The sequence below is a fragment of the Clostridioides sp. ES-S-0108-01 genome, assembly GCF_020662285.1.
In the GTDB taxonomy this organism is placed as follows: domain Bacteria; phylum Bacillota; class Clostridia; order Peptostreptococcales; family Peptostreptococcaceae; genus Clostridioides.
Genome location: NZ_JADGMN010000006.1, coordinates 1 through 115,343 on the forward strand (window position 1 = coordinate 1; position 115,343 = coordinate 115,343).

General features: G+C 28.9%; 134 protein-coding genes and 1 riboswitch (1 of these 135 running past the window's edge). Of the genes, 14 read left to right on the forward strand and 120 right to left on the reverse strand.

The genetic code is table 11. The annotated features are described in order from the left end of the window. Positions 1 to 312: 312 nt before the first annotated feature. From IR152_RS07255 to IR152_RS07355, 21 genes are all read right to left on the reverse strand, one after another. The gene (locus tag IR152_RS07255; protein WP_227451122.1) at positions 313 to 1,212 is read right to left on the reverse strand and encodes a hypothetical protein; all 900 of its coding nucleotides are present in this window, start codon (positions 1,210 to 1,212) and stop codon (positions 313 to 315) included. Between the two features lie 18 nt (positions 1,213 to 1,230). Beyond that, positions 1,231 to 1,383, reverse strand: coding sequence for a hypothetical protein (locus tag IR152_RS07260; RefSeq protein WP_016056327.1), 153 nt, complete (start codon positions 1,381 to 1,383; stop codon positions 1,231 to 1,233). A gap of 5 nt (positions 1,384 to 1,388) precedes the next feature. After that, positions 1,389 to 1,886 (reverse strand): phage tail assembly chaperone, encoded by a 498-nt coding sequence (locus IR152_RS07265; protein ID WP_227451123.1) that lies wholly within the window; start codon positions 1,884 to 1,886, stop codon positions 1,389 to 1,391. A gap of 82 nt (positions 1,887 to 1,968) precedes the next feature. Continuing rightward, positions 1,969 to 2,382: a phage tail tube protein gene (locus IR152_RS07270; protein ID WP_227451124.1), complete on the reverse strand. Its 414-nt coding sequence runs from the start codon at positions 2,380 to 2,382 to the stop codon at positions 1,969 to 1,971. Between the two features lie 15 nt (positions 2,383 to 2,397). Continuing rightward, entirely contained in the window at positions 2,398 to 3,819 is a 1,422-nt protein-coding gene (locus IR152_RS07275) for a phage tail sheath subtilisin-like domain-containing protein (protein WP_227451125.1), read from the reverse strand. Positions 3,820 to 3,822: 3 nt separating this feature from the next. Then, positions 3,823 to 4,026 carry a hypothetical protein gene (locus IR152_RS07280; RefSeq protein ID WP_227451126.1) on the reverse strand — a complete coding sequence of 68 codons (204 nt, stop codon included), beginning with the start codon at positions 4,024 to 4,026 and terminating at the stop codon, positions 3,823 to 3,825. 12 nt (positions 4,027 to 4,038) lie between these two features. Continuing rightward, positions 4,039 to 4,863 (reverse strand): hypothetical protein, encoded by an 825-nt coding sequence (locus tag IR152_RS07285; protein ID WP_227451127.1) that lies wholly within the window; start codon positions 4,861 to 4,863, stop codon positions 4,039 to 4,041. A gap of 1 nt (position 4,864) precedes the next feature. After that, positions 4,865 to 5,275 carry a hypothetical protein gene (locus tag IR152_RS07290; protein ID WP_227451128.1) on the reverse strand — a complete coding sequence of 137 codons (411 nt, stop codon included), beginning with the start codon at positions 5,273 to 5,275 and terminating at the stop codon, positions 4,865 to 4,867. A 12-nt stretch (positions 5,276 to 5,287) separates the two neighbouring features. Next, positions 5,288 to 5,671: a hypothetical protein gene (locus IR152_RS07295; RefSeq protein WP_227451129.1), complete on the reverse strand. Its 384-nt coding sequence runs from the start codon at positions 5,669 to 5,671 to the stop codon at positions 5,288 to 5,290. Next, positions 5,668 to 5,985 carry a hypothetical protein gene (locus IR152_RS07300; RefSeq protein ID WP_227451130.1) on the reverse strand — a complete coding sequence of 106 codons (318 nt, stop codon included), beginning with the start codon at positions 5,983 to 5,985 and terminating at the stop codon, positions 5,668 to 5,670. Before IR152_RS07300 ends, IR152_RS07295 begins: the two co-directional genes overlap by 4 nt. A 2-nt stretch (positions 5,986 to 5,987) precedes the next feature. Continuing rightward, on the reverse strand, positions 5,988 to 6,188 hold the full coding sequence (locus tag IR152_RS07305) for a hypothetical protein (protein WP_227451131.1): 201 nt from the start codon (positions 6,186 to 6,188) through the stop codon (positions 5,988 to 5,990). 16 nt (positions 6,189 to 6,204) lie between these two features. Next, positions 6,205 to 7,233 carry a major capsid protein gene (locus IR152_RS07310; protein WP_095915392.1) on the reverse strand — a complete coding sequence of 343 codons (1,029 nt, stop codon included), beginning with the start codon at positions 7,231 to 7,233 and terminating at the stop codon, positions 6,205 to 6,207. A 23-nt stretch (positions 7,234 to 7,256) separates the two neighbouring features. Continuing rightward, entirely contained in the window at positions 7,257 to 7,613 is a 357-nt protein-coding gene (locus IR152_RS07315) for a hypothetical protein (RefSeq protein WP_095915393.1), read from the reverse strand. An 11-nt stretch (positions 7,614 to 7,624) separates the two neighbouring features. Beyond that, complete coding sequence (locus IR152_RS07320; protein WP_227451132.1) at positions 7,625 to 8,278, reverse strand: phage scaffolding protein; 654 nt, start codon at positions 8,276 to 8,278, stop codon at positions 7,625 to 7,627. Positions 8,279 to 8,345: 67 nt separating this feature from the next. Then, entirely contained in the window at positions 8,346 to 8,498 is a 153-nt protein-coding gene (locus IR152_RS07325; protein ID WP_021370617.1) for a hypothetical protein, read from the reverse strand. A gap of 1 nt (position 8,499) precedes the next feature. Beyond that, positions 8,500 to 10,119, reverse strand: a complete 1,620-nt coding sequence (locus tag IR152_RS07330) for a hypothetical protein (RefSeq protein WP_227451133.1) — start codon at positions 10,117 to 10,119, stop codon at positions 8,500 to 8,502. A 12-nt stretch (positions 10,120 to 10,131) separates the two neighbouring features. Further along, positions 10,132 to 11,655: a phage portal protein gene (locus tag IR152_RS07335; protein ID WP_227451134.1), complete on the reverse strand. Its 1,524-nt coding sequence runs from the start codon at positions 11,653 to 11,655 to the stop codon at positions 10,132 to 10,134. Next, positions 11,655 to 13,007 carry a PBSX family phage terminase large subunit gene (locus IR152_RS07340; protein WP_227451135.1) on the reverse strand — a complete coding sequence of 451 codons (1,353 nt, stop codon included), beginning with the start codon at positions 13,005 to 13,007 and terminating at the stop codon, positions 11,655 to 11,657. The genes IR152_RS07335 and IR152_RS07340 overlap by 1 nt, the downstream gene beginning before the upstream one ends. Next, positions 12,997 to 13,689 (reverse strand): phage terminase small subunit, encoded by a 693-nt coding sequence (terS, locus tag IR152_RS07345; protein ID WP_227451136.1) that lies wholly within the window; start codon positions 13,687 to 13,689, stop codon positions 12,997 to 12,999. The genes IR152_RS07340 and terS overlap by 11 nt, the downstream gene beginning before the upstream one ends. Positions 13,690 to 14,357: 668 nt before the next feature. Then, positions 14,358 to 14,969: a hypothetical protein gene (locus tag IR152_RS07350; RefSeq protein ID WP_227451137.1), complete on the reverse strand. Its 612-nt coding sequence runs from the start codon at positions 14,967 to 14,969 to the stop codon at positions 14,358 to 14,360. Beyond that, positions 14,966 to 15,319: a hypothetical protein gene (locus tag IR152_RS07355; protein WP_227451138.1), complete on the reverse strand. Its 354-nt coding sequence runs from the start codon at positions 15,317 to 15,319 to the stop codon at positions 14,966 to 14,968. Before IR152_RS07355 ends, IR152_RS07350 begins: the two co-directional genes overlap by 4 nt. 142 nt (positions 15,320 to 15,461) lie before the next feature. Between IR152_RS07355 and IR152_RS07360 the strand changes: the two genes are divergently transcribed. Beyond that, positions 15,462 to 15,662 carry a KTSC domain-containing protein gene (locus IR152_RS07360; protein WP_227451139.1) on the forward strand — a complete coding sequence of 67 codons (201 nt, stop codon included), beginning with the start codon at positions 15,462 to 15,464 and terminating at the stop codon, positions 15,660 to 15,662. A gap of 27 nt (positions 15,663 to 15,689) precedes the next feature. Here the strand turns inward: IR152_RS07360 and IR152_RS07365 are convergent, their stop codons facing one another. The 18 genes from IR152_RS07365 to IR152_RS07450 form a co-directional block, all read right to left on the reverse strand. Beyond that, positions 15,690 to 15,851 (reverse strand): hypothetical protein, encoded by a 162-nt coding sequence (locus IR152_RS07365; RefSeq protein WP_227451140.1) that lies wholly within the window; start codon positions 15,849 to 15,851, stop codon positions 15,690 to 15,692. Positions 15,852 to 15,909: 58 nt separating this feature from the next. Further along, entirely contained in the window at positions 15,910 to 16,587 is a 678-nt protein-coding gene (locus IR152_RS07370; protein WP_227451141.1) for a Bro-N domain-containing protein, read from the reverse strand. Positions 16,588 to 16,869: 282 nt separating this feature from the next. Next, the gene (locus IR152_RS20275; RefSeq protein WP_227451142.1) at positions 16,870 to 17,349 is read right to left on the reverse strand and encodes a sigma-70 region 4 domain-containing protein; all 480 of its coding nucleotides are present in this window, start codon (positions 17,347 to 17,349) and stop codon (positions 16,870 to 16,872) included. Further along, entirely contained in the window at positions 17,342 to 17,479 is a 138-nt protein-coding gene (locus IR152_RS07380; RefSeq protein ID WP_165487342.1) for a hypothetical protein, read from the reverse strand. The genes IR152_RS20275 and IR152_RS07380 overlap by 8 nt, the downstream gene beginning before the upstream one ends. A gap of 15 nt (positions 17,480 to 17,494) precedes the next feature. Then, the gene (locus IR152_RS07385) at positions 17,495 to 18,874 is read right to left on the reverse strand and encodes an SNF2-related protein (RefSeq protein ID WP_227451143.1); all 1,380 of its coding nucleotides are present in this window, start codon (positions 18,872 to 18,874) and stop codon (positions 17,495 to 17,497) included. After that, positions 18,823 to 19,149, reverse strand: a complete 327-nt coding sequence (locus IR152_RS07390; RefSeq protein ID WP_227451144.1) for a VRR-NUC domain-containing protein — start codon at positions 19,147 to 19,149, stop codon at positions 18,823 to 18,825. The genes IR152_RS07385 and IR152_RS07390 overlap by 52 nt, the downstream gene beginning before the upstream one ends. Before the next feature lie 281 nt (positions 19,150 to 19,430). Beyond that, entirely contained in the window at positions 19,431 to 21,848 is a 2,418-nt protein-coding gene (locus tag IR152_RS07395) for a virulence-associated E family protein (RefSeq protein WP_227451145.1), read from the reverse strand. 11 nt (positions 21,849 to 21,859) lie between these two features. Continuing rightward, entirely contained in the window at positions 21,860 to 23,818 is a 1,959-nt protein-coding gene (locus IR152_RS07400; protein ID WP_227451146.1) for a DNA polymerase, read from the reverse strand. Then, positions 23,818 to 24,390, reverse strand: coding sequence for a DUF2815 family protein (locus tag IR152_RS07405; RefSeq protein WP_227451147.1), 573 nt, complete (start codon positions 24,388 to 24,390; stop codon positions 23,818 to 23,820). The genes IR152_RS07400 and IR152_RS07405 overlap by 1 nt, the downstream gene beginning before the upstream one ends. A gap of 29 nt (positions 24,391 to 24,419) precedes the next feature. Next, a complete protein-coding gene (locus IR152_RS07410; protein ID WP_227451148.1) occupies positions 24,420 to 25,013 on the reverse strand; it encodes an RNA polymerase sigma factor in 594 nt (197 codons plus the stop codon). A 52-nt stretch (positions 25,014 to 25,065) separates the two neighbouring features. Next, positions 25,066 to 25,401 carry a hypothetical protein gene (locus IR152_RS07415; RefSeq protein ID WP_227451149.1) on the reverse strand — a complete coding sequence of 112 codons (336 nt, stop codon included), beginning with the start codon at positions 25,399 to 25,401 and terminating at the stop codon, positions 25,066 to 25,068. Positions 25,402 to 25,418: 17 nt separating this feature from the next. Next, positions 25,419 to 26,582 carry a DUF2800 domain-containing protein gene (locus IR152_RS07420; RefSeq protein WP_227451150.1) on the reverse strand — a complete coding sequence of 388 codons (1,164 nt, stop codon included), beginning with the start codon at positions 26,580 to 26,582 and terminating at the stop codon, positions 25,419 to 25,421. Positions 26,583 to 26,593: 11 nt separating this feature from the next. Then, the gene (locus IR152_RS07425; RefSeq protein WP_227451151.1) at positions 26,594 to 27,031 is read right to left on the reverse strand and encodes a hypothetical protein; all 438 of its coding nucleotides are present in this window, start codon (positions 27,029 to 27,031) and stop codon (positions 26,594 to 26,596) included. Positions 27,032 to 27,073: 42 nt separating this feature from the next. Further along, positions 27,074 to 27,235 (reverse strand): hypothetical protein, encoded by a 162-nt coding sequence (locus IR152_RS07430; protein ID WP_227451335.1) that lies wholly within the window; start codon positions 27,233 to 27,235, stop codon positions 27,074 to 27,076. A 114-nt stretch (positions 27,236 to 27,349) separates the two neighbouring features. Continuing rightward, positions 27,350 to 27,568 (reverse strand): hypothetical protein, encoded by a 219-nt coding sequence (locus tag IR152_RS07435; RefSeq protein ID WP_009894510.1) that lies wholly within the window; start codon positions 27,566 to 27,568, stop codon positions 27,350 to 27,352. A gap of 68 nt (positions 27,569 to 27,636) precedes the next feature. Beyond that, positions 27,637 to 28,254, reverse strand: a complete 618-nt coding sequence (locus IR152_RS07440; RefSeq protein WP_227451152.1) for a hypothetical protein — start codon at positions 28,252 to 28,254, stop codon at positions 27,637 to 27,639. A gap of 44 nt (positions 28,255 to 28,298) precedes the next feature. Continuing rightward, the gene (locus tag IR152_RS07445; RefSeq protein WP_227451153.1) at positions 28,299 to 29,099 is read right to left on the reverse strand and encodes an ORF6N domain-containing protein; all 801 of its coding nucleotides are present in this window, start codon (positions 29,097 to 29,099) and stop codon (positions 28,299 to 28,301) included. Continuing rightward, positions 29,092 to 29,271: a hypothetical protein gene (locus IR152_RS07450; protein WP_022619349.1), complete on the reverse strand. Its 180-nt coding sequence runs from the start codon at positions 29,269 to 29,271 to the stop codon at positions 29,092 to 29,094. The genes IR152_RS07445 and IR152_RS07450 overlap by 8 nt, the downstream gene beginning before the upstream one ends. Before the next feature lie 135 nt (positions 29,272 to 29,406). On the opposite strand from IR152_RS07450, the gene IR152_RS07455 reads away from it, so the two are divergent. Further along, the gene (locus IR152_RS07455; protein WP_003429811.1) at positions 29,407 to 29,586 is read left to right on the forward strand and encodes an Arc family DNA-binding protein; all 180 of its coding nucleotides are present in this window, start codon (positions 29,407 to 29,409) and stop codon (positions 29,584 to 29,586) included. 1 nt (position 29,587) lies between these two features. Here the strand turns inward: IR152_RS07455 and IR152_RS19995 are convergent, their stop codons facing one another. Genes IR152_RS19995 through IR152_RS07465 form a run of 3 tightly spaced genes read right to left on the reverse strand, consistent with a single transcriptional unit; the run spans position 29,588 to position 30,674 of the window. Beyond that, positions 29,588 to 29,716 carry a hypothetical protein gene (locus IR152_RS19995; RefSeq protein ID WP_003429810.1) on the reverse strand — a complete coding sequence of 43 codons (129 nt, stop codon included), beginning with the start codon at positions 29,714 to 29,716 and terminating at the stop codon, positions 29,588 to 29,590. A 48-nt stretch (positions 29,717 to 29,764) separates the two neighbouring features. After that, a complete protein-coding gene (locus IR152_RS07460; protein WP_227451154.1) occupies positions 29,765 to 30,505 on the reverse strand; it encodes a Bro-N domain-containing protein in 741 nt (246 codons plus the stop codon). 13 nt (positions 30,506 to 30,518) lie between these two features. Next, a complete protein-coding gene (locus IR152_RS07465) occupies positions 30,519 to 30,674 on the reverse strand; it encodes a hypothetical protein (RefSeq protein ID WP_022616189.1) in 156 nt (51 codons plus the stop codon). A 194-nt stretch (positions 30,675 to 30,868) separates the two neighbouring features. Between IR152_RS07465 and IR152_RS07470 the strand changes: the two genes are divergently transcribed. After that, positions 30,869 to 31,258 carry a helix-turn-helix domain-containing protein gene (locus tag IR152_RS07470; RefSeq protein WP_227451155.1) on the forward strand — a complete coding sequence of 130 codons (390 nt, stop codon included), beginning with the start codon at positions 30,869 to 30,871 and terminating at the stop codon, positions 31,256 to 31,258. A 15-nt stretch (positions 31,259 to 31,273) separates the two neighbouring features. Here the strand turns inward: IR152_RS07470 and IR152_RS07475 are convergent, their stop codons facing one another. Genes IR152_RS07475 through IR152_RS07485 form a run of 3 tightly spaced genes read right to left on the reverse strand, consistent with a single transcriptional unit; the run spans position 31,274 to position 32,237 of the window. Further along, complete coding sequence (locus IR152_RS07475; RefSeq protein WP_227451156.1) at positions 31,274 to 31,414, reverse strand: hypothetical protein; 141 nt, start codon at positions 31,412 to 31,414, stop codon at positions 31,274 to 31,276. A 2-nt stretch (positions 31,415 to 31,416) separates the two neighbouring features. Continuing rightward, positions 31,417 to 32,037: a Bro-N domain-containing protein gene (locus IR152_RS07480; RefSeq protein WP_227451157.1), complete on the reverse strand. Its 621-nt coding sequence runs from the start codon at positions 32,035 to 32,037 to the stop codon at positions 31,417 to 31,419. A 14-nt stretch (positions 32,038 to 32,051) separates the two neighbouring features. Further along, complete coding sequence (locus IR152_RS07485; protein WP_227451158.1) at positions 32,052 to 32,237, reverse strand: hypothetical protein; 186 nt, start codon at positions 32,235 to 32,237, stop codon at positions 32,052 to 32,054. Positions 32,238 to 32,371: 134 nt separating this feature from the next. On the opposite strand from IR152_RS07485, the gene IR152_RS07490 reads away from it, so the two are divergent. Continuing rightward, positions 32,372 to 32,668, forward strand: a complete 297-nt coding sequence (locus tag IR152_RS07490; RefSeq protein WP_227451159.1) for a hypothetical protein — start codon at positions 32,372 to 32,374, stop codon at positions 32,666 to 32,668. Between the two features lie 458 nt (positions 32,669 to 33,126). Beyond that, complete coding sequence (locus tag IR152_RS07495) at positions 33,127 to 33,495, forward strand: helix-turn-helix domain-containing protein (protein ID WP_227451160.1); 369 nt, start codon at positions 33,127 to 33,129, stop codon at positions 33,493 to 33,495. An 18-nt stretch (positions 33,496 to 33,513) separates the two neighbouring features. Here the strand turns inward: IR152_RS07495 and IR152_RS07500 are convergent, their stop codons facing one another. Further along, on the reverse strand, positions 33,514 to 33,669 hold the full coding sequence (locus tag IR152_RS07500; RefSeq protein WP_227451161.1) for a hypothetical protein: 156 nt from the start codon (positions 33,667 to 33,669) through the stop codon (positions 33,514 to 33,516). Positions 33,670 to 34,400: 731 nt separating this feature from the next. On the opposite strand from IR152_RS07500, the gene IR152_RS07505 reads away from it, so the two are divergent. The 3 genes from IR152_RS07505 (at position 34,401) to IR152_RS07515 (ending at position 36,648) form a co-directional block, all read left to right on the forward strand. Continuing rightward, positions 34,401 to 34,622 carry a helix-turn-helix domain-containing protein gene (locus IR152_RS07505; protein ID WP_227451162.1) on the forward strand — a complete coding sequence of 74 codons (222 nt, stop codon included), beginning with the start codon at positions 34,401 to 34,403 and terminating at the stop codon, positions 34,620 to 34,622. 201 nt (positions 34,623 to 34,823) lie between these two features. Then, entirely contained in the window at positions 34,824 to 36,341 is a 1,518-nt protein-coding gene (locus IR152_RS07510; RefSeq protein ID WP_227451163.1) for a recombinase family protein, read from the forward strand. A gap of 22 nt (positions 36,342 to 36,363) precedes the next feature. After that, on the forward strand, positions 36,364 to 36,648 hold the full coding sequence (locus IR152_RS07515; protein ID WP_227451164.1) for a sigma-70 family RNA polymerase sigma factor: 285 nt from the start codon (positions 36,364 to 36,366) through the stop codon (positions 36,646 to 36,648). Positions 36,649 to 36,746: 98 nt separating this feature from the next. Here IR152_RS07515 and IR152_RS07520 read toward each other — a convergent pair whose 3' ends face one another. From IR152_RS07520 to IR152_RS07600, 17 genes are all read right to left on the reverse strand, one after another. Further along, entirely contained in the window at positions 36,747 to 38,411 is a 1,665-nt protein-coding gene (locus IR152_RS07520; RefSeq protein ID WP_227451165.1) for a peptidoglycan D,D-transpeptidase FtsI family protein, read from the reverse strand. A gap of 71 nt (positions 38,412 to 38,482) precedes the next feature. Next, positions 38,483 to 39,730 carry a peptidase U32 family protein gene (locus IR152_RS07525; protein ID WP_227451166.1) on the reverse strand — a complete coding sequence of 416 codons (1,248 nt, stop codon included), beginning with the start codon at positions 39,728 to 39,730 and terminating at the stop codon, positions 38,483 to 38,485. Next, on the reverse strand, positions 39,717 to 40,391 hold the full coding sequence (locus IR152_RS07530; RefSeq protein ID WP_227451167.1) for an O-methyltransferase: 675 nt from the start codon (positions 40,389 to 40,391) through the stop codon (positions 39,717 to 39,719). Before IR152_RS07530 ends, IR152_RS07525 begins: the two co-directional genes overlap by 14 nt. A 171-nt stretch (positions 40,392 to 40,562) precedes the next feature. Further along, positions 40,563 to 41,642 (reverse strand): endolytic transglycosylase MltG, encoded by a 1,080-nt coding sequence (mltG, locus tag IR152_RS07535; protein ID WP_227451168.1) that lies wholly within the window; start codon positions 41,640 to 41,642, stop codon positions 40,563 to 40,565. Between the two features lie 212 nt (positions 41,643 to 41,854). Continuing rightward, on the reverse strand, positions 41,855 to 43,180 hold the full coding sequence (locus tag IR152_RS07540) for a pyrimidine-nucleoside phosphorylase (RefSeq protein WP_227451169.1): 1,326 nt from the start codon (positions 43,178 to 43,180) through the stop codon (positions 41,855 to 41,857). Positions 43,181 to 43,384: 204 nt separating this feature from the next. Continuing rightward, positions 43,385 to 44,197 (reverse strand): purine-nucleoside phosphorylase, encoded by an 813-nt coding sequence (locus tag IR152_RS07545; protein WP_227451170.1) that lies wholly within the window; start codon positions 44,195 to 44,197, stop codon positions 43,385 to 43,387. 55 nt (positions 44,198 to 44,252) lie between these two features. After that, complete coding sequence (locus IR152_RS07550) at positions 44,253 to 45,425, reverse strand: phosphopentomutase (protein ID WP_003438158.1); 1,173 nt, start codon at positions 45,423 to 45,425, stop codon at positions 44,253 to 44,255. Between the two features lie 41 nt (positions 45,426 to 45,466). Continuing rightward, positions 45,467 to 46,381, reverse strand: coding sequence for a tyrosine-type recombinase/integrase (locus tag IR152_RS07555; protein ID WP_227451171.1), 915 nt, complete (start codon positions 46,379 to 46,381; stop codon positions 45,467 to 45,469). Between the two features lie 11 nt (positions 46,382 to 46,392). Then, positions 46,393 to 46,998 carry a stage II sporulation protein M gene (locus tag IR152_RS07560; protein WP_227451172.1) on the reverse strand — a complete coding sequence of 202 codons (606 nt, stop codon included), beginning with the start codon at positions 46,996 to 46,998 and terminating at the stop codon, positions 46,393 to 46,395. A gap of 67 nt (positions 46,999 to 47,065) precedes the next feature. After that, positions 47,066 to 47,602: an NUDIX hydrolase gene (locus IR152_RS07565; protein WP_074183459.1), complete on the reverse strand. Its 537-nt coding sequence runs from the start codon at positions 47,600 to 47,602 to the stop codon at positions 47,066 to 47,068. Position 47,603: 1 nt separating this feature from the next. Then, positions 47,604 to 48,671 carry a DUF3866 family protein gene (locus tag IR152_RS07570; RefSeq protein WP_227451173.1) on the reverse strand — a complete coding sequence of 356 codons (1,068 nt, stop codon included), beginning with the start codon at positions 48,669 to 48,671 and terminating at the stop codon, positions 47,604 to 47,606. 4 nt (positions 48,672 to 48,675) lie between these two features. After that, positions 48,676 to 49,500, reverse strand: a complete 825-nt coding sequence (locus IR152_RS07575) for a glycosyl transferase (protein ID WP_227451174.1) — start codon at positions 49,498 to 49,500, stop codon at positions 48,676 to 48,678. A 7-nt stretch (positions 49,501 to 49,507) separates the two neighbouring features. Then, positions 49,508 to 50,200: a glycosyltransferase family 2 protein gene (locus tag IR152_RS07580; RefSeq protein ID WP_227451175.1), complete on the reverse strand. Its 693-nt coding sequence runs from the start codon at positions 50,198 to 50,200 to the stop codon at positions 49,508 to 49,510. Positions 50,201 to 50,223: 23 nt separating this feature from the next. Beyond that, on the reverse strand, positions 50,224 to 51,099 hold the full coding sequence (locus IR152_RS07585; protein ID WP_227451176.1) for a copper transporter: 876 nt from the start codon (positions 51,097 to 51,099) through the stop codon (positions 50,224 to 50,226). A 17-nt stretch (positions 51,100 to 51,116) separates the two neighbouring features. Next, complete coding sequence (gene steA, locus IR152_RS07590; RefSeq protein WP_227451177.1) at positions 51,117 to 52,238, reverse strand: putative cytokinetic ring protein SteA; 1,122 nt, start codon at positions 52,236 to 52,238, stop codon at positions 51,117 to 51,119. Between the two features lie 411 nt (positions 52,239 to 52,649). Next, positions 52,650 to 53,474: a sporulation transcription factor Spo0A gene (gene spo0A, locus IR152_RS07595; protein WP_003424711.1), complete on the reverse strand. Its 825-nt coding sequence runs from the start codon at positions 53,472 to 53,474 to the stop codon at positions 52,650 to 52,652. 140 nt (positions 53,475 to 53,614) lie between these two features. Beyond that, positions 53,615 to 54,673 carry a SpoIVB peptidase S55 domain-containing protein gene (locus tag IR152_RS07600; protein WP_227451178.1) on the reverse strand — a complete coding sequence of 353 codons (1,059 nt, stop codon included), beginning with the start codon at positions 54,671 to 54,673 and terminating at the stop codon, positions 53,615 to 53,617. Between the two features lie 160 nt (positions 54,674 to 54,833). On the opposite strand from IR152_RS07600, the gene IR152_RS07605 reads away from it, so the two are divergent. Next, positions 54,834 to 55,274 carry a GNAT family N-acetyltransferase gene (locus tag IR152_RS07605; protein ID WP_227451179.1) on the forward strand — a complete coding sequence of 147 codons (441 nt, stop codon included), beginning with the start codon at positions 54,834 to 54,836 and terminating at the stop codon, positions 55,272 to 55,274. Positions 55,275 to 55,414: 140 nt separating this feature from the next. Then, complete coding sequence (locus tag IR152_RS07610; RefSeq protein WP_311315434.1) at positions 55,415 to 55,714, forward strand: GNAT family N-acetyltransferase; 300 nt, start codon at positions 55,415 to 55,417, stop codon at positions 55,712 to 55,714. Positions 55,715 to 55,778: 64 nt separating this feature from the next. Here the strand turns inward: IR152_RS07610 and IR152_RS07615 are convergent, their stop codons facing one another. The 37 genes from IR152_RS07615 to IR152_RS07795 form a co-directional block, all read right to left on the reverse strand. Further along, complete coding sequence (locus IR152_RS07615; protein WP_227451181.1) at positions 55,779 to 56,018, reverse strand: hypothetical protein; 240 nt, start codon at positions 56,016 to 56,018, stop codon at positions 55,779 to 55,781. 63 nt (positions 56,019 to 56,081) lie between these two features. Then, a complete protein-coding gene (gene recN, locus IR152_RS07620; protein WP_227451182.1) occupies positions 56,082 to 57,761 on the reverse strand; it encodes a DNA repair protein RecN in 1,680 nt (559 codons plus the stop codon). A gap of 19 nt (positions 57,762 to 57,780) precedes the next feature. Further along, on the reverse strand, positions 57,781 to 58,593 hold the full coding sequence (locus IR152_RS07625; protein ID WP_227451183.1) for a TlyA family RNA methyltransferase: 813 nt from the start codon (positions 58,591 to 58,593) through the stop codon (positions 57,781 to 57,783). A gap of 132 nt (positions 58,594 to 58,725) precedes the next feature. Then, positions 58,726 to 60,591 (reverse strand): 1-deoxy-D-xylulose-5-phosphate synthase, encoded by a 1,866-nt coding sequence (gene dxs, locus IR152_RS07630; protein ID WP_227451184.1) that lies wholly within the window; start codon positions 60,589 to 60,591, stop codon positions 58,726 to 58,728. A gap of 33 nt (positions 60,592 to 60,624) precedes the next feature. Then, positions 60,625 to 61,062, reverse strand: coding sequence for a divergent PAP2 family protein (locus tag IR152_RS07635; protein WP_003428407.1), 438 nt, complete (start codon positions 61,060 to 61,062; stop codon positions 60,625 to 60,627). Positions 61,063 to 61,091: 29 nt separating this feature from the next. Beyond that, a complete protein-coding gene (locus IR152_RS07640; RefSeq protein WP_227451185.1) occupies positions 61,092 to 61,979 on the reverse strand; it encodes a polyprenyl synthetase family protein in 888 nt (295 codons plus the stop codon). A 2-nt stretch (positions 61,980 to 61,981) separates the two neighbouring features. Next, positions 61,982 to 62,197, reverse strand: coding sequence for an exodeoxyribonuclease VII small subunit (gene xseB / locus IR152_RS07645; protein ID WP_227451186.1), 216 nt, complete (start codon positions 62,195 to 62,197; stop codon positions 61,982 to 61,984). 1 nt (position 62,198) lies between these two features. Next, positions 62,199 to 63,404, reverse strand: coding sequence for an exodeoxyribonuclease VII large subunit (gene xseA / locus IR152_RS07650; RefSeq protein ID WP_227451187.1), 1,206 nt, complete (start codon positions 63,402 to 63,404; stop codon positions 62,199 to 62,201). Further along, positions 63,401 to 64,471 (reverse strand): O-sialoglycoprotein endopeptidase, encoded by a 1,071-nt coding sequence (locus IR152_RS07655; protein ID WP_227451188.1) that lies wholly within the window; start codon positions 64,469 to 64,471, stop codon positions 63,401 to 63,403. The genes xseA and IR152_RS07655 overlap by 4 nt, the downstream gene beginning before the upstream one ends. After that, positions 64,455 to 64,961: a transcription antitermination factor NusB gene (gene nusB / locus IR152_RS07660; protein ID WP_227451189.1), complete on the reverse strand. Its 507-nt coding sequence runs from the start codon at positions 64,959 to 64,961 to the stop codon at positions 64,455 to 64,457. Before nusB ends, IR152_RS07655 begins: the two co-directional genes overlap by 17 nt. A gap of 84 nt (positions 64,962 to 65,045) precedes the next feature. Then, positions 65,046 to 65,408, reverse strand: a complete 363-nt coding sequence (locus tag IR152_RS07665; RefSeq protein ID WP_003419170.1) for an Asp23/Gls24 family envelope stress response protein — start codon at positions 65,406 to 65,408, stop codon at positions 65,046 to 65,048. A gap of 109 nt (positions 65,409 to 65,517) precedes the next feature. Then, positions 65,518 to 66,198 (reverse strand): SpoIIIAH-like family protein, encoded by a 681-nt coding sequence (locus IR152_RS07670; RefSeq protein WP_227451190.1) that lies wholly within the window; start codon positions 66,196 to 66,198, stop codon positions 65,518 to 65,520. A 26-nt stretch (positions 66,199 to 66,224) separates the two neighbouring features. Continuing rightward, the gene (locus IR152_RS07675; protein WP_227451191.1) at positions 66,225 to 66,779 is read right to left on the reverse strand and encodes a stage III sporulation protein AG; all 555 of its coding nucleotides are present in this window, start codon (positions 66,777 to 66,779) and stop codon (positions 66,225 to 66,227) included. Between the two features lie 11 nt (positions 66,780 to 66,790). Next, positions 66,791 to 67,408: a stage III sporulation protein AF gene (locus IR152_RS07680; protein WP_227451192.1), complete on the reverse strand. Its 618-nt coding sequence runs from the start codon at positions 67,406 to 67,408 to the stop codon at positions 66,791 to 66,793. A gap of 59 nt (positions 67,409 to 67,467) precedes the next feature. Further along, positions 67,468 to 68,673 (reverse strand): stage III sporulation protein AE, encoded by a 1,206-nt coding sequence (gene spoIIIAE / locus IR152_RS07685; protein WP_227451193.1) that lies wholly within the window; start codon positions 68,671 to 68,673, stop codon positions 67,468 to 67,470. An 84-nt stretch (positions 68,674 to 68,757) separates the two neighbouring features. Further along, positions 68,758 to 69,135, reverse strand: coding sequence for a stage III sporulation protein AD (gene spoIIIAD, locus IR152_RS07690; protein WP_003428424.1), 378 nt, complete (start codon positions 69,133 to 69,135; stop codon positions 68,758 to 68,760). Positions 69,136 to 69,159: 24 nt separating this feature from the next. Beyond that, positions 69,160 to 69,357 (reverse strand): stage III sporulation protein AC, encoded by a 198-nt coding sequence (spoIIIAC, locus tag IR152_RS07695; protein WP_009888937.1) that lies wholly within the window; start codon positions 69,355 to 69,357, stop codon positions 69,160 to 69,162. 16 nt (positions 69,358 to 69,373) lie between these two features. Next, positions 69,374 to 69,895: a stage III sporulation protein AB gene (locus IR152_RS07700; protein ID WP_227451194.1), complete on the reverse strand. Its 522-nt coding sequence runs from the start codon at positions 69,893 to 69,895 to the stop codon at positions 69,374 to 69,376. Beyond that, a complete protein-coding gene (spoIIIAA, locus tag IR152_RS07705; RefSeq protein ID WP_227451195.1) occupies positions 69,885 to 70,853 on the reverse strand; it encodes a stage III sporulation protein AA in 969 nt (322 codons plus the stop codon). The genes IR152_RS07700 and spoIIIAA overlap by 11 nt, the downstream gene beginning before the upstream one ends. A gap of 221 nt (positions 70,854 to 71,074) precedes the next feature. After that, a complete protein-coding gene (locus tag IR152_RS07710; RefSeq protein ID WP_227451196.1) occupies positions 71,075 to 73,060 on the reverse strand; it encodes a fructose-1,6-bisphosphatase in 1,986 nt (661 codons plus the stop codon). Positions 73,061 to 73,148: 88 nt separating this feature from the next. After that, complete coding sequence (locus tag IR152_RS07715) at positions 73,149 to 73,688, reverse strand: GNAT family N-acetyltransferase (protein WP_227451197.1); 540 nt, start codon at positions 73,686 to 73,688, stop codon at positions 73,149 to 73,151. A 206-nt stretch (positions 73,689 to 73,894) separates the two neighbouring features. After that, complete coding sequence (locus IR152_RS07720; protein ID WP_227451199.1) at positions 73,895 to 75,208, reverse strand: APC family permease; 1,314 nt, start codon at positions 75,206 to 75,208, stop codon at positions 73,895 to 73,897. 21 nt (positions 75,209 to 75,229) lie between these two features. Beyond that, positions 75,230 to 75,955 carry a gamma-glutamyl-gamma-aminobutyrate hydrolase family protein gene (locus IR152_RS07725; protein ID WP_227451201.1) on the reverse strand — a complete coding sequence of 242 codons (726 nt, stop codon included), beginning with the start codon at positions 75,953 to 75,955 and terminating at the stop codon, positions 75,230 to 75,232. A 35-nt stretch (positions 75,956 to 75,990) separates the two neighbouring features. Then, on the reverse strand, positions 75,991 to 76,236 hold the full coding sequence (locus IR152_RS07730) for a TIGR03905 family TSCPD domain-containing protein (RefSeq protein ID WP_227451202.1): 246 nt from the start codon (positions 76,234 to 76,236) through the stop codon (positions 75,991 to 75,993). Between the two features lie 351 nt (positions 76,237 to 76,587). Further along, positions 76,588 to 78,588 carry a sigma-54 interaction domain-containing protein gene (locus tag IR152_RS07735; protein ID WP_227451206.1) on the reverse strand — a complete coding sequence of 667 codons (2,001 nt, stop codon included), beginning with the start codon at positions 78,586 to 78,588 and terminating at the stop codon, positions 76,588 to 76,590. Positions 78,589 to 78,618: 30 nt separating this feature from the next. Next, positions 78,619 to 80,337 carry a GGDEF domain-containing protein gene (locus tag IR152_RS07740; RefSeq protein WP_227451207.1) on the reverse strand — a complete coding sequence of 573 codons (1,719 nt, stop codon included), beginning with the start codon at positions 80,335 to 80,337 and terminating at the stop codon, positions 78,619 to 78,621. Positions 80,338 to 80,553: 216 nt separating this feature from the next. Continuing rightward, positions 80,554 to 81,792: a beta-ketoacyl-ACP synthase II gene (gene fabF, locus IR152_RS07745; RefSeq protein ID WP_227451208.1), complete on the reverse strand. Its 1,239-nt coding sequence runs from the start codon at positions 81,790 to 81,792 to the stop codon at positions 80,554 to 80,556. Positions 81,793 to 81,820: 28 nt separating this feature from the next. Continuing rightward, a complete protein-coding gene (gene acpP / locus IR152_RS07750) occupies positions 81,821 to 82,045 on the reverse strand; it encodes an acyl carrier protein (protein WP_003419132.1) in 225 nt (74 codons plus the stop codon). Between the two features lie 62 nt (positions 82,046 to 82,107). Then, the gene (fabG, locus tag IR152_RS07755; RefSeq protein WP_227451210.1) at positions 82,108 to 82,857 is read right to left on the reverse strand and encodes a 3-oxoacyl-[acyl-carrier-protein] reductase; all 750 of its coding nucleotides are present in this window, start codon (positions 82,855 to 82,857) and stop codon (positions 82,108 to 82,110) included. Beyond that, the gene (gene fabD, locus IR152_RS07760) at positions 82,857 to 83,807 is read right to left on the reverse strand and encodes an ACP S-malonyltransferase (RefSeq protein WP_227451212.1); all 951 of its coding nucleotides are present in this window, start codon (positions 83,805 to 83,807) and stop codon (positions 82,857 to 82,859) included. The genes fabG and fabD overlap by 1 nt, the downstream gene beginning before the upstream one ends. 15 nt (positions 83,808 to 83,822) lie before the next feature. Further along, positions 83,823 to 84,752: an enoyl-[acyl-carrier-protein] reductase FabK gene (gene fabK / locus IR152_RS07765; protein WP_227451214.1), complete on the reverse strand. Its 930-nt coding sequence runs from the start codon at positions 84,750 to 84,752 to the stop codon at positions 83,823 to 83,825. Between the two features lie 105 nt (positions 84,753 to 84,857). Continuing rightward, complete coding sequence (locus IR152_RS07770; protein ID WP_227451215.1) at positions 84,858 to 85,844, reverse strand: beta-ketoacyl-ACP synthase III; 987 nt, start codon at positions 85,842 to 85,844, stop codon at positions 84,858 to 84,860. 25 nt (positions 85,845 to 85,869) lie between these two features. Next, positions 85,870 to 86,892, reverse strand: a complete 1,023-nt coding sequence (gene plsX, locus IR152_RS07775; RefSeq protein WP_227451217.1) for a phosphate acyltransferase PlsX — start codon at positions 86,890 to 86,892, stop codon at positions 85,870 to 85,872. A 10-nt stretch (positions 86,893 to 86,902) separates the two neighbouring features. Next, complete coding sequence (gene fapR, locus IR152_RS07780) at positions 86,903 to 87,460, reverse strand: transcription factor FapR (RefSeq protein WP_003419115.1); 558 nt, start codon at positions 87,458 to 87,460, stop codon at positions 86,903 to 86,905. A gap of 202 nt (positions 87,461 to 87,662) precedes the next feature. Continuing rightward, positions 87,663 to 87,839 carry a 50S ribosomal protein L32 gene (gene rpmF, locus IR152_RS07785; protein ID WP_003419113.1) on the reverse strand — a complete coding sequence of 59 codons (177 nt, stop codon included), beginning with the start codon at positions 87,837 to 87,839 and terminating at the stop codon, positions 87,663 to 87,665. Positions 87,840 to 87,863: 24 nt separating this feature from the next. Beyond that, the gene (locus IR152_RS07790) at positions 87,864 to 88,388 is read right to left on the reverse strand and encodes a YceD family protein (RefSeq protein ID WP_227451219.1); all 525 of its coding nucleotides are present in this window, start codon (positions 88,386 to 88,388) and stop codon (positions 87,864 to 87,866) included. 92 nt (positions 88,389 to 88,480) lie between these two features. Then, complete coding sequence (locus IR152_RS07795) at positions 88,481 to 89,677, reverse strand: acetate/propionate family kinase (RefSeq protein WP_227451220.1); 1,197 nt, start codon at positions 89,675 to 89,677, stop codon at positions 88,481 to 88,483. A 461-nt stretch (positions 89,678 to 90,138) separates the two neighbouring features. Between IR152_RS07795 and IR152_RS07800 the strand changes: the two genes are divergently transcribed. Continuing rightward, entirely contained in the window at positions 90,139 to 91,419 is a 1,281-nt protein-coding gene (locus tag IR152_RS07800) for a nucleotidyltransferase (protein ID WP_227451221.1), read from the forward strand. Positions 91,420 to 91,679: 260 nt separating this feature from the next. Here the strand turns inward: IR152_RS07800 and IR152_RS07805 are convergent, their stop codons facing one another. The 5 genes from IR152_RS07805 to IR152_RS07825 form a co-directional block, all read right to left on the reverse strand. Continuing rightward, positions 91,680 to 93,071, reverse strand: a complete 1,392-nt coding sequence (locus tag IR152_RS07805; protein ID WP_227451222.1) for an FAD-binding oxidoreductase — start codon at positions 93,069 to 93,071, stop codon at positions 91,680 to 91,682. A gap of 10 nt (positions 93,072 to 93,081) precedes the next feature. Next, complete coding sequence (locus IR152_RS07810) at positions 93,082 to 94,302, reverse strand: electron transfer flavoprotein subunit alpha (RefSeq protein ID WP_227451223.1); 1,221 nt, start codon at positions 94,300 to 94,302, stop codon at positions 93,082 to 93,084. Between the two features lie 13 nt (positions 94,303 to 94,315). Continuing rightward, a complete protein-coding gene (locus tag IR152_RS07815) occupies positions 94,316 to 95,104 on the reverse strand; it encodes an electron transfer flavoprotein subunit beta/FixA family protein (RefSeq protein ID WP_227451225.1) in 789 nt (262 codons plus the stop codon). Between the two features lie 16 nt (positions 95,105 to 95,120). Continuing rightward, positions 95,121 to 96,395, reverse strand: a complete 1,275-nt coding sequence (gene larA / locus IR152_RS07820; RefSeq protein WP_227451226.1) for a nickel-dependent lactate racemase — start codon at positions 96,393 to 96,395, stop codon at positions 95,121 to 95,123. A 117-nt stretch (positions 96,396 to 96,512) separates the two neighbouring features. Next, entirely contained in the window at positions 96,513 to 97,226 is a 714-nt protein-coding gene (locus IR152_RS07825; protein WP_227451227.1) for a FadR/GntR family transcriptional regulator, read from the reverse strand. A 124-nt stretch (positions 97,227 to 97,350) separates the two neighbouring features. Here IR152_RS07825 and IR152_RS07830 point away from each other — a divergent pair, with 124 nt between their 5' ends. Together IR152_RS07830 and IR152_RS07835 are read left to right on the forward strand one after the other, a co-directional pair. Next, positions 97,351 to 98,610 (forward strand): sporulation integral membrane protein YlbJ, encoded by a 1,260-nt coding sequence (locus tag IR152_RS07830; RefSeq protein ID WP_227451228.1) that lies wholly within the window; start codon positions 97,351 to 97,353, stop codon positions 98,608 to 98,610. 266 nt (positions 98,611 to 98,876) lie between these two features. After that, complete coding sequence (locus IR152_RS07835; protein WP_227451229.1) at positions 98,877 to 99,443, forward strand: tyrosine-type recombinase/integrase; 567 nt, start codon at positions 98,877 to 98,879, stop codon at positions 99,441 to 99,443. Positions 99,444 to 99,701: 258 nt separating this feature from the next. After that, positions 99,702 to 99,808: riboswitch (SAM riboswitch) on the reverse strand. Between the two features lie 92 nt (positions 99,809 to 99,900). On the opposite strand, the gene IR152_RS07840 is transcribed toward IR152_RS07835, so the two are convergent. From IR152_RS07840 to IR152_RS07875, 8 genes are all read right to left on the reverse strand, one after another. Continuing rightward, positions 99,901 to 100,269 carry a YhbY family RNA-binding protein gene (locus tag IR152_RS07840; protein ID WP_227451230.1) on the reverse strand — a complete coding sequence of 123 codons (369 nt, stop codon included), beginning with the start codon at positions 100,267 to 100,269 and terminating at the stop codon, positions 99,901 to 99,903. Positions 100,270 to 100,320: 51 nt separating this feature from the next. Continuing rightward, positions 100,321 to 101,598, reverse strand: coding sequence for a GTPase ObgE (obgE, locus tag IR152_RS07845; protein WP_227451231.1), 1,278 nt, complete (start codon positions 101,596 to 101,598; stop codon positions 100,321 to 100,323). Positions 101,599 to 101,708: 110 nt separating this feature from the next. Then, positions 101,709 to 101,999: a 50S ribosomal protein L27 gene (gene rpmA / locus IR152_RS07850; RefSeq protein ID WP_003419086.1), complete on the reverse strand. Its 291-nt coding sequence runs from the start codon at positions 101,997 to 101,999 to the stop codon at positions 101,709 to 101,711. Positions 102,000 to 102,012: 13 nt separating this feature from the next. Beyond that, positions 102,013 to 102,330: a ribosomal-processing cysteine protease Prp gene (locus IR152_RS07855; protein WP_227451233.1), complete on the reverse strand. Its 318-nt coding sequence runs from the start codon at positions 102,328 to 102,330 to the stop codon at positions 102,013 to 102,015. A gap of 14 nt (positions 102,331 to 102,344) precedes the next feature. Next, positions 102,345 to 102,656, reverse strand: a complete 312-nt coding sequence (gene rplU, locus IR152_RS07860; protein ID WP_003419082.1) for a 50S ribosomal protein L21 — start codon at positions 102,654 to 102,656, stop codon at positions 102,345 to 102,347. Between the two features lie 100 nt (positions 102,657 to 102,756). Next, on the reverse strand, positions 102,757 to 104,178 hold the full coding sequence (locus tag IR152_RS07865; protein ID WP_227451234.1) for an Rne/Rng family ribonuclease: 1,422 nt from the start codon (positions 104,176 to 104,178) through the stop codon (positions 102,757 to 102,759). Between the two features lie 17 nt (positions 104,179 to 104,195). Further along, a complete protein-coding gene (locus IR152_RS07870; RefSeq protein WP_227451235.1) occupies positions 104,196 to 104,897 on the reverse strand; it encodes a TIGR03936 family radical SAM-associated protein in 702 nt (233 codons plus the stop codon). A 1-nt stretch (position 104,898) separates the two neighbouring features. Continuing rightward, positions 104,899 to 106,743, reverse strand: a complete 1,845-nt coding sequence (locus tag IR152_RS07875; protein ID WP_227451236.1) for a TIGR03960 family B12-binding radical SAM protein — start codon at positions 106,741 to 106,743, stop codon at positions 104,899 to 104,901. Between the two features lie 317 nt (positions 106,744 to 107,060). On the opposite strand from IR152_RS07875, the gene IR152_RS07880 reads away from it, so the two are divergent. Beyond that, the gene (locus tag IR152_RS07880) at positions 107,061 to 108,254 is read left to right on the forward strand and encodes an FprA family A-type flavoprotein (protein WP_227451237.1); all 1,194 of its coding nucleotides are present in this window, start codon (positions 107,061 to 107,063) and stop codon (positions 108,252 to 108,254) included. Positions 108,255 to 108,441: 187 nt separating this feature from the next. Here the strand turns inward: IR152_RS07880 and IR152_RS07885 are convergent, their stop codons facing one another. From IR152_RS07885 to mreD, 7 genes are all read right to left on the reverse strand, one after another. Further along, complete coding sequence (locus IR152_RS07885) at positions 108,442 to 108,855, reverse strand: methylglyoxal synthase (RefSeq protein WP_003419061.1); 414 nt, start codon at positions 108,853 to 108,855, stop codon at positions 108,442 to 108,444. 39 nt (positions 108,856 to 108,894) lie between these two features. Next, positions 108,895 to 110,025: a rod shape-determining protein RodA gene (gene rodA / locus IR152_RS07890; RefSeq protein WP_227451239.1), complete on the reverse strand. Its 1,131-nt coding sequence runs from the start codon at positions 110,023 to 110,025 to the stop codon at positions 108,895 to 108,897. Between the two features lie 84 nt (positions 110,026 to 110,109). After that, positions 110,110 to 110,394 (reverse strand): cell division topological specificity factor MinE, encoded by a 285-nt coding sequence (minE, locus tag IR152_RS07895; protein WP_003419058.1) that lies wholly within the window; start codon positions 110,392 to 110,394, stop codon positions 110,110 to 110,112. A gap of 17 nt (positions 110,395 to 110,411) precedes the next feature. Next, complete coding sequence (gene minD, locus IR152_RS07900) at positions 110,412 to 111,209, reverse strand: septum site-determining protein MinD (RefSeq protein ID WP_227451240.1); 798 nt, start codon at positions 111,207 to 111,209, stop codon at positions 110,412 to 110,414. Between the two features lie 23 nt (positions 111,210 to 111,232). Then, entirely contained in the window at positions 111,233 to 111,916 is a 684-nt protein-coding gene (gene minC / locus IR152_RS07905) for a septum site-determining protein MinC (protein ID WP_003419056.1), read from the reverse strand. Between the two features lie 97 nt (positions 111,917 to 112,013). Next, on the reverse strand, positions 112,014 to 114,992 hold the full coding sequence (locus IR152_RS07910; protein ID WP_227451241.1) for a penicillin-binding transpeptidase domain-containing protein: 2,979 nt from the start codon (positions 114,990 to 114,992) through the stop codon (positions 112,014 to 112,016). Between the two features lie 11 nt (positions 114,993 to 115,003). Further along, a protein-coding gene (gene mreD, locus IR152_RS07915; protein WP_227451242.1) for a rod shape-determining protein MreD crosses the window boundary here: on the reverse strand, positions 115,004 to 115,343 show its 3' portion. 149 nt of this gene lie beyond the right edge of the window; only the last 340 of its 489 coding nucleotides appear in the window; its start codon lies off the right edge, out of view; the stop codon is at positions 115,004 to 115,006.

Genomic DNA, 115,343 nt, shown 5'->3' on the forward strand with positions numbered 1-115,343 from the left:
AGTTAAGAACGTCAGGAATTGCTTTTATCATTTGTTCGGACTTCCATCCTGCCATCTTTATTCATTGTCTAAGCTCTTTATCTTAGAACTATAGTTTCCTATAGAGTTGGACTATCTCTTTACCCTCGCCTGGTACGTTAGGGTAGTGGATTTCGTGGATATTTCAACTGTTCTAGCTTACTTTATCTAGTCTCTAAACCTTTTTATTATCCCTAATAAAATTGGTAATTGATTAGCATATATAAATTTATACTTAGCTTTCCTATTTTAACCCACTATTTTTTACTATAAATTTCTTTATAGCCGAGCATGTTATATACCCATATAATACATTGCATCCCCTGCATCTTTAGCTGTAAAACTAGTTTCTCTCCCAAGTTGTCTAGCTTTTGCAGTTAAAGCTTCCATTTCCTTTCCTGTTGCTCCACTTACAGCTTGTGTATTCTTCATACTTTGCTCAAAAGTTGCAAATCCTTTTACAGCACTCCCAACACCAATTCCTCCAATTAAAGCTCCTGCGGCAGCTGTCAATTGAGCAAATTTACTAATAGCTCCGCTTACAAAAGAATCTATTTTTCCTGTTAACCCTCCAAGCGCTGAACTAGCTTCATCTCGAATTTTGACTGCTGCTTCATATCTCTTACTCACAAATTCTTGTAATTTATTTTTAGTTCGAGAAATAGTATTTATAGCTTCATCAGCTTGAGATTTTATCTTTATAATAGTATCAGCTTTTAGATTCTGAATCTTAGCTTTTACTTTATCTATTATAGAACTAGACTCATCTTGACCTCTGATTATCACAGGAGGTATAGGCTTAGCAACTTCTTTTATCTTGTTATTAACTTTGTTAACAGTAGAACTCGCATTATCTGTAGCTTTTATCCTTGCTGTAACAGTTTTTCTAGCTTTATTAACATTGTTACTAGCTCTATTGGCTACTGGACTAGCGTTATCTGTAGCTTTTATCCTTGCTGTAACAGTTTTTTTTGCTTTATTCATGTTATTATTAACTCTATTTACAACACTTGAAGCTTTATCTGTAGCTTTTATAGCAGGATTAACTTTTATTCTATTAAGTGTTTGCATCCTTTTTTCAGTTTGCTTCATGTATTTTTCCATTGCACTTAGTTTGCTTTTTGTTTCTCCATCACCTTTTGCACTTATGACAACGTCAATATGGTACATTTCCTTTTTAGCTATTTCCCTCACCTACCTTTCTAAAAATATTTATTTTTTCATAGCTTTATTTTCTTGCTCTATTTCATTTTGAGTAAATACTTTCATTAAGCGTTGAGACATTAAATTTTTCTTAACATAAACATCTGGGGGAACATGATGCTTAACAAAAATGTTATTTAAAACAGTCAGTCGTCCCCCCATTTTTATTAGTTTTTTATATCATCGTCACTTATCTCATCATAAAAACCGGATAATTCTAATATTTGGTCACTTATTTTACTCAATTCTCCTGCTAGGAATTTTCTCTTTATAAATTCTCTAGCATTTGTTACTTTCATAGCTTCAAGTAATTTTTGATTAGAAAAGTTAGGTTTCACAGTCCCTTTTTCTATCAACGCTAGATTAAACTCATCATCATTTAATTTTTCTTCTCTTCGCCCTTGTACCTTTACAATTTTAGTGCAATCTTTTCTTATTTTACTAATCTCCTTTTCTGTTAATGCTTTTAATGTGATTGGTATTCCTAATCTTTCTAAAAACACAGTTCTTTCGGGTACTGGTGAATCCTCCAATAGCTTTGCAATTATTTCATCCTCTTTCATCATCAACCTATCTTCATTTGTTTCTTCTATTTCTTCATCTAAATCATAATCTTCTTTTTCTATTTCCTCATTTTCTAACTCTCTTTTATCAATATCTAACATACTATTCCTCCGATATTTTTAATTTTAAAAAGCTACAAACAAACTTAATTGCTTATAGCTTTAAGTGAAACACTATTTTGTTTTAAAGTTCGTTTAATAAATCATACCCTCTAAAACTTCCCTCTACTTCTATCTTTACAATCTCACCAGCTTTAGAATTTATAAGAGGCAATTTTTTTAATCTACAATTCTTTAATCTAATACTTTCATATCCTAATGTTTCAGAATTAGATAAATTATATATTATTTCAAAAGACCTAAATCCTAATTTTGCAAATCTTGAATCTGTCTTATATCCATTCAAGGAGAATGAACCTTTAGTAGTACCAACCCTTGATATTTCATTTTGACACCCTAACAGTTTAATACTTTGCTCATCTTGCTCAAAATCAGCTTTTATTTCTTCCATGTATAGCTCTTCTGCACCATCAATAAGTATAACTACATCAGAACCATTCAGAAAACTGGCTTCTTCTATATAATCATCATTGTACATAATCTATAACCTCCTTTATCCTAGGTATCCAGTACCATAAATTTTCTTCATTACATCAATCTTGACAGCGTCCCATTTCCAATAAAACTCATCTGCTTTGGCAGTTGCTTGAAGTTCTGTATCTATATCAACATTAAACTCTGATATAATACCTTGACTCATTAATTCTTCAAAATATTTCTTTAATGCACATATAACAGTTGTCTGCCCTGTTGAATCATTAAATATTTTCCCTACAAACTCTTTTCTTTTTAGAGAAGTATCTTTATTTATAGTGTTAATAAACATGATATTAGAGATATATCCCATTGCTTCATTCTTATCATCTGTATACTTCTTAAATGTGTTTACATCATCAACTATAATTACATCTCCATCGTCAAAATCTAAGACCAATGTACCACTTTTCAAACACTCTTTAACTTCTGATTGACTTAATCTTGGTTCTACTTCTTCAAATGTAGTTTTTGCATTACATACACTTCCTGTTATGCCTTTGCTTACTGCTAATGCTCCTATATAAACAGCTACTTCACTAGGTGTATATTTTATTCCCTCATAATAGGCTGAGCTTCCAACGTTAATTATATTTTCATCATTAAAACTTTTTGATTTATCATTAATCTGTTTTATATTATCCTCTTTTTTCCCACCTAAAAATAATAATATATCTTTTCCTAATTCTTTATTCTTAGCCACCCAAGCCTTTGTAGTTTCCTGCAAAGCTTCGTCAGCCACACCATCAAGTACAAAAGAATCAAAACTATATCTCTCAAATTCTTCTAATGCTTTTAAATAAGATTCATTAGTAATAGATGTGCAACCATCATTACCACCCTCAAGTGCTACATTTGCTAAGTTTGCTAATGTTGTATCACTATCAGCTACTTTAGTTGCAATTACATACTCATTATCTAAATTTGAGTTTATTTCTAGTACTATTTCATCTATAGTACCTTTGACTGAACTAGAAAATAGTTGTTTAGTTCCTTCAAAGAAAATAAAATCCTTTTTATCTGAATCCACTAAATTGGATTTTATTGTTACATTAAAATTTCTGCTAGTTGGATACTTAGTTTCTAGCTTAATTACATCTTTTGTAGTATTTTCTGTAGTATCTTTAAGTATTAATGTACCCTTCTTTTGATTTCCATCTACAAGCCTATACAACAATAGTTCCTTTACATTCCCTAGTAAAGCTAGTTTTCCTAATTTGTAAGCTGAATAACTTATATCATCACCAAATAGAGCTTTAAGCTGTTTTAAGTCGTTTTTTATTGTTATTACCTTACCTGCATCTCCCCAATTAGCTTTAACTGGCATTGCTAATCTACCCTTTAAACCTGTGTTTGTAGATTTTTCTGCTTGAGTCTTAAATCTGTTATAAAAACCAGGTATCTCTTTTTTTTCTTTCTCATTCCATGTTCCAGTTGCCATATACTACTTCACCTCTCTTTCTAAGAAATCTTTTATTAATTTCTCAAACTCTACTTTTGTAAGTTCTTCTTTCTTACAATTAAATAAAGCACCTGCCACTACTTCTTTTTTGTAGCCAAGTGCTTCACTATTTTTTAAGAAATCTTCTTTTGAATATTTTTCTTCCTGCTTACTTATATTAGTCTTTTTATTAATTGTTTCAGCCAACTCTCGCACCTCCTATCTTAAGTTTCCGCTATTATAAATCTCATTCATAATAGGTCCTTCTCTTTTTATCTTACCTATCATTTTAAATACTACAGTTAATTGACCATTAGAAAACATGTCTGACTCTCTATCTTCAACTACACTTACAAGAGTTAAATACATGTTTTTATCTTCTCTAAGTCTTACTCTCTTATCTATTATTAGCTTAGTCTCTAATTCTTCAAGAAGCTTAACTATTTCATCTTTATTTTTACTTACCATGTGACATTTCATAGTTTTAGTAATCTCAATCAGATGATAGTTAATCCTTTTACTTTCGACATTCGCAGTTCGCCACAAGCAACATGGTGCTATAAAATTTTTCTTCCAATTATCTTTGTAACTCTCAATTTCTAATAAATCTTTTGTGTACTTAGATAGAGCTTCAACCCATCTATCATTAGTTATATCTTCCTTATCATCTAAAGCTATTACACTAAATCTCAGACACCTTATTATAGCCTCCCAATCTTCATCTATGACGTCTTGACCAACTGCACCCTCATAAATACATGTAAATACCTCGTTAGTAGTATCATCTGTTATAGTTTTAAAATCTAATGTTTCTATAACTTCTTTTGTAAGTTCATCTAGTTTATTAAATGTAGTCCTTTTCTCATATAACCAAATATTTATAGTCCTTCTAAAACCTATAATATTTCCTTCATTGTCAGCATCTTCACCTTGGACAATTACAGCATATGGTTTTATAGTCTTTTTGTTTGCTACAGTTGGTTCATAGCAATCTTTTAATCTTGGTATGTTATCAATTAAGGCTTTTCTTATTCCTGCTCTCATATTATTTACTCCAATGTCCTTCTACTAATTTACCTATTTTAGATATATTCCTACTGACTGTAGACTCTAAAGAATGTGTACCTTTAGTACCAGGATGTTGTACTTGTTTTACAGGATGTGAAGCTCCATTCCAAAATAAAGCTTTAGCATTTCTTGGTTTTATAACATGAGGTGCTGAACCTTCCTCTAAAACAGTTCCATAGTCAACTCCATGCCCTAATCTAACAATGTATTGATTTCCTCCACCTAGACTAGTTCCTGTTATGCCTTGTCTTGCATTCCCTGTCCTATCAGTCCATTTTGCACTATTTTTAGCTTCTCCTTCTAACATAAAAGCTATATTCATACACAAAAGTGGCATTGTAGCCTTTTTCCTATCAATTTCATTTATAGCCTTAGTAAACACACTCATAATAAATCACCTCTAATCTAGCTTTTCAAGACCACATATATAACCACAAACCTGTTCCTCAACTACAACAGGATTTACATAGTTTAATTTCATAGTACCTTCAATACATTTAAAAGTTATCTCATTTTCTGTATTCAATCTTAAATCAGCTTCTTTATCTGCAACCATACCAAAATTTTTATTTTTATAAGCTGTACCAATAGTTTCGCTATTTATTACTGTATCATTAGTTTTTTCAGGATATATAACTACTGTTAGTTCTTTTATTTCATTTGTAATCTCAATAGCTCCATCCACTATTTGTTTAATTTCCTGCTCTATAGTTATTGTTTGAGGATTTAAAGCTATCCCTCGATTAACAGTTTTTATTATCTTATCAGCTCTTAGTTTTCTCATTGACCATCAGCTCTTATCATAGATGTCTTATATCCTGTAATAGTTGTTTCATTCTTTGATTTTTCTTCTAAATAATCAGTTTTATATATATCTGCTAATGATAACCAGTATGAACTATTACTACTTTTAGTTTCTATAGGACCTATTTTAATACAATCATCTGTAGCACCTTTTAATAAACAACCTCTCCATGAAGCTTTTAGGATATTATTATCATTAGATTCAAGAAGTAACTGTAATTGTTCATCTGCAAAGTATGGATACTCTTCTTCTTGTAGATTAAGTTTTAGTTTATCTAAATTGGTAATAGACATGTTTACTCACCATCTTTATTAAGAAGCTCATTATTATTCTTTTCCTCAACTTCTCCTATTACTTCTATATAACCCTTTTCTTCCATGAGTTCTTGGTCAATTTTTCTAATCTCAAACACATCATCTATTTTATAACAGTCATTATCATATTTTAAGTAAACTAAAGCTTTTACTTGCATTAAATTATCTTTCTTTTTAGCCATAATTATCACCCCTTAATTATGCTACTGTAGCAAAGAAACATTCATCAGCACGTTCAAAGCTTGGCATACCTAATTGTGATACCTTAGTTTGAACTGTTACTGGGTCAATTAATCTCATTGTTGTTATAGCAATACCAGTTCTAACAACAGAACAATCTAATTTAGAACCATATACTTTGTCAGCTTCTTCTGGTGTTGTGCCATAATAAGTTTTTCCTAAATCTCCGTCTGGAATAAAAGTTATTTTGTTGTCAGGGAAATAAGATTCCTCACTTTCATCTTCTAATTTATATGTTCCACTTACTATGGCAACAGATAAACCAACTTTATTTTTAAGATAATTTTTAATCATTTCATCAGTTAAGATAACTCTACCATCTTTGTCTATATCCAATTTAATAGCTTTGTTTTTAGCAAAATACCCAAAGGTTTTACTTGTCATTACCATTCGCTTAGGTAACGGCTTCCCTTCATCTCTCATTATTCTCATCCATCTTTGAATATCTCCTATAATATCTGCATCTGGATTATCCCATGTTGCACTTCCAGTTAACACTTCTTTATGATTACTTGGAACTTCAAAGTCAAATACTAAATCTCCATCTTCTGATACTATATTTATTACTCCATCAGCTAGAGCTTGCATTCTCATTCTTTCCATTTGCATATCGCCCCCATCTACAAGAGCTAAATAATTATCATATATTTGTGAAATTATCATTAATAATAGTTCTTTGTTTTGAGCTTTAGAAGCTAAAAGTAACTGTTGTCTATCTTCTTCATTTACAAGAACACTCTCTTTAAAAAATGGCATTCTCTTTGATTTAACTTCTATTTGAGCTTTTAATGCTCTTATTTTTACAGCAACATCAAAGGTACTTTGTTTTAATACTACTGGTTTTTTCTTCGCTCCCTTAATATATTTTAGGTCCATACCTATTTGTTTTTTTCTAGGAAACAAAGATTCGCCTATTAACATTTCTAGTGGTAACTTTTTTATATATTTAGCTATCTCCTTAGAGTCTATAAAGTCTTTCCAATCCATTTTAATTCCTCCTAATATTTATTTTATAAAAACATAATCATTTTCATTGCTTGTTTTGCTTCTTCTGGTATAACTGATGGTAAGGTCTTTTCATCAACAAATCCAAATATTAGTACTGGAATACTTTCATTACCATTTGAATGAGTAAAATCTATATTTCTATATACTAGACCAAAAGCTTTATCATTTGTAACAGTTGTACCATCTACTAATTTTCCATCTTTTGATATTAATGTACCTGCTTTTAAAATTCTTTTTCCATCTACTACAGCTACATCAGTTTTTTTCACTTTAATATTTACATTTTGAAATAAATTTCCTGCAAATTTTAATATGGTTTTATTTTCCCCCATGTAAATCTCAGATTTTTCTATACTCATATATTTTCCTCCTATTCTTCTCCAAAGAATTTCTTTTGAGCTTCTATATTTTCACTTTTTACTTTAGAGTCAGCTAGCAACTCACCTATACTACTTATTTCGTTATCATTATCAAGTAATGATGTTGTTCCTCCTTCTAGTCCTCCAGTTCCTACATTTTCATCATCTCCTTTATTTTTTTCATTATTAAATAAATAAGAATCACTTTGTTGATAAGCTTTTATTTGTTCATCTAATCCAATGATTTTGCCATCTACAAAGTTGATATTTTCCTTATTTATTAATGCTGATAAAGCTTTTGTATTTTTAGGATTATAACTTTCAATAGCTCTTTCAAGAGCTGTATTGAATTTTAAAACCTCAATTTCTTTTTCTGCATTTTCTTTAATTTCTCTATTTGCATTTTTAAGACTTTCAATTTCATCTGATAACTCTTTGTTATCTTTAACTTTGCCTTGTAAGTCATTTAATTGCTTATCTCTATCACCTATTTGCTTTTTATACTCTTTAATCTCTTTATTAGCATTTTCTAGTTCTGTCTTTTCAACATATTTAGGACTTTTGATATTATCTAAAAGAAGCTTATTTTCTTTATCTTTAGATATTTTTTCATAAACTTTTTGTCCTTCTTCATCTCCAAATAACTTTTTAAAATACTCTAGCATTCAATTTCCTCCTTAAAATTAGACATAATAAAAGCACTCATTAATCTTTAATTAATAAGTGCTTACTTTACTTCTGTATTAATTCTTTTAATTTTTCTTTGTATTCAGCATAACTATTATATTCATCATAATTAAAACCAGGTGCATTTTTACCATACTTCTCTTTATATAATCGTCTTAGCTCTAACAATTTTTTATCTTTTCTCATTTCTTCAAGCAATCTAAATCCCTCCTAACAATTCATTAAATATTTTATCCAAATCATTTAAATGTTCTTTAATAAAACTATTTATTTCTTTATTATTTTGATACTTTAGTGTAAATAAATTAGCAAATATTTCTTTCTCTTTATTTCTGTTTTTACTCCAATATTTTTCGCTATGAGTTGCTAATAAATCCTCAAATTCATTATTAGATAATGCTCCTAGTATATCACTAATAAATTCATTATTATACAATTCATTAGAATTAATATATATACTTTGCAAATTTTCAATATTCTTCATAACATATATAGAGCTACTTTCAATAGCTTGTTGGAACTTAATATTATTATAGCTCTTAATTTCTTTTATATCAATTCTATGTGCAAACTCATGAAGTAAAGCAGCTTCTTTATTATATGATTTAAATTCCTTAATATTTGGGTTAATACCAACTAAATCATTCTTAGTATAATATATAAAAGGTATCTTTTGGCTATTATCAATTATTATTTTATTAGGATTTACATACTTATTGACATATTTTTGAACCTGTTTAGGCACTTTCTTCGACTTATTCTTGATTGAATTAGTAATGTTCTTTTTAATTCTATCATCTTTACTATTTGCAGTTATTTTATTCTTTTTACTTCTTTGTTTTTTAATGACTGGAGCACTGTTATTTTGTTGTCTTATTTCATCAAACCAACTATCAAGAATATCATTGTCTCCACCAGTTACCCAATCGTTCATCATTTTAGAAGCTTCATTTATTGGCACTACAACTTGAGTAGGATAACATAAACAATTAGGGTGTGGAATAGGATACTTTTCGGGTGGGAAAACTCCCTCACCTAACCCAAAACGATTTTGTTCTGCATACTCGTCACATTCATCTTCCCCCCTCCACTTTACTTGTCTAATATAATGTTGAGAACTTAGGTTCCATTGCAGACCAACGCAAAATGGATTATTTATTGCATTTTGAACACTTGTTTCCACAAAAGCATGTGTTATAGAGGTTCTAGCAAGTCTTTGGGCTTGATAAGATATACTTTTATTCATTCCAGCTTCTAATGTTTTAGCCTCTGTTTTTCTGACTGGATTAACATAATTATCTAAACTCTTTGCTAAGGTCTTTGCATTAGCACCTCTAGCAACATTAGCTTTTATTAATCTATCAATATCTTTTCTATTTTTATTACTATAACCCCAAATTCTACCATCTAATAACCTTTTATCTTTATAAAAATTACCTGTAACCAGTTTTTCCACTACACTAGTAGTTGCCTTTATGCACATAGCATCACATGCAAGGTTCATAGCTGTATTTGGAACTATTGATTGATAGTAATACATTTGTAATTCTTTAGCTATATTAGAAGCTTCTATTACACTTTTTTCTGCAACAGGTACTAATCTTTGGTTTAACTCATTAATATACCTCTCGATTGATTTATTTAGCTTTTTTAGGTATTTGGTACTTAAATTTAATTCTTTATTCTTAGCAATGTCATTTAAAATAGTTTTACTAGCATCTTTATAGACATTTAATATCTCTAATTGTACTTTTTTATCTAATAATAAAAGTTTTTTTCTAGCCTCTAGAACCTTTTTTGTATAAGCATTGTCCTTCATAACAACACCTCATTACTTGACACTATTATCAGATTCATTGTTTAATTCTTCATCAATATTATCAATTTCTATTTCTGCGTCTTTTCTGAACTGGTCTTGCTCTACTGATTGTATCTTTTCATTATCTTCCAATACTTCATTAAATGCTTCTTCATAATCTTCATCATCACCAAATTCTTTTATATAATTTCTATGGCTTCTAACATTATTGTTCACTTCTTCAAGTGCCAATCTCTTTGAATCTTCTTCATCTTCTGGAATAGGATAATTTTTATTTAATACAATAGAAAATATTAAATCATCCCAATCATGATTCCAATCATCATAACAATTAAATTTACTACATGCTTCAACGATTAGTCTTAACATACTTCTTATTGCAGGTTCCCAATCATTCCACTTTTCCGAACACCTTGCAATAAGTTCCGTATATAAATATTTCAAAGCTTTGGCACTAGGTATATTCTGTAATTGCTCTGGTCTAGGGATTGCAAGTTTTTCGTACATACTATCCTCAAGTCTTTTAAAAAAGGAGTCGACTGGGTCTGCATTTGAAAAACTACTCTCAACTCTATATGCTTGTGCTTGTTTTCCTTTTTCTGAACCTTCTTCAAGTGTTTTTAATGCCATTAAAGCATTTGGAGCAATCTTACAAGCATTAACTGTTTCTTCTGTCGCATCTACTACAACAGTTTGCCCAAACATTAGAAATTTTAAAGAGTCATTAAAATCCGATAATCTTTTATTATAAGTATCTTGTAATGGCTTTAAATCCTCAATATCACTAATACCTGTGATATTTGTAATACTTTGTTCATTAACAATTACCCAACATGGTATTTTAGAAAGCTTGGTATCACTTTCTTTTACTTCAATAGGTTTAGATAAATTATCACCTTTAAATTTTTCTACTCTTAAAAAACAGCTTTCTTGGTTATTAACATTACTTTCTTTCATGTAATAAGTATATCTATACCATATTTGGTTCACTGTTACTTCTTTTATAGTTGAAGCATCAAATCTAACAAATATAACAGATTTTAATTTTGTAATGTCATTACTATCAACTTGATATTTAAAATCATCTATAGAATGATAAAATAGCCTTATAGGTTGATTTGGTTCAGCTTCTAACCTTAACAAAACTCTTTTTGTTATAGTTGCTATCTTAAAAGCTTTTAGTGTGTTGCTCCAAAACTTACTGGCATTTAATATCGAATCAATATATTGCCTTAATTCCTCGCATTCTTCTTTATGTTCTTTTTCATATGCTTTAAGTATTATAGTTGGTTCTTTTCCAAACATAAAACGAGCTTGTTTATTTATAAGTGGTTTTACCTTATTATCTATAATCTGAGAAGGTGTATAATCTAAATTATCAAAAGTAATCCAACTTTGACCTAGAAAATCATCATCTAATAATCCCATTGTTTTATTTCTACATTCACCTAAATAAAACAAGAAATCTCTTTCTGCATGTTTTCTATCTTTTAATTCTTTTTCATCTAAATTAAGCAAGATATTTTTTATACTCACTAAAATACAGCCCCTCCCTTCTTATTATATTGATTTGGTATATTATTTTTCTTCAAGCCTAAGCCTTTATTGTAAATATCATTATTATATTTTAACTCCTTAATATCTGACACTTCATAACCATCAAGTGCATACCATATAGCACTAAATGTATGAGGGTCTATATTAAATTCATCATATATTAAGTTTCCATTTTTATCTGTAGCGTATGTTAGGTTCTTTAACTCTTTTATTGTATGTTTACACTCACTTGAACAATAAATCTTTTTAAATCTCTTAACCTTCTTAGTATTTTGTAGTCTACTTCCAGCATATTTCTTAGCACCAAATATATTAAAACCTTGTTGTCTAAAATATTTTATAGTTTTAGGTTCAGCAGCATCAGCTTTTATTAGTTCTTGAGTATCTTTAAACTCTTTAATATCTTTAACAGTCACATCATCTGTAGTTTGATTCTTATAGTACTCCCAGTAAACATATAAATATTTTTTTTCATGGTCTATAGCTAATCTTAAAAGTGCATTGTATGATTTTTCAAATCCAAAGTCGAATCCAACTTTATAATACCTTTGTGGTATGTTAGATATTTTATTTATAACTTCTTGATGCTCCATAACTTCAAACTGTGGTAATACTTTAGTTCCATTTATACCAAATCTTCCTTTTCTTGCTATTCTGTATAAGTCGTAGTCATATTCTTTCATTTCATCAAGCTGTTCAATATAGCTTTTTGGCAGAAAAAAATTATCATCTGCAACTGAATGATGATAATATGTATTATTCTTTATTACTATTCTATTTTTATATAACACAGTATCATCTAATACAAACCTGTCTTTTTCTTCATCTCTAAAGAAATGTTTATAGGTCCAGTTATCTTCGCCAATTGGATTAGTTGAACAAATTATATGATTAGATAGACTAGGATGTCTCAAACGTCCTAAGAGTTCTTTAAAGCCAGTGTATTTAACTTCTGAACATTCTTCCAACCATATTATAGATACCCCATTTATTGATTTTAATTTGGCTGGATTATCCATGCCTTTAAAAATTATCTTACTCCCATTTGGAAATATAACTCTCATAGGGCTTGTTTTAAATGATAATATATCTCCTAAACCCATACTTTCTGCAACTTCTTCTAATAGAGAAAAACAACTATCTCTCATTGTGTCATATACTTCTCTTACCACTAAAGCTTTCCTTTTTTCTTCAAGAAGCTTAATAATTAATTTAGTTGCTACATGATAACTCTTTGAACTTCCATATCCTCCAACAAGAAAATAAAATTTGTAATCCCAATTGAATATAAAATCATAAAAGTGGTCATTTGATATAAATTTACTTTCCATTTTCTCCACTCGCTTTCATAACTCTTACAGTTATCTCTTTATCTGTATCATCTTTATTCAGGTTATCAACCTCACATTTTAACTTTTCAACTCTATTTTTCTGCTCCTCTGTAGCCAAATTCCAATCCTTATGAATCATTTCATCATACTGCTTAATTAAACTTCTAAGTTCACTCATTGCCCTACTCTGTGCATTAAGAAAAGATGCTTGCCTGTCCCATGCAAATTGAAATTCATACTCTATCTTCTCACCATTTTCTGTGTTTTCATATCTCTTTAATTCTTTAATCATTTCTTCCTTGCCTTTAACATACATTATCTTTTGTGCTCTTATTATCGCTGCATATTGAATTGTTATCTGTTCCCAAAGAATATCAAATTTATCTTTTATAGATATTTCTTGTATTAATTCCCTAGTTTCTTCGGGTAAGTATTTTGAGAAGAAACCAAACTTTTCAGCGTTTTTATTCTCTTTTGGCGCACCATGGCCAACCGAATTTTTATTAGAAAAGGGTGCACCCTTTTTGTTTGTAGGTGCACCCTTCTTTTTTTCCTTTGACCAATCATACCTCTTAACCCATGACTTTAAAGTATTTAGACTAATGTCATATTTTGCTGATATGTCCTTTTGTTTCACACCTTCTAGATAATCCTTTTTTGCATTTTCTTTGACATTTTGCACATCACCACCTCTTTATTTGTTTGTTTTGGGAATAAAAAAGAACTCTTGTTAGAGTTCTAATTTATTATCAAATATTTTAAATATTCTCCTCATAACAATTCCTAAATTTAAAATAAATGTAATAATAATATAATAAAATATAAAGCTATATAAATAAAAAACATATACATTACTTTTGAAATAGCTATTTATAAAACATAACAATATTATTATCAAAGCTTTTAATATCTCATACATTACTGTATAGTAAGTCTCTTTAACTAATACTCTTAAATCTATTTCATTTTGAGGAATTTTTTCATTTTTTACTTGAAAACAAAAATTGGTTAAAAGAGTTAGTGTTGTAAATAACATAGTTAAAAGTATCGAATAAATTACAAGGGTTTTATCCAATATATCATCATTAACTGGAACTAATATAGAAACACCTATAGATATCAAGATAGGGAAAAATATATAGTTAATTAATATTATTAATGGAATTTTCCCCTTAGAGTTTCTAAATATGTTCCAATGGCCTTTAATTATATCTTTAATATTTGAAAAATTAGTTTCGAAACATATGTTCAAGATAACTATAATTGTAAATACTACAAGTATATATATGAAAGAATTCTGTTTAAAATTACTAACAATTGAAACTATAAAATTATACATGGAAACACCTTCTACCTAATCAGTCTCATTTCCTTTAAATAATAATAACATAATGAACTAAGTTCTTTTAATAGCTCACTTTCGTTTATCTGTTGTAATAAGAAAACTTTCTCAGTAATGTCCTCATACATCAATACCTCAGATAACTTGCTAAGGTCAATAGTTCTGTTATTTCTATCATTTCTGATATCTATCTTTATATTATCATATTTGAAATCATCAAACTCTACTATTTTACTAATTTCCTTTGAATCATTAACACATTTTTTCAATTTTGCCCCTATATTGGGTATTACTGGAGATTTTAAAGTATATTCTGATGACTTAAAGCTTCTAACACCTCTATCTTCATCTAAAGCTGAATCATTATTATTATCTTTTGCAAATCCCATAAATGTTATTTTCTTTATATTTATTTTTTCAAATAACCTTTCAATATATTCTTTTGTGGCCAAAGGTTTTATACTTATTCCTAAATTTAAATTTAAATCATTTCTAATATATTCATTTATCTCATTCTGTATGATTGTTTTTATACCTTTCCCACTTATATTTTCAAATAATATAATTCCTCTAGTACTTGCTTTCCCTAAAGGGATGGCTATTTGAAAATAAAAATTCATAACCTCAGCATCATTAATAGTTCTTCTATATTTTTTTTATTACTTTTTATCTCAATAAAATCTGAAACATCTCCATATTTACCACTACTAACTTTTACTGTTACATATTTATAAAGTTCTATTCCATCTTTACAAAAAGTTTTTATTATTCCGTTATTTTCTATTTTAAAAAGCCTTTCTTCTTTTTTTAGGTTTTTATATTTATCTGAGCCTTTAAATAAATCTACCATTAATTCTAGAAAACTTTTATCCTCAGTAATCTTATTTAGATTTTTAAATTTTTTTGACTTATCTTTTTCATCACAATCCAATACTCTTAAACTATAAATTGAAACCCCTACTTTTGCCATAACTTATTCCCCCTAAAAGATATTATTCCTATGTAATTCTAAATTTCTACATTAAAACATAATATCCTCCAATAATCGTTCGACAATTACAGAATAGGCCTTGTTTTTATGCTAAAATTTTACTGAAAGGAGGTGTTAAACTATGAACATGATGCCAGTTTCATCAAGGAGAATTAGAAGTGTTGGTTGGGAAAACAACACTTTATATGTTCAATTTCATAATGGAGTAACTTATGTTTATTTAAATGTAAGTGAAACAGAATATCAAAACTTCTTAAGTTCTCCATCTTTAGGTTCAGAGTTATCAAGACTTGATAAGATACATCCTTATCATAAGCTTTAATTAACAAGAAACGACTAATCTGATAAATTAGTCGTTTTGATGTTTTATTGGTATATACATTTCTGTAGATAATAATTCTATTCCATCTGTTGAAATAACAATACTATTATAAAGAGTATATTTCTTCTTCAAATATTCTAGTATTGGTTCGCATATTTTACTCAGTTCTTCAATTTCTTTTTTCTCCATTATATAATTCTCCTTTTAATTTATTGTATAAAAAAAGACCATCTATAAAGATAGTCATTTAAATCATTTCTATTAATTCCTTAATCTTTTTATATACTTCTTTATAATTCATATCTTTATCTATTAACTTAGGTAACTTCATAGATATAATTCTTTCAAGTGCTTGTATATCAAACAATTCACTTTGATTTAACTCATCTCTTTTTACACCCTTTGGTATACCTAATTTTTTTCTTACAAGTTCAGTAAAATGTTTATAATACATCTGAGGTTTATTACTTCCTTGACCAGTAGCATAATATACAAACTCTTGTATTTCATCTGTAAAATCTTTTCTGACCTTTTTACCTTCTGTTCTTATATCCAGCCATTCTTGATCTTTTTCTGTGGCAATATAGTAACCATGTATTCTAATTTGTTTAAGTGCTTTTGTAACCCACTTCGTAAATAGTTTTGCTTCTGCTTTATTACTTCTAAATGACATATTGTACACAGCTTCTTCTGTAACAAAAGTAGTACCAAAGTTAGGCAATTTCTCTTTAAAGTTTCTAGTGTAGGAATCTCCGACAGTAGACTCATTAAATTTCTTTTTATATTCTCTATCTATATTTCTTAATGTATCACGAATATTTACTATGCCTAGTTCCTCTCCTACGTCATTTGCATTAAACCAAACTTCTTCTCCATTTTTTGACCATATCATCCTTACATTTTTCTCTTGTAAAAGTTTCAACATACTACTACCTCCTAAATTAGTTATTAATAAAGAATATTCAATTTGAACACCCTTATTTTCGCCCCCTCAATATGAGGGATTAAAATTGTATAAAAAAAGACCTAGAAATCACTCTAAGTCATGAATTACTCATTTATCATTCTCCTTATTTACAAAATAAAAAAGACTAAGTTGGGGTAACTTAGCCTTTTTCAAGGGGGAATATATTATACACTTGTTTCATACTACCATTATAACAGGGGTTAAATATCATTAAAATATCATCTTTTTATCATGTATTTATCAAACAGTTAATTTCAAGCCATCTATACCAAATAAATATACTCCAAGTTCTTTTACCATTTCATTAATCCAACGTCTTGATGTAACTACTCCACAATTTAATAGCTCTGCTATCTCTTCATATGTTTTTTCATCACAATAGTAAAGCTCTAAAGCTCTATACTTTTCATAAGAATGTAAACGCTCTTGTCTTAATTTCAAAGTTTTCATTGCTGAGTCTATATGTGCTATCATAATAATAGTTCTTGCTTTACTTTTCTTTATACTTAAAATATACAACTCTTCATTATCAAGTTTACCTAAATCATCCTCTAAATAATCTACATCTTTAGCTTCACTTACCGCTGAGTCTATATGTCTCTTAAAATCATTATAATGCTTCATCAATAATCTAGTATTATATAAAACGCCTTTTTTCCTATCTTCTCTTTCTTCTTTTCTTAACTCTCTTACAATTTCTTTTATACTTTCTTTATCCACTTAAATCACTCCTTCTTGCTCTCTTCGAACAACTTCTACTGCAATACTCAACTTTAGAGTTATCTAACTTATAAAATCTTCTACCACACCAAGCACATCTTACAATTTTACCTGGGCTTATAAGTTCCATCTTTTCTTTTTACTTTCATATTCTCACTCCCCCATATTCTTTTAACTTAGCTTTTACTGCTTTAAGTAATGCACTTTGTCCTTTATCTTTATTCTCTAGAGCTTCCATTACTTGTTCATCTATTGTACCTTTACAGATTAGATGATGGATAATAACAGTTTCCCTTTGACCCTGTCTATAAAGCCTTGCATTAGCTTGTTGGTACAGTTCTAAGCTCCAAGTTAATCCAAACCAAACAATTATACTTCCACCTGATTGTAAATTAAGCCCATGCCCTGTACTTGCTGGATGACAAAATAATAATTGTATTTTGCCATTATTCCAATCATATATATCTTTTGAGTTTTCTATTGTTCTTGGTTTCAAACTCTTAAACTCTTTCATTAAACGATTATAATCATGTTTATAGTTATAAAAAACTATAATAGGCTTACCATTTGAAACATCTATAATTTCTTTTAAAGCTTCTAATTTTTCTCTATGGAGTTCCTTTACATTTTTATCATTATCATAAATTGCTCCATTAGCTAATTGTAAAAGTTTATTTGCTGCTACAGCTGCCGACGAAGCTGTTATTATATCTTTATCTAATTCTAATATCTTCTCCTTTTCTAGTTCTTTGTAATATTTAAGTATTTTCCTATCAAGGTGTATTTCAATTTTATTATCTATTTTTCTAGGCATATTCAAATAATCTTCTGCTTTTAAACTTATACAAATATCTTTTATTTTATTATGTATTGCATTTTCTGCTCCATTTTTAGGTTGCCAACTATATATAGCTCCTGTTTGATAATTTTTTTGTCCTGGTTCAAAGTATCGTTCTTTATATCCTGTAATAGTTTTACCTAGTCTTTCACCTCTATCAAGTAAGTACATCTGTGCCCATAAGTCTATTAAACTATTTGGTGTTGGTGTACCAGTAAGCCCAACTACTCTTTTAGTTAAAGGCAATACTTTCTTTAAACTTTTAAATCGTTGTGCTTTATTTGATTTAAAAGAACTAAGTTCATCTATCACAACCATATCAAATGGCCATTTTCTTTTATAAAAATCCACTATCCAAGATACCATTTCTCTATTTATTATATAAATATCTGAATCTGTACTTAAAGCTCTCACTCTATCTAATTTACTGCCAAGAACTTTAGATACTTTTAGATGCCTTAGATGCTCCCATTTTTTTACTTCACTACTCCAGGTATCTCTTGCAACTCTTAAAGGTGCTATAACTAAAACTTTTGATATATCAAAGTAATCATACATTAATTCATTTATAGCTGTTAAAGTACAAACTGTTTTACCTAATCCCATATCTAATAGTAAACCTATATTATTATTATCTATAGTTTTTCTAATTGTGTATACTTGGTATGGATGTGGTTTAAATTCCATCCCTTAACCTCCTTGATAAAATCCTCTATCTCTTTTAATGTACTTACACACTTAACTTTAAATCCTAACTCTCTTAATTCTCGCATTTTATACTGTTGAAGCTTCCTTAGTTTTTTACCTGGTGCTTTAAGTTCTACAAATATAACATGTCCTTCTGGTAACAAGACAATCCTATCTGGCACACCTGCTTCCCCTGGTGAAATAAACTTCATAGCCTTTCCACCTAACAACTCAATCTCTTTTTTAAGTCTTTTTTCTATTTTTGATTCTAACAAAATATCACTTCCTTAAAATTTAAGTGTCAACAATGTCAACAGATTTTCTATATATATGTATATATACATATTAGGCATGCATATGTATATACATATATGCCTAATATTACTTATACTACTTTATACTTAATTTTTGTTGACATTGTTGACATTAATACCTCAAACATTGTAATTACTGCATCTTAGGTGTCAACATAAGCGTCAACAAAGCCATTTTTTTTGTTGACATTGTTGACACTTTTAAAATTTTCAAATTTACTCTGTTTTTAATTCTGTTGACACTAACATTTACGTACATAAGCTCTCTGCCTACCGTATATTTTCCCAAACCTTAAATTTCCATTATATGATATCCAATCATCTAATCCTTTTAATATATCATTAATTTCTCTTGATAAGATAGGCGTGAGTTGTTTAGGTTCTCCATTAAATAGCTCAACCCATATCTCCATAACACACGTTTTTTCTCTTAATATTGTCCCTTCTTTTAAATCACCAAAATCTGAACCATGAATATATTCTCTCTTTTCTGAAATACTTAAATCATACCAATTCTTAGTAATAGGTTTATTTAGATACTCTTCGATAATTCCAGATTTAGCATTTTCTTCTGAGTGAGTTCTTTGTTGTCTTTCAGCTTCTTTTTTCTCCTCATCTGATAGATATAACTGTTCATTAGCTTTATACAATTCTAATGCTTCTGCCCAAATTTGATTTCTTTCATTATCAAGTTGGCCATTAAATATACTCTTGTTAATCTTATTTACTCCTGTATCTATTGGCCAAAATCTTCTATTACCGGTTTTATCTCTTAAAAATTCTTTATCATTAGTTGTTCCTATAACTACACATTGGCGTAAAAACCTTGATGTTCTCTTCCCATATGCAACCCTATATATATCCTCTGATTTACTTAGAAAATGCTTAACTGCCTCAATATCTGCTTTTTTAGTAGCCATCATTTCACCCATTTCCAGCAACCATACTCCTTGTAATTGTTCATACGCTTCTTTCCCTTGTACAGTAGTTAAACTATCAGAGTACCAGTCTCCACCAAGTTTTTTAATAAAAGTACTTTTTCCTATTCCTTGAGGTCCAGATAAAACCATCATATTATCAAACTTTATTCCTGGATTAAATACTCTTGCTACTGCTGCTACTAAAACTTTTCTTATTATAGTCCTTGTATAGTGGTTATCTTCTGCACCCAAATAGTCAATTAAAAGTGTATCCACTCTCTTAATACAATCCCATTTTAAAGAATTTAAATAATCTTTTATAGGATGGAAAGTATTATTTTCAAAAGCAATTACTAGAGCATCATTTACTTTTGACGGTGATGAGATATTGTAGATTGTTTCTATATGATGTCTAAGCCCAGAATCATCACTATCATTCCAATCATTTAATTTATCATTTTTTCTCCAAGGTAACTTACCTAAAACAACAGCTCTATTTGAAAATTCGTTATAGGCTATTTTTCCTTTTAAATAGGGGTCATTTTCTATAAACATTAAGATATTGTTTGTTGTTTTCTTATAGCTTCCTTTATTGTCATATTCTAACTTAGTTAACCATTCATCATCCTCAAAATCTATATCTCCAAAATCATCCTTTGCCTTATCAATATTTTCTCTACCTATAGTCTTTCGTACTTTAGTGTCACTGCTTGCAAATTCGCTCATTCGAGTAAATGAAGGTAATCTATTTACAGGAGTTTCTGGTTTAGCATCTTCATCAAGTTCACCAAATTTATGTATCCTAACTAAATCAAAAGCATTGCATAAAATTCCACTTGCTGGGTCTGTACCATGATGACTATAGGAAAACTTGTCATCATAAATAACTATTCCACCACTTGTACTACCTTCTGCATATGTATACCTGGTTTCATCAATACCAGGTATATATATTTCATTTAAGAAAGTTTCTATAGCTTCTTTTATACTATAGGACCTGCAGAATGCACCTATAATTCCATCCTTTTCAATAGGGTCTTGTTGCTTTTTTAATTGTGTATTAAACTTTTGTCTCTCTCTTGAACTTTCTGGCCAATAGCTTACATCCGTCCAGTCTAAATATAAATCTAGTATTTCATTCGGGTTTAAAAACTCTCCATCTTGAAATTTAAATATATAGTCTCCATCAATTGAAGTACTGGGAAAATACATAAGTCTATGAGGTTGATATGTAGTATCATCAAACATATCTATTCCTATAGTGTCTGCTATCATCCTGGAAATTGCTTGATATTCTTCTGGTAGTACTGGTCTAGCTAAAGGTATTACAAGTCTATATCTGGGATTATTCTCAGTATGTGAGTGCGTAGAATACATAAGACAAGCATAATCATTTAATAATGTTATATCCTCCCATATATCTTTATTCGCATAATCTATATCTAAAGTTATAATACTTCTATTTGCAATATTCTCTGCTTTTCGTCTTCCATTTTTTAAGCTTCCACCTACAAATCCACCAACATCTTTAACTCTATCTTTTTCAGTCTTTGACATCTTCCTATATTCTGTATATGTTTCTTGAGTTCTTAATGTTTTACTTAATCTATTTACAAGTTCGGACCATAAAATACTTTTATTCTTCCAATGAGTTTCTAACTTACTTTTTCCTATGGCCAGCATGAGTTGGCCATCATGTCTTACATTTATGTGTTCAATTTCACTGGCCTTTACATCCATAAATTAATCACCTAGTCTTTCTTATAATAATCACATTCATATCCATCTGCTTTAAGTGGAAGTCCTTTAGCCCAAGAGATTTCTTTTCCCATAATTCTGTTAACTTCTTCCAAAGAACCATATTTTTTATCTACATCAAGTACAAGTTCATCATGTACATGCATTACAATGTCATAACCTGCATCTTTTACATTAAACATAGCTTCTCTTAGGCAATCTCTAGCTGTAGCTTGAACAATATTTTCAACTAATTTAGGTCCATAGGTATCTATTCTTTTCCATTGTTTACTTGTCTGTTCCATGCCTTCATATGTTATCTTATCCCCACTAAACGTAGTATGAGGTTCTATCTTAGGTCTTAAGTAGGATAATCTTCTACCACTTGGGAGTTCTATAAATAAAACTCCTGGATTATAAATAAATTTAATCCCATGTTGGAGTTTTACTATAGTCCTATCTTTTATGGCTTTTTTAGCTGCCTTATCTACATCCCACCAAAACTTAGTTATATTTGGATTAGCATTTCTCCATGCAGTAACAATAGGTTGAAGTTCTTCTTCCTTAAGCCCCATTTTAATAGCTCCCATAGAAATTAAAGCCCCTACACTCCCACCATATCCATTCGATAATTCTGCTAGCTTTCCTTTTTGTCTAAGTTCAGAACCTTTTTTAATGCTTTCTATTGGAACTTTAAACATCTGACTGGCACTAGCTTCATATATTTTTCCATGAGAATTAAACACATCTAATCTCCACTTCTCACCAGCAAGCCATGCTATAACCCTAGCTTCTATTGCACTAAAATCTGATACTATAAATCTATGACCTTCACTTGGTATAAAAGCTGTCCTTATCAATTGACTTAAGACATCTGGTACACTATCATACAAAAGCTCTATTAAATCAAAGTCACCTTCTTTTAATAAATTTCGAGCTAGGTCTAAATCTTCTATATGATTTTGTGGTAAATTCTGTACTTGTACTAATCTTCCTGCCCATCTACCAGTCCTATTAGCCCCATAAAACTGTAGTAGACCTCTTACTCTATTGTCATTACCTTTAGCTAGTTTCATGGCCTCATACTTCTTTATAGAGGTTTTGGACATTAATTTCCTAAGTTCTAAAATTCTAACTACATTTTCATCATCAACTTGTTTTAATATTTCTGGAATACTTTCTTTTGTTAGGCTTGTAATCTCAAAGCCAACTTTATCACTTAACCATTTTTTTAATTGAGCTGGACTATTTGGATTATTTAGACCAGTTATTTTAATTGCTTCTTTTGTAAGTTTTTCAGTATATCTTTTATCACATTCTATTGCATTCTCTATTAACTCTGTATCCACTTTAATACCAGTATCATTAATTCTCTGGTCTAAATACCATAATTTAATTTCTCTTTCGGTAGTCTTATACTTACTAAGTTTGTTTCTTATTTCTCTTTCAACTACAACATCTTGTTTACAATATTCTTTAAATTTATTCCATTTTTCCATATCATGTATTGGTAAATTTCTAGTTCTTCCCTTGTTAACTTTTGTAGCCTTACAAGGTTTACAGAAATATTGTATTAATGCCTTACCTTCTTTCATTTTCTGTTTATCTTCATTAAACTTTAAAGCCTTAGACACACTATCTAAACTTCCTGGAAGTCCTAGTGTTAATGCTTTTATCATTGTACATGACCACTCATTTGGTTTTAAATTAATATTTAAAAATTTACTTATTGCTGTTCTTTCAAAATTAGCATTAAATGCTGATTTTATAACTTTATTATCATTCAAAGCTTCTATTACTTCTTTTGGTAACTCTTCAGCATTTACTAAATCAATAACTCTTACATCTTCATTATCAAAAGCATAGGCAAATAACAGTATCTCAAAATTAGTAGAGTCTACATATCTGTAGACTCCAACTTTTTTTATATCTAAATCACTATATGTTTCTATATCAATTGATAAGGTCCTCATTAACTTAAGAAGTCCTCTTCTTCATCTTCATATTCAAAGTCATCTGAGAAATCTGCTTCTGCACTAGCTCTAGCTCCTCCAAGTACTTCTCCATCTGCTAACTTTTGAACATTTTGTAAGCCACAACCTATCCCTTTATTTCCTGCACTATTATATGGGAAAAAGTTTATACTAACTCTTCCATAACAACCACTATATACTTCTGTATTATCTAATATTTCATTTAAGTCTTTATCAACTATTCCTGGCTTTTGAGTGCTATTTGCATTTAAAAAATACATTCCTACATATTCCTCTGCTTCATCAGCTCTTTCAGCATCTCCATCACGAAGAGGTGTTTTTAAATTACTTGGTAACTTTCCACCCCATTTAGAAGTTTTACCTTGCTCTTTGGCTACATCAATAGCCTTCTTTATTCTTCCTAAAGTCACCTTATCTGATTTTGGTATTAAAATACAAACTGAATACTTAGGTTCTGCACCTTCCACCATTGCTCTACTTTTAAAGATGTTGCAATAACTTAATCTAACCTTTCCTGTTACTACCTTTGTTGATTGTACTGAATTACTCATAATTTTTCTCCTCCTAATATTTTTATATTTTATAAATAGATATTATCTAAACATAATTCTCTTAAATTCTTTTTTGCAGTGTATACATTATTTTCTACATTTTTTCTTTTATATTTTAATAGTTTAGATATCTGTATAACCTCAAAACCTTCTGCATATAATCTCATTACCTTTTGTTGCTTTTCTGGTAAATAATTAATATAATTAATCACTTTTTTTGAAATATCTGTGTTTATTACTTCATCTTCTATTAGTGTATTGTTGTTAGAAAATAGTTTATAATGTTCTAGCTCTATAGAACTTGCCTCATTTAAAAATGTATGTTTCTTTCTTAACTGACTTTTAATATAAGCATACATTTTGTATCTAATACATTTCTTAAAGTATGCTTTAGGATAAGTCTCTCCTTCTGTCTTCAGATTTTTTATTCCCTCATACAATCCTATATATCCGGATTGAATTAAGTCATCTTTGTCTATATACGTTTTATTTTTATTGTTTTTTAACAATATATTGGTTGTTATCTTTACTTCTTTATCAAACTCTCTTAGTAATGTTTCAAATGCTAATTCATTTCCATTTTTGAATTTTAGTACTAGTTTAATTATTTCTTGATTACTCATAAAATTATATCCCCTTTTAAATCTTTTTAGAGCTACTAGGAATTAAATATTTTTAATTATCCTTCGCTCTTACTGATACAAAGCACACTGGACTAACTTTTATATGTTCTGATATATACACTCTATCAAGATGATTGTCATTCACTTCAAAGAAAGTTGACATCACTTTATCCTTTATTAAACTTTCTCTTTTAAAATCCATCACTATAGCTTTTGCATTTTCTTCAATTGAGTTATACTCTGTAATATTTAGTCTCTTAAGCATGTCTAATAAATTATCTTTTTCATAATCTAAATTTTCTTCAATACTCTTTTTTCTTTCTTTTAAATCTAAAATTGTACTTATACTTTCTTCCAATTTATCTTTTGTAGCTTCATCTAATGACATATAACACACCCCCTAATTTATATTCCAAAGTCTTTTTTAGCTGAATCTATACTATTAATTTCTGGTCTTTTATCACTTTCTAGAACTAAAGTAGCTTTGCCAACTGGTTTTATAATTAAATCACTTAGTAGATTAACAAAGTCTTTTTTACCTATAGCTTTTTCCATATCACTAATTCCTTTTAATGTTCTTGGTTTATAAATCTTTTCCTCATCATAATCTGAATTTAATAAAACATTAGCAACCTCTTGTTCATCTACATATTTTCTATTACTTCTACCTTCTACAAGCTTATATCCTGGATATTTAACACCATGCTTTTCAGCTTGTTCTAGTGCATAACTTTGAACATCCTTTAACCAATCTTGAATATTCTTAGCAAAACCTAAAATATCTGCTATCTCATATTTATTAAGAGTAAATGTGTCAGCAAAATCATATTTTCTAGCTAGTTTAAGGTTATCCTCAGCTCTTTTTCTACAATCATTTTTAGCTCTACAAAATCCACAATGGTCACCACTTACAAACTCCCCTTCACCATTAAAAGCCATTTGAGCCTTCTCTTTAACATTTTCTGCCCATGTAAGTAATTTAGTAACTTCTATTTCTTCACTTGATATGTTGTCAAGTCTGGGTTGAATTATTGTTGTTTTAACTAAATCAATATCATATAGCATTTCAAACTGATTATATGCCCCTAAACCATATAGTCTAAGTTGAGGATTCTCTATAGCTGAAACTTCTAAACCTTTTCCATACTTTAGGTCTATAACTTGAAGTATTCCATCAGATATTACAACAACATCTCCTGTTCCAAATCCTTCTGGAACCCACTCACTAAAATCGAGTCTTTCTTCTAACATTACTATTACATCATCACATATAGATTTACTATCATTTACTAATTCAACTACATTCTCAACATAAGATTGTATATAGTCCTCCATTTCAGAGTTATAGTACTCACTTTTCTGTATCTTTTTAATTCTTGCATTATATGCCTTTTTACTTATTTTTTCATACTCTAGCATTAATTTAACTTCTGCTAATTCATGTGCAAGTGTTCCTTCTTCTGCATATATACTAGTTGATGATGGATAGTTTTCTTCTAATTTTATACTAGGAGTGCAGTGAAGCCATCTATGTGCTCCACTTGCACTAAGTCTTGCATGTTGTGCCATTTATGTACCTCCTATAAACTTTCTAATTTCTCCATAAAAGCTGTATAATCTTCTTCTTTTACTTCACTTAACTTACTAGCTCCAAATTCACCAAATAACTCTTTAAGCTTATCTTTCTTGCCTGCCTTACTTACTTGTGCTGCCTTACTTCTTACCTCTTCTTTTGTGTATTTAATCTCACTAGTTGTATTTTCATTATTCTCTGTTACTTCTTCTTCGACTTCTGTTTTTTCTTCTTTAACATTTTCTTTTACTTCTACCTTTTTAGTATTTTCAGCTTTCTTAGTTTCAACTTTCTTCTCTTCTTTTATATCTGTTATATTTATAGGTTTTATCTGCATTGCTTGCCCTAGATTAAGTCCTCCCAAAGCATTTGCTACTACTAATAGTGCATTTGTGAATTCTGGTGCTTCCACTTTAACTTTTACATTTACATTAACTTCAACCATTTTAAATCTCTCCTTTTTATGTTATAATTTTATTAACTTTTTTTATTTTGTGTGTTGGTTACTTTGACCAGCACTTTTTTTATTTAATGTTCCAACTGATATTTTCTTACCAGTTTCAACATCCTTAAATACTATATCTGCTAAAGACTTACCATCTTTTTTAAGTGTTACTATGTTCTTATTGTTAATATCAAAACTAAGCAATTTCATCACCTCCTTTCAAACATACTATCGCTTATTTATTCCTAGTTGTTTAAAAATAGTTGTCCAATTTTCTTCTTTGAGAAAGTGCTAAGTATTAGCAACTTCTCTACTTTCTTAACTTTCTACTGTCTCAGCTTTCTTCATTGCTATATTAATAGCTACTTCTTTGGCTACTTCATCAAACTCTTTCCATCTTCTCCTGTTCTCTTCATCAGATATACGTGGATATACTATATAAACTTCTGTGTTTTGATTAGCTATAATTTTTTCATCATATTCTATGTTTTTTTCTTCATCATATTTGTATGGTTTAAATTGTTGTAGTATTTTCATAACATCACCCCTTGTTATAAAATATGAACTCATAAACTTGTCTTATACTTATTTAATTATTGCAATTTTTAATCTTCATGTACTTCATAAAATAGTGTATCTAACATATATAGCAGAGGACTATTTTTATCTATAGCTAGTTCTTCTTCATCTTTAATATAAAATTTTATTAAGTCTTCAGCTATGCAATAAGTTATATAATTATCTTCACCTATGCACATACCTACTTCTTTTTCTATCTTATTTTTATCTGAAATTTTAATGTCAGCTATAGTATCAAGAGTATCTACTATTTTATAAAATATCTTTTCTCTATCACTCAATTCATGACTTTCTTCTCCTATATAAACAAGATATTTGATTAGTTCATCTTCCTCTATATCACCAAAGAACTTTAACATAAACTCAAAAGTAAAATCATTAAAGAGTTTTTCATCCATTTCTGAATACTCAAAATTCATTTTTTTATAGTTCAAAGCTGTATTTAATGCAATTTTATCTAAAATATCTCTATCCATTTCTAAAAGAGCATAGTCATTAGCTATCTCATTGTTAACACCATTCATAGCTTTCTTGAAATCATCTATCATATTCAATTCCTTAACTGTTAAATGCATCTCACCATCAACTCCAATACTCACTATATCCTCATTTACAGCACTTACTATTCTGCTATTTTCTTCCATTTTCTTATTCCTCCTATATTGTTTAATTTTATTAATAATATTAATTAGTTTTTTTCCATAAAAACTCCATATTTAATAGCCATATCTTTTATTACAATTACATAACCTTCTATTAAATAATTTTGTTCTTGTATAACATCCAGGTAATTAAATTTTTCCCTTCTAGACTTGCATACACCTTTTTCTGCCATTTTACTTCTTCTATTATTTAATCTTCGCTTCAAGTCAACATTAAATCTTTTACAAAGAAGTTCATAACTTTCTTTTCTAAGAGTATTTATATATTCATTTCCACCTAAATTTTGTGCCATTGATACTATCAACTTGCGTGTTTCCTCTCTCCAATCAGTTGTATTCAATGTAACAACATCTTTTATGCTTTTTATTTCTTGTTTAGTTTCTGTTATATCTTGTTTTATTTGTTTTTGCTCTATTTCTTGTTTTGCTACAGTATCAAATATTTGCTTAAACAGTTGTAGTTCTGGACTTAATTGATTTGTAATTAAAGTATCTTTCTTTTTGTTAAAGTAAGACTCTTCTAAGTTATCAAACTGCTCCCAAGCTTTGTCAGTATCCAATATTTTGCAGTGTCTGTTTGCTCCTCTTTCAGTCCAAAGATAAAGTTTGTTTACATTAGGTGCAATTCCTATATTATATGAATCGCGTTTAAATGCCCTTAAATCATCACCTTGCAGACAAAAATAATGTTTACCTTCAATAAATCTCTCTTTATTATTATTGAAATTGTTACTTATATTTCTAATTTCAGTTTCATATACATCTGCTAATTGTTGTGTAGTTAGAACTCTCTCATTATTTCTTTCTATTACTTGTAAGTTATTCATGTTTATCTATCTCCTTTTTATAACTTCTATATTCTAATAACTCAAATTCCTTCCATAGTATATCTAATATAAATGAGTTCTTAGTTAACCCTAAGTATTTTGATTTTTTCGTTATTTCTTCATTTAATTTTTCTGGCATCCTAACAGTTATTCTCTTTTTATTTGAGTTCATTTTGCCGTCAACTCCTTTCTTGTTTTAATAATATCACGCCGTCTTTATGCCGTCAATATATTTTATAGATTTTCTATAAATTATTTTTATGATATAATAATGACATCATTTAGACTTTAAAAAGGAGGTATTATTATGTCAACTTCACTACCTAAATACACTTTAAGAATAAACAGAGTTCTGCTTGAAAAAATTAAATATATAGCTGAAAGCGAAGGTCGTTCTGCTAATAAGGAAATTGAACAAATAATAAAAAAACATATTGAAGATTATGAGCAAAGAAAAGGAGAAATTAAAATTAATATTGAAGAATAATTTATATACTCTTGCTAATCACTGATAGTATGTAATCATTCACTGACATACCTCTTTGATTAGCTTTTTCTTTACATTTATTGTATAATTCTTTCGTAATACTCAAGGTATACTTCTTTCTATTACTCAACCTTTAAATCACCTCTTTTTGAATATTCTGTATTTAGTTTTCAAAGTGCTAGTTTTCAAAACTTTTTAGTGCTTTTTCTAGAACTGGAATTACATTCTCATAATATCTAAAATTAGGTACTTGTTTATCTGAATATTTAGCTTTATCCCACACTTTAATACCATATTCTTCTGTTTTTAGATTGTAAGCATTTGCTAATCCTCCAACTTTATTAGCTGAAACTCCTAATATTTTACCTATTTCTGTAGCTGAATAAGTTTTTTTCTCCATCTTAGGTAATGGTATTAATGTTTCTCCAGAAAGTAATTCAGTAGTCTTTGAGTACATAATCTGTTTATATTCTTTTATATCTACTTTGTCAGCTAATTCCAGATATATCTTTGCTTCTCTTGCTCTTGCATTTTTTAATCTTGCTTGAGCATTCATGTATTTTATTTCTGAGTCATCTTTAGATTTAGTGCTGTATGTACCTGTTTTTCTTATTGATGGTAGTACATCTCTCGTTACCCAATGTTTAAATTTTTTAGCAGTTGATAACTTAGAACTTAATATTAAAGAATAAAGACCACTTTCATTAATTATTTTCATATTTTGATTACCCCCAGGAGTCGGTATTTCACCTACCCCTTTATCTTCATCATCAACATGTCTTTTTAAAGCATCAGATGTATCTTTATATCCTAATGTCTCTGCCACATCTTTACCAACAAACCAAGGCTCTCCATTTAATTCTATAACCCTTATTTCTCCAAAATCATTATTTTTAAATATTTGTAAATTATTACTCATAATTTCTTCCTCCCTAGTTCTTTGTATCTTCAGATTTTTTATTTTCAAGTATACCTTTTACTAGTCCTTTTGCTTCGAAAAAAGCATAAATATTAGCCTTCTTCAATTTATCAATATTACTAATAAACTCATCTCTGTGTTTTTTTTGCTCTTCTGTTGAAAGTTTCATAAAATATCTCCTCCTTTTGCAGTTCTTTAAGAACTTTAATTTGTTCTTTAAGAACTTTTGTAACTTCATTATAGGTTCTTTTCGAACAAAAAGCAATAGTGTTTTATATATTTTTTCAAAAAGAACATTTTCGTTTCATTATTGTTGCAAAAGAACTTTTCTTATTATATAATGTTCTCTAGGAGGGCTATAAAATGCAAACAAAAACAAATAAAGAAAAAAATAAAGAAATCGGTTCTAGATTAAAAAAAATCAGAGAAGAGAAGAAAATCACACAGTCTGATTTTGCATCAAGTCTTAGGATTTCAAGAAGTCACTTAGCAGGTCTTGAAACAGGTGCTAAAAATTTTACAAACAGAATCTTAGATGACTTATATAATTTTTATGGAATTAATAAAGATTGGCTTCTAGATGGCTCTGGAGATAAATATGTTGATTTATTAGAAGGAATTGATGCAGATGAAGAAATAAAAGAAATGACTAGAATGTATTTGAAACTTGATGATGAAATGAGAAATGTAGTTAAAAAATTTATGTTGTCATCAATAGAAGAAGCAGATAGTGAAAATAAAAAAACAGAGTAACACTACTCTGTTTTTTTATTTTGTATTTAAGCCCATTAACAAACCTTTGGATTCTAAAAACTTATCTTTATTAGCAACTTTTAGAATACTTAATAATTCAATAAATTCTTTAGCTTTTTTAGCTTCTTTAGATTTTACATTTTCAACTTCATCCATTGCTACATTCCTCCAACTTTATTAGCTGAGATACCTAACATCTTACCTATCTCGGTAGCTGAATAAGTTTTTTTCTCCATCTTAGGTAATGGTATTAATGTTTCTCCAGAAAGTAATTCAGTAGTTTTTGAATACATAATCTGTTTATATTCTTTTATATCTACTTTATCAGCTAATTCCAAATAAATCTTTGCTTCCCTCGCTCTTGCATTTTTTAATCTTGCTTGAGCATTCATGTATTTTATTTCTGATTCATCTTTAACATTTTTAGTTTTTTTACTATATGTACCCGTTTTACGAATAGATGGTAATACTTCATCAGTAACCCAATCTTGAAATTTTTCAGCCTCTTCTTTTTGAGATTTAAAGATTAACTTATATACCCCACTCTCAGTTAAAAAATTCTCACCTGTATTATGTAACTTTCTAAAGTTGTACTTAGCAACTTTAGAATTTGTAAGTTTTATCACTTGCTTATCATTCATTTTACTTAATGCTGTTTTTACTCCACTTTCTGTAAGTTCTAAACATGTTCCACAATCATATGGGTTAAATAAAATTTCACCTTCAAACTCAAACACTTCTACTTCTTTTCCTTCAAATACCATTAAGTTATTACTCATAAATTATTTCCCCCTTAATTATTTATAGTTGATTTTTCTAAAAGCTCATTTGATACTTTCATACCATCTGCCATTGCAGAGATATAATTTTGTTGTTCTAAATTTAACTTTTTAAACAAAAGAGTCATTTGAATAAGCTTTCTGTCATCATCATCTAAAATCAAATTATTTAAATGATGATTCGTTTTTTGTGTTTTCATTTCAGCACCTCCATTCGCTTGATTAATTCATATTATATTATGATTAAATCATATTGTCAATGGATTTTTTCATCTTTTTTATTGACTTATTCAAGTCACTATAATAAACTATTCATTAAGAAGGAGGTATAAACATGAATATTAAATATATATTTGATGGTTATGGTGAAGTAACACAAAAAGATGATGTAAAACTAAATTTACTCACTAAAGATGGAATTACAGATAATATAGGATATCTCTATATTTTAAATATCGAAGGCTTCAATGTTTGTAAAATAGGAACTTCCCTCAATGTATTTAAAAGAATTTCAGGAATAAGACAAGTGGTAAGATGTGTGTTTCCACATATTGAAAATTCAATTCATTATAATGTATTTATATCAAAACCAGTTTCTGATAGATTTAAATTAGAGAAAAAAAATACATAATCTATTTAGTGAGAAAAATATTGATGGTGAATGGTTCGATTCTTCTTTAAAAGATACGATAAATGTTTTAAAAGAAGAAGAAATAAATTATGTAAATGAAAAAATATATACACAGGTATTGGATTTATTTAATCCAGAAATATAGGGGAACTATCTATGGTTAAAAGATTTTAAGAATTTAAAAAAATTAAAAGCTTTTTCAAACTTAGATTTTAGTGATTTTATAACGAAAAACTATAACCATTTATTTGAAGATAAATATTTTATTTTTCTTAGAACTGAAGTGACATTAGAAAATATTATTGAACTACTCAAAAGCTACCAAATGTATATAAATAACAATAAGGAAACAATTAAATCAAAATTAAACTTAAATGATAAAAAAATTTGTACTAGTTTAATATCTGCAAATAAAAAAATAAATATTTTTATAGAAAAATATGATAGGAGTCAAGAAAATGTCAATTAGTAATCAAATTAAACAAATATTAGAAGTTCAAAATATAAAACAAATTGAATTTGCTAACAGAATAAAAGTAGACCAATCATACATATCAAAATTATTATCTCCAAAATCTACACTAACGCCAAGTGAAAGAGTAATTGATGATATTTGTGAAGCATATAATGTTAATAAAGAATGGCTCTTAACTGGTGAAGGGGAAATGTTTATAGAGTTCTCTGAAAATGAAAAGGTATTAAAAATAGCAACTGACATTATAAATGAAGACGATAAGTTTATGAAAAATATATTATTTACTTTTAGCAAACTAAGTGATGAACAAAAAGAATTTCTCATAAATTTAATGAAAAATATGACACAATAAAACCACCCAAAAGGGTGGCTATTTTTTTATGTTTGGCTTTAAATTTGTTGCAACTATATTTATGTACTTTAAATGTTCTATATCTAATGCGTCCCTAAATTTTAAAATTTGATTTATTCCTATGTTTGCTAGCTTTTCTGCATCATCAATTAATTTTACCCTTTCTTTATCCATTACTACATTCCTCCATTCGTAAATACTTTATAATACCCCCATATTATAGATATACACTTAAACACACCTAATATTAAACACCACCAATCATTTTATTTTTAAATACACTATATGTAATCGTCTCTTTTATATTATTACCTTTTTTAATCAGTTTTACTGCTTGATTTTATATGTAATTAAGAAATATTAATATTTATAGAACTTTTGTTCGGAAAAATAGGTATAAAAATTACCCAATTTACAACTCTAGTAAATTTATTTTGACAAATATCTTATTTAAGTTTTTAAGAATTACTTTGTAAATCTATTATATAGACTTCCTAAACTTACTTCAACCCACAAAAAAACTATATCTCTACTAACTTTAGTTTTAATTTTAAAACTATCCACATTATCCACAGTTTCAAACTATCATTTAGCGTAATCTACTTATAGCTAGAACGCATTATCTATTAACTAGCGTTATTTACATAAATTGTTTAGAATAAATCTCCCACTATTTTACTTTTTGATTTTATTTTTGATTTTTTTATTACAATTTTTTACATTATTTTTACATATAATTTACAAATTATTTGGTCTGTATTTATAGACCTTCAAAATAAAATTTTTTAATATTCTTAACTACATTCTACCACAAATTTCCACATGAAAATGTTGCTATTAACCGCATTGTTTTTTTCTATATGCAAAAAATAGGTTATCTATAATAAATTTAGGAGGAAATGAATATGCTAAAAGATTTAAGACTTTTAAAAGGATTGACACAAAAGGAACTAGCGAATAGAACTAACTATAGTCGAGAGTATATATCTGATTTAGAAAGAAATAAATATAAAAATATTACAATAGCAACTATAGTTGATTTATCAATTGGGTTAGAAATTAGTCCAATTTTATTATCTTGTCATTTTATAGATGAAGAATTGAAAAGAAGAAACAATTTTAAATAAGGAATAAAGATTAAAAATAAAATGTATTTATATTACTTCCTTTTCAACAAAAAAAATAAACATACTAAAAATATAGTATATTTTTAGTATGTTTCATTATTTAGTTTTTCAATAATGTCTTGAATTATATTCTATAATTTTTTATACACAATAAATGTATATATAATATATAATAGTAGTTAAGGAGTGTGATTACTTATTATGAGTGTTGCTATATACTTAAGAAAATCTCGTGCTGATGAAGAAGCAGAAAAACAAGGAGAATATGAAACTTTAAGTAGACATAAATCTACTCTATTAAAACTAGCAAAAGAACAAAACTTAGATGTAATTGAGATAAAAGAAGAATTAGTTTCTGGTGAAAGTATAATACATAGACCTAAAATGCTTGAACTTCTAAAAGAAGTAGAAGAAAATAAATATGATGCAGTCTTAGTAATGGATTTAGATAGACTTGGACGCGGAGACATGAAAGACCAAGGTATCATACTAGAAACATTCAAAGAAAGTAAAACCAAAATTATAACACCTAGAAAAACATATGACCTAACAGATGAATTTGATGAAGAGTATTCAGAATTTGAAGCATTTATGGCAAGAAAAGAATTAAAACTTATATCAAGAAGAATGCAACGAGGTAGAATAAAATCAGTTGAAGAAGGTAATTTCATAGGAACCTCTGCTCCATTTGGATATGATGCTGTAACAACTGGTAGAAAAGAAAGAATACTTGTACCAAATAAGGATGCTGATGTAGTTAGGACTATCTTTGACTTATATATTAATGAAGATATGGGTTGTAGTAAAATATCAAAATACCTAAATAACTTAGGCATTAAAACTGCTACAGGTGCTAATTGGTATAACTCTGCAATTACAAATATAATAAAAAATAAGGTCTACTGTGGCTACATTCAGTGGCAAAAAAAAGACTATAAAAAATCTAAAAATCCAAATAAAATAAAAACAGTTAAAGTAAGACCTAAAGATGAATGGATTGAAGCAAAAGGAAAGCATGAACCTTTAATAAGTGAAATAACATGGAAAAAGGCTCAAAATATACTAAAAAAAAATGGTCATGTCAGCTATGGTAATCAAATAAAAAATCCACTTGCAGGAATAGTGATTTGCAAAAATTGTGGTAGACCATTAGTATATAGACCATATGCAGACCATGACTATATAATTTGTTACCATCCTGGTTGCAATAAAAGTTCTCGATTTGAATTTATTGAAGCTGCCATTTTAAAATCTTTGGAAGACACTGTAAAAAAATATCAATTAAAAGCATTTGATTTAGACTTAGATAAAAATAATAAAGATAGTAATATAGAATTTCAAAAAAGAGTTTTAAAAGGCTTAGAAACTGAATTAAAAGAATTAGGCAAGCAAAAAAATAAGTTATATGATTTACTAGAACGAGGAATATATGATGAAGATACATTTATTGAAAGGTCAAATAATATAAGTTCAAGAACTGAAGAAATTAAAGATTCAATTAAGACAGTAAAAAATAAATTAAATACTGTTAAAAAAGACAATGCTAAGATAATAGAAGATATTAAAACTGTACTATCACTTTACCATGATTCAGATTCACTTGGGAAAAATAAACTCCTAAAATCTGTAATTGATAAAGCAGTTTATTATAAGTCCAAAGAACAAAAGCTAGATTCTTTTGAATTAATGGTTCATTTAAAATTACATGAAGACCAGTAATACCAACAACATATAAAGAGTAGTGTGTAATGAAATAAGCCTTTTAGATATACTTGGTACAGAAGCTAACTATGTTCTTGATGAAGTTGAGCTAAAAGTTCAAGTTGGAAAACTTTATGAACAACTAAACAATATTCTTACTCCTAGAGAAAGAGAAATTGTCCAGTTAAGATATGGGTTAACTCCTTATGGCTATAAGACGCAAAGAGAAATTGCACAAAAACTCGATATATCGAGGTCATATGTATCTAGAATCGAAAAAAAAGCTCTTAAAAAACTAGAAAAAGAGCTTGTTCAAGAAAGTTAATACTATATTTTAAAAGGATATATCGTACATTATTAGACAAAACTTTCTATCTCAAAATCAAAGTTACGGTATATCCTTAAATTTTATAGTACATAATTTTATTGTATACTTTCACATATTTCCTTAAATATAGGTACTGCAGATTTATTTCCTTTTTGAGTTCCTTCTACTAATACAGTTATTACATATTTAGGTCTTTCTTCAGGATAAAATCCAGTTATCCATCCATGGTCTATTGCTTTTTTATTCAAACTACTTTGAGCTGTACCAGTTTTAACTCCACATCCACCCTCAATATCTTTCAAGTCTTTAGCTGTACCAACTCTAGACACAGACTTCATATATTCTTTAACTTGTGTACATACATAAGGAGAAATAAGTTCTTCCTTTTTTGCAGACTTATAAGTTTTTATTGTATTCATATCATTGTCCACAAGACTTTTATACAGGTATAATGGTTTGAATGTCCCATTATTAGCCATTATTTGAGTCATTTGATTTATTTGAAGTGGTGTAAATTCTATATTCTCTTGACCTATAGCTAAATTTCTTATTGATATGTTTTTTGGAGCTTCTCTAATTTTTTCTTCATCAAGACCAATATTAACTTTTTCAAATAAATGTAATTTTTCAGCAGATTTAAGTATCTTTTCTTTTCCAAGTTTCATGGCTATATCTAAAAATGCAGGATTGCATGAATTAGAAAAAGCTTGTCTTAAGTTTTGGAAACCATGACCATCTCTTTTATTACATCTTAGTATTTCATTAGTATTCCCAACTTTAGTCTTTCCTGTACAATTATAAGTATAGTTCTCATCTACAATACCATTTTCAAGTGCAGAAAATAAAACTACCATTTTAAATACAGACCCTGGTGGATATGTCGCCTTTATAGCTCTATTTTCAAATTCCCTATTTTTGCCTTTTAAACTTTTTGATATGTCATTTTGGTCAAAATTAGGTCTAGAACACATTGCAAGAATTTCACCTGTAGAAGCTTCCGATATTACTACTGCTGTAGGGTTTTCTTCTTTATTTAGTATCTGTTCTAATTTTTTTTGAATATCATAATCAATGGTAGTTTTTAGATGTGTATCTTTATCCTTATTATCAACAGTTTTTACACTTCCCTTTAGTATATTTAGGGATTTTTCATTTCCTGCATCTCCAGCTTTAAAAGCACTTATATACTTTTCATTTGAATTTCTAAGCACACTGTCCATACTTTTTTCAATTCCTGATTGACCTGATTTATCATCTTCTTTTATATATCCTATTGTGTGTGATAATAAACCATCTTTTGCGTATCTCATAGTTTTTTCTTCTACCATTATTCCATTTTTCTCAAGTTCTTTTTTCATACTCTTATCAATATTTTTGGTCTGAATCTGTATTATAGGGCGTGTTAATTGCTCTTGTACGGCTTTATATATATCTAAATCATCCATCTCAGTAGCTTTCTTAATAAGCTCTAAAATTTTATAGTTATTATTTAATTTTTCCTTTTCAACAACCAATACCTGAGACTTACTTATATCTGTAAGCTTCTTGTTGTTTCTATCGTAGATTATTCCTCTTCCACTATTTAACTCTACTTTCTCAATACTTTGTGATTCAACACTTTGTTTGTATTTATCACCTTTTAACACTTGTATATCAACTAGCCTATAAATTAAAGCACTATAAATTATTAAAACTATAGTAAATATATACCAGCTTCTCTTTCCCACTTTTTTCAAAAATGGAGTCTTCTTTTTTGACATGAAATCACCCCTTAGATAATTTCATTATTGACAATTTCTAAGGGGCTAATACTATCTTTATCAAATTTTTATTATTCCTCAACCTTTTCTTCTATAGCTTTTCTAAGCATATAATCTTTACCAACTTTTACTGACAACTTTAATTTCACTATTTGTCTAGGATGAGGAGCTGACTCTATAGCTTCTCCTTCTTCATTATACATTTCTTCAATTTTAGTAAACATAGTTTCTTTATATGGTCCCATAACTTCTATTTCATCACCAACGCACATTTTATTTCTTTGCTCAACTACAATAAGACCATCTTCATCTTCTGTTTCCCTAACTATACCTATAAAATCATAGTTTCTAACATATGATGCTGACTGATAATTTTGGTCTTCTGTTGTTGGTTTATTCAAGTAAAAGCCTGATGTAAAATGTCTATGGCTACCTTTTTTTAACTCTTCCATCCACATTGGGTTGAACTTCCAGTTTTCTGGGTCTTTGTAAAATTCATCTATTGCCATTCTGTATGCTCTTACAACAGTAGCTACATAGTATGAAGTTTTCATTCTACCTTCTATTTTTAAACTTGTTATACCAGATTTGATTAATTCAGGTATATACTCTATCATACATAAATCTTTTGAGTTAAAAAAGAATGTACCCCTTTCATCTTCATATATTGGGAAATACTCACCAGGTCTTTTTTCTTCAACTAAGTGATATTGCCATCTACAAGATTGAGCACAAGAACCTTTGTTTGCATCCCTTCCAGTCATATAGTTGCTTATTAAACATCTACCAGAATAAGATATACACATAGCTCCGTGCATAAACGCTTCTATATCCATATCTAAAGGTGTTTTTGCTCTTATTTCAGATATTTCATCAAAAGATAACTCTCTTGCCACTACAACCCTTTTTATTCCATGCTCATACCAGAAATTTGCACTTAAATAATTAGTTGTATTTGCTTGTGTACTTAAATGTATTTCCATATTCGGAATTACTTTTTTAATAACACTAAGCACTCCTGGGTCAGCTATTATAACTGCATCTATTCCTATCTCTTCTAACTCCAACAAATAGTCTTCTAATTGTAGAAAATCTTCATTATGAGGTATTATATTTACTGTTACAAATACTTTTTTACCTCTTTCATGTGCAAAAGCTACTCCTTCTGCCATATCTTCCTTACTAAAGTTCTTTGCAGCGGACCTCATTCCAAAAATTTCTCCACCTATATAAACAGCATCTGCTCCATACGTTATAGCTATTTTCAATCTCTCCAAATCACCTGCTGGAGCTAAAAGTTCAACCTTATTTAATTCCATCTACGTCACCTCTTTTACTTTCTTTATAACTTAGTGCTACACCATCACCTATTGGTATCAATGATGTACTTAAATAGTCACAATTACATATATAATCTAAATAACTTCTCATTCTTTTAACTATAGTTTTTTTTCTTCTTACAACAAAATCATCATGAGCAACCATACCTTTATATAAAATATTATCAGATACCAAAAGTCCGCCATCTTTTAATTTATCTATAACTAAATCAAAAAATAGCTTGTATTGACCTTTAGCTGCATCTATAAATATAAGGTCAAATTCACCTTGGACTTGACTAAGTTTTTCTTCTGCATCTCCTTCTAGTATGGTTATGTTATTGTCAAATCCAGCTAATTTTATATTTTCTTTTGCTTTTTCTATCATTTTTTCATTTCTCTCAACAGTTATTATATCTGCATCTTTTCCTATAATACTTGCAAAAAAAATAGAAGAATAACCAATTGCACATCCTACTTCTAAAACTCTCTTTGGCTTTTGAACCTTTAATAATACTTTTAACAAATCTGAAACTTCTTTATGTATTATAGGAACACTATTTTCCTCTGCATAAATTTCCAAATCTTTTAAAAATCCTTCTTTTTCTTTTAATGTCACCCTTATATAATCTTCAATTAAGTCATTAACTATATTACTCATAAAAACACTCCCTAAAATAATAAACATTCAAGTTTTGTCTTAATTTATTATTTTTTAAATTCATATTGTTATATATATTTACACTTTCTTTATTATAAATCTAAGAATAACAATTTTCAATAAAAAAGCCCAACATTATTTTTACCCTGTTAGACTTTTTATAATCACTGCTTATTTTTTTGTATTTTCTTTATTTGTTGCTTTTGTATCTTTTGATTGCTTATCCCTAGCTTCTTTATATTCTTTAACATATTTTAAATGTTCTTGATAGTTTGTACTATAATTATTTCCACCATCAATCTTAGCTACAAAATATAAATAGTCTGTTTTATCTGGATATAGTGCTGCTTCAATAGATTTTATACCAGGATTTGATATTGGCGTAGGAGGCAATCCTTTATTTTTATAACTATTATATGGTGAATCAATTTTTAAATCATCATACGTTACAATTTTCTTTCTCTCTTCAAATATATATTGTATTGTTGCATCTGATTGAAGAGGCATACCTACCTTAAGTCTATTATAAAACACACTTGATATTATTGGTCTATCTTTGTCAAGAACAGCTTCTTTCTCAATTATTGATGCCATTTCCATTACTTCTTGAAGAGTCATCTTTGATTCTTTTTGTTTCTTTTTAAACTTGTCCGTGTATTTACTGTCAAATACCTTTAACATTTCGCTTAAAATATCTTCTTCTGATTGTTTCTTTGAATTAAAATAATACGTTTCTGGATACAAGAACCCTTCTAAAGAAGTTATTCCATCTTCCTTTAAGTATGGAAATTTATTATAAAATTCTCGAGGTTCTTTTATTAGTTTTTCAAAAGTGGCTTTATCTCCTAAATTTTTATTTACTAACATTGCTATAACTTCTTTAGATGTAGCACCCTCTGGAATAGTTACTTTTAAACCATCCTGATATATTTTACCTGAAACTAAAAGACTTATTATATCATTATTTGAATACGATTGATTAAGTAAGTATGTTCCTGATTTTATAGATGGAGCTTTATTACTAACTTTTACCAAAAGTTTAAATAATAGTTCATTTTTTATTAGTTTATTTTCATATAATATGTCAGATATTTTTCCAACAGATGCTCCACTTGGAATGTCAATAATTACATCTTTTTTGTTATTTTTATCATAAGGACCTATTTGCATAAACACAAATATACCTCCTAAGATAATTAAAATAACAATTATTAATACTGCTATTTTTAATCTATTTTCTTTAAAGTTCATAATATAATCTACTCCTTATGTATATTTACCCATTTTCTATTATAAAACTAGATGCTTTAATTTTCAATCATCTTGTAGAATAAACTTATTTATATTGTAAAAAATGTTTTAAAATATATCTTTTTGCTATAATTTACAACTTATCAAAAAATAAAAAACCTAACATTATTTTTGACATGTTAGGTCTTTTATAATCACTTTTCTAAAATTTTCTAAAACTTTTTAATCTCATCTTTAGTTACAATACCATATATTAATTTATTTTTGTCTATTTTTACATCTACAATAGAATAGGAATCAACAAATCTGTCTTTTGCCAATGAAAGCTTTTGTTCATCATTATAATACATGTAGGCTAAAACTTCACCTTCATTTACATAATCTCCAACTTTTTTTTCTAAAATTATCCCTGCTGATAAATCTAAAATATCATCTTTAGTTTCTCTACCTGCTCCAAGAATCATAGCTGATACACCAACATCTTCAGCTTTAATTTTACTTATATAACCTGATTTAGTTGATTTAACTGGATATTTGTACTTTGATTTTTTGAATAAAGAATAATCATCTACTACATCTTTATTACCACCTTGATTTTCTATAAACTCTTTGAGTTTATGTATAGCACTACCAGATTTTATTGATTCTCTTATTTTTTCAATACCATCATCAAAATCATGTGCTACCTTTGATAAAACCAACATATATGCTCCCAGTACTTCACATAGTTCAACAAGGTCTTTAGGACCATTTCCTTTTAAAGTCTCAATTGCTTCTATAACTTCTAAAGAGTTTCCCACTGCAAACCCCAAAGGTTCATCCATATCTGTTACAATTCCTATTGTATCTCTATTCATATCAGTACCTATATCAACCATAGATTTAGCTAGCTCAAAAGACTCTTCTAAGGTCTTCATAAATGCTCCATCACCAGTTTTTACATCTAACACAATTGCATCAGCTCCTGAAGCTAACTTTTTAGACATTACACTTGATGCTATCAATGATATATTATCAACAGTCGCTGTAACATCTCTAAGAGCATATATTTTCTTATCTGCAATTGCTACCTTTGCACTTTGACCACAAACTGCAATTTTGAACTTATTTACAGAGTCAATAAACTTACTTATCTCCATTTCTGTCGAAAAACCTGGTATAGACTCCAGTTTATCAATAGTCCCACCAGTATGACCAAGCCCTCTACCAGACATCTTTGCAACTGGTGCTCCACATGAAGCAACCAAAGGTATAAGAGCTATAGTAGTCTTATCTCCAACACCACCAGTACTATGCTTATCTACCTTTATTCCATTTATATCAGATAGGTTTATCATATCACCAGAGTTCATCATTGCTTCTGTAAGATGCACTGTTTCTTGTTTATTCATCTTATTTAAATAAATAGACATTAATAGTGCAGAAGCTTGATAGTCAGGTATATCCCCTTTTGAATAGTTTTCTATAAAGTAGTTTATTTCTTTTTTACTAAGTTCTAGCTTATCTCTCTTTTTTTTTATAATATCATACATTCTCATACTTCAAATCTCCATTCTAATCTGTGATAATTTAAATCAATCTTTAAATTTGAAAACATTTTTAAACGTGATAGTATTATAAAAAAACTGTCTTTTATTAGAAATAACTTTCTATATCAAGACAGCTCCTTATTAATTCTTTTCAAATCAAACACTGATTATTTTATTATAAATTTACTCAAAAAATTTATAATAATCTTTAATTTATAAATTTTTAACTGTTCTTTTAACTAAATTCATAAATTCTGATTTAACTTTTTGAGTGGTTTGTATTACTTCCTCATGACTTAGTGGCTGATTTAAGATGCCAGCAGCCATATTTGTTATACAAGATATACCAATAACACTAATATTAGAATGTGCCGCTACTATGACTTCTGGAACAGTAGACATACCTACAGCATCAGCTCCTAAAATTTGAGCCATTCTCACTTCGGCTGGTGTCTCATAGTTTGGTCCGCTAAAAAACATATAAACGCCTTCTTTTACATCTATATTACATTCTTTAGCACAGTTTTTAACTATATCTACATATTTAAAAGAATAGGCATCCGACATATCTGGAAATCTAGCTCCAAATCTATCATCATTTTTTCCTACTAATGGATTATTTCCACTAAAGTTTATATGGTCTCTTATAAGCATCAAATCTCCTGCTTTAAACTCTTTATTTACGCCTCCAGCAGCATTGGTTACTATAAGAACCTCAACTCCTAAGGCTTTCATAACTCTTACAGGAAAAGTAGCTTCTTTCTGAGAATATCCTTCATAATAATGAAATCTACCTTGCATAGCAATTACTTCTTTTCCTTCAAGTTTTCCAATGACAAGTTGTCCAGCATGTCCTTCTACTGTTGATACAGGGAAATTTGGAATTTCACTATATTTAATTGTGACAGAATCTTCTATATCATTTGCTAAATCACCTAGTCCAGAACCTAGTATCAAACCAATTTTAGGTTTTATATTAATTTTAGAATTTATAAATTTACTGCTTTGTGCTATCTTTTCAAACATTCCAATCTCTCCATCCTATTAAGTTAAGTTTTTTAACATTTTATCATTTTCTAATTTAAAATAAATCTTCTTTAAAGCTTGACCCATGTTTAGGCAATTTTACATTTAGTATATCTGCAACAGTTGCTCCAATATCAGCAAAAGTATCTTTTACTCCTAAATTAAAACCTTTTTTAATCTTATTGCCATAAATCATAACTGGTATATATTCTCTTGTATGGTCTGTGCCTTTATATGTTGGGTCATTTCCATGGTCTGCATTGATTATTAAAATGTCATCTTCTCTCATATTAGCCATTATTTCAGGAAGTCTACTATCAAACTCTTCAAGTGCTTTCTTATATCCCTCTGGGTCTCTTCTATGACCATATTTAGAATCAAAATCAACAAGATTTGAATATATCAGACCTTTATTATCTTGTTTCATATAATTTAAAGTTTCATCCACTCCATCCATATTACTTTTAGTGTGGATAGCATCTGTAATTCCTTTTCCATTAAAAATATCTTCTATTTTTCCAACTGCTAAAACGTCAAGCCCTGATTCTTTTATATTGTCAAGAACTGTTGGTTCAAATGGGTCTAATGAATAATCTCTTCTATTTGAAGTCCTCACAAACTCACCTTTTTTCTTACCTATGAATGGTCTAGCAATTACTCTAGCTACTGCATTATCCCCCATCATTATTTCCCTAGCGATTTTGCACATATTATAGAGTTCTTCTAGGGGAATTACTTCTTCATTAGCAGCTATCTGAAATACACTATCAGCTGATGTATATACTATTACATCACCAGTTTTTATTTGATGCTCTCCATACTCATCTATTATTACAGTTCCTGAAGCTGGTTTATTTCCTACTACTTTTCTTCCAGTTTTTTTCTCAAACTCTTCTATTATCTCCTTAGAGAATCCATGTTCAAATGTCTTAAAGGGTTTGTCAACTATTATACCAGTCATTTCCCAATGACCTGTAGTAGTATCTTTTCCCTGAGACATTTCCTTACACTTTCCAAAACAACCTATTGGTTCTTTTATACTTTCAAAAAAATCTATACCATCTATATTGCCTATACCTAAATTTCTCATATTAGGAATCTGAATATCTGGATATTCCTTAAATATATTTCCAAGGGTACTTACATCCTTGCTATCACCAAATTTTTCAGCATCAGGTAATGCTCCTATCCCAACACTATCAATTACAATCCAAATTACTCTGCTCATATAAATATGCTCCTTTTAAATTATAAAATTTCCTATACAGTCTATTTAGCCTCTGCTTTTTGTAATTCTATATCAATATCATTTCTAGGATGTTTTTCCTTTATTTCTCTTTTCACGTTTTTATCTATATGATTTAAATATACTTGCAAACTAGATAAATTAACATTTCCTAAAATTTTACTTACAACAGCAATGTTAGCACCTTCATTTAATAAATGAATTGCAAATGAATGTCTAAGCATTGTAGGATTTATATTTTTATCTATATTGGCTAAATTAGAATATTTTTTTATGACTTTCCAAAGACCTTGTCGTGTAAATCTTTGACCTAATGAGCTTACGAATAATGATTTTTCACCTTCTACAGCCATTTTAGGTCTTGCTTCTTTTATATACTTTTCTAAATAAAGTTTTGTAATATCACAAAGTGGTATCACTCTTTGACTTTTACAACATGAATTACAATATATATAATCAATATCTAGGTCAACATCTTCTATATTCATCTCTACTAATTCAGATACTTTTATACCAGTACCATATAGTACTTCAAAAATAGCTTTGTCCCTAATCAACTTAGGAGTTGTTAGCTTTGGAAAATTTAATAGTCTTTCAATTTCTTCTTCTGTAAGTATATTTATATTTTCTTTTTTTATTTTAGGTTTTTTTATATCTTTTGCAGGATTATTTGTACATATATGATTTAAAAATAAATAATCATGAAAAGATTTTATAGAGGATATCATCCTCGCTATTGTAGCTATTGATACATTATCTTTTTCCAACTTTATTAAGTAACTTATAATATCATTTTCCACTATATCTACTAGTTTAATACTCTTTTGATTTATATATTCCATATATTTTTTTATATCCATAAAGTATGATGCCACTGTATTTTCTGATAATCGCTTTTTATCTTTTATGTAATCTATATATCCCTCTATAATATCCATTATAAACTCCTTTATTTAACTAGGAACTTAATAATACCAATACTTGCAGTATTTAATATTAATTGCAACCCCAATGATAGTGCTATTATAATTATAATATTTAGTATATACCTCTTAATTAAAAATTGCATATTTTTTCTATTTTTCTTTTTAAATTCATAAACCATCTCTTTAAAATAGCTTAAACTAATTAATGCTAATATGATTGCACATGGAATAATAATCAAATTTTTAAATAATATTATTAAAATCATTTTTATACTTTTAAATTTTAATGCCAGTATACAACTATTTATTGTATAACCGATTGACATACCTTTTAACACAAAAGCTACCAGAACTGCCGGAATTGTTACTACAAACAGGCTTAATAGAGCTATTGAGCCCATAAAAATTGCATCTGATTTTAAATTCTGTATAACTGTATCTTTTATGCTTATATTTAAATTATAATACTCTACAGCAGGATTTATATTGTTTAATATATTGTTACTAGAACCAGGCAATACTTTATTTATATAAGACCCAACAACAATAGACATCATAAACAACAATCCTATAATAATTATTTGTCTATTCAATTCTCTAAAATCATTTTTTCTATATGTTCTTCTCAATTTTATTCCCCCTTGTCCTTTATAAAATAATATGCTTTAGGACAAGGGGTTATTCATCTTATAAATATTAATTTTTAAACATATCTTTTACTAATAACAATCCAATAGAAGTTTTTGCATCCTCAATATCATTTTTTAATACCATATTATATGCTTCTTCAAGCTCAATTTCATAGACATCTAAAAACTCATCTGCATCTAGATTATTCTCTCCTGGAGTAAGACCCGTTGCTAAATATACAAACATTATCTCATTAGAAAAACCTGCTGAAGTGAAAAATTTATGTATTAGTTTAATATTTTTTGCACTATACCCAGTTTCTTCTTTTAATTCTCTTTCAGCACATTCTTTTGGACTTTCATTTTTTTCTAGTTTACCAGCTGGAATTTCAAATATTGGCTTTTCTATAGGTTTTCTAAATTGCTTAACTAGTACAACTTTATTATCATCTGTAATTGCAACTATTCCTACTGCTCCACCAACTTCTACTAACTCCCTTTTTTGATATCCTTGCCCTGGAATTTCAACAGTATCAACCTTTAAAGTAATTACTTTACCTGTATAAACCCTATCACTACTAATAGTTTTTTCTTCTAATACCATCTTAAACCTCCATTAAGTAATATGCTGCTGTGCTTGCAGCTTTGAAAAATGCCTCATCTTGTTCATAATTTCTTCCCATACTCTTTACTTTTAGATTAAAATAGTCTAAATCCTCTTTCGTTTTATTATTATCTATATAAATTATATTATGCTTTTTGTCTAAACCATTTGAATCGACTTGCTCTTTTATAAATTTTAATTTTTCATCATCATATATAGTTATCGGTATGTCTACATTTACATTTACAATATCTTTAAATACAGTCATACTATGGTGTGAAATGCCTTGATGTCTTTCTCGTTTATCAGCAAAACTAACTCTTGGAATTGCTATTGCTCTTCCACCAAGTTTTTTTATAGCATCAAGAATTGGCCCTTGTTCAATCCCTGTAAATCCATATTTTGTTCCTGTTCCAGCAATTCCTGGTCCCATACTTACAAATACTACATCTGCCTTTAGTATTTCTTTTGCCGTAATTAGTGCAGTATATATATTTATACATTCATAATCTCCACCAAACGCATTTCCTATAGTTATCGTACTATCTATTAATTTTTTTTCTTTTAAAGTATCCACATTTTTACTTAAATAAATTGGAAGAGAAGCCCCATCAGTCATTATATATACTAATTTTTTATTTGGATTATTTCTTTTAAATGAAGCTGCAAATGGAGTCAACATACTATGAAGAGTCCCCACTACAACAGAAAGACTTTCTAATCCTTTAAAATTCTCAAATTCATCATGATAAATACTTTCTTGTTCTTCAACAGAATCTACTTTTATTTGAAGAGGTGTATATCTAAGTTTCATTATATGACCACCTTCAGTTAAAGTAGATTCTAAATTATTTAAATTAGTTATTACAAAATGGTATCCACCTGTACCTAAGCTTAGTTCTACTGCTGTTGTATTTAAAACTACTTCATCTCCTATATTTATAGTTCCAGATATTTTGGGATAATTATATGCCCTTTGTATTTCTCCATTTACATTTACTCTTATATCATCTAGAGTTTCAGTTTGACTTACTATTGATTCAACAATCCCCACTCTTTTGCTTATCATAATATTACCTTCCCAATTTATCTATAAAATTTAATAGTTTATTTTTTTCTATTATCTTAGTTAATGAGTATTTCTCAGTGAATATATGCATAATAACTATAAATATTAACCATCCTAATCTAACATTAAATGGATACCCAAAAGAAATGAGCATCCCAATAGATATTCCAAGGACATTTGAACCAGTATCTCCCATCATAACTCTTGCCTTTAAATCATAGTTAAAATATGCAAGTACATTTGGTACTATAAGTAATGGAAGAACTTGAACAAATCCTGTCAGTGTTAAAAATATAATTACCATTATGAATAAATATGCTTTTATTGCTCTTCCTGGTCTTAAGTCCAAAAGATTCATTAAATTTGTTGATAGAGCTATTATCAGTGTATTTATTATTATATCAATTATATCCTTTGATATAGCAACAGAAACTATAAGTCCTACAAATCCACCAAATAAGGCTTTAAAACCTCCTGTTGTAAGACTTCCTTTAAATAAACTCTTAAAATGCCCCTTTAAACCACTTACATCTCTATTTCCAATGACATCGTCTAGTATCCCTGCAAAAAACATGGATATCATACCAAACATAAACATAAATATATACGCTAAATCCTTAAATTCTGTAGTAAAGAAAGCAAGTATTATTCCATTAATTACAATCATAGGTAAAAACACAATTCCCATACTTACTGGTATCATATCTTTTTTATAGTTTGGTCTAAGTACATTTCCATTTATCAATAAATTTTTAAATAGTGGAATTACAGCATAGGTTCCAAATAATCCAGTTAATAATAAAATGGTATAAAGTATATAATCTTTCACTAAGATATTACCTCCATTCTTTCTTTTTTTGTCCCAAAACCTTTTTTATATGATAATACTGTTTCCCTCTATGAATAAAACCTTTTAAATTTCTTCCTGTTTCATTATGAGTCATATTTACTAGTACTTCTTTAATTTTAAATCCATGCTTTAAGATATCAATGGTCATTCCAACTTCTACTCCATATCCAAAAGGTATTTCATCAAATTTTTCTAAAACTTCTCTTTTAAATACTCTTTGACCTGATAAAGTTGCATCTAACTCAACACCAGTCATCTCAAATACAGAATTCTTAGCTAAACCCTTTACAAATCCCAAACCTCCTTTTTTCTTCGCAGGAGGAAACTTGGCTATAGTAACATCAGCATCACCATTTAATATAGGTACTATTAATTTTTCAACTTCTTTAGCAGAATTTCCTAAATCTCCATCTAAAAAACCTATAATATCTGCATTTTTCATTGCTAACTTGATACCATAATTTAAAGCATATCCTTTGCCTCTATTTTTATCTAACTTAAAAAATTTAATCTTTTCACTTTCTAGTTCAGATACAACTTTAGCAGTATTATCAGTTGAACCATCATCGACAACTATTATTTCATTTATTTGTTTAATATCAACTATACTATCTAATGTATATTTTATTCTACTTTCTTCATTATAAGCTGGTATTATTATACTTATATAAGAATCCATTTTTTCTCTCCTTAAAATTATTTCTATTTAATAGATGGCAACAATGAAGTTGCAGTATCCAATCTACCAAAATTACCAACTATATTACCTTGTTGTAGAAGAATAGCTAGAGATATACTTCCTATACCTTCATCAATATTATCTACAGTTGCAACCTTGTTTTTAGAATATAGTTCTACATAAGAAGTTTTAACTCCTGTATTTTGAACTTCTACTAAATATTTATTTTCTGATTTAAGTTTTGAAACTACAAATTTTTCTATCTTTTCAAACTGTTTTGTACTGTCTTTTGCATCATTTCCACCAGCTATTACAACAGAATCATATTTTAGATATGTATTTCCAAGAGAGTTAAATTTTATTACATCTAGTTCTTGAAGATATGTTAGAATATCACTTGCATCTTCCTTTTTAAGAGTATCAATTATATAATTAATTGCATCATTTGCATTTTTTACCTCTATACCTAATTTAGTTGAGATTTCTTTTAACTTTTCTGGATTTGTTATATTTTCTTTTAATACTATATTAAATGCAATACTTCCATTAGATTTATTTATTATGTCTTCTATATTCTTTGTATAATCGTCATTTTCATTAGCTGATATTATTCCTATACTTTTACCATTCAACGAGCCAGCTAAAATCTTATCTACATTTTTATTTATAAAATTAACTGACTCTTCATAATCTCTATTTACATTTGCTAGGTCACTATCAAGTTTATCATTTTTTTCTTTTAAGATATTAAACTTATCATCCAAATCATTTATTATATTTGCTTGTTGTTCACTTAATTGTTGATTATTATTTAAATTAAATCCTACTAACATGCCTATACCCAAAGCTATAAATATAGCACCTATAGTGACTATATAATATTTCATATTAATATGCATATTTATCCTCCTAAAATTTACATCTGTAATAATACTCTAAACTTCAATTGCATTAGTTGTATGAACTGTTGAACTCCTGGTGACAATGATGCAACTACCAACACAGGAAATAATGCTGTTGCTATTAATGCCCATATGTACTTTATTTTTAATTTACTTCTGTATAACAAATTAACGCCTTTAGCATCTATAAGCTTTGAACCTATTTTAAGTCTAACTAAAAAAGTACTTGCCATACCTTTTCTTCCTTTTTCAAGAAAATCAATCATGTTTGAATGTGTACCAACTGCTACTATTAGCTCAGCTTTATACTCATAAGCGATAAGCATAGCTATATCTTCACTAGTTCCTGGTGCAGGAAATACAACTGCATCTAAGCCTAATTCCTGAACTCTTTCAAGACCTGGTGCTCTTCCATCCGTATAAGCATGTACTACTATTTCACTAGCCTTTTTTAAAGCTTCATCACTCACGCTATCCATATCTCCTACGATTACATCAGGAGTATATCCAAACTCAATTAAAGCATCTGCTCCTCCATCAACACCAACCAAGACTGGCTTTACCTCTTCTATATAAGAAAGCATAGTACTCAAATCTTCTTTGTAGTCCTGACCTCTCACAACTATCAATACATGTTTATTAGCATAATTAGTTTTCACTTTTGGAATTTCTACTTCTCCAAGTATAAATCCTTTTTCTTTTTTAGCATAATCTATAGTATTATCTATAAATCTATCCAATTCTACAGCTAAATTCTCATAGGCAGCCTTTATTAGATGCGAAACTTCATACTTGTCTAAAACTTCGCCAGCACCTAAAAATTTTCCTTTTCTATATATCTTTCCATCTACAACTTCTATAATCTGTCCTTCTTTTAATTCTTCAAATAACTCTTCTCCAACATTATCAATTATTAGTATATTATTTTCAGTTAATATTCCTGGACCTTTATTGGGATACCTACCACTTATAGAAGGAGCCGCATTTATGACAAGTTTTATTTTAGCTTCTACTAAAGAGTTTGCAGCAACTTCATCTATATCGATATGATTTACAACTGCTATTTCCCCACTCTCAACTCTTTTAGCAAGCTTTTTAGTTTTTCGATCTACTTTTATAGGGGCCTCGACTCTCATTTTTAAACCTCCACTATCATTATTAAAATCACATTATATTATAGCATTACTTAACAATAAAATAAATGTTTTAAGTTTGTTTTGCATCTTTGGAATTCACAATACTATATTTCATCATTTTTTTATTTAATATATTCCATAATACACTTAAAAATACAAGTTTTATCTATGCTAAAATTAATATTTACATTAAAAAATAAACCATTGTCAATTTACAACTTGTAAAGATACATACTATAACTATAGTATAATAAAGTAATTATATTGATATATTAAGCAAATAATAAAGAAAAATTTCATATTTATTAAAATAGCGAAACGGTATAACCCTACTGGTTATACCGTTTCGCTGCTTGTAATACGCATTTATAGCCAATGCCTTAATTAAAAAGGCTTACTTTTTATGTCTGTTTATTTAACCATACTATGTTCTAGTCTTAATTTATCAGCAATCATTGCTATAAATTCTGAGTTAGTTGGTTTTCCTTTAGTATTGTGTACCGTATATCCAAATAGTTGATTTATTGTGTCAACTTTTCCTCTACTCCATGCAACCTCTATCGCATGTCTTATAGCTCTCTCAACTCTACTTGGTGTTGTATTGAATTTTTTAGCTATACTTGGATATAACTCTTTCGTTACTGCACCTAAAAGCTCAACATTATCAATAACCATCTTTATTGCTTCTCTTAAATATAAATATCCTTTTATATGAGCTGGTACTCCTATTTCATGTATTATGTTTGTGATTTCTGTTTCTATATTTCCTACATTCTTAACAAAATCACTTCTAGTCATTTGAGTTTCTTGAACAGGTCTAGGCTTTGGCTCAACTTGAGTAACTCTATTAGAAACTAATTCTCTAATTCTGTTTATAAACACAACAAAATCAAACGGCTTTACTATGTAGTAATCTGCTCCTAGATTTATTGCGCTTTGAGTTATCTTATCCTGACCTACTGCTGATAGTACTATTATCTTTGGCATTTTAGGTATATCCATAGTATTCAATTTTTCAATTACACCTAATCCATCTAGATGTGGCATTATTACATCTAGTATTAATAAATCCGGTTGTGTCTTTTTTACTAAGTCTAATGCTTCAATTCCATCCTTAGCTATGCCTAATATATCGATATCATCCTCATTAGACAAATACTCTTTTAATACCTGACAAAAATCCTTATTGTCATCTGCTAAAACTATTTTGATTTTTTCCACTAAAAATCCCCCCATTAAAAAACATCTTCTTATTACAGAAAACTAAACTTTTTACACAATTGCTTCCTAATTATCTACTCTAAAGCATATTCGACACTCCAAAATTATATTCCTCCTAGATAATTGATAAAATAATAAAATTTTTAATGCCTTACCTACAATTTTATCATTTCATCTATAAAAATACCATATCCTTTTTTCGGATTATCTCTAAAAACATGAGTTATTGCACCAATAATTTTATTATTTTGTATTATTGGAGCTCCACTCATGCCCTGTACGATACCTCCTGTGTATTCCAATAACTTGTCATCTACTACTTTTATTACCATATCTCTATAATTTCCTTTATCATATACTATACTTTCTATTTTTATATCATAGCTTGTTATATTTTTGTTTTTATCCTCAAAAAGAATTACTGCATCTCCTATTTTTACATCTTGTGGTCTTCCAACTTCTATTAATTGCTTTTCTTTATTTGCTACATTAAATTCTTTATTATGGTTTTCTGTAATATTACCACTTATACCTAGCTCTGAATTATTTGAGAAATTACCCATTAAATTGCTGTCATTAAAATCTCCTTTTATTTTACCTACTTTTTCATTACTAGCTTTTACTATTTTTAATTGTTCTGGCTTATATATATATCCTTGCTTTATCTTTAATAGTTCATTAGTATCCGAATCTTTTATGGCATGACCGATTGCTTTGAACTTTTCCATACTAGGGTCGTAAAAAGTCATAGTTCCAATTCCAGATATTTTATCTCTTACCCATAATCCAAGCTTATACTTGCCATTTTCTTTTTTAGTATCTATTACTTCTGTTTTATACTTATTTTTTCTCTCAAAAGTCACTTCAACTTTACTTTTTTTAATCTTATTCAAAATCTCTGATACATCTTGACTATTTTTTATCCTTTTATTATCTATTTTTACTATATTATCACCAATTTGTATGCCTCCAATATAGTCTACATCTTCTTCCTCATATCCTAAGACCAATACACCGTCTGTATTTGCTTTTACTCCAATTATATTTCCCATAGGATATACAAATTTTTTATCATGATTCTTAATTGTAAAAGCTTCTATTTGGGTCTCTTTATTCACATTACAATTTTTATAAAAAATTATAACCATGGTAAAAATCGATACAGCTCCTAATATTATCCAAATATTTTTGAAATTTTTATTTGTTTTGTTCATATATTCATCTACTCCTATGCTGTATTATTATGTATTTATAATTCCTTTTTATAGAGAATTTATTCATTCAAAAACCTCATTTAAAATCTTAATAAGTGATTTTTAATATATAATATGATAGTATTATATTGTAACAAAAAGTTTGAAGGGCGGTAATATCTTGAAATTAAATGTAAGAATCGCAGACATAAATAATTGGCGTGATTTAGTTGATTTGTCTGTAGATAAAAGTCAGTTAGATTATATAGAAAGCAATGCACTTTCTATTGCTGAATCTAAATTTATAACAGCTTGGGTACCTGTTGGAATATATGATGAAAATTCTTTAATAGGATTTGCTATGTACGGTCGCTTAGAAGATGATAGAGTTTGGCTTGATAGATTTATGATTGATTCAAAATATCAAGGTAGAGGATACGGAAAAGCATCATTAGATTTTCTTATAAATCATCTTAAAAAGGAATATAACTGTGATGAACTATATCTTAGTATATTCGATAATAATAAAACGGCTATTAAGCTTTATAAAGATTTTGGATTTGAATTTAATGGAGAGCTTGACTATGGTGGAGAAAAAGTAATGGTATTAAAATCTAATTGATATTAATAAAAATATACATATATCAAGGAGGTGAAGTCATTATATAAACATATTTATATAATGATGGATAAAATGGCTCAAAATATAACTTTAGAATTTGTTGAAGAAAAAGATTTAGAAAACCTTCAGGTTCATTGATAGTGGCATTTGTTGATGAAAATTTAGCAGGTTGTGTTGCTTTAAAAAAACTTGAAGGTAAAATATGTGAATTAAAAAGATTATATGTAAGAAATCAATTTAGAGGATTAAAGATAGGAAAAATATTATTAGAAGAAATCATTGAAGAAGCTAAAAAAATTGGATATACACACATGAGACTAGATACTCTTCCAAGCATGAAAAGTGCACAAGGATTATATGAAAAGCTTGGTTTTTATGATATAGAACCTTATACTTATAATCCGATTGAAGGGGCTAGATATATGGAATTAAAATTATAATTTTTTAATAGAGTATAAATAGAACTACTACAGTTTTATTTATACTCTATTTTATTGAACAAACTTATATTTCAATAAAGTATTCTCTATTATCCCTTATTCCAGAATTAAATACAGGTTGTTCAGGCATATAATCAGACTTAGTCAATTTTTGCACATCAGAACTTTCAGATATAACTCCACTTATAACTACTTTATAGTCATATTCACTGCCTGTATTTATCTTTATTTCACAGGTATATGATAATTTTCCATGTTTTGTCATTTCAATTTCATTCCATTTATCACTATCTTCTTTATACATAAAAAATAGGTGTAAAGCATTTATCTAAAAATTCTTTACACCTATTAAAATATCCATTTTTCACTAATATTTTTTAGCAAGTTCAATGATTTCACTTGCATGCTCAATAGTTTTTTCTGTTATATTATTACCTGCTATAAGTCTGGCAATTTCATTTTTTCGTTGAGACTCATTTAATTTACTGACATTAGTGAATGTCCTATTGTTTGAGGTATCTTTCTCTATACAATAATGAGTATTTGCATTTGCAGCAATTTGAGGTAAGTGAGTTATACATATTATCTGTTTTTTCTTTGCTATATCACTCAATTTTTCTCCAACAATCTGTGCTGCTATGCCACTTATCCCTGTATCTATTTCATCAAACACTAATGTATCAATATCATCTATATCAGCCAATATTGTCTTAAATGCTAACATAAATCTAGACATCTCCCCACCTGACGCAACTTTATATATAGGTTTAATATCTTCTCCTAAGTTAAAAGATATCATAAATTCAACATCATCTATTCCGTTTAAAGTAAATGGACCTTCTTCAAAATTAACCTTGAACATTACATTTTTCATATTTAGGCTTTTTAATTCATCAAGAAGTATTTTTTCTAAAGTAGTGGCTACTTCTATTCTTGCTTTAGTCAATTTATTAGCTTTTATTTTTAAATCTTCTTCTATCTTCATCAGTTGACTTTTTAACTGTTCAACTCTTTCATCTCTATTTAATATTTCATCTAATCTATCTTTAATTTTTCCATAATACTCAAATATATCGTCTATGCTATCTCCATATTTTCTTCTTAAATTGTTAATCTCATCAATTCTAAGCTCAATCTGCTCTAATTCATAAGGTTCAAAATCTATATTATCTTTGTAATTTCTTATATCAGCAGATATATCTTGCAACTCATACATAATCCTTTCTACAGTATCACTATATTCATTTAAAACACTGTCATATTTAGATATGTCATTAAGTTCTTTAGATGCAAGACCTATTAGGTCAATAACACTATACTCGCCATTATGTAACTTGCTATAACTCGAATTTAGATTATTATATATCTTTTCACTATTTCTATAAACTTCTCTTTGTTTTAATAAATCTTCATATTCATTCTTATTTAGATTTGCAGCTTCAATTTCATTTATTTGAAATCTTAATAAATCTATTTCTCGTTGAATTTGCATCTCATCTTTATTTTCCATCAAGCAATTCAAAGCTTTTTTTACTTCACTATATTTACAGTACACTTTTCTATAGGCAACTTTAAACTTTTCCAATTCATTTTCTCCAAAAAGGTCTAGAAATTTTAAATGAGTGTCTTTATTAAATAAAGCTTGATTTTGATGTTGACCATGTATATCTATAAGTGTAGATGCAATTTCTTTAAGAAGAGACACTTTAACAGTCCTTCCATTTACTCTAGCAGTACTCTTTCCATCTGAGTATATCAACCTAGTTATCACCAATAAATTATCATCTTCCATACTTATATCATTTTCTTCTAATATTTTTTTAAGAGATATATTATCCGAAAAAAATACAGCCTCAACAAGTCCCTTATCTGTTCCCTTTCTTAGAAAAGACCTATCATATTTATCACCTAGACAAAGTCCAAGTGCATCTATTATTATAGATTTTCCTGAACCAGTTTCACCTGTAAGTATATTTAAATTTTTATCGATATTCAACCTTAGCTCTTCAACTAAAGCACAATTTTTCATATATAATTCGAGGATCAAATCTAAGCCCCCTTTTAAGCTATTTGTCTAAATTATGAGAAGCTTCAACAACTTCTACTATTTTGTTATTATATATCTCACCATCAAATTCATATCCTTCATTTCCATTTCTCAAATGAATTAGATATTCTATATTTCCTTCTGGTCCTTTAATAGGAGAAAAATCTAATCCTAAAATCTCAAATCCATTTTCGACTGAAAAGTCAGAAATCATTTTTATAACCTCTATATGTGTAGATTTTTCTCTAACTACTCCTTTTTTACCCACTTTTTCTCTTCCTGCTTCAAATTGAGGTTTAATTAAAGCTACAATTTCTCCATCATGACGTACTAGCTCCTTTGCTTTTGGAAGTACCAACTTTAATGATATGAAAGACACGTCAATCGATGCAAAATCTGCAAACTGCTTTGTATCTTCTATTGTCACATTTCTTATATTGGTCCTTTCCATACACACAACTCTATCATCTTGTCTCAATTTCCATGCAAGTTGACCATAACCAACATCTATAGAAAATACTTTTATTGCTCCATTTTTGAGCATACAATCTGTAAAACCACCTGTAGATGCACCAATATCCATACATACTTTTCCATCAATAGTTAAATCAAAGTTTTTCATTGCTTTTTCAAGCTTTAAACCACCCCTACTTACATATGGTATTGGATTTCCTTTTACTTCTATATTGCAGTCCTCTTTTACTTCTGTACCAGCCTTATCACACCTTTGATTATCAACAAAAACTAATCCAGCCATTATTGCTTTTTTAGCTCTTTCCCTACTTTCAAAATGCCCTTGTTCTACTAACAATAAATCTATTCTTTTTTTCATACAATTACCTTTCTGTTAAAAGCTACTTTAATAATAACTAAAGTAACTTGAAGTAACACACTTGATATTTATTCTAATTGATAAACTTTATATTTTATATAGTTTTTAATTTATAATATTCAAACTAATCTTTTACTCAATGACTAGTTTCCTTATTTTATCAGCAATACTCTTTGGCGATAATCCTACAAAATCATATAATTCATCTGCATTGCCATGTTTTATAAATTCTTCTGGTATTGCTATATTAAGTATATTTACCTTATACTTATTATCTATAATAAACTTATTTATTCTACTTCCAAACCCTCCAGTTACAATGTTATCCTCTATAGTAACTACATTTTTATGAGTTTTTAATAAAACATTCAGCATATCTTCATCCATCGGTTTTAGAAACCTAGCATTAACTATTGTGGGATTTATTCCTTCTTTTAATAACAGTTCTTTAGCTTCTAAAGCATGTTTCACCATACTTCCAATAGAAAATATAACTGTATCTTGTCCATTATCTAATACCTCAAACTTACCTAATATAATTTCTTTATATTCTCCCTTATTTAGGTAATAACTATTTCCTCTTGGGTATCTAATCGCTAATGGGCAATCTACTTCCAATGACAAATCCATCATAAGTTCCATCTCTTTTGTGTCTTTTGGTGCCATTACTACAATATTGGGAATAGAATTCAAGTAACTTAAATCAAACATACCATGATGAGTTTCTCCATCATTTCCAACTAACCCAGCTCTATCTATAAGAAAGGTAACTGGCTTTTTTGTTATACATACATCGTGAATAACCTGGTCATATGCCCTTTGCAAAAATGATGAATACACAGCAAAGTAAGGTTTCATACCACTTTTTGCAAGACCTGCTGCAAATCCTGTTGCATGTTGTTCAGCTATACCAACATCATAATATCTTTTCGGGTATGCACTTTCAAATAAATTTAACCCAGTACCAGATGGCATAGCAGCAGTTATTGCTACTATCTCTTCATTATCATTAGCCATATCAACCAGTTTTTCTCCAACACTAGTTGACATAGACTTAACTTTTGAAGTTGTAACACCTGTCTTTATATCAAACTTCGATACTCCATGATATTTATCAGGTTGTTCTTCTGCAAATCTATACCCTTTTCCTTTTTTCGTAATTACATGTAAAAGAACAGGCCCTTTTTTGTGTTTAGCCTTTCTCAATATATCTATTAAGTCTTTAGTATTATGACCATCTATAGGTCCATAATATCTTATACCTAATGAATCAAAAAATGAACAGTCCTGAGGAGAAAAGCTACACATTAGTTTATCTTTAAATCTATGTGCAGTCTTAGATAAAATTTCACCTGTTTGTGTAACATTTAAAATTTTATCAACTTCATCTGTCATTTTCTCAACTGTTGAGTTTCTTATAATACTTGACAGATATTTAGACATTCCACCAACATTTTTATCTATGGACATCTCATTATCATTAAGGATTACTATCATATTGGTATTTATATATCCTAATTGGTTTAAAGCTTCAAGTGCCATACCTCCAGTTATAGAACCATCTCCTATTACAGATATAACACTATAGTTTTCTTTTTTTATATCCCTAGCACAGGCAATACCTGTAGCTATAGAAATAGATGTACTGCTATGTCCTGTGTCAAAAATATCATGAGGACTTTCACTCTCCTTTGGAAAACCACTTAGTCCATTAAATTGTCTCAAAGATACAAAACAATCTTTTCTTCCAGTAACTATTTTATGAACATAAGATTGATGTCCTACATCCCATACAATCTTATCTTTAGGACTATTAAATACTTTATGAAGTGCTAATGTTAACTCAACTACTCCTAAATTAGAGGCTAAGTGTCCTCCTGTCTTTGAAACAGATTTTACTAAGAACTTTCTTATATCCTTTGCAAGTAAATCCATTTCTTCTATACTCATATTTTTTATATCCTTTGGAGAATTTACTTTATCTAAATATTTATACATATTATCCTCACCTTTATTTTGTAAATTTTCAATTTACATCAATATTAAAGCTGTTACTATCCCAAGTAAAGCTCCAAACCAAACTTCTAGTGGCGTGTGACCTATTAATTCTTTTAATTTCTTCTGCTCTATATGCTTTCCATGTTGTATATCTGCTACCATTTGATTTAATATAGTAGCTTGTTTACCAACAGCCCTTCTAACACCTGCTGCATCGTACATTATAATCAAGGCAAGCACGGTAATTATAGCAAAATCAGTAGAATTAAATCCTTTTTCAATACCTACCACTGTAGCTAAACTTGTAACAAAAGAACTATGGGAACTAGGCATACCTCCTGAAATAAGTATTCTTGACAACTCAATTCTTTTTTCTTTGCCAGTAAATATTTTTATAAATTGTGCTAAGAAACAAGCAATCAGACTTATTCCCAAAGCCCCATTGTTAAAAATCTCCGAAAAAAAATCCATTTTTCCCTCCTCGATTTTAGCTGTATATTTTAGTATTCTCTATCTATTATATATTCAGCCAATCCCTTTAAAAACTCTACATCGTCAGATAATTTTTCTATACTCTTCTTTGCTTCATCAATCAGATTATGTGCAATTTCTTTAGATTTATTTAAACCTAAAATAGATGGATACGTTGACTTATGATTTTCTATATCACTTCCAACCTTTTTCCCTAACTTAGCTTCATCTCCTACTATGTCTAGTATATCATCTACTATCTGGAATGATAATCCGATATTTTTTGCATATTTAGTTATATCTTCCATTTGTTCTGAATTTGCTCCACCTATAGTAGCTCCTGCCCTCATACAGCCTACCATCATTGCAGCAGTTTTATTCATATGTATATAGTCTAATTTTTCTTTTTCAATTTGTTTATTTTCACTTTCTACATCTACTACTTGACCACCTATCATTCCATATATACCAGCACCTTTAGCTATTTCATTTATAGCTTTTAGATATTTTTCCGGGTTTTCTTTATTGATTGAACCTGCAAGCATTACTTCAAAAGCATAATTTAGTAGCGCATCTCCTGCTAAAATGCCCATAGCTTCTCCATATACTTTATGATTTGTTAGTCTTCCTCTTCTTAAGTCATCATTGTCAAGAGCTGGCAAATCATCATGTATTAGTGAGTATGTATGTATCATTTCAATTGCAATAGCAAAAGGAATAGCGTCTTCTTCATTCCCTCCAACTATTTTACAGGCCTCTAATGTAAGTATTGGTCTTAATCTCTTGCCTCCAGCACTCAAACTGTAGTTCATAGCTTCAATAACAGTTTTTTGATACCCCTCTTCTTTAGGCATATATTCTTTAAGTACATTTTCTATAAAACTCGCTTTTTCTTTCAGGCATTGTTTAAATTCCAATTTTACTCCTCCTCTACTCTAAAGTCTTCTTCTATTCCTAATTGATTAAATTTACTTATTTTCAATTTAGCATCATCTAAAAGCTTATTACAATGTTTATAAAGGCTTATACCTTCTTCATACAAGCTTAAAGATTCATCTAAGCTAGCATTTTTAGATTCTAAATCATTTAAAATGCTCTCTAATCTTTTATAAGCTTCTTCATAGGTTAAATTCATACTATCCCTCTTTATTTTCAATTTTATCTATCATACATTCTAAATTTCCATCTTTTAATACTATATCTATACTATCCTTTATTTTTAATCCTTTTATACTACTTATTACCTTTCCATTTTTTTGAGCTATACTATAACCTCTGTCCATAGTAGCTAATGGACTTAGATTATGGAGTAATGCTCCAATTTTTACTAGTTTTTCATCTTCTAATTTTAAATTATTCTCTATTCCAAAAATTATTTTATCATATATTTTATCCAATTGTATAACTTTATCTTTTATTGTGTAAGAATCTAAATAGTTATTTATCTTATTAAATACTGCCTCTAACCTATATTGGTCTAGCTCAATTTGATTTGTAAGAGACTTACTCATTCTGCTTTTTATATTTCCAAGTTTATAATTTATATCATCCAATGATGGAGTAGCAATCTCTGCTGCTGCTGACGGTGTCGGTGCTCTCATATCAGATACAAAGTCACAAATAGTAAAGTCAGTTTCATGCCCAACTGCTGATATTATTGGAATTTGAGAATTAAAAACCTCTCTTGCCACCATTTCATCATTAAAAGACCAAAGTTCTTCTATTGAACCCCCACCTCTACCAATTATAAGTGTATCAACATTCTTCATATGATTGAAAAATCTAATTGCTTCACAGATTTCTTCAGCTGATTTATCTCCTTGAACTGTTACTGGATAAAGCTTTATATTAACTTTCGGATATCTTCTTTTTATCACATTTATTATATCTCTTATAACAGCACCTGTTGGAGATGTTATAACACCAATTGAGTTTGGCATTTTTGGTATAGGTATCTTGTATTTAGGGTCAAATAATCCTTCTTTATTAAGTTTTTCCTTTAGTCTATTAAATTCTATGTGTAAATTTCCTATTCCCTCTATTTCAATTTCATTAATGTATAACTGATACGCACCATCTCTTTCATAAACTGATATATATCCATTAGCTATAACTTTCACACCATTATCTAATTTTAGATTGCGATTAAAATTACTTTTAAAAATTACACAGTTTAACTTTGATGTTTCGTCTTTAAGTGATAAATATACATTTCCACTACTATGAACCTTAAAGTTAGAAATTTCTCCTTTGACTTTGAGGTTAGAAAGTATTGGGTCGTTTATTAAAATTCTTTTAATATATGAATTTGCTTCACTTATATCTAAAGCTCTTAGTTTCATACTCTTTCTCCTAAAAAGTTATTCAATCCTATTATAGCACACCCAACAGCATTATCAGTTGAATATTGTGGTTCTGTAAAGTAAGCTTCTATATGCTTTTTTCTTAATTTCATGCTTAATTCTCTAAGAATATACTTACTTGCAGAAACTCCACCTGCAAATACTACTTCATTTACATTATAAGTTTCACATAAATATACTAAAGATTTAAACATATTTCTAACTACTGAATCTAATACTAACTTAGATATGTATTCTTTTTGATTAGTATTATATCCATTATCCTCTATAATCTTATTTACCTGATTTTCTAAACCAGATAAATTCATATATCCATCTCTTACAGAGGTTTTCAGACCACTTTCTATTTTAAGATTACAATTTAAAGCATTTTCATCTAAATATTTTCCTGAAGGAAACTTATATCCAAGCTTAACTCCTACCCTATCTATAAGTTGACCAAAGCTAATATCTTTACTTCCTCCAATTATATCTATATTATATCCAAAATTATTGTATAACTTACTTTTATCATCTTTTTTATTACTTATTTTGGTAATTCCATCTAAATTAGTATCCGATATATTATAATTACTATCCAATTTGCTTATTAAAAGTATCTCTGTAGTGCCACCAGACATGTGAACAGAAATAAATCTATTATTATTTTTTAATTTACTATTTAATAAACTTGCTTCAATGTGATTTTCTTGATGAGTAGTCTCATAAAACCCACAACCATATATACTGGATAATAGCTTCCCAAAATTATGCCCTACATTGAATACAGGCATATATGAGTTTTCAACGGGTCTAGGTTTTGTAGATGAACAAACCCCTTCTACATTAAACCTATCTTTAAAAGATTTTATCCTATCACTAAGAATCCCTAAATTATTGATATGTTGGAATACAGCTTCACTTTGTCTTAGACCTTTTGCATTCTCTCTTACTTCTAACATTATTTTTTCATTGAATATAACTTTCTTATCTAAAGAGATAGCTGCTATAGAAGTAGTATAGCAGCTAGTATCAATTCCAATTATTATATTATTTCGCAATTTCATCAACAACACTTCCCAATATACCATTTATAAATTTAGGAGATTTATCATCACAATATATCTTTGCAAGTTCTACAGCTTCATTTATTGATACTTTATTAGGAGTATCTAAATAAAGTATTTCACACACAGACAATCTAAGTATAGACACATCTACCTTTGGCATTCTATCTACTGTCCAGTTTTTAGCATGCTTATTTATTAACTCATCTATCTTATCATGATTTTCTTTTAGTACTTTGCATACTGAATTTATATATGTTCTGTCTATAACATCTTCAAGCTTATTATCTTCTAACTTTAAATTTGAGTTACTTGAATATTGAAGAGCAAGCTCTTCATATCTATTTATAATATGCTCTGAATTATCTTTTAGAAAAGTATCTACCTTATCCTCTAAAGCTTCAAAATCTTCTTTATTAATATTTATTTGATATATAAATTTCATTATATATTCTCTTGTTGTACTCTTTTGTGCCCTATCTTTTTTCATCAATTAAAATTCTCCTTTAAGTTTAATTATCCATATAAAATCAATTACCAGCAAAAAACCCTCTGACTTTTCAGAGGGTTAATATTAATTTTTCTTAGTTGCTTTTGCTTCTTCTTTATCAACTTTATCTTTTTTAAAGCTGATTCCTTGAATGTGTATATTTACTTGAGAAACCTTCAGTCCTGTCATTGTCTCAACAGTATTTTTTACATTTTCTTGAACTTTAAAAGCTGTATCTGGTATTGACATTCCATACTTTATCGTAACCATTACATCTAAATTAACATCCTCTTCTTCTATTTGTATTTTTACCCCGTTATTTTTTAACAACTTATCTGTTAATGTTGCTGTAGTTTCTATGCCTTCAACTTCTAATGCTGCTAGACCAGCTATTGTAGCTATTACATCATTAGATATTTTTACTTGTCCAAATTTATTATCTTCCATATTAAAACTTACCTCCTGATTTTAAGGAACTATTTTTATAAGTATAATAATACCAAATACAAGTCTACTTTGCAAGAAAATAACCTCAGTTAATTCTGAGGTTTATACTTTACTTATTATTATTATTTGTAAGTTTAATATTTTCATACTTTACATTGGCTTGTTCTGCAACTAAATCAAATATTTTTGCTGCATCTTTCTTTTCTAATTTAGCTTCGTTCACAACTACATTAACTTTGTTATCGCTTATATAAACTAATGCTTCCTCATATCCTTTTGTACTCAAAAGATTTTCTATTTGAAGTTCTTTTTCTTGAATTTTAACTATATTTAATTTCATATTAGAAGCTTCTTTTCTAGATTCTTCTGTTGTAGATGGATTATTTATCATTTCATTTAAATCTTGAACTAACTCATTTCTTTGTTTTTCTCTGTTCATTTTCATATCTAAAATATAAGATGCCTTTTTCATGTTTTTCTCAGATGATAATTGAGCTTTTATTTCCTTACTTGTCTCAGTTGCCTTTTCTTTTACTTTACTAGCTTTGCTATCAACTATGTCAATATCAGCACTTTCCTTTCCATCTTGTTTATCTACATTACTAGAATCCTCTGTCTTACTACTATCATCAGTATTTTTTTGCAACTGTGCTTCTTCATATGCCTTAAACTCTTTTGATGTTTCCAATAAGGATTTCTTACTTAATTGATAATTCACTGTTCCTACTACAACTAACATTGCAGTTAAAGTTATTATTACAAATCCTCTTCCCTTATAATTAAACTTCATTCATTTATCCCCCCGGTTATATGTATTTATTTAGAATATATTTCTACTTGATGACCAGCTACTTGTAATGATGTTTGTACTGCACTATAAAGTGTTTCTTTAACACTTGGGTCATTTGCTCCACTTGCTACCACTATCACTCCCTTTATCTTTGGCTCTGTAGTTTTTATAACTACAGGGTCACTTGAATTTGAAGTTATCATTGTTTTATTTTCACTAGAAGTCGTAACTGTTCTTTCTCCACCTTGTGCATCTTTTTCCTCTGTTGTTTCTGTTGTATTATTTGAATTAAAGGCAGGTTGTATCTCTTCACTCGATTCAAATGTAACCATTACATCAACATCTCCTGCACCATCAATTTTAGATAGTATTGTTGTTAATTTTGATTCCAAATCATCTTTTTCTTGTTCTTTAGTGACTTGCTTTTCAGTACTTTTGTTAGCCTCTGTTTTTCCAACTTGTTTATCATTATTGCTACTAGGAAAACAAGATAATAATACTAATGAAACCACACATATTCCAGCTATAGTTATTAGTGAATATACCTTTCTCTTATCTTTGTCATTTAAGTTTTTCAACATTCTCCCAACTCCTATTTATCAATTTGTATATCTTCTATAGAAACATCAAGCACCTTTATTAAGTCATTTTTTAATTTTTCTTCATTTAGATTCAGTCCATATTCTGTACCTTTTTTAAAGACTTGTTTAGAATTTTCTTTGTCATTAGAGTTTATGTTTTCTTCATCTCTTTTAGTACTATTATTTTTATTTTCTTCATTAGTACTGCCATTATTTTTTGTATCATTATTCTTTTCTTTTATTTTTATATTATTTATATTTGCTCCATTAAGCTCTATATCTTCTAAATCATAACCATATTCGTCAAGCTTTAATTTAAGTACTTCTTTTAAACCATCCTCATATCCCTTAGATAGACTATTATTTCCAGTCTCTTTTGCCAAAGCATTTGTACTATCTACATACTGTTTGTTGTAGTTTCCCATGGATTTCAAGATTCTGTCTTCTAAACTCATATCTTTTGAAAAAAAACCTACTACTGGAGTTATTACAATAAATACAAACATAAAGTTTAAAACTAAGTTGACATAAGGTTTTATCTTAGAATTTGGTAAAATCATGTCTACTATATTTACTATAAAAGCTCCTATCAAAACACTAACTATCCATGCCTTTATGCCCTCTAACATAGCATCCTCCTCTCTAAAAACTTTAGATTAAACGTAATCATTTTTCATTGATATATGAATTATCCTTGACTTACGACACTTATCGAGGTCAAAATAGCTACAGTTACAAAGAACATTACTGTTATAGCGATTACTGATGCTAGCATTATTATCATTAAATTTGCAACTTCATTTAAAAAATTAGATATTCCATCTTCTCCAACAGGCTCTACAATTATTGCCGCTAATTTGTATACTACTATCACTGATAAAATTTTTATCACTGGAAGCAAACAAATTCCAACAAGTAAGATAAGTCCTATTCCTCCAAATATATTTTTTATAAGCTGAGATGAAGATAATAAAATATCCACAGAATCGGATACAAATCCACCGACAACAGGAATAAAATTACCTATAGCAAATTTAGCAGTTTTTACACTGAATTTATCAAAACTAGTTACATACAAGCCTTGTATAGATACAAGACCCAAATAAACTGTAAACATCGCTCCAATAGAAACATAATTTATTTGTTTTACAAAGGAGAAAAATCTCTTTAGCCTTATATTTTTTGATAAATTGTTTATTATTAAAATTCCAAATGCAATAGTAATAGATACAAATAGGAAGTTTTTAAAAAATACATTTATAAATGTTACTCCTCCTATGAAGATAGGATTCAAAGTGGTAGATGTTATTGGGAATCCAATTAAAAGTAAAAATGTTATTAATATTGGCATTATAACTTGCATAAGACCTACAGTATGGTCTATTGCATTATAGCAAATCTGTAATACATCTTTGAAACCAACAAGTGTAAGTGATACCATTGTGATAAATATTATATATGTTGCTATTTGACTTACTGCACCTGATGAAAAAGAGTTTTCTAGACTCTTTAAAATGGATGATAACAGAGCCAGTACCAAAATCACTGCTACTACTTTTAAACTTGCTTTAAATTCATCAAACATCAATATCTTCAATCCATCTTTATTGAATAAATCTAAGATATTTTTTTCTCCACTAATTAAATCTTTTACAAACGATTTTAAATTAACATCATTAATAACTATTTCTTTATTTATATAGTCTTGAATTTCATTTATATCCAGCTTATCTAACTGACCATCTATATATTTATCTATGCTATTTTTTGTTTCACCATATTCTTTATTTTCACTACTTGGTACTTCATTAGCAAATATCATAATAGCAAAGATATTTATAAAAAAGAAAGTAAATAAAAAACCTATAATCATTGGTAAAAATCTTTTTTTCATAAGCAACCATGCCTCTCTTCACTCTATAAACCTCAATACAACTAAAGCTCTCTAATATACCCATAGTCATTCCAAGATATACAACTATGGAATTATGTTTACCACCATTTCTACAATGGATAAAAGTATAGGGAAAGACATTGACATAACTATTATCTTACCTCCAAACTCTAGTTTTGAAGCAATGTTTCCTTCCCCACAATCTTTACAAAGTTGTATCGCAAATTCCATTAAGTATGCTATCCCAATTAATTTTATTATTAATGATATATACATAGTCGGGATATTAGCCTTATTAGCTAAATCTTGTATACTATCTACTATGAAATTTAGCTTAAACATAACTGATAGTAGTATTATTACTCCAGTTATTATTGCTATGAAATTTGCTATCTCTGGTCTATCTTTTTTAATTACTAAACAGAGTGTAGTTGAAATGATTGCAATTCCTATTAATTGCATTATTTCCAAATTACTCCCTCCTCTTTAGTAAAGTTGAAACATTGTTCTTACAGTATTAAACAAATCACTTATTTCTGTTATTACCATGCCCAATACGATTATTACACCTGCTAATGTAGTAAGACCTGCCCAATCTTTTCTATCTGTTTTTTCCAATATCATATTCAATACTGATATTAGAATACCGACACCTGCAACCTTTAATATCAATGATATTTCCATAATAAACCTCCCCATATTAAATCAATATAATACATATACCTATACCTATAAACGTCACTAATTTTTTATACAATACGCCTTTTTTGTTTATATCTTCCTTTGTCTCATAGGTTTGTTTTTTCAAATTTTCTATAGATAAATCTATCATTCTTTGTTGTGACTCTATATCACTTTTCCCTAAAGTAAGTATTAGATTTTTCAGTTCCTCGATTTCTCTATTACCTAGATAAGTTTCTTTATTTAAGACATCAATATTTTCTGATATTATCATTTCCAAAGTTTTACTTCGTTCATTGTGAAGCCCTTCTGATATTTGATAGAAAAATTTCCAAAAACAAAACTCTTTATTTCCACCTATTCTATTAAAAATTTCTTCTAATGTATAAAGCCCGAAAGATAAATCCATCCTCAAAATTTCTAAAACTCTTATTAAATCGTTTAATTGTTTATGTCTACGAGTATAAGTTTTGTATATATGTTCACCTATTAAATAACTACTTCCTATTAAAAGAGCTATAATAATTATTTTAATTTGCAAAATACCATCTCTTTTCTTCTAAATCATAAATTTTTTCAATCGTTCCTGCTCCTCTTTTTGCAGAAAGAATTATAACTTTTTTAAATAATTCTTTATCTAGAAGTCTACTTAACTCTTTTCTATTTTGTATATCATCTATCGAATCCCCATGCACAGTAGTTATTAATCCTATCCCTCCATTTAATGCTGTGTATAATACCTTTATTTCTTTTTCACTTCCAATCTCATCTGTCACAATAACATTTGGTGACATAGACCTTAAAAGCATCGTAATACCCAAGTCTTTTGGGCAAGTTTCTATTATATCAGTCCTTATTCCAACATCCATTTGTGGAACACCTAGATAAGCACCTGCTATCTCATTACGCTCATCTACCAGAGCTACTTTCAAACCTTTAAATCCATAATCCTCATTACCATTACTTAAATTTCTTACTATATCTCTTATTAAAGTTGTTTTTCCACATTGAGGTGGTGATATTATCAATGTATTATTAATCTGATTTTTTCCCTTTATGATATGACTTAAAATCTTATTAGAGCATCCAATAATTTCCCTTGATACTCTTATATTTAAAGATGATATATGCTTTATGTTTTTGACTTGTCCATCTTCTACTATTACTTTTCCAACTAATCCTACTCTATGACCACCTCTCAAAGTTATAAATCCTTTTTTTATATCGTCCATAAATGAATGTATTGAATATTTACATATTATTTGAAAGGTTTGCTCTACATCTTCTCTTGTTACTACATATGAGTTTTGTTGATTTAAATCGAGGGTCATAGTTTTTTGATTGTAAAAATAATCTTTAGAGTTTGCATTTAGTATCAATGGTTTTTCTGAGCGTAACCTAATTTCTTCTATGTTTAGATTATTGTTTGAGACTTTTTCTACCTTTTCTCTTATAGTTGTAGAAAGAGAGTTTATTATTTCATCAGAAAGTTTATTCATTTCTTGTCCTCCTCCTTTGTTTATATAATTCTATTTATAAAGGACAAGGAATATTACCAAAACATATATATTTTTTAAATAATGTTTATCAATAAAAAAAGTAAATCTATTTATTTAGGATTCATTTAGTAAGTAGGTTCTGTTAAATTACTATTATTAATCTTTATAATATATTACTCAATAAAAAAAGACACTTCCATTATGAAGTGTCTCTATAATATCTACATTTCTTTTATTATACCTTTCTTATAAGCCATCAAAAGTAGTTTTAAATCTTCTATTTCTTCTTGTATTTTTACTCCTTCATCAGTATCTCTCACCATTTTTCTCTCTGTTTTATGCTCTACTACAACGGTTGTGGATAAAATATCGCTTTCATTTGCAATGGCTTCTTCTGCAGAATTAAATGGTTCATGTGATACTAATTGTAAGGTTCTAGAATTGTATATCAAAGTGTATCCAGCTATACCAGTAGTTTTTTGGTAAGCTCTAGAAAAACCACCATCTATAACGAGAATTTTACCATTAGCTTTTATTGGACTCTCCCCATTTTTACTTTCCACAGGAACATGACCATTTATTATATGTGATTCATCAAGTTCTAAATCAAATTCTTCAAATATTTTTTCACAAGCCATCTCATTTTCTCTAAGCTTAAAATATGGATTCTTATTTTCTTTATGAGTCTCTTTTTCTGCTATAAAATACCTTTCAAATGTAGTCATATCATCTTTTCCAAATAATGATGAACATTTTCCAGTCCACAAATACCACATAATATCCATACCATATAGTTTTTCTTCTGCTTTATCTTTAAAGAAAAACCCTTCTCTTGCTAGAGATTCCATTTTATCCATAAGAACTTTACCTTTATACTCTTTTCCCATTATATTCATAGACATAAAACTTCCATCTTCATTTAATGGTACACATCCATGAATCAATAAATTTGAGTTTGCTTTTAAATATATACTTCCTTTAGAAAATAAAAATGAAACATGTTTTTGTAATTTTTCACTGCCTCTAAATGAAGATACTAATTTATCCATAACGTTTTTTTCTTCTATTGTTAATTTATATGGGTCTTTTTTGTCTATTGTAGGCAAATAGGTATCTTTTAATTTATATGTTTTCCCTTTTAAAGTAATCGTACCTTCATTATAATTTATCATGTTGAGCAAAAGTCTATGTTCCATCTCAAACTCAGGTCTTCGTCTTATAACTTCACCTTCAAGCTTAAATTGAATTATACTTATTGCTTTATGCATTTTCGCCATTAAAGATTTTTCTGTTGTTGTTACACTTTGGTCATTAATCTTTGGAATAAATTCTTTACAAGGGTCATCTTCATACATCTCTATAGCAAAAGTGGCTAAAGGCAATAGATTTATTCCATATATGTCTTCTACAATGTCTAAATTCGCATATCTAGCTGATATCCTAAGTGCATTTGCTATACAAGTTTTTTCACCTGACGCTGCACCCATCCATAATATATCATGATTTCCCCATTGAATATCTACACAATGATGCTCAATAAGCTTGTCGACAATTATATCTGGTCTTGGACCTCTATCATAAATGTCTCCTATTACATGCAGTCTATCCACAACTAATTTTTGTATAACTGTAGAAATAGCAATTATAAACTCTTTAGCTATTCCTATATCAACTATTGTTTCAACTATACTTTTATAGTACTCTTCTTTATGCTCACTTTTAACATGCTCGTGCAAAAGTTCTTCTATTATGTATTTAAAATTTTCTGGTAAAAGCTTTCTGACTTTAGACCTAGTATATTTGCTAGAAGCATACTTACAAAGTTCTATAAGCCTATAAATATTTATTCTATAAAAATCATCTATATTTTCCTCTTGCTTAATTATTAAATCTAATTTTTGTTCAGGATAATATACAAGAGTTGCTAACATTTTTTTTTCACTGTCTCTTATTGTATTTGAAAACAATTCTTCTATTTTTCTCTTTATTACACCAGAACCATTTTTTAATACATGGACAAATGGTTCATATTCACCATGTACATCTGTTATAAAATGTTCTGTTCCCTTTGGAAGATTTAATATAGCCTCTAAATTTATTATTTCTGTACTTGCTTTTGATATACTTGTATATTGTTTTGACAATAACTTTAAATACTTAAGCTTGCTGTTTAAATAATCATCTGATATTTTACACAGATTTTTCATAATTCGTCCTCCAAAATTATATTAAGTTATATTCTTTTTTAATTATACCATACTTAATATACTTTTCCCGAGATAAAATATACACTAATTATATTCCCAATAAAAGTGACATTCCTATTAAATTAGTATAAATACCATTATAATAACATTCTTTTTTTAGTATAGTCTCTACTTCAAATCCAACTTTTTTGTATAATTCTATAGCATTATAATTTTCTTCATTAGTGACAAGAGTTATTTTCTTAGTTATTCCATTTGATTTACACCATTCTATAAGGTCTAACATAAGTCTTTTACCCAATCCAATTCCCCAATATTTTTCTTTTACAACAATTCCTAATATTCCAACATGCTTTCCTTTCGCTTTTTGATTAGAATCAATCGTCGCAATACCAACTATTTCACTATCTATAAATGCAATCAATTTTACTGAATTATCAGACGACTTCGCTTCTTCTATAGCATTTTCTTGTTCCTCCAAAGATATTTTATATTCATCCTTCCCAAATGAGAGAAAATGAGTTTCTCCACCTACTTCATTATAAAAATCTATAATACTTTGAGCATCTTCTTTTACTCCTTCTCTAATAATCACGTCTACACCATTTTTTAATGTTATTGTTGGCATAAATTTACCTCCTAATAAGTTTTTTTATCTATAAACATGATACTATTGTTTTTATTTTGTTACAATATTTTTCACGTATTAATAACAATATAAGGCTATATTAAAATAAAAAACTAATAATATTTTAATATAACCTTATATATAGTTATTTGTATTTAATTTTCTGCCAATATTTAACTTTAGCTTAATAAACTATTATAATATAATTAAACTATTTTCTTTAAATTTTCACCATAAACCTTTCTATTATAAGACTTCATTATAAAGTATAATGGTACTCCAATTGCCAAAGCTCCTAATCCCATAATTAATTGATGCATAGATGCTTGGAATAATAACCATGTCCCAACGCATACGGCAATTAGAGGAATCACTGCTCCAAAAGGAGTTTTAAAAGTACCTACTAATTCTGGTCTTTTCTTTCTAAATACTAATACTGATAAAGATGTTGGTATGTACTGTATAAATCTAGCAACTGCACTTATCGCTGCTAATTCAGCAAAGCTTCCAGATAAAGCTATTGGTATAGTGATTAGCATAGTAGCTATTATTGCTACATATGGTGTACCTTTTTTATCTTTTCTTGCAAATATTCTTGGTAACATTTTATCATCAGCTAAAGCCACACAACTTCTTGGATTTACGAAAGCACCACACATACAAATTCCACCAACAGAAACTAATGTTCCAAAAGTAACTAATCTAGCACCCATATTTCCAAAACATATTCTTGCAGCATCTGCAACTGGTGTAGATGTGTTAGATAATGAATCTCCTAATATACCAACACATACAACTTGATTTAATATATATATTATTGATGCAATTACTATTACACTTATAATTGCTATTGGTATATTCTTTTTAGGATTTTCCATATCTTCTGCTGCAACTGCTATAGATTCAAATCCTGTAAATGAATAAAACATTAAAAGTGCTGCTGCTCCAAACTCTGTTGCTCCAGCTCCTGGAGGTACCATTGTTGAAGTAGTAAAATTAACTCCTTTTATAAAAAATATTCCTATTCCTATAAATAATATTAATGGAATTAGTTTACCTACAGTTATAACATTTTGTACAATTTTTGATAGAGATACACCTAATAAGTTTATAATTGTAAGTCCAACTATCATGGCTACAATTATAATTTTTTGTATATATGGGTCACCTGCTGGAGCCCATACTGCTGATAATGATGTAGGAAAACCTACTATCAAAGCTCCCCAGGAGATACATCCTATTACCCATTTCATAAGACCTACTTCAAAACCACAAAAATCTCCAAAAGCTTCTTTAGTATATACATAGGCAGCACCGTTTTTGTTAAATTTACCTGCCACCTCAGCAAAACAGAATGCCATAGATAAAACTAATAACATATCAAACATGTATACAAATATACTTGCTACACCAAATGCTTTCATTGCATCTCCTGGTAATAGGAAAACTCCAGCTCCTACTACTGAATTAATACCTAAAAGTATAATACTTATCAATCCCATTTTATTCTTTTCATTCATGCTCAATCCCCCCAAGGTATATTATAAATTTGAACAAATATTTATAAAATATTTAAATAAATTTTCCATTTTACTACAGTAATCTACCATCATTTCTGGATGCCACTGTATTCCTACTACAAAATTTTCATTCTCTTTCTCAATAGCTTCTATTATACCATCTTTTGAATATGCTATGGCTTTTAATCCTTTTCCAAGTTGATTGATACTTTGATGATGATAACTATTTGTAAGTAATTGTTTTCCTAAGATTCCTTCTAAAATGCTTCCTTCTTTAACATCTACTTTATGAGTAGCTACATGTCTTTTGGAAGATTGTGTATGTTTTATATAACTTCCTTCTATAAGATTATTATCTTGATACAAAGTTCCTCCTAAACTTACATTTAAAATTTGTAGTCCCCTACATATACCCAATATAGGCTTTTTAAGTTCTAATGCTATACTTATTGCAATTAAATCAAATTCATCCACTTCTGGATATATAAATGTCGTTTCTTCTCTTATTTCTTCTCCATATAACTGAGGATTGACATCCCATCCTCCAGATATTAAGACTCCATCAACCATCTCAATCTGTTTTCTTATAACTTCTTTATCTGTATTTACTGGAATGATGACTGGGCTACCTCCACCTTTTAGTACTGCATTTATATAATCATTATTTACATATGACCTTTCAAGACCTGGAAACATACCATTTTCCATTATTATTAAATTTCCTAAAATCCCTATTATTGATTTCATAATTAAACTCCCAACTAATCGATTGTTTTATGTATTTATTCTATATTTATATAATTTTCCAATGCTAGAGAAAGCTGGTCTGGGCAAGATGTTGGCTTTGTTTTACACTCTATTCCTTTTAATTTTTTAATTACATCTTCTATATTCATACCTTCAACTAATACCTTTATCCCTTTTAAATTTCCATCACATCCACCTATGAAGTTTACATTTGTAACTTTATTTTCTTTTACCTCAAATTCAATTTCTGTAGCACAAGTCCCTGTTGTTTTGTATTTCATAATTAAACCTCCCAATTATTTTGTCGTCTTATCTTTATAAATAGCAATATACATGCCAAAATTTATAATTATTTTTATTTATTATTTATTTAGTATTTTCAGCAGTTTTATTAATTGTATTTTTTATTTTTAATTCTATTTGCACTTTTCTTACAAATAAAAATAGGTAATGGGTTATTTTATTTTAACCTATTACCTATCTAATCCTATTTTTAAAACCTATTAATATTTAATCTTAAATATATAATATTCTTTCTGACATAATACAAACCGAATTCTACAGATATAGAAATTTATTATTTAAATATATATATATTCAGAATATATCATTTCAATATCTGTATACTTAATTTAATTTATGCTATTGTAGAGTTTTATACCCTCTGAAGTTATTTGACTTCCACACCTACCAGATTTAGATGATATATATCCACATTCACTCAAATAAGACAGCACCTTTCTAACTTTACTTTCAGAAATCTCAATCCCTTCCTCCAAAAGTTTTTCGATTATAAATCCTCTTCCAACTCCAGAAGATGACTCCCTTCTTTCATATAAAATCCTTAGTATTTCCTCAAATTCTTTTTTTGTATAGCCAAATCCATCTTCATAATTAGTAGCACATTCTACCTTTATATATGGTGGTAAGTCATCTCTAAAAACCATGCTGTCACACATTAGACTTACATAAGAAGCAACGTTTTGCAACTCTCTTATATTTCCTGGCCAATTATATTTTTCTAAAACAGTTATAACCTCAGGTGAAAGTCTTATATTATTTTTCAAAAAGAAATTCATAAGTGTTATTATATCTTCTTTTCGATTCCTTAATGCTGGTACATCTATTGGCAATACATTTAGTCTATAATACAAATCTTCTCTAAATTTTCCTTCTCTTATCATCTTAGGTAAATTTTTGTTTGTTGCTGCTATTATCCTAACATCTATATTTATAATATTATGAGAGCCTACAGGCATAACTTGCTTCTCTTGGAGTACTCTTAGTAACTTTGTCTGTAATAATGGAGGCATATCTCCAATTTCATCTAAAAATATAGTTCCATTGTTAGCAAGTTCAAATAAGCCCTTCTTTCCTTCTCTTAAAGCTCCTGTAAAAGAACCTTTCTCATATCCAAATAGTTGACTTTCTAATAGACTATCTGGAACTGCTGCACAATTGACTGCTATAAATGGTTGATTTCTTCTATTAGAAGCATTATGAATTGATTGTGATAACAATTCTTTACCAGTACCACTTTCTCCTATTATTAACACAGAAAGGTCTGATTTAGATATTTTTTTAGCCAATTCTATACACTTTATCATATTTTTATTTTTAGTTTTTATATCTTTAAATGTATATTTTGCTATTTGCCCTTGTTCTCTTAATTTATTAGTAAGATTTTGTTCTAATTTTTTTATATACGTTATTTCTTGTAGATTATAATATACACCAGCTTTATTTCCCATAGAAAAAATACTTTTTTTATTTACATTTATATATTTTTTATTTGTAAATACGACTTCATCAATTATTTCTTTGTCTCCAAGTAGAATGTTTAAATCTTTAGAAATAACTTCTTCTATGTTTTTACCTTGTGGATTCTCATTTATACCTAAAATTTTTAAAGCTTCTTTATTAAACGTGTTTATAACACCATCTGCTGAAGTAAATATTATTCCATCTTTGGATAGATTTAATATAACATCTTGTTCTTCTATTTTTAGAAACAATTGTCTATAATTATCTTTAACTCCATTATCTAGGCTTATTAAGCTCTCAGAATATGCCATTAAGTTTTTACGTATTTCTTTAACATCAATTCTAAGACCATTTATTATTTCTATAAAAGTAGATATATCAATATATCTATTACCAAGGTCAATTACTTTATTTATATATCTTGGTACTTTTTCTTTTACTCCAGGCGTTATAGCTATATCTATATTTTTATAAATTTTTCCTTCAATATAGGGAGTAAACTTTAAATTTTTTACTCCCATCTTGTAAAATAAGCTTATCGTTTCTAAGGTAGTTTCTTTTGTATCATTTACAACCAATACCTCTGTTCCATTGGGTATTGAAAATAATCCATATATTTCATTTTCCTTAAGAGTTCTCCTTACCACTATAATCTTACTATCTTGTACTAAATGCTTTCTCATGCTATTTAACCTATCATCATTCATTACTAATACAAAATCACCTTGTATTTTATCATCCTCTTTTAAATTTTCTAAATAATAATGGTTTATATCAATATAATCGCCTAAAACCAAGCGTATATTTTCTTCTAAAAAAGATGACAATTTGGTTATTTTATCAGTTACTATAGCTATTGATTGTTTCATATTTATACCTCTTATTTATACAGCATACAATTACTTATATACCACTTTATTCCTACCCAGTTGTTTTGCTTTATATAGATTTTTGTCAGCCTCTTCTAGTATATTTTTACTATTCGAAATATGAGCTACACCTGCACTTATAGTCACAGTCACATCTTCATTCCATTTTTTATTAGCAATTGCAACCCTTATATTGTCAATGATATCTACTACCTCTTCTCCAGACTTATTTCTTATTAACACAGAAAACTCTTCTCCTCCATACCTAAAAATTTTGTCTCCTTTCTCCAACATAGCACAAATAGTATTTGTTATACCCTTTATAACAACATCACCAAATTTATGACCATAATTATCATTTATGAGTTTGAAATTGTCAATATCTATCATTACAAGTGCAAAATTATCATCTTTCTCTCTGTACTTTTTATACATAATATCAAAACTTTTTCTATTATAAACATTTGTAAGCCCATCATGTAAATTTTGTGTTTTAAAATAATTCAGTCTATTATATAAAAAAGTAGACCCTAATATAGCAATTAAAATTACTGTAAATAATATTTTATAATATTTCATTTCTTTTTTAGTTTTTTCAAATAACTCACTTTCATTTGATACTTTATCAATTATATAGAAACTAGTCTCTGAATCTCTTATACTTTTGTTCTCTTTATATTCATTTATTAACACCTTTTGATACTTATTTAAAGATTTTACATTTCCTTGTTTTTCATATATATTTAATATCTTATTTAAATTTTTTATTTTCTCTTGAGTTAACTTTCTTTCGGTAGATATCTCTAAGCTTTTTTTATAATTATCTATTGCAGAATCATAATTTTCTCTTTCATACTCTAAATTTCCCATAGCCATATAATAATACATATCTTTATCTAATATATGAACTGTTCTATCAGATTTTATAAGATAATCAGCTCTTTCTAAAAAAGTCTTTGCCTTTTGTACATTATTTTTTCCTACATATGCATTTGCCTGCATTATAGAAGCTATTATCTCAAAATCATTGTAATCATCCGCATTTACAAATTTTTTATAATCTTTTACTCTATCAGCTGTTTCAATAGCTTTATCATATTCTCCCAACTCTACGTATATTTCTGATAGATTTATAAGAGCATATAATCTAACCATCCCATTTTTTTCACCTTCATCAATATCTATCTTAAAAGAATCTTTTATTAATTTCTCTCCTGTTTCATAGCTACCTACCTTTAAAAATATGCTCGCCAAATCAACATCTAGTCTTGCTTTTTCATAATTATCCCCCAATTTCTCGGCCAATTTTATAGACTTTACAGTTAAATCTACTGCTTTAGAATAATTATTATCCATTATATACACTGATGCTAATCTTTTTTCTATATTAAATCTACACTCATCAGATAACTTTACATCTGATTCTCTCATCTTTTCTAAAGAATCAATAACTATCTTCGTTCCATCTGGAATATATGAAATAGTCTTTAACATATCCCAAACTTCATTATATACTTTATTGTATTTTTTTTCTGGGATAGATTCAAAAGAAGCCTTAACCACTTTTTTTGCTTCATCATACTTCTTATCTGCCACAAGACTTTCAGACATAGATTTTCCCTTATTTATAATTTCTCTTTCTTTCAGTCCATTTTGGTCATACTTTACAAACAAAATAATACTAATAAGTATTATGCATATAAAAATTAACTTTTTAGGTAACCTCTTCCTTGGTAGTCTAAAATTCAAAATTTTAGTCCTCCTTTTGTATATTGTAAAATGAAAACTTGCATATATATAAATAACCTCTTAATAATTAATAATACAATATATCAAAATGATTTACAACATATGCTAGAATTAAATCTTAACAAAAAAATCTCCTAAAATAATTTAGGAGACTTTAAATTTAAGCCAATGTAAATTTATAAAGTTGAAACAAGTACTTGTCTTTTAATTTTATATTTATACATATTTTTTTAGTACTATTGTGGCATTATGCCCACCAAACCCTAAAGAATTTGATAGTGCATATCTAACATTTTTTTCTTTACCTCGATTTGGAACATAATCTAAATCCAAACCTTCACCAACTTCTTGTATGTTTATAGTTGGAGGCACAAAACTATCTTCTATACTCATCGCACAAACAACAGCTTCTATAGCACCGGATGCTCCTAATAAGTGACCCGTCATAGATTTTGTTGATGATACACATAAATCATATGCCTTTTCTCCAAATACAGTTTTTATAGCCATAGTTTCGTATAAATCATTGTAATAAGTTGAAGTTCCATGAGCATTTATATAATCTACTTCTTCTAATGGAACATTTCCATCTTTCAAAGCCATATTCATAGACCTAGCTGCTCCTTCTCCATTTTCAGCTGGAGTTGTCATATGATATGCATCAGCAGTTAAACCATATCCAACTACTTCTGCATATATTTTAGCACCTCTTGCTAAAGCATGTTCTAGGTCTTCTAAGATAACGATTCCTGCTCCTTCCCCCATTACAAAACCATCTCTGTCTTTATCAAATGGTCGTGATGCAGTTTTAGGGTCATCATTTCTAGTTGACATAGCCTTCATATTACAGAATCCAGCAAAAGCAAGACCTGTTACAGCAGCTTCAGAACCTCCTGATACCATAATATCTGCATCGCCTCTTTGTATTACCTTAAAAGCATCACCTATTGAATGAGTTCCTGATGCACAAGCTGTACATACATTAGTGTTAGGACCTTTTGCTCCTAAAAATATTGAAACTTGACCAGCTGCCATATTTCCAATCATCATAGGTACAAAAAGTGAACTTACTCTTTTATTTCCTTTTTCTAAAAGAATTTTATGTTGAGTTTCTATTGCTTCAACTCCACCTATTCCAGAGCCTATTATAACACCAACACGCTCTCTATCAACTTTATCTAAATCAAGATTTGCATCTTCAACTGCTAATTTTGCAGATACTACTGCAAATTGAGCAAATTTATCTAATCTCTTTAATTCTTTTTTGCTTATATATTCTTCTGGATGAAAATTCTTAACTTCTCCTGCTATCTGAGTTTGATATGTGCTAGCATCAAAATTAGTTATTGTATCTATACCAGATACTCCAGATTTTATGTTGCTCCAGAACTCATCTTTTCCCGTTCCCAACGGTGTAACACATCCAAGTCCCGTTATCACTACTCTTCTCTTCATCGGATACCTCCACTTTTTTAAAGCTCGACTATTTATTAGCTTCTATATACTTAACTATATCACCTATAGATTTGAAGTTTTCTGCTTCTGTATCTGGTATTTCTATACCAAATTCATCTTCAAGTGCCATTATTATTTCTACTGCATCTAATGAATCTGCTTCTAAATCCTTCATTAATGATGTCTCCATAGTTATTTCTTTATCTTCTACTCCTAATTGCTCTATTATTATTTCTACAACTTTATTAAACATTGTGTTCCTCCTAAGATTTTTTATTTTAATAGATTTCTCTACTTTTTAAATTATTATTTTGATTATTGCATTACCATTCCACCATCTACATTTATTACTTGTCCTGTTATATAACTTGACATGTCACTAACTAAAAATGCTACGGCATTGGCTACATCTTCTGGTTTACCATAAGATTTCTTTGGTATGTTTGCTAGTGTTGATTCTTTTACGTCATCACTTAGTACTTTAGTCATATCTGTTTCTATAAATCCAGGTGCTACTGCATTTATATTTATGTTTCTTGATGCTAACTCTCTTGCAGAAGCTTTTGTAAATCCAATTACACCTGCTTTTGATGCACAATAATTAGTTTGACCTGCATTACCCATAATTCCAACTACTGAAGTCATATTTATTATTCTTCCATACTTCTTTTTCATCATAGGCTTAGTAACTGCTTTTGTACAATTAAACACACCTTTTAAGTTTATATCTATAACTCTATCAAAATCTTCTTCTTTCATTCTCATAAGCAAACCATCTTTAGTTATACCTGCATTATTAACCAATATATCAACTTTTCCAAATTCTTTTACAACAGAATCTATCATTTGATTTACTTCATCAGATTTAGACACATCACATTTTATAGAAGTACATTTTACATTCATGCCTTCTATTTCATTTTTAATTTTTAGTGCTTCATCTTCTCTAGAAGTATAGTTGATTACTATATCAGCCCCGAAAAATGCTAGTTTTTTTGCTATTTCTTTCCCTATACCTCGAGACCCACCAGTAACAACTGCTACTTGTCCTGTAAGATTTATCATTATATCTCTCCATTTCTATAATTTTGTACAAATTCATTAAGAGAATCTATGCCATCTATATTATAAATATTTACATTTACTTTTTTATTAGAAGCTATCTTCTTAATAAACGCTTTTAAAGTTTTTCCAGGTCCCATTTCTATAAAAGTATCATATCCATCATTTAAAAGTCTTTCTATAGAATCTTCCCAAAGAACAGATGAACTTACTTGTTTTATAAGCAGGTCTTTACCTTCATTTTTATAGTAATCTGCATTTACATTTGCCACCACATCAACTTTAGGTTTAGTTATGTTAACTTTTTCTAACTCACCAGCTAATTTTACTCCTGCTTCTTTTAACATTGATGAGTGAAAAGGTCCACTTACATTTAATTTAACTGCTCTTTTTGCTCCTGCTTCTTTACATTTTACCATTGCTTCTTCTATCTTTTCATTTTCACCAGATATAACTATTTGTCCAGGAGAATTGTAATTTGCTACTTCTACAATACCTCCTCGTATATCCTTAACTACATTTTCAAGTACACTTCTATCTAGACCTAAAATTGCTGCCATAGCTCCAACACCTGTTGGAACTGTTTCCTGCATAAATTTACCTCTTTTTTTAACTAAACATACAGCATCCTTAAAGTCAATTGCATCTGCTGCAACCAATGCACTATATTCTCCTAAAGATAATCCTAAGCATGCATTATATTTTAAATCTATTTGAGCTTGTACTGCTTTTAATACTGCCACACTATGTGTAACCATAGCAGGTTGAGTATTTTCAGTTTTAGAAAGCTCTTCTTCATTCCCATTAAACATAAGTTTTTTTAAGTCCATTTTTAAGGCATCGCTAGCCTCATCTATTACACTTTTAGCAACATCATTATTTTCATATAAATCCTTGGCCATACCCATATATTGAGCTCCTTGACCAGGAAATACTAGTGCAACTTTTCCCATCTTGCTCCTCCTGATTTACAGTTTGATTGCTGGCATAATTTCTCTTGCTTGATTTACCATAGTTTCTATAATTTCTTTACAAGTTGTTATTTCTTTTACCATAGCAGCACTTTGACCTGCCATAAATGAACCTTTTTCTATGTCTCCATCTACTGTTGCAAATCTTAAAGCTCCTGTACCTTTTTTATCCAACTCTTCAGGAGTAGCTCCATTTTGTTCCATCTTTAAAAATTCTTTTGATAATTTATTTTTTAATGTTCTTACTGGATGGCCAGTACTTCTTCCTGTTACAATAGCATCTCTATCTTTTGCTTTTAGTACTAAGTTTTTATAGTTTGAATGTACAGAACACTCTTCACTACAAATAAATCTAGTTCCTACTTGAACTGCACTAGCACCTAATGCAAATGATGCAGCAATTCCTCTACCATCTACAATCCCTCCAGCAGCTATTACAGGTATGTTTACAGCATCAGCAACTTGTGGAACTAAGACCATAGTAGTAAGTTCTCCTATATGTCCTCCACCTTCAGTACCTTCTGCTATTACTGCTGTAGCTCCTAGTTTTTCCATTCTTTGCGCCAAAGCTATTGTAGGTACTACAGGAATAACCTTTGTTCCAGCTTCCTTTAATCTATCCATATACTTTGCAGGATTTCCAGCACCAGTAGTAATAACTTGAACTTTTTCTTCTATAATTAAATCAATTATATCATCAACAAATGGTGACATAAGCATTACATTTACCCCAAAAGGTTTATCTGTTAATTTTTTGCATTCAACAATTTCTTTCTTTATAGCTTCTTTTGGTGCGTTTCCTGCTGCTATTATTCCAAGCCCTCCTGCATTAGATACAGCACTTGCTAATGATGCAGTAGCTACCCATGCCATTCCCCCTTGGATAACTGGGTATTTTATATTTAATATTTCGCAAATTTTATTCATACAATTCTCCTTCACTTGAAATCATAAAAGTAAACTTTTTATTATTAATCAACTTTGCGTATATAAAGTTAATTTTGTTGATTAAAGCATTTTAGACATTTTATACTATAAAGTCCACTTGACAACTGAAGCCCCCCAAGTTAGACCTCCACCAAATCCAACTAAAACTACATTATCACCCTTTTTAATTTTGCCTTCTCTATAAGCTTCATCTAACGCTACTGGGATAGATGCAGCAGACATATTTCCATATTTGTTTATATTTACATAAACTTTTTTCATATCAAGTTCTAATCTTTTAGAAGAAGCTTGTATGATTCTTATATTAGCTTGATGTGGTACTAAATAGTCTATATCAGTTGTATTTAAATTTGCTTTTTTAAGAGCTATTAAAGAAGTTTCTGTCATCTTTCTAACTGCAAATTTAAACACATCACTACCTGCCATTTCTATTGTATGTAGATTAGCTTCTACAGTCTCTTTACTTGCTTTAAGTCTTGAACCCCCAGCAGGTACTTTTAAGCAATCTTTTCCTTTACCATCAGAACCCATATGTGTAGATAGTATTCCACCTTCACTTACAGGACCAATAACAGCTGCTCCAGCACCATCTCCAAATAATACTGCTGTTGTTCTATCATCATAGTTTAAAAACTTAGAACAGGTTTCTGCTCCTATTACAAGTACATTTTTATAGCAACCAGTTTCCACAAATTGCTTTGCAATAGTTACTCCATATACAAATCCAGAACAAGCTGCTGATATATCAAATGCAGTAGCATTTACTGCCCCTATTGCATCTTGTACTATACATGCAGTTGAAGGCAAAGACATGTCAGGAGTAATTGTCGCTAATATAATCAACTCTATATCCTCTACGTTTAACTTTGCACATTCTATAGCTTTTAAGGCAGCTTTAGATGCTAGGTCAGAAGTTGCTTCAGACTCCTTGGCAAATCTTCTTTCCTTAATACCAGTTCTAGTACTTATCCACTCATCTGATGTATCCATTATCTTTTCGAAGTGAAAATTATCATATGATTGCTCAGGTAGATAACTTCCTACTCCCAATATTCCAGCCTTTGTATTCATTATATATTAAACCTCCAAAACGAGTTTATTCATCTTCGTTATTTTTATTTTCTTCATTATATTTGCTTATAAATTGATTAATATCTTCAACGACTTTTCCTTTTGAAAATTTTATTCCTTGATTTATGGCATTTTTTATAGCTTTAGCATCAGAACTACCATGAGCTTTTATAACGCCTCCATTTAAACCTAAAAGTGGAGCTCCCCCATACTCAGAATAATCTATAAAACTCTTTAATTTTCTTAAATCATCCTTTATAAGCAATGCTCCTATTTTACTTTTTGTGCTGGCCATAAAAGTTTCCTTTATAAGACTCATAACTGAAAGGGCTACACCTTCAGCAGATTTCAGTAATATATTACCTGTAAATCCATCACATATGATTATATCTGTGTATGCATTTATAACTTCCCTAGCTTCTACATTCCCTATAAAATTTAAATCTAATTTTTTAATTTCTTCATATGACTTTTTAACTAAATCATTGCCTTTGCCTTCCTCTAGTCCAACATTTGCCAATGCTACCTTAGGATTTTCAAGACCTAAAACTTTTCTTGAATAAATATTACTCATAGCTGCAAATTCAACTAGATTCTTAGGTTTACAATCTGCATTTGCGCCACAGTCTGCTATAAGTGTCATTCCTCGCTTTACATTCGGTATTGCCGAACATAAGCAAGGTCTATCGATTCCCTTTATTCTACCAACAACAAATAATCCACCAGCAAGCAAGGCTCCTGTATTTCCAGCTGATATTATAGCATCTGCCTTTCCTTCTTTTACAAGGTTTAATGCTACTACCATAGAAGAATCTTTTTTACTTCTTATAGCCTTTACTGGTTTATCTTCATTTTCTATAATCTCAGTAGTATGAACTATCTCTAATTTATTTCTATCAAATTCATAATTTGAAAATTCCTTTTCAAGTAAATCTTTATCTCCTGTGATTATTAAATCAACTTGATATTCTTTTATAGCATTTACTGCGCCTTCTACATTAGATTTAGGTGCATTATCTCCACCCATTCCATCAATTACTATTTTCATAATTTCCCTCCTAATCTAATTCTTCAAAGATAAACTTTCCTCTAAATATTTGCTCTTGAGCTTTATTGTTGATAACAACTTTTACATAATGCTTTTTATCTATATTTCTATACACTTCTGCTTTTGCTATAAGCCTATCTTGTTGTTCTATCAACTTAAAACTTTTTACATTTGCAACTCTCATAATAACTTTAGGTGCATCTATTATAGCCATTGCCAATGAATCTGCTAGAGAAAATATATACGTATCTTTTAAAGTATTAGTCTTAGAATAAATCATGTCTTGCGTAACTTCTAACATAGATATACCTAATCGCCCTACAGATAAATCAATGATTTCTCCTGTAATTTCCTTTACTCCTAAAGTCTTTACTTTTGAACTCTGAGTTTCTGCTATTGATTTGACTCTTTCTCTTAGCTCTGGTATGTTTAGACTCATTCTATCTAATCTTATAGTCTGAATACTTACATCAAACAGACTTGATAATTCTTCATCAGTATAAAAAGGATCCGTCTTTAGCATATCTATAAGCTCTTTTTGTCTTTGGGCTTTACTTTTCTTTTTCATGTTCCCTCCAAATTTTATAGCTGTAATTAGTACCAGCTACTAATAGTAGTATATAGTAACACTCAAAAATTTTCAATACTTATATTATTATTTTTCTATTTTTTAATATGCATAAAATCCACTTATTTCTCTAGTAAATCATCTTTTTTTATATGTACAAAAAAAACATGTAGAGTATACTCTACATGTTTTTTAGAAGCTATTACTTAGATACAACTTCTTTACCTTTATAATATCCACAGTCTGGACACACTCTATGTGGTAATTTTGGCTCATGACATTGTGGGCAACTTACAAATCCTGTTGCTTCCATCTTTGAGTTAGCTGCTCTTCTCATTTTTGTGTTTGATTTAGACGTTTTACGCTTTGGTACTGCCATTTACGCCACCTCCTTAGTCAAAATTTAATTAAATAAATCTTTTAATTTAGCAAAACGAGGATCTATGTATTCCTCATCGTTTGTAATTTCACTGCAAGAACACTCTTCTTCATTTAAGTTTGCTCCGCATACTTGACAAAGACCTTTACAGTTTTCACTACAAAGAACTTTATGAGGTACATTAAAATCTAATGTCTGTTCTATTATATCAACAAGGTCGATTTCTTCACCATCGAATATAAAAGGATCAAATTCCTCAAACTCATCTTCATCATAATCTTCTTCTTTTACTAAAAAACCTTCTATAGAATACTCTAATGGTATTTCTACTTCTTTAAGACATCTTGAACAATTGTCAACAACTGTAAAATTGACATCTATATCTAGATATAAACCTTTATTAGTCTTTGACACTTTCCCTTTTAAATTTACAGGTGATACTAATTTGTAAATCTCATCACAATAACTAATAGTATCAATTTTTTCACAAAAATTCAAGTCTATTTTGTCAGTTTCTTTTCTATTTATTTTTTCTATACTAACTTTCATTAAGTTCACCTCAACATATCACCAAATTTATTATACAAATCTAGCATTTGTTTGTCAAGTATTTTTACTTGATAGGCATCAGTTTACTTAAATTATTTTACTAATCTTAATGTATCTCTAGCTATCATTAATTCTTCATTAGTTGGTATTAAAAGCATTTTTACTTTAGAATCAGCAGTAGATATTACTGTTTCTTTTCCTCTAACATCATTAGCTTCTTTATCTAATTTCATTCCTAAAAACTCCATGTTAGAAGCTATGTCTGCTCTTATAGCTTTTCCATTTTCACCAACACCTGCAGTAAATACTACGACATCCAATCCATTCATCTCAGCAGCATAAGCACCTATATATTTTTGTACTTTTTTAACATAAGCTTCTAATGTTGCTTGAGCTCTTTCGTCTCCATTTTTAGCTGCATCTTCTATATCTCTGAAGTCACTAGAAATTCCAGTCATTCCATATACTCCAGATTCTTTGTTCATTAATTTATCCAATCCATCAGCATCTAAACCTTCTTTTCTCATTAAGAAAGGTAATATAGCTGGGTCTATATCTCCACATCTAGTTCCCATTATTAATCCTTCTAATGGAGTGAATCCCATAGATGTATCTACACATTTTCCACCATCAACAGCAGCTATAGAAGCACCATTTCCTAGGTGACAAGTTACTATTTTTAAATCTTTTATATCTTTTCCTAATATCTCTGCTGCTCTTTGAGATACATAGTTGTGAGAAGTTCCGTGGAATCCATATCTTCTTACCCCATATTTAGTGTATAACTCATGAGGTAAACCGTATAAATATGAAGATTTAGGCATTGTTTGATGGAAAGCAGTATCAAATACTCCTACCATTGGTACATCTGGAAGTATAGCTTTACAAGCATCTATTCCCATTATGTTTGCTGGATTATGAAGTGGAGCTAAATCTATACACTCTTTTAAAGCTTCTTCTACTTCTGGAGTTATTACTACTGAAGTTGCAAATTTTTCTCCAGCATGCACAACTCTATGTCCTACTGCATCTATTTCTTTCATTTCTTTAACTGCACCAAATTCTGGATGAGCAACAGCCTCTAAAACTAATGCTATTGCATCTTTATGGTCCTTCATTGGTTGTTCAACAACGTATTTATCATCTCTACCTGCTTTTTCATGTTTTAGTATAGAACCTTCTATTCCTATTCTCTCAACTAACCCTATACATAAAACTTCTTCATTACTCATATCTATTAATTGATATTTTAATGAAGAACTCCCGCAGTTTAATACTAATATTTTCATTATTATTTCCTCCTTAGATTTTTTTATAAATAATATGTAATAAATTTTGATTTGTAATAAATGTCTAAATAAAACTCTATCTTTTATTATTTTGTCATAGATATATTATTGTATACATTAAACGATTTTCATAAATAATATATCACCTTTTAATATAAAAGTATATACTTTTTTTTTATATTATATCATATTTCTAGTATAGTAAATTGTGTATTTTACTAATAATATATCAATAAATTAACTTAATGTAGATTATTCTTTCCCATTTGCTATAATAATATAATATAAAGCTCTAATAAAGTTATTTTAATAACATTTAATTAGTTTTTTATTATGTAGAATTTCTACATTTTTGTAAATTTTTTTACGTTTTTTAGCTTTATAATTAAATTTTTAAATTTTATACATATTGTAATAAATTACGATATATATAAAATAACTAAAGATAAAAGGAGTATTTTATGAATGTACTTGGATTAATAGTTGAATATAACCCATTTCACAATGGGCATATATATCACTTATCTAAATCTATAGAAAAAACAAATGCAACACATACTGTAGCAATAATGAGTGGAAACTTTCTACAAAGAGGTGAACCAGCTTTATTTGATAAATATACTAGAGCAAAAATCGCTGTCGAAAATGGTGTAGACTTAGTTATAGAATTACCAACTCTATTTGCTTGTCAAAGTGCTGAAATTTTTTCTCATGGTGCTACAACAGTTTTAAATTCACTAAACTGTATAAATTCTATATGTTTTGGTAGTGAAGAAGGAGATACAGAAATTCTTTATAATATCGCCGAGATTTTAGCAAATGAACCAGATAAATTTAAGCTACTTTTAAAAAAATATTTAGATGATGGTCTGTTATTCCCAACAGCTAGAGCTAATGCACTTTTTGATTATATACATCAATACAAAAAAAATAACTTTATACAGAATTCTTCAAAGGAACAATTATCAAAAATATTAAATTCATCAAACAATATACTTGGCATAGAATATATAAAAAACCTCATCTATTTAAATAGTAGTATAAAACCATTTACTATCTCTAGAGTTCAATCAGAATATAATTCTGAAGAAATTGATAGTGACATTTGCTCGGCTACTGCTATAAGAACTTCACTTAAAGAAAATATAAACCTTTTTTATTTAAAAAATGTTATTCCAGAAAAAACTTATAATATCCTAAATGAAAAAATAGATAATGGTTTTTTACCTATGTTTGATAACTTCTTCTTTGATGCTTTAAATACAATTATACTTAGAGATATAGACACTTTAAAAGATTATTTTGAGGTAAATGAAGGCATAGAAAACAAAATTTACAAAAATATTTTTACATCTAAATCTCTACATGAACTACAACTATCAATTAAATCTAAGCGATACACTTTAACTAAAATCAAACGAACTTTAAATAATATATTGTTAGGTATTAAAAAAAGTGATATACAACTTGTAAAAAATATAGATGTAATCCCTTATATAAGAATACTTGCTTTTAATGACAAAGGTAGAGAAATCCTAAAAGAGATAAAAAATAAATCTGAAATAAAAATAATAAATAAATTCTCAAATATATCATTTTCATTAGATGATGTTATTTTTAGAACACTCATAAGTTATGACATAAAATCTACAAATATATACAACTCAGTATATTATAAAAATAATAAAGACTTAATAAAAGGTCCTATGGATTTTTACACTCATCCAATCTATATAAAATAGATTTTTAAAATAACTATATTTGTAAAAAACTATTTTATTAACACTTTATACAAGACACAATAATCTTACTTTATCTACGTACACAGGCTTTTAGGATGGCAACATCAACTTAAATATTATCTAACTTTCTAAATTTAAGTAAATATTGCCATCCTAAAACTTTTACAATTTAGCTTTAGATTTAAGAGTAAATTTTAAAATATTACATTTAAATATAATTTTATATTTTTTGTTTTGCAAACATTATTAAATTAATATTTCTAATATATTTTCCCTGGATTTAAAATATTTTTAGGGTCAAAAGCTAACTTTATATTTTTAATTAACATCATATAAGCATCTGAATTTGATTCATGCAAGTACTCTTTTTTAGCATATCCTATACCATGCTCACCAGAAACTTGACCACTAAGTTCTCTAGACTTTTTATACATACAGTCAAAAGTTTCTTTTAATCTCATTTTCCATGTATTGTCATCCATACCATCTTTTAAAATATATATGTGTAGATTTCCATCTCCTGCATGACCAAAACTTTTTATTCTTATTTTTAATTTATCTTGAAGCTCGTGAGTGTATCTTATAAACTCTGCTATCTTATCTCTTGGAACAACTACATCACATTCATCCATCTGTGTAGTAGATGCCTTTATAGCCTCTAAAAATGCACCTCTAGCTGACCATATAGAATCATTTCTTTCCTGTGTATCTGATATAAATACATCTAATGCACCATTTTCTAGACATAAATTAGCTACTTTTTCATATTCTTTTTCTATATCTTCAGTACTATTTCCATCAAATGTAAGTAAAAGATAAGCATCTGATGTATTATCTGGAAACTTTTTACCTAAAAATTCTTCTGCTGCCAGTATCACATCTCTTTCCATAAATTCTATAGCTGTTGGTATTGATTTTGATTTTATTATTTTAGGAACAGTTTCTATTGCCATTGATAAATTTGGAAATGGTATAAGCAAACTTATGCTTTTCTTTGGTAAAGGAAGCAATTTTAATATAGCTTTAGTAACTATTCCTAAAGTACCTTCTGAACCTACTAATAAGTCCTTTATACTATATCCAGAACTATTTTTAACTATCTTTCCACCTACATTTATAATTTCTCCATTTGGCAGTACAACTTCAAGACCTCTTACATAATCTCTTGTGACGCCATATTTTACTGCTCTCATACCACCTGCATTAGTGTTTATATTCCCCGCAATTGTAGCACTTTTCTCACCTGGGTCAGGTGGATAAAATAAATCTCTATCTTGAACATATTGACCTATTGTCATCAACAAAACACCTGGCTCTACTGTCAATGTTAAATTTTCATAATCAACTTCAAGTATTTTATTCATTTTGCACAGATTAATCATTATTCCACCATTTATGGCAACAGCAGCACCTACAAGACCAGTACCTTGACCTCTTGGTGTGACTGGTATATTATTTTCATATGCGTACTTCATTATTTTAGATACTTGTTCAGTTTCAAGCACATTTACTAAAACTTCAGGGTACTTCTCAATCCCTCCAAGTTCATCATGTGAGAAATCTTCATTTATATTACTTCCAACTACTACATTTTCTTCTCCACAAGTATCTATTAAAAATTCTATATCTTTTTTATCAACTAATTTATACATTTCTATCCCCCTATTTAGCTGCTGATGCTATATATTTTTGATTATCATCTTTTTTATTTTCTATCTTTTCAATCAATTTAGGAATAATATCGTAAATATCTCCTATTAAGGCTAGATGTGCTACATCAAGTATAGGTGCCTTATCATCTTTATTTATGGCTACTATATAGTCAGCACCCTGCATCCCTGCAACAAATTGAACAGCTCCAGATACACCACAAGTTATTATAAGCTTAGGCTTTACAGTTCTACCACTAAGACCTATTTGTCTTTTAGCATCTATCCAACCTGCTTCTATTACAGGTCTTGTTCCTGCAACTTGAGCATTTAACTTATCAGCTAATTTATATATCATCTCCATATCTTCTTGTTTTTTTATTGCTCTACTCGCTACTATTATTACTTCAGCTTCTTCAAGACCCACTTCTTTATTTTTTTCTTTTACACTTAGTACTTTAATCTTAGATTTCAACTCATTTTTTTCTATTTCACATAATGTTACTTTACCCGTTGCATTTTCTACTTTTTCTGGTACTGAAAATATTTTATACCTTACAGTTGCAAATTGTGGTCTATTATTTGGTGTATTTATATGAGCCATTATATTTCCGCCAAAAGCAGGTCTTATTTGGTCTAAATCTGTATTTGATTGAATATCAAGTATTGTACAATCTGCTGTAAGACCTGTTCTAAATCTAGCAGCAAGTCTTGGAGCCAATGACCTACCTAGTGTAGTTCCACCAACTAACATTATTGTTGGTTTTATTTTATTTATGAAGTTTTCTATTGCTTTTGAATATGGTTCTATTCTAAAATCTTTAAATTCATCTTCATCATATATAAATACCTCATCCACACCATAAGAAATCAAATTACTGCACTTATCTCTTATGTCTTTTCCCACAAACACACAATACACAGGTTGTTTTATTTTTGATGCCATCTCACGAGCCTTACCTATAAGCTCATACGTTACAGGATGTATATTTCCATTGTGATGTTCAACATATACTGCAACTCCCCTCCATTCATCTTTATTAAGTTGTACTTTACTACTCTCTATAAATTCAAATGCACCTTTTGGTCCACTTTTGACACATAACTTACACATCTTACAGCCAGCACTTATCTCTACTATACCTGACTTTTCTTCTATAGCCCCAAAAGGACATATTTCTAATACTCCCTTTAAGTCAGTTATTTTATCTTGATTTACAACTATCTTTGACATTTATTACTCCTCCTTACACCAATTTTAATTCCTCTAATTTATTTACAAGCGCAGAACTTAGTTCATCTGCATTTCCTCTCACAATATTTTTATCTGTGTTTGGCTTTGGAGGAAATATTCTTACAACTTGAGTAGGAGAACCATTGAGCCCATAATTATTTTCGTCTTTATCTTCAAAATCATCTAGGCTATATACAGGTATTTTTCTATCTTTAGTATCTAATTTTAATTTAAATGAAGGTAGTCTTGGTTGAAAAATATCTTTTTCTACAGTTATTAAACATGGATATTCAATCTCACATACTTGTAAATCATTTGGCATATCTATTTCAACAACTATACTTTCATCTTTAACATCAATTAATTTTGTAACATTAGTAACATGAGGTATATCTAAAAACTCAGCTACTTCAGGTCCAACCTGTGCTGTATCACCATCAGTAGTTTGTTTTCCACAAATTATCAAATCTACCCTTCCCATCTTCTTAATACCTTGTGATATGGTATAAGAAGTAGCCAATACATCTGCCCCTCCAAATCTCCTATCACTTATTAATGCTCCTTCATCAGCTCCCATCATAAAGCTTTCTTTAATTACCTTCTTTGCTTGAGGAGGACCCATGCTAAGTACTTTTAGATTAGCTCCTTTCTTTTGTTTTATTCTAAGTGCTGTTTCTAAAGCATATAAGTCATAAGGATTCATTTTTGAATCTACTCCATCTCTCTTTAGTACTCCTGTAGTTTCATCAACTTCTACTGAAGTTGTTCCAGGCACTTGTTTAATACATGTCAAAATTTCCATAAAGTACACTCCTTTTTTATTTAACTATAACTGAAACTCCATCAGGTATAACTACTACTTTACTCTCTTTACCAACTATACTAGTTGCCATTTCTAAAGCTTCTCTAAAATTAAATGCATGTTTCATATGCATTTTTTTTATCATTTCAGGATTACATTTATCTGTTACCATTATTACAGTATATTTAGATAGTATTCTTGCTAGTATCTGAAATTCCCATTGGTCTGGAATTGTGTTTAATCTGCTGACACTTCTAATTTTATCTAAAAGTTGTTTTGGAGAATCTGCATTTGCCACATTTTCATAAAAAGATTGACCACCATGACCATCATTACAAGCCGCAATCATTATTATTACTCCACCTTCTCTACAAGTAGCTTCGGCTGCTGTCATCCCTTTAACAGATTGATAAATATTTTGGTCTAGTGGATATCCACCATTTGTAGTTACAACAATATCTGATTTTATAGGATTTACTTTCGATAACTCTGTTACAAATTTACACCCTTTAGTATGTGCTTTTTCGACATCACCAGCAAAAGAGGCAATTATTTTTTTATCTTTATCTATTACAACATTCAATATGAATGCTAGTTTTGCAACTTTAGCTGCATATACCATATCCTCATGAATAGGATTATTATTCAATTTTCCAGTCCTTGAATTATCACTGTCTATAAAGTCACTACAATGGTTATACATTATAGTCTTTGCAGATGCAATTCCTGGAAGTACACTTTTTCTGCCACCTGAAAAACCTGCAAAGAAATGAGGTTCTATAAAACCTTCTGCTATTAAAAGTTCTGCCTCATATGCTAGTTTGTTTATATATAAATCTCCACCTGAAGGTAATACGCCTACCTTACACATAGATTCGTCATCAGTAGACACGTGCATAACTATATCTTCGTTATCTACTATTTCTTCTCCCATTTTATAAACTAGTTCTTCTCTTGTACTTGCCCTATGAAATCCAGTTGCCACCATAATCTTCACTTCAATTTCTGGATTAACCTTCCTAATTCTTCTTAATATAATTGGCATAGTTATTCTACTTGGTACAGGTCTTGTATGGTCACTTGTAATTATGACTACATTCTTTTTCCCCTTAACTAGTTCTTCCAGTGAACTAGAGCCTATAGGATTATTCATAGATTCTTCAACTATTTCTTCTTGAGTCTTATGTTCTATATAATTATCCAATTTTGCCTCTAAAACCCCAAGAAAACGTTTCTCAGGTATTTCTAAAATCATTCCTTGTTTTGAATACGGTACTTTTAACTTTACCATTTTTAATCTCCTATTATAATAAACTATAAAATTGGTATGTGGTCATACCAGTTTTACATTTATATAATAGTACCATTATCTACCATTTGCAAGAATAATTTATTTTATAACAAACTTTTAATTTTCATTTTTTCTATAATTTTTACTTATAAAATTCATATGTTCCTTTACTTTCTCACATGCAAGCTCTATATTATTTTCTACAACTGCATTGTATATAGCCTCATGCTGCTTAAGTAATATATTTTCATTAAAGGGCTCTGCGATTATTTTTTCTCTTGCATCTTCTATAAATCCATCAAATAATTTTGATGCTGTCATAAAAAGACTTTGAATTAAATAATTTTTACTCAATGTTGCCAGTTTACTGTGAAATTTTTGGTCTAATAAAACCAACGCCCGATTATTATCTTTTTTATTAGTTTCTATTTTCATTTCATCTATTATACTTTTCAACTCTATAGCTTCAGAAGAAGTTATTCTCTTTGAAGCTAGTTTTGCAGTCTCAATTTCTAAAATTATTCTAAGCTCTAATATATCTTCAAGTGTACCATTATTAAGTTTAAAAATCATAGATAAGGGTTCTATTAAAGTTTTTTCTATATTTGTACATATAAAATTTCCTTCACCCTGTCTGCTTTCTATCACTCCCATAGTCTCTAATACTCTAATAGCTTCTCTGATGGAAGTTCTACTTACGTTCATTTGCTCAGACAATTCTCTTTCTGATAGTAATTTATCACCCTTTTTTAACTCTCCATTTAGTATTTTATATTGTATTTGCTCAATTACTTGTTCATAAACTTTTTTACTAGCTATACTATTAAACATTTTTTCCTCCAATGTGATAATCGTTGTTGTAATATATATCTATTATATATCTTAAGTCATTACATTCATATATTTTTATTACTTTTAATATAATATCTTATAACTCAAATTTACAGGTGATATTATGAAAAAAAATAAAATTATTGCTTTTTTTGCTCCATCTATCATAGTTGGAGTTCTAGTTTTAGGCATTATCCTATACCCAAATGAAGCTATAAAATCTGCAAGAGAGGGCTTTGCTATATGGTCTAATGTTTTAGTTCCATCACTACTACCATTTATAATTGGAGCAAACTTAATTGTAGATTTAAAAATAGTGGATATTATAGGATTTATTATCAATCCCATAACTAGACTTGTGTTTAATGTTTCAGGAAAGAGTGCTTTAGCTTTTGCTATATCTACAGTATCTGGTTATCCAGTGGGAGTAAGTTTGGCCTCTGAGTTTAGAAATAGTAGACAAATTTCTAAGCATGAGGCCCAAAGACTTGTGTCTTTTTGTTCTACATCAGGACCTTTATTCATAATAGGTTCAGTCGGTACAGGTATGTTCCAAAATTCAAACTTAGGTTACTTAATGATTCTCTGCCATTATCTAGGAACTATATTGGTTGGTCTTTTCTTTAGAAACTATGGTAATGAAAGTCTTCCAAAGACAAAATTGGATTTAAAAACAAACATAAAAAATATAATCAACATTAGGAATTCAAGTGGGAATGGTTTTTTTGTTCTATTTGGAAATGCTGTATTTAATGGAGTAAATACATTACTTACAGTTGGTGGATTTGTAATTGTTTTTTCAGTAGTATTTAAAATACTATCTCTTTTTAATGTAATCTCATTAATAGCATCAGTTATATATTTGCCTCTTTCATTTTTAGGTGTCAATAAAGAACTTTGTCAAGCATTTGTAAGTGGTCTATTTGAAATTACTATAGGTTGCAACAAGGTATCTAGTGTAACAAGTACTCCAGAAATTTTAAGAGCATCTTTAGCTAGCTTTTTGATAGGATTTAGTGGATTGTCCATCCTAGCTCAATGCTGTACATTTTTATCAAAAACAGATATAGACTTAAAATTATACATACTAAGTAAGTTTGCACACGGAGTTTTAGCTGCTATATTTATATTTATACTTTATCCAATTGCAAACTCTACTGTATTGGTTTCCAGCTTTGCTGATACATACAATGTTATATATAACAATTTAATCTGGTTTTATTATCTTAGCTATTATGATACAATTCTTCAAATTATAGTAATAATCTATCTAATCTCAGCTGTATTTATTGCTAAAAAGCATATGAAAAATTTATCTACAAGTGGGAAACTGATAAGATATAAAAATACTTTTTTCATTAGAAAATTTTTACGAAAAAAATAAAACTAACAAAAATTGACTAAATACTTCCATTTTTTTATTATATTTGTCATAATTTTAATAACCTTTTTAATTAGTTTAACAGCATAGTTATTTCATCACAATTTGATAATTTTATCAGAAATATTTTTCAAAAATTCTCCTTAATCACATATATCACACTTGTATAAGTTTATTGGAATATTATTCCATTATATAATATTTAATTTATATTATATAATAAATACCGACCTAAACTTACCAAATCAAACTAAGAGGAGTGGTTGAAAATGGCAACAAGACCTATAGAAATAGACGAATATAAAAAGATAATGGAACTATTACATACTGGCTTTATTTATAGTGAAAATGGCATTGAAAAAAGATTTAGAAAAAATCCTAAAGTTGCGTTGGCACTAATGTTAGAAGCTAATTTAGGTCTAAGAATATCAGATATTTTAAGATTAAAAATAGGTAATTTTAAAGGTAATATGTTAGAAATAAATGAAAAAAAGACAGGTAAATTACAATATAGACCAGTTAATAAAAATATAATTGAATCTATAAATGAACATGCAAGAAAATATAATCTTAAATCAGATGACTATTTAGTAAATATAAAGACAAAAGCTATTCAGAAACAATTGAGGATAATTTGCAGATACTTAAATTTGTATAATATAAGTACACATAGCTTTAGAAAGCTCTACGCTACTACTCAATTTGAAAAGAGTAACAATAACTTAGAATTGGTTAAGGAACTGTTAAATCATAGCTCTGTTGCCACTACACAGAGATATATAAGGGTAACTCAGCAAGCTATTAATGAAGCTAGTGAAAATTTCTTTATTGGATAATTATAACGTATACATTCTGTTATCTTATTAATTCACCAGATACTAAAAAGGAGTGTCTCAAAATGAACCTTTTAGTTCATGAGACACTCTTTTTGAAGTATTATTTTCTATTAAATCAATTAATCCACTTCCTACTGTTCCATACCCTAATATTGCTATCTTCACTGTTACATACCCCATCATTTTTATTATATTAAATTATTTATATATACAAATCAAAAAAGCTTGAGTATAAACTCAAGCCATATGACGGATTTATACTCATCTTTCAGCATAACTGCTGCAGGATTTAGCACCAACGTATAATAAAATATACTGGTTGCTGGGCTTCATAGGGCCAGTCCCTCTGCCTCTCTTGATAAGATTGCTAATTTAAATTTATGTTTAATAGTATAATACAGTTTCTTCCAAATTGTCACTATTTTTTTAACTTATTTTCATAAAAGGATATAAACTATTATCTAACTGCTCTTTTAGTGGGTTTACCTTTTTTTGTAACATTATTATTTTTAGTCTTTGCTTTTGCCTGTTCATGTCCTGGGAAAAGTATCTTAGGCTCATCAATGTTTCTCTTATAAATAGTAAATTTAAAACCAATAGCCTGCACAAATTCTGCTCTTAAAGCTTCACATACTGCATTGGCAGTTTCCTTAGCATCAAGACCTGCATTTTCTAATATAGTAACTTTTACTAACTCTCTAGTTCTTAACATACCATCTAATTGCTCTAAGAAACTTTCTGTGACACCTTCTTTACCGATTTGTGTAGTAGGCTTTAAAGTATTTGCCAAAGACCTTAAATACGCCCTTTGTTTTCCTTTTAACATATTCTCACCTCTATAATTCTATACTTAAATTATCTGTAATCTATACTTAAATTAATTGTAAAACTCAAATTCTAATTCGTAAATTTTAACCACATCTCCATCTTCTATTCCCATTTCTCTAAGCCTATCAAAAACACCTTGACTTTCCATAGCTTTTTGGAAATATTGAAGTGATTCCATATCATCAAAATTTACAGAATACATTATTCTTCTAAGTGCTTTACCTGTAACTACATACACACCATCTTCAATATCTATACTTAGCTCTTCTTCAGTACCAATATCAAGTTCTGGTCTGTACATTTCTTCTTCTGAAACTAATTCCACATCTTCTACTTCTTTTAGCATTTTAGAAACATAGGCTATTACATCGTCTATACCTTGACGAGTTACTGCTGACATTTTAAATACTGTATATCCTCTGCCTTCTAATTCACTCTTAAACTTCTCAAACTTAGTTTCATCTTCTAATATATCAAATTTATTTGCAACTACAACTTGTGGCCTCTTTGAAAGCTTTTCATTGTACAATTTAAGCTCATCATTTATCTTGTCAAAATCTTCAATAGGGTCTCTTCCCTCTAAGCCAGATATATCTACAATATGTATCAATACCTTTGTCCTCTCAACATGTCTTAAGAACTCATGACCCAATCCTACACCTTCAGAAGCACCTTCTATAATTCCAGGTATATCTGCAAGTACAAAACTATCTCCAAACTTAGTTTGAACAACACCTAGATTTGGTGTAAGTGTTGTAAAGTGATAGTTTGCAATTTTAGGTTTAGCTTTAGTCACAACTGATAAAAATGTTGATTTACCTACATTTGGGAACCCTAAAAGACCTACATCTGCTATCATTTTAAGTTCAAGAGTTATCCATCTTTCTTCTCCATCTGTACCAGATTTTGCAAAAGCTGGAGCTTGTCTTACAGCATTTGCAAAGTGTTGATTACCTTTACCACCTATACCACCTTTTGCAACTATAGCTGTATCTCCTTCTTTCTTCAAATCTGCTAGTACAAGACCTGTTGCCTCATCTCTTATTACTGTACCTGCTGGTACTTTTAATATTAAATTTTCTCCATTTTTACCAGCTCTTTTACCTTTGCTTCCGTCACCACCATGTTGAGCTTGATATTTTTTCTGATACTTAAAGTCCATTAGAGTTCTAAGACCTAAATCAACTTCAAATACAATGCTTGCTCCACGACCGCCATCTCCGCCATCTGGTCCACCAGCTGGAACATATTTTTCTCTTCTAAATGCTACCGAACCATTTCCACCATTTCCAGCCTTAACAAATATTCTTGCCTTATCTATAAACAAATTCTTCACCTACTTAATTAAAAACTTTTAATTAGCATTACCAAAAATACTATTATAAATTCATCAGTATTACAAGAAAAAGGAGTGCCTCAACACTCCTTTTATGTATATTACTCAGCTATTGCTACTGGATATATACTAACTTTTTTTCTCTTCTTGTCTTTTCTTTCGAATTTAACAGTACCATCAACTAATGCAAATAAAGTATCATCACTACCTTTTCCAACATTAGTTCCTGGATGTATTTTAGTTCCTCTTTGTCTAACTATTATACTTCCAGCAGTTACTAATTGACCATCGAATCTCTTAACACCTAATCTCTTAGATATAGAATCTCTACCATTTTTAGAAGAACCTACCCCTTTTTTAGATGCTAATAATTGTAAATTCATGTTTAACATATGGAGTCACCCCCTACTTTTTTAAAATTTTTATATTTTTTGGGTATTCCCGTTTAATTTCTTCAACCGCTAATTGAAAATGATTTAGTAATAATTGTGCGTCTTTTATATGTGTATCTTTAACTATACACTCTATATGACCTTCTTCTCCTACTACTTTTTCAAATCCAATCTTTTGTAATTTGTCTAAAGAATTTATAACTGCAATAGCATTAGATGTAACTGCAGCACATACTATATCATAGCCTATTTCAGCAAAATCAGCATGTCCCTTTAAACAAAAACCTTGTAACAAGAAATCATCATTATAATAATATTTAACCTTTATCATAACTTAACCAATAATTAAGCGTTTATTTTTTCTACAACTATCTTAGTGTATGATTGACGATGTCCTTGTTTTCTTCTGTAATCTTTTTTTGCTTTATACTTGAAAACTATAACTTTCTTAGCCTTACCTTGTTCAACAACTTTAGCTTGAACAGATGCTCCTTCTACTACTGGAGAACCTAATTTTAATTCTCCATCTTTAGAGCAAGCTAATACTTCGTTTAAAGTAACAACATCACCTGCGTTAGCTTCTAATTTTTCAACGAATAATACATCACCTTCAGAAACTTTATATTGCTTTCCACCAGTTTTTACTATAGCGTACATTAAATACACCTCCTCGGTCTCAAACTCGCCAGTACAAGGTACTTCATTTGAAGATTTAAACCTTTACTGTGCGGCATTACAATTATTAATTATAAAATATTTACATTTTATTGTCAACTATTTTATCAAAAATAACATTGGTTTTATTGTGCTTTAATGTACTATTTGCGTTTAAAGAAATCTTTATATTATATTTTTCACCAATTTTATCAATTATATCCATATAATATTCTTTTATTTGTTTAAAAATAAAATCATTAAACTCTACTATTATGTTTTTGTAAACAGTATGTTCACTTATTCTCATAATTTCTTTTTCAATACTATCTAGTACATGATGTACAGACTTTGTTGTTTGTTCACCATCACAACATGGACAATCCATTAAATAATACTTATCAATAGATTCTTTTTCTCTACGCCTAGCAACTTCTACTAAACCAAGTTTCGTCATACCTAATACTTCAACTTTTCTTTTATCTTTATTAAATTCTTCTTTTAGGATGTGTAAAACCTCATTTTGATGCTTCTTTTTATGCATGTCAATAAAATCAATTATTATTATTCCAGCTATATCTCTAATTCTAAGTTGCCTTACAATTTCTTTTGCAGCTTCAAGATTCGTTTTATAAACAGTTTCATCAAGTTTACCAGTTCCAACAAACTTACCTGTATTAACATCTATAACTGTAAGAGCTTCTGTCTTTTCGATTATTAAGTAACCTCCACTCTTCAACCATACCTTTTTATTTAATAATTTTTCTATTTGAGATTCTATTCTATATAAATCAAATACATCTCTATTTTCTTCAAGACATAGTTTATCAACATAAGTCTTATCTATATATCTTAAAATAGACTTAAGTTCAAAGTACTTATCATAACTATTAGTAATTATAGATTCAACATCATCATTTACATTATCTTTTACATATTTGGTTGCAAAATCTAAAGATTTATATAATAATTTTGGTCCCATGCCAAGTTTATATTCTTTTAAAATATTTTCATACTTTGATTTCAACTCTTCTATATCTTTCTTTATTTCATCATGGGTACAACCTTGAGCCTCAGTTCTTATTATTAATCCTAAATTTTCTTTGTTTACTGCCTTAGTAATTTTTTTTAATCTAAATCGTTCTTTTTCATCAGTAATTTTATTTGATATTGTAGTTCTATCATTGGAAGGTATATAGACAATATACCTTCCAGAAATACTAATCTCAGTATTTAATTTTGCACCTTTAGTTCCTATTTCTTCTTTATTTACCTGAACTAAAATATCCTGACCAGACTTTATAGTGCTTCCTTTTCTTAATTGTAAATAGGCAAGCTTATTAAATCCAATATCCACAAAACAAGCTTCTATTCCTGGTATAACTTTTTTTACGATTCCACGATATATATTGGATACAGTCTTCTTATTTAAATTATCTTCAACAAAAAGTTCTGTTAATCTTTCATCTTCAAGTACTGCTGTTTTCTGAGACCCTATTAAGGACTCAATAACTATCTTTTTCACAACTTCACCTCTCGAGCCTACATAGGAGTCACTAATTCCCCATCTTCTAATACATATAAATCTCTTCTCAATATATCAACATCTAATGGGTCAATATCAAGTTCAAACATCTCTAATATCTTTGGAATAAGTATATTAGTATTTAAATTAGTTTTTGAACCTGTAGCTATAGTGGCAGTAAGGGTAATATGTTCATCTTCTAAATTTAAAACATCAAAAGTCCTTATCATAGGTCTTATATCTACTTCAACCATCTTACCTTTTTTATTCTTTTTCGTTATGATTATTTCTTTATTGTTCATAAAATCGATTACTTTTCTTTTTACAAACTCTTTAGTCATAGGTCTTTTCAAATCTATATTAAACAAATACTCTCCATAATCTATCACAGAAGAAAGAGAAGGTGTTTGTCTATCAATTTCTTTTGCTTTGATAAATTCTATCCCCTCTGGAAGTTGAACTGATACTTTACTTAAAAATCCCTCTACTGATAAGTCGTCTTCTTCTATCTCAATATCTACATACTCACCTTGGCTTTCTGTACCTAAAGCCAAAGCATTACCATAACTCATCTTAGGATGAGGATTAAATCCTTGAGAATGTGATAAATTTATTTCGGCTCTTCTAAATGCCCTTTGTAATAGTCTCTGAAGGTCAAGATGTGATATATATATCATATCGCCTTCCTTTTTAAATTTTACTCTTATTATCTTACTCATATTAGCAAAGCCCCCTTCCTATATCATGTATATTTATTCCACAGCCATTGCAATTATGTCTACAATCAGAAGTGATTTTTTCTTTTTTAGCATTTTCATCTTCTCTAATTAGGAATTTTTTACTAACGCCTACATCTATATGGTCCCAAGGAAATACCTCTTCATAATTTCTAGTTCTATGTGCATAAAAATCTATAGAAAGATTATTTTTTTCCATAGCTTCCTTCCATATATCCAAATTAAAATATTCTGCCCATCCATCAAACTTTGCACCTAGTTTAAATGCATCATATATAACTTTTCCTATCCTTCTATCCCCTCTAGCTACTACAGCTTCCATCAAGCTAGTTTTTGAATCATGGTAATTGTATTTTATATTGTTGTTTCTCAATTTATTTACTAAATGTCTTTGCTTCTCAACAACTTCTTCTGTAGTGTCTTGACCATGCCATTGAAAAGGTGTAAATGGCTTTGGCACAAATGTAGAAGTACTTACTGTAACACTAAAACTTCTCTTTAGCTTTCCTCCATTTACCTTTCTATAAATATCAATAACCTTATAAGCTAATTTAGCTATTCCATCTAAATCATCATAAGTCTCAGTTGGTAAACCAATCATGAAATACAATTTGACACTATTCCATCCCATCTCAAAAGCTCTTTCTGTTGCATTTTCCAAATCTTCTTCTGTAACACCTTTATTTATAACATCTCTAAGTTTTTGAGTTCCCGCCTCTGGAGCAAAAGTAAGTCCAGACTTTCTTACTTGTTGTATTTTATCAGCAATTTCCATTGAGAAGTTATCTAATCTAAGAGATGGAAGTGAAATCCCTATATTATTAGAAGCATACTCGTCCACCAAATAATCAGTAAGCTCAGATAATTTACTATAATCACTTGTACTAAGCGATGATAATGATATTTCATCATATCCAGTATTCTTAACTAATTTATCCAATATTTCCTTAAGTCTTTTAACACTTTTTTCTCTTATTGGTCTGTATATCATACCCGCTTGACAGAATCTACATCCTCTTGTACATCCTCTGAATAATTCCAACACTATTCTATCATGAACAGTGTCTATATAAGGTACTATTAGTTTTTCTGGATAGTCTACAGTCTCAACATCTTTTATTATTCTCTTAGTAGGATTTTTAGAAATTCCATTTCTATTAGGAGTTACACTTTGAACTGTTCCATCTTCATTGTATTTTACATCATAAAAACTTGGTATGTATACTCCCTCTATACTTGATATTCTATATAAAAAATCTTCTCTAGTCGTTTTATTTTTCTTCCATTCTTTATACTCATTTACTACTTCTAAATTTACCTCTTCACCTTCACCTAATATTACTACATCTACAAAACTTGCTAAAGGTTCGGAATTATAGGCACAAGGACCACCAACCATTACAAATGGGTCTTCCAGATTTCTTTCTTCTTTTAATATTGGTATATTGGCTAAATCTAATATATTTAAGATATTAGTATATGAAAGTTCATATTGAAGTGTAAAAGTAACAAAATCGAAGTTTGTTATAGGCTCTCTTGACTCTAATGCAAACAATGGTATATTTTTTTCTCTCATTATATTTTCCATATCAACAGCAGGAGAATACACTCTCTCACAAAATACATTTTCATCCTTATTTATTACATCATATAATATATGACTACCCAAATGACTCATACCAACTTCATATAAATCTGGAAAGCAATGTGCATATCTTATCAATTCACTATTACTAGTATCTTTATGAATTGAATTTATTTCATTTCCAAGATATCTAGCAGGCTTTTCTACTTTTTTTAAGATTTTTTTCAAGTCTACTTTATTCATTTATTAAAATTCCTCCAAACAAACGCTTTATTTTTATTCTTATTTATAAGTAATATTATACACGATAAAATATTTTCTATCAAAAATATAACTAAAATATTGAATTTAAAATCTATATTATTCACAAAATAGAATATCTAAAAATATATAATGATATTTTCTATTAAATTTTTATTAAAATACAGATTTTTTACCAAATATGATATATTATAAACATAAACTATTATCTTATATGGCTTATAATGACATCTTTTGTTTCATTGACCCTAAAATGGGGTATGTTACTTGTATAATGATAAATTTTAGGAGGGTTAAAAATGAGTAAAGTTTTTGAAGTAAAAAAAGATATCTACTTTACTGGTGTAGTAGATGAAGGTTTAAAAGTATTCGACATAATAATGGAAACTGAGTATGGAACAACTTACAATTCTTATTTAATCAAGGACGAAAAAACGGTTTTATTTGACACAGTAAAGGCAAACTTTAAAGATGAATTCCTAAGCAACCTATCAGAAATTACTGATATAGCTAAAATTGACTATGTTGTAATTCATCATACAGAACCAGACCACGCTGGTAGCTTAAAATACTTATTAGATTTAAATCCTAATATAGAAGTTTTTTGCACTAAAGCTGCTAAACTATACTTAGATGGTCAAATAAATAGACCTTTTAATTGTCATGTAATAAAAGATGGTGAAGTTTTAAATATAGGTAAAAGAAATCTTAGATTTATAACTGCGCCATTCTTACATTGGGTTGATACAATGTTTACTTACATTGAAGAGGAGAAGACTCTTTTAACTTGTGATGCATTTGGTTGTCACTTTGCAAGTGTTGATGCAGATGTAGTAAACAGTGAAGATTACCTAAAATCAGCTAAACACTATTATGACTGTATAGTTAAACCATTTGCTAAGCATGTTTTAAGTGCTGTAGATAAGGTAGTAGGACTAAACATAGAATTTGATACTATATTGACTTCTCATGGTCCAATGCTTACTAAAGACCCAATGGCTGCTGTTAAAAGATATGTTGAATGGTCTACAGAGGCTATTAATAAAACTAATCAAAATCAAGTTTCTATATTCTATTTATCAGCTTATAGCAATACTTTAGAAATGGCTAAAAAGATAAAAGAAGGACTTGATAAAGAAGGTGCAAAAGCTGAATTATATGATTTAGAAGATATGACATTAACAGAAATGCACGATACATTAGTAGTATCAAAGGTAATACTATTAGGTTCTCCAACTATAAACAAAACTATGGTTAAACCTATGTGGGATTTATTCTCTGTTATAGACCCAATGGCTAACCAAGGCAAGATAGCAGGAGTATTCGGTTCATTTGGTTGGAGTGGTGAAGGTATAACTATGGCTGAAACTTTACTTAAATCTATGTCATTCAAAATGCCTGTAGAATCTCTTAAGAAAAAATTCTTCCCTAGTGAAGAGACATTAAAAGAGTGTATGGCATTTGGTGCAGAGTTTGCAAAATTAGTTAAATAGTCATTAATCTTATAAAATACTCTTATTTAAAAACAAATGAAAATGGGGCTGTATCCGAAATACAGGATAAGCCTCTTTTTCATTGTTGAAATGATGAAAATATATTTGATTTTATGCAAAAAAGAGTGCCTCATAAACTAAAAATTTCATTTTGAGACACCCCATAATTTTATATTATTTACTTTTATTAAACACGTTGACTTTTACTTTTTCTAACTTCTCTCCATGATAGTTCTCCCCTATCAAGAGCTTTTATAAATATTTCTGCAGAAGCTAGATTTGTAGCTATTGGAACATGATAAACATCACAAAGTCTTATTAAAGCTTGTATATCTGTTTCATGAGCCTGAGATGTCAATGGGTCTCTTAAAAAAATAACTAAATCTATTTCTTGCGTTACTATTAAAGAACCTATTTGTTGGTCTCCACCTAAAGGACCAGATGCCAACCTATTTATATTTAATTCAGTTTCATCCATTATTCTTTTTCCTGTAGTTCCAGTTGCATATAGTCCATATTTCTTTAAAATTGATTCATAACCTATACAAAATCCGACCATGGTATTTTTCATTTGGTCATGTGCTACTAATGCTATATTCATATACTCAATCTCCTCAATTTATGTTTACAAGTATTAAATCTAGAAATTTATTTTCTTTCTTCTCATACACACATTTAGTACTAATCCTAAATTTGCTAAAGATGTTAATAATGAACTACCTCCATAACTTACAAAAGGTAATGTTACTCCAGTTACTGGTATTAACGCAACAGTCATACCTATATTTTGGATTATCTGGTAAGCAAACATTCCCAGAACACCAACTACTATGAGGGTTCCATAAAAATCTTTTGCATCTCTTGCAATTGCTAAAAGCCTTAATAGGAATATCATAAATAAGATTATTAATACTGCCATCCCTATTACACCAAGTTCTTCACCTACAACAGCAAATATGAAATCACTATCTTGCACAGGTAAAAAATCTTCTTGATTTTGACTTCCATTGTATAGCCCCTTACCAGTTACACCACCAGAACCTATTGCAATCAGAGATTGCATAACTTGATAGTTTCCTTTTAGTGTTACATCTTCTGGATTTAGAAAAGCTTCTATTCTTATCTTCTGATGGTCTGCCATCATTAAATACAATAGTGGCATTGATACCAACAGTATGATTATCCCTCTTTTTATCAACCTTGAGCTAAGACCTGCTGTAAACAGCATTGCAAATATCATAGAGCAAAATACAATCCCTGTTCCCAAGTCTGGCTGTGCAATTAACAATCCGATAAATGGAAGCGAATAAACTACAACAGGCATGACTTCCTTTAATGTATTTAATTTATCCTTTTTGGATTCAAGTATCTTTGCATAACTGAGTATAAATGTTAATTTGACTATTTCAGATGTCTGCAAATCAAGTGGCCCTAAGTTAATCCATGACCTAGCTCCACCTTTTACTGTACCAATTCCAGGTAATAAAACGATGGTTAACAAAATAAGACTTATTATATAAAGTGCTTTGTAATACCTACCTAGAAGATTATAATCAAAAAATAGTATAACTATAATCATTCCTATACCAAGCACAAAAGCTAGTCCTTGTTTAATCAATTGAAGATATGAACCTGTTGAGTTAGCATGTGTCGCACTACTAAGTATAACAAGCCCCAAAATAAAGATAGCTAATACTGTAACTATAAGTTTCCAGTCTAACTGTTTTATCAACTTAATTGTCGACTTATAATTAATATTGATTTTTTTCAAAGAATCACCGTCTTTCTATCTTTAAACATATAATTAAATAAAAGGGGCATATACCAATAAGGATATCCCCCTTTTAAGCACTAATTACATACATCTATCTTTTATATTCTTTAGTGGTATATTAGCAACTAATGCAGATACAGGTTTGTCATCGTGCTCACCTCTGCATTTAGACATTTTTATTTCAAGGCCATCATCTTCTATTTCTGCATAATTAGCTATTACTTTTAAAATGTCTGTTTTTATCATCTCTAAAAGTTGTGGTGAACAATCTACTCTATCATGAACTAAAACTAGCTTTAATCTCTCTTTAGCAACAGACTTACTAGTTTTAGCTTCGTTAGAAAAAACTCTAAATAAATCTAACACAGATGTATCCTCCTTTGCTACTTAGCCATGCTAAACATTTTTTTAAGTCTACCAAAGAATCCATCTTCAACTTCAAGATCAAGTAGAGGAACTTCTTCATTTAGTATCCTTTTTGAGATATTCTTGTATGCTTGACCAGCAAGTGACTTAGAGTCAAGTATAGCTGGCTCACCTTTATTTGTTGATATAATTATACTTTCATCATCAGGAACAAGACCTAACAAATCTATTGCTAATATTTCTATTATATCTTGTTTGTCCATCATATCTCCACGCTTAACCATATCATTTCTAATTCTATTTATAACTAATCTTATCTCTTTTATTTCATTTGCTTCTAATAGACCTATTATTCTATCAGCATCTCTTACTGCTGATATTTCTGGATTTGTAACCACAATAGCTCTATCTGCTCCAGCTATTGCATTTTTAAAACCTTGCTCGATACCTGCTGGGCAGTCTATTATTATATACTCAAAAGATTCTTTTAGTTTCTCACACAGGTCAATCATCTGCTCAACTGAAACAGCATTTTTATCTCTAGTTTGTGCTGCTGGTAATAAATATAGATTATCAAATCTTTTGTCTTTTATTAGAGCTTGCTTAAGCCTACAAGTTCCTTCAACAACATCTACTATGTCATAAACTATTCGATTTTCAAGACCCATTACTACATCTAAGTTTCTAAGTCCAATATCTGCATCCACAACTACTGTTTTTTTATTTTCTAGGCTTAGCGCAGTTCCTAAGTTTGCTGCGGTAGTAGTTTTTCCAACCCCACCTTTACCAGATGTTATAACTATAACTTCGCTCATAATACTACCCCCTATTTTTCTTTCTATTTGTCTAACTTTGACAAATAGCTTTCGATTACAATTCTTCCATTACTTACAAAGGCTATTTCTGGGCTAATTTCTGATTCACTTTCATAATTTTCTTCATCATCTGGAGCTTCTGCAATATTATCTGCTATTTGTAATATTTTAGGATTAAGATTTCCAGCAACAACATATGCAAATTCATTACCTTCTGCACCTGCATGTACAAAACCTTCTATTTTACCCATTACAAAAACATTACCTCCTGCTACAACCTTAGCACCAGCATTTATATCTCCCATAACAACTGTATTTGATTTTGAAAGGACTTTTGAACCAGGTTTCATATCATTCAATATAACTACATCACCTTCAAATTCAATATTTTCACCAGATCTTAGGGTATTGACATATTTTGTTGGAAAATTACTATTTTCTTCAACTTTTTGATCTTCAACAAATTCCACATCAAATCTAGAAGTAATTCCTTCTTTTAATTCTAGAATCTCCATATCAGTTAAACAATCACTATTAATTTTACTAATTTTAGCCCCATTAAAAAAGCCAACATACGCTTCCAATTTGTTTATTATTTTTTCCTGTATTTCCTCAAATGGAGCTTCTCTTTTTATATTTACTATTATCCCTCTTTTATTACCCTTGAACTCTACTAGTTCTTGACTACAAATTTCTCTTAAAGACATAACAACCTCCAGAGTGATATATCATTTATATTCTTCAAATACGCTTTAAACCCTTTTATTTTTTCTATATAAAGCTAAAGTTTATACATAGATTGAGCTATCTATTAATTTGTGACTCGAAATTTATATTTTCGTCAGAAGAATTGTTAACATCATTCGTCTTGTTGTCATTTTTACTATTAGTTGGCTCTAATCCCATGTAAGTTCCAATAACTTCTCTAGTTGGTAAAAGTGAGAATACACTTGAATCACCTTGAGGAATTACACATACAACAGCTATTTCTGGGTCATCTGCTGGAGCAAAAGCAACAGTCCATGTAAAAGAACCATAATCTTGTTTAAATTTATCTATTTGGTCATCTGTTATTTTTGGATTTAATTCTTTTATAGCTTTTCTTAGATATGAAGAATTCACTTTATCAGTATCCTCCAATCTAACTTTTACTCCATCTTCTAATTCTTCCTCTAATTTCTTTCTTTCTTCGTCTTTCAAATCTTTATTTTCTAACTTCTTTTTTATTTCCTTTTCTTTAGCTAATGAAAGTTCTTTTTCTTTTTCTGCTTTCATCTTATCAGCTAGTTTAATCGCATCATTTAGATTAACATTATAAGATGACATATGACTTTTTAAATATTCATATTCATTATCTGTAGGTATTTTCCCACTTTTCTCAGCTGTACCAGTTTTTGCTGCTACATCTATCGGGAAATCAGCAAAAGCACTCTTTGCTGTACCTTGTCTTGCAACCAATTTCATACCTTTTGTCAATTCTTTTAAGTTGTCTGGCTTTTTAAAAGGTATTTTTTCTACTTTCTTCTGGTCATTGATTTTAATTGATGAATAATCACTTGAAACAGCTCTATCAACTACAGATAATTCTACTAAATTACCTCCATTTGCTATTACAGCTACATATCTTGATATTTGAGCTGGTGTATAAGCATTCTCACCTTGACCTATAGCTAAGTTGAATGTATCTGCAATACTCCATTTTGCAAAGTTGAAATAACTGAATACTGCCAAATCTGCTACATCTTCGATTCTATCTTCTTTAACATCCATTTTTTTTAGCCTATTCATTGTTTCTACTCTACCAGGAGTTTTCTTTTCTGCTGCCCAACTTACAATCTCATTGATTCTTTTTTCATACTCTTTAGGATTTTTTTCTTTAGTTATATCAACAAAATCATTTGCCATTTCTCTTTCTAAATTTGACTTTAACAGAGCTTGTGTTGATTTTAATTTATCTTCTGTGCTAGGAACTTTACCTGCTCTTTCTTCTACTTCATCTTGAAGCCCTGTATTTTGGTCAAGCCCAAACAGTTTTGCATACTCAAGTATTTTATTTGCATTCATATCTATACCAATACTTTTTCCATCTGGCCATGTTTTACCTGTACCAATCGTTGCCATATATATATTACAAGACTCTTGTATTGCTTTATATAAGTTTGTCATACCATGGTTTCCTCTACCATGGTTCCATACATAGTCACCAAAAGATTTTTTACCCAACATAATAACCCCAGGGTCATTTATAGTAAAGTTTGGATTTAAACCATTTTCCAAAGCTGCCATTGAAGTTACCATCTTAAATGAAGAACCTGGCTGGAATTCCCCTTGTGTAACCAAGTTTAAAAGTGGGCTTCCCGCTAGTAAGTCATTTGGATTCTTTGGTTGAAGTGCTTTATAATCTTCTGTAGAAATACCTTTTGCAAATTTATTTGGGTCATAATTAGGATAGCTTGATGAAGCTAGTACCTCTCCATTTTTGACATCAATAGCTATAAGAGCTGCTGATTGTGCTTTTCCTGCATATGCACTAATTGGCTTATCCCCAAATTTACTTTTAAAAGTACCTCCTTTAGAAGCAACTTCGATTATCTGTTTTAATGCATTATCTGAAACTTCTTGTAAATCTTTATCTAGTGTAAGGTATACAGTATCTCCTGATTTAGGCTTTTTAGATTCAATTTCTTTACTGATTCTACCCAATGCATCAACTTTAACCATTTTATAACCATCAGTTCCTCTTAGTCTACTTTCGTTACTCTTCTCTACTCCTGCAAGACCTACCATATCTCCATTTTCATAACCTTTCTGAAGATATGATTCTATTTGAGTGGATGGCATTTTTCCTACATATCCTAACATATGTGAAGCTAATGTCCCATTAGGATAATATCTTACTGGTTCTACTGCTATTGAAACACCAACAAGGTCCATAGCACTCTCTTCAATTTGTGCGATTGTAGTTTCCCCTACATCCTTTGCAATAGTTACTGGATTATATTGAGAATATCCTTTTGATTTTATCAAATCCCTTACAACCATTATTTTCCTTGCATCTTCATCACTTAAGCTTTTATCAATTTCTAATGCTTCACTATTTCTTACTTTTTCAAACGCTTCTTTGGCACTTAGTTTAGTTTCTTTTATCTTATAACTAGCTAACCAATCTCTCTTATCTCTTTCTGCTGTGAACATCCATTTACTAACTAAAATAGGTGGATAGTATCCATTTTCATTTAGTTTTGCCTGTAATTTTGTCGCATCCAACCTTTTATCCTCTTGAGACAATATTCCAGCTGATATAAGTTTATCTACTAAGTAATAAAAACTTTCTTTAGCATTATAATCATTTGGAATACCATTTTCTGATTTATATTCTCTAATATCTCTGTCATATGTATAATAGTACTTTCCATTTTCTACATATATAGGAAATTCATCTACATATTCTTCACCATTTTTCTCGAGCAAATTTATAAGTTTTAATGATATTTCATTTGCTCTTGAATGTTTGTTTGCATCTTTCTTATTGATATCGTTACCTGAAACTTGAACAGTAAATAAGTTTTTATTTCCTGCTAACAATCTCCCATATCTATCTTTTATTTCTCCTCTTGGAGCTTCTATTGCCAACTTTTTATATGTTTTATTCTCAGCTAACTCATTGTAATATTCATATTTAAATGTAGTCATGTAAATTATTTTTATTAAAATAGCTAAAAATATCACGCTCATGACTACTTTAATTATTTTTAGTCTATCAATTTGTTTATTTTCTTCCATGAAATCACCAACTAATCTTCTTTAAGTTTTAAAACTGCTTTTTTAGATAAGCGATATATTACTAAACCAATTAAACTATTCACTATTGGTGCTACTAGTAGACCTTTTATAAAAAGTGTTGATATGTTATAGCTTTGATAGATTATACTAGATGTACCTATATTGACAATTGAATCAATTAAACTTCCTATAAAAATTAAAACGAAAGTAATAATATAACTGCCTTTATATATCTGATCTCTCATGTACCCAATTGCATATGCAATAATAAACAAAACTAATGCGTTTACACCAAGAATTCCACCAACGGTTATGTCTTTAATAAGCCCTATTATGGCTGCTATAATCCCA

Excerpts from the sequence above, each read along its gene's own strand:
- IR152_RS07720 (WP_227451199.1), bottom strand. The coding sequence starts at position 75,208 with ATGAATGAAAAGAATAAAATGGGATTGATAAGTATTATACTTTTAGGT.
- IR152_RS07655 (WP_227451188.1), bottom strand. The coding sequence starts at position 64,471 with ATGAAATTGCGAAATAATATAATAATTGGAATTGATACTAGCTGCTAT.
- IR152_RS07340 (WP_227451135.1), bottom strand. The coding sequence starts at position 13,007 with ATGGAAAGTAAATTTATATCAAATGACCACTTTTATGATTTTATATTC.
- steA (WP_227451177.1), bottom strand. The coding sequence starts at position 52,238 with ATGAGAGTCGAGGCCCCTATAAAAGTAGATCGAAAAACTAAAAAGCTT.
- IR152_RS07800 (WP_227451221.1), top strand. The coding sequence starts at position 90,139 with ATGAATGTACTTGGATTAATAGTTGAATATAACCCATTTCACAATGGG.
- IR152_RS07825 (WP_227451227.1), bottom strand. The coding sequence starts at position 97,226 with ATGTTTAATAGTATAGCTAGTAAAAAAGTTTATGAACAAGTAATTGAG.
- IR152_RS07470 (WP_227451155.1), top strand. The coding sequence starts at position 30,869 with ATGCAAACAAAAACAAATAAAGAAAAAAATAAAGAAATCGGTTCTAGA.
- IR152_RS07565 (WP_074183459.1), bottom strand. The coding sequence starts at position 47,602 with ATGGTATTAGAAGAAAAAACTATTAGTAGTGATAGGGTTTATACAGGT.
- IR152_RS07580 (WP_227451175.1), bottom strand. The coding sequence starts at position 50,200 with ATGGATTCTTATATAAGTATAATAATACCAGCTTATAATGAAGAAAGT.
- IR152_RS07500 (WP_227451161.1), bottom strand. The coding sequence starts at position 33,669 with ATGGATAAAGAAAGGGTAAAATTAATTGATGATGCAGAAAAGCTAGCA.
- dxs (WP_227451184.1), bottom strand. The coding sequence starts at position 60,591 with ATGTATAAATATTTAGATAAAGTAAATTCTCCAAAGGATATAAAAAAT.
- IR152_RS07615 (WP_227451181.1), bottom strand. The coding sequence starts at position 56,018 with ATGTATAAAGAAGATAGTGATAAATGGAATGAAATTGAAATGACAAAA.
- IR152_RS07420 (WP_227451150.1), bottom strand. The coding sequence starts at position 26,582 with ATGGCACAACATGCAAGACTTAGTGCAAGTGGAGCACATAGATGGCTT.
- IR152_RS07725 (WP_227451201.1), bottom strand. The coding sequence starts at position 75,955 with ATGAAATCAATAATAGGGATTTTAGGAAATTTAATAATAATGGAAAAT.
- rpmA (WP_003419086.1), bottom strand. The coding sequence starts at position 101,999 with ATGTTAAACATGAATTTACAATTATTAGCATCTAAAAAAGGGGTAGGT.
- IR152_RS07315 (WP_095915393.1), bottom strand. The coding sequence starts at position 7,613 with ATGAGTATAGAAAAATCTGAGATTTACATGGGGGAAAATAAAACCATA.
- IR152_RS07355 (WP_227451138.1), bottom strand. The coding sequence starts at position 15,319 with ATGGCAAAAGTAGGGGTTTCAATTTATAGTTTAAGAGTATTGGATTGT.
- IR152_RS07585 (WP_227451176.1), bottom strand. The coding sequence starts at position 51,099 with ATGCATATTAATATGAAATATTATATAGTCACTATAGGTGCTATATTT.
- fabF (WP_227451208.1), bottom strand. The coding sequence starts at position 81,792 with ATGAAGAGAAGAGTAGTGATAACGGGACTTGGATGTGTTACACCGTTG.
- IR152_RS07380 (WP_165487342.1), bottom strand. The coding sequence starts at position 17,479 with ATGGAACTTATAAGCCCAGGTAAAATTGTAAGATGTGCTTGGTGTGGT.
- IR152_RS07370 (WP_227451141.1), bottom strand. The coding sequence starts at position 16,587 with ATGTTGAAACTTTTACAAGAGAAAAATGTAAGGATGATATGGTCAAAA.
- IR152_RS07385 (WP_227451143.1), bottom strand. The coding sequence starts at position 18,874 with ATGGAATTTAAACCACATCCATACCAAGTATACACAATTAGAAAAACT.
- IR152_RS07815 (WP_227451225.1), bottom strand. The coding sequence starts at position 95,104 with ATGGAAATTTTGACATGTATTAAACAAGTGCCTGGAACAACTTCAGTA.
- xseB (WP_227451186.1), bottom strand. The coding sequence starts at position 62,197 with ATGAATTTAACCTATGAAGAAGCTTATAAAAGATTAGAGAGCATTTTA.
- IR152_RS07405 (WP_227451147.1), bottom strand. The coding sequence starts at position 24,390 with ATGAGTAATTCAGTACAATCAACAAAGGTAGTAACAGGAAAGGTTAGA.
- nusB (WP_227451189.1), bottom strand. The coding sequence starts at position 64,961 with ATGAAAAAAGATAGGGCACAAAAGAGTACAACAAGAGAATATATAATG.
- IR152_RS07880 (WP_227451237.1), top strand. The coding sequence starts at position 107,061 with ATGAGTAAAGTTTTTGAAGTAAAAAAAGATATCTACTTTACTGGTGTA.
- IR152_RS07855 (WP_227451233.1), bottom strand. The coding sequence starts at position 102,330 with ATGATAAAGGTTAAATATTATTATAATGATGATTTCTTGTTACAAGGT.
- IR152_RS07505 (WP_227451162.1), top strand. The coding sequence starts at position 34,401 with ATGCTAAAAGATTTAAGACTTTTAAAAGGATTGACACAAAAGGAACTA.
- IR152_RS07885 (WP_003419061.1), bottom strand. The coding sequence starts at position 108,855 with ATGAATATAGCATTAGTAGCACATGACCAAATGAAAAATACCATGGTC.
- IR152_RS07910 (WP_227451241.1), bottom strand. The coding sequence starts at position 114,992 with ATGGAAGAAAATAAACAAATTGATAGACTAAAAATAATTAAAGTAGTC.
- IR152_RS07680 (WP_227451192.1), bottom strand. The coding sequence starts at position 67,408 with ATGTTAGAGGGCATAAAGGCATGGATAGTTAGTGTTTTGATAGGAGCT.
- IR152_RS07285 (WP_227451127.1), bottom strand. The coding sequence starts at position 4,863 with ATGAGAGCAGGAATAAGAAAAGCCTTAATTGATAACATACCAAGATTA.
- IR152_RS07830 (WP_227451228.1), top strand. The coding sequence starts at position 97,351 with ATGAAAAAAAATAAAATTATTGCTTTTTTTGCTCCATCTATCATAGTT.
- mltG (WP_227451168.1), bottom strand. The coding sequence starts at position 41,642 with ATGAACTTTAAAGAAAATAGATTAAAAATAGCAGTATTAATAATTGTT.
- IR152_RS07530 (WP_227451167.1), bottom strand. The coding sequence starts at position 40,391 with ATGAGTAATATAGTTAATGACTTAATTGAAGATTATATAAGGGTGACA.
- IR152_RS07455 (WP_003429811.1), top strand. The coding sequence starts at position 29,407 with ATGTCAACTTCACTACCTAAATACACTTTAAGAATAAACAGAGTTCTG.
- IR152_RS07735 (WP_227451206.1), bottom strand. The coding sequence starts at position 78,588 with ATGAAACAATCAATAGCTATAGTAACTGATAAAATAACCAAATTGTCA.
- IR152_RS07265 (WP_227451123.1), bottom strand. The coding sequence starts at position 1,886 with ATGTTAGATATTGATAAAAGAGAGTTAGAAAATGAGGAAATAGAAAAA.
- IR152_RS07445 (WP_227451153.1), bottom strand. The coding sequence starts at position 29,099 with ATGAATAACTTACAAGTAATAGAAAGAAATAATGAGAGAGTTCTAACT.
- acpP (WP_003419132.1), bottom strand. The coding sequence starts at position 82,045 with ATGTTTAATAAAGTTGTAGAAATAATAATAGAGCAATTAGGAGTAGAA.
- IR152_RS07480 (WP_227451157.1), bottom strand. The coding sequence starts at position 32,037 with ATGAGTAATAACTTAATGGTATTTGAAGGAAAAGAAGTAGAAGTGTTT.
- minD (WP_227451240.1), bottom strand. The coding sequence starts at position 111,209 with ATGAGCGAAGTTATAGTTATAACATCTGGTAAAGGTGGGGTTGGAAAA.
- IR152_RS07770 (WP_227451215.1), bottom strand. The coding sequence starts at position 85,844 with ATGAATACAAAGGCTGGAATATTGGGAGTAGGAAGTTATCTACCTGAG.
- IR152_RS07710 (WP_227451196.1), bottom strand. The coding sequence starts at position 73,060 with ATGAAAAATCTGTGTAAAATATCAGATGATTATTTAAACAGCAAGCTT.
- fabG (WP_227451210.1), bottom strand. The coding sequence starts at position 82,857 with ATGATAAATCTTACAGGACAAGTAGCAGTTGTTACTGGTGGGTCTCGA.
- larA (WP_227451226.1), bottom strand. The coding sequence starts at position 96,395 with ATGGTAAAGTTAAAAGTACCGTATTCAAAACAAGGAATGATTTTAGAA.
- fabD (WP_227451212.1), bottom strand. The coding sequence starts at position 83,807 with ATGGGAAAAGTTGCACTAGTATTTCCTGGTCAAGGAGCTCAATATATG.
- IR152_RS07810 (WP_227451223.1), bottom strand. The coding sequence starts at position 94,302 with ATGTCAAAGATAGTTGTAAATCAAGATAAAATAACTGACTTAAAGGGA.
- IR152_RS07475 (WP_227451156.1), bottom strand. The coding sequence starts at position 31,414 with ATGGATGAAGTTGAAAATGTAAAATCTAAAGAAGCTAAAAAAGCTAAA.
- IR152_RS07485 (WP_227451158.1), bottom strand. The coding sequence starts at position 32,237 with ATGAAAACACAAAAAACGAATCATCATTTAAATAATTTGATTTTAGAT.
- IR152_RS07665 (WP_003419170.1), bottom strand. The coding sequence starts at position 65,408 with ATGGAAGATAATAAATTTGGACAAGTAAAAATATCTAATGATGTAATA.
- rplU (WP_003419082.1), bottom strand. The coding sequence starts at position 102,656 with ATGTACGCTATAGTAAAAACTGGTGGAAAGCAATATAAAGTTTCTGAA.
- fabK (WP_227451214.1), bottom strand. The coding sequence starts at position 84,752 with ATGAATAAAATTTGCGAAATATTAAATATAAAATACCCAGTTATCCAA.
- IR152_RS07290 (WP_227451128.1), bottom strand. The coding sequence starts at position 5,275 with ATGAGTGTGTTTACTAAGGCTATAAATGAAATTGATAGGAAAAAGGCT.
- IR152_RS07350 (WP_227451137.1), bottom strand. The coding sequence starts at position 14,969 with ATGAATTTTTATTTTCAAATAGCCATCCCTTTAGGGAAAGCAAGTACT.
- IR152_RS07805 (WP_227451222.1), bottom strand. The coding sequence starts at position 93,071 with ATGTATAAATTAGTTGATAAAAAAGATATAGAATTTTTAATAGATACT.
- minC (WP_003419056.1), bottom strand. The coding sequence starts at position 111,916 with ATGTCTTTAAGAGAAATTTGTAGTCAAGAACTAGTAGAGTTCAAGGGT.
- IR152_RS07625 (WP_227451183.1), bottom strand. The coding sequence starts at position 58,593 with ATGAAAAAAAGAATAGATTTATTGTTAGTAGAACAAGGGCATTTTGAA.
- IR152_RS07310 (WP_095915392.1), bottom strand. The coding sequence starts at position 7,233 with ATGGATTGGAAAGACTTTATAGACTCTAAGGAGATAGCTAAATATATA.
- IR152_RS07600 (WP_227451178.1), bottom strand. The coding sequence starts at position 54,673 with ATGAACAAAACAAATAAAAATTTCAAAAATATTTGGATAATATTAGGA.
- IR152_RS07330 (WP_227451133.1), bottom strand. The coding sequence starts at position 10,119 with ATGAAGGACAATGCTTATACAAAAAAGGTTCTAGAGGCTAGAAAAAAA.
- IR152_RS07555 (WP_227451171.1), bottom strand. The coding sequence starts at position 46,381 with ATGGATATTATAGAGGGATATATAGATTACATAAAAGATAAAAAGCGA.
- IR152_RS07365 (WP_227451140.1), bottom strand. The coding sequence starts at position 15,851 with ATGGAGAAAAAAGAAATTGAAGAACTGAGTAAAATATGCGAACCAATA.
- IR152_RS07490 (WP_227451159.1), top strand. The coding sequence starts at position 32,372 with ATGAATATTAAATATATATTTGATGGTTATGGTGAAGTAACACAAAAA.
- spo0A (WP_003424711.1), bottom strand. The coding sequence starts at position 53,474 with ATGGGGGGATTTTTAGTGGAAAAAATCAAAATAGTTTTAGCAGATGAC.
- fapR (WP_003419115.1), bottom strand. The coding sequence starts at position 87,460 with ATGAAAAAGAAAAGTAAAGCCCAAAGACAAAAAGAGCTTATAGATATG.
- IR152_RS07415 (WP_227451149.1), bottom strand. The coding sequence starts at position 25,401 with ATGTCATTAGATGAAGCTACAAAAGATAAATTGGAAGAAAGTATAAGT.
- IR152_RS07360 (WP_227451139.1), top strand. The coding sequence starts at position 15,462 with ATGAACATGATGCCAGTTTCATCAAGGAGAATTAGAAGTGTTGGTTGG.
- IR152_RS07540 (WP_227451169.1), bottom strand. The coding sequence starts at position 43,180 with ATGAGAATGTATGATATTATAAAAAAAAAGAGAGATAAGCTAGAACTT.
- IR152_RS07460 (WP_227451154.1), bottom strand. The coding sequence starts at position 30,505 with ATGAGTAATAATTTACAAATATTTAAAAATAATGATTTTGGAGAAATA.
- IR152_RS07545 (WP_227451170.1), bottom strand. The coding sequence starts at position 44,197 with ATGTTTGAAAAGATAGCACAAAGCAGTAAATTTATAAATTCTAAAATT.
- IR152_RS07275 (WP_227451125.1), bottom strand. The coding sequence starts at position 3,819 with ATGGCAACTGGAACATGGAATGAGAAAGAAAAAAAAGAGATACCTGGT.
- IR152_RS07840 (WP_227451230.1), bottom strand. The coding sequence starts at position 100,269 with ATGTTAAAAGGAAAACAAAGGGCGTATTTAAGGTCTTTGGCAAATACT.
- IR152_RS07410 (WP_227451148.1), bottom strand. The coding sequence starts at position 25,013 with ATGAGTAATCAAGAAATAATTAAACTAGTACTAAAATTCAAAAATGGA.
- IR152_RS07795 (WP_227451220.1), bottom strand. The coding sequence starts at position 89,677 with ATGAAAATATTAGTATTAAACTGCGGGAGTTCTTCATTAAAATATCAA.
- rpmF (WP_003419113.1), bottom strand. The coding sequence starts at position 87,839 with ATGGCAGTACCAAAGCGTAAAACGTCTAAATCAAACACAAAAATGAGA.
- plsX (WP_227451217.1), bottom strand. The coding sequence starts at position 86,892 with ATGAAAATAGTAATTGATGGAATGGGTGGAGATAATGCACCTAAATCT.
- IR152_RS07835 (WP_227451229.1), top strand. The coding sequence starts at position 98,877 with ATGGCAACAAGACCTATAGAAATAGACGAATATAAAAAGATAATGGAA.
- IR152_RS07550 (WP_003438158.1), bottom strand. The coding sequence starts at position 45,425 with ATGAGCAGAGTAATTTGGATTGTAATTGATAGTGTTGGGATAGGAGCA.
- IR152_RS07875 (WP_227451236.1), bottom strand. The coding sequence starts at position 106,743 with ATGAATAAAGTAGACTTGAAAAAAATCTTAAAAAAAGTAGAAAAGCCT.
- IR152_RS07675 (WP_227451191.1), bottom strand. The coding sequence starts at position 66,779 with ATGTTGAAAAACTTAAATGACAAAGATAAGAGAAAGGTATATTCACTA.
- spoIIIAE (WP_227451193.1), bottom strand. The coding sequence starts at position 68,673 with ATGAAAAAAAGATTTTTACCAATGATTATAGGTTTTTTATTTACTTTC.
- IR152_RS07435 (WP_009894510.1), bottom strand. The coding sequence starts at position 27,568 with ATGAAAATACTACAACAATTTAAACCATACAAATATGATGAAGAAAAA.
- IR152_RS07395 (WP_227451145.1), bottom strand. The coding sequence starts at position 21,848 with ATGGATGTAAAGGCCAGTGAAATTGAACACATAAATGTAAGACATGAT.
- IR152_RS07465 (WP_022616189.1), bottom strand. The coding sequence starts at position 30,674 with ATGAAACTTTCAACAGAAGAGCAAAAAAAACACAGAGATGAGTTTATT.
- IR152_RS07520 (WP_227451165.1), bottom strand. The coding sequence starts at position 38,411 with ATGTCAAAAAAGAAGACTCCATTTTTGAAAAAAGTGGGAAAGAGAAGC.
- IR152_RS07300 (WP_227451130.1), bottom strand. The coding sequence starts at position 5,985 with ATGTCTATTACCAATTTAGATAAACTAAAACTTAATCTACAAGAAGAA.
- IR152_RS07270 (WP_227451124.1), bottom strand. The coding sequence starts at position 2,382 with ATGTACAATGATGATTATATAGAAGAAGCCAGTTTTCTGAATGGTTCT.
- IR152_RS07400 (WP_227451146.1), bottom strand. The coding sequence starts at position 23,818 with ATGAGGACCTTATCAATTGATATAGAAACATATAGTGATTTAGATATA.
- IR152_RS07425 (WP_227451151.1), bottom strand. The coding sequence starts at position 27,031 with ATGGTTGAAGTTAATGTAAATGTAAAAGTTAAAGTGGAAGCACCAGAA.
- spoIIIAA (WP_227451195.1), bottom strand. The coding sequence starts at position 70,853 with ATGAATAAACTTTCTGATGAAATAATAAACTCTCTTTCTACAACTATA.
- IR152_RS07570 (WP_227451173.1), bottom strand. The coding sequence starts at position 48,671 with ATGATAAGCAAAAGAGTGGGGATTGTTGAATCAATAGTAAGTCAAACT.
- IR152_RS07790 (WP_227451219.1), bottom strand. The coding sequence starts at position 88,388 with ATGAAAGTTAGTATAGAAAAAATAAATAGAAAAGAAACTGACAAAATA.
- IR152_RS07320 (WP_227451132.1), bottom strand. The coding sequence starts at position 8,278 with ATGCTAGAGTATTTTAAAAAGTTATTTGGAGATGAAGAAGGACAAAAA.
- spoIIIAD (WP_003428424.1), bottom strand. The coding sequence starts at position 69,135 with ATGCAATTAATAGGAATTGCAATCATTTCAACTACACTCTGTTTAGTA.
- xseA (WP_227451187.1), bottom strand. The coding sequence starts at position 63,404 with ATGAAACTAAGAGCTTTAGATATAAGTGAAGCAAATTCATATATTAAA.
- IR152_RS07510 (WP_227451163.1), top strand. The coding sequence starts at position 34,824 with ATGAGTGTTGCTATATACTTAAGAAAATCTCGTGCTGATGAAGAAGCA.
- IR152_RS07525 (WP_227451166.1), bottom strand. The coding sequence starts at position 39,730 with ATGGAATTAAATAAGGTTGAACTTTTAGCTCCAGCAGGTGATTTGGAG.
- IR152_RS07715 (WP_227451197.1), bottom strand. The coding sequence starts at position 73,688 with ATGCCAACAATAACATTAAAAAATGGTGTAGACGTGATTATTAGAGAA.
- spoIIIAC (WP_009888937.1), bottom strand. The coding sequence starts at position 69,357 with ATGGAAATATCATTGATATTAAAGGTTGCAGGTGTCGGTATTCTAATA.
- IR152_RS07295 (WP_227451129.1), bottom strand. The coding sequence starts at position 5,671 with ATGAGAAAACTAAGAGCTGATAAGATAATAAAAACTGTTAATCGAGGG.
- IR152_RS07305 (WP_227451131.1), bottom strand. The coding sequence starts at position 6,188 with ATGGCTAAAAAGAAAGATAATTTAATGCAAGTAAAAGCTTTAGTTTAC.
- IR152_RS07450 (WP_022619349.1), bottom strand. The coding sequence starts at position 29,271 with ATGAACTCAAATAAAAAGAGAATAACTGTTAGGATGCCAGAAAAATTA.
- IR152_RS07730 (WP_227451202.1), bottom strand. The coding sequence starts at position 76,236 with ATGAAATACAAAACAACAGGGACTTGTGCTACAGAAATTGAATTTGAG.
- IR152_RS07495 (WP_227451160.1), top strand. The coding sequence starts at position 33,127 with ATGTCAATTAGTAATCAAATTAAACAAATATTAGAAGTTCAAAATATA.
- IR152_RS07635 (WP_003428407.1), bottom strand. The coding sequence starts at position 61,062 with ATGGATTTTTTTTCGGAGATTTTTAACAATGGGGCTTTGGGAATAAGT.
- IR152_RS07670 (WP_227451190.1), bottom strand. The coding sequence starts at position 66,198 with ATGAAGTTTAATTATAAGGGAAGAGGATTTGTAATAATAACTTTAACT.
- IR152_RS07260 (WP_016056327.1), bottom strand. The coding sequence starts at position 1,383 with ATGGGGGGACGACTGACTGTTTTAAATAACATTTTTGTTAAGCATCAT.
- IR152_RS07440 (WP_227451152.1), bottom strand. The coding sequence starts at position 28,254 with ATGGAAGAAAATAGCAGAATAGTAAGTGCTGTAAATGAGGATATAGTG.
- IR152_RS07870 (WP_227451235.1), bottom strand. The coding sequence starts at position 104,897 with ATGAGTAAGATAATAAGAGTAAAATTTAAAAAGGAAGGCGATATGATA.